Source organism: Rhodovarius crocodyli (assembly GCF_004005855.1).
GTDB classification, from domain to species: domain Bacteria; phylum Pseudomonadota; class Alphaproteobacteria; order Acetobacterales; family Acetobacteraceae; genus Rhodovarius; species Rhodovarius crocodyli.
Map to the genome: position 1 here is coordinate 54,069 of NZ_SACL01000002.1, position 110,630 is coordinate 164,698.

Consider the following 110,630-nt stretch of genomic DNA (forward strand, 5'->3'; position numbering starts at 1 on the left):
CGCCCGCCTGCTGAATACGCCGCCGCGGCGGCAGATTTCCGTCATCCGATTTACGCTTTCTTCGCCCTGTCACGCGCAAAACAACCCCGACCAACGGGGAACCGCGCATGGACGACCTGCTCGCAGACTTCCTGACCGAAACGAATGAGGGGCTGCAGAGCCTCGACGGAGCCTTGCTCTCGCTCGAGCGCAACCCCGATGACCCGGCCGTGCTGGCCGAGGTGTTCAGGACCATCCACACCATCAAGGGCACCTGCGGCTTTCTGGGCCTGCCGAGGCTGGAGAAGGTGGCCCATGCGGCGGAAAACGTGCTGGGCCGCTGGCGTGAGGGCTCCCTGCCTGTCACCGCCGCCGGCATCAGCCTGATCCTGCGCGCGGTGGACCGCATCAAGGCGATCGTGGCCGGCCTCGAAAGCGCCGGCGCCGAACCCGCCGGCGACGATGCGGAGATGATCGCGCTGCTCGACGCCGCCTTCCGTGGCGAGGAAGTGGCCGTGGACGGGCCTGCCGCCCCGCCGCAAGCCGAGGCGCCCGCGCCGGTGGCCGCCGTGGCTGAGCCGGAACCCGCGCCCGCCGCTGCCGCGCCCCAGCCCGCCGCCGCCGCGCAGCCGCCCGCCCAGCCCACCGAGGCCGGGCCGGGCAATGCGCCCCAGACCATCCGCGTGGCCGTGGATGTGCTGGAGGATCTGATGGTGCTGGTCAGCGAACTGGTGCTGACCCGCAACCAGCTGATGCAGCTGGCCCGCACCGAGACCAATTCCGCCTTCTCCGTGCCGCTGCAGCGCCTGTCGCAGATCACGTCCGACCTGCAGGACGGCGTGATGAAGACGCGCATGCAGCCCATCGGCAGCGCCTGGCAGAAGCTGCCCCGCCTGGTGCGCGATCTTTCCCATGACCTGGGCAAGAAGATCATCCTGGAGCAGCACGGCGCCGAGACCGAGCTCGACCGCCAGGTCATGGAGCTCATCAAGGACCCGCTGACGCATATGGTGCGCAACAGCGCGGACCATGGCCTCGAAGGCCCCGAGGAGCGCCGCGCCGCCGGCAAGCCCGAGACCGGCCGCATCACGCTGAACGCCTATCACGAAGGCGGGCACATCGTGATGGAGATCGGTGACGACGGCCGTGGCCTTTCCACCGCGCGCATCTCCGAGAAGGTGATCCGCCAGGGCCTGGCGACCGAGGCCGAGATCGCCTCGATGAGCGAGCAGGAAATCCATCGCTTCATCTTCCGCCCCGGCTTCTCCACCGCCGCCGCCATCACCTCCGTCTCCGGGCGCGGCGTGGGCATGGACGTGGTGAAGACCAACCTCGAACGCATCGGCGGCATCGTCGAGCTGCGTTCGCGCGAGGGCCGCGGCACCACCTTCACCATCAAGATCCCGCTGACGCTGGCGATCGCCGCCGCGCTGATCGTGGAAAGTGCGGGCGAACGCTTCGCCATCCCGCAGAACTCCGTGCTGGAGCTGGTGCGGGTGGGCGACGGCGACGGCCCGAAGATCGAGATGATCAAGTCCACCCCGGTGATGCGCCTGCGCGACCGGCTGCTGCCGCTGGTGAACCTCTCGCGCCTGCTGGCGCTGCAGGACCAGCCGGTCGCCGCCGGCGGCAGCTCCTTCGTGGTGGTCTCCCAGGTCGGCAGCCAGGTGTTCGGCATCATGGTCGACCGCGTGTTCGACACCGAGGAAATCGTGGTGAAGCCGGTGGCGCCCATCCTGCGGGACGTGACCATGTTCTCGGGCAACACCATCCTGGGCGACGGCTCCGTCATCATGATCCTCGACCCGAACGGCATCGCGCGCGGCACGGGGCTGGGCGTCGAGACCAACGGCGAGGCCGCGGCCACCCTGACCGCCGCCACCCGCTCCGCCGAAAGCCGCGACCACACGGCCGTGCTGCTGTTCCGCGCCGGCGAGGGCGCGCCCAAGGCCGTGCCGCTCGGGCTGATCGCGCGGCTGGAGGACCTGCCGGCCGAGCGCATCGAGCAGGCGGGCGACAGCCTGGTCGTGCAGTACCGGGGCAGCCTGATGCCGCTGATCCCGCTCTCCGGCTATGGCGCGGTCATGCCGGCGCCGGGCAGCAAGCAGGCGGTCCTCGTCTTCGGCGACGGCGCCCATTCGATGGGGCTGATGGTCGATGAGATCCTGGACGTGATGGAAACCCAGCTCGTCATCGACGGGGCAGGGGCGCGCCAGGGCTTCCTCGGCAGCTCGGTCATCGCGGACAAGGTGACGGAGGTGCTGGACTGCGCCTACTGGCTGCACCAGGGCGGTGCGGACTGGTTCTCGGCCACCGCCAAGGCCAAGGAAGTGACCCGCAAGCCGCGCGTGCTGCTGGTGGAGGACAGTTCCTTCTTCCGCAACCTGGTGGTGCCGGCCCTGTCGGCCGCGGGCTATGCCATCACCGGCCTGCCCAACCCGCGTGAGGCGCTGCGCCTGCGTGAGGCGGGGGAGATGTTCGACATCATCCTGTCGGACATCAACATGCCGGAGATGGACGGGCTGCAGTTCGTGCGCGCCATCCGCGACGGCGGGCCCTGGCAGGAGCTGCCGGTGATCGCGCTCTCCGCCCAGGCGGAACCCGATGACGTGGAGGCGGGCCGCGAGGCCGGCTTCACCGACTATGTCGCCAAATACGACCGCGACGCCCTGATCGGCGCACTGACCCAGGCGATCGAGCTGCAGGTCTTCGCGCGTTCCATCGACAGCCCGGTGTGAGGAGCACGCCCATGCAGACCGATACCCTGACCCGCCCCTCCGGCGCCGGCAACATGGCCAGCGGCAACCTGGCGCTGGGTGCCGATGCCGACCACATGGTCCTGACCCTGACGGTGGCGGGCCAGCTGTGCGGCGTGCCGGCGCTTGCGGTGCGCGACGTGCTGGGCCAGCAGGCCATCACGCGCATCCCGCTGGCCCCGCCCGAAGTCGCGGGCAGCCTGAACCTGCGCGGCCGCATCGTGACGGCCATCGACCTGCGCCGCCGCCTGCACCTGGCGCCGTGGGAGGCCGGGGCCAAGCCCATGTCCGTCGTCGTCGAGCATCAGGGGGAGCTGTATTCCCTGCTCGCCGACCAGGTGGGCGAAGTGCTGTCCCTGAACCCGGCCGAGCGCGCGGCCAACCCGCCCACGCTGGATGCCTCCTGGAAGGAGGTGTCGCTCGGCGTGCACCGCCTGGGGGAGAGCCTTCTCGTGGTGCTCGACGTCGAACGCCTGATGCGGATCGGCTGAGGAGAACGCCCCCATGACCATTCCTGTCACCATTCCCGCCCTTGTCGTCGACGACAGCACGGTGGTGCGCAAGGTGGCGCGCCGTATCCTGGAAAAGCACGGCTTCTCCATCCGCGAGGCCGCCGATGGCCAGCAGGCGCTGGATGCGGTGGCCGAGGACATGCCCAGGCTGGTCCTGCTCGACCGCAACATGCCGGTGATGGACGGCATCGAGTTCCTGAAGCGGCTGCGCGACACCTATGGCTCCAGCGAGCCGACGGTCGTGATGTGCACCACCGAGGCCGCGCAGGACCGCATCATGGAAGGGCTGGAGGCGGGGGCCGACGAATACGTCATGAAGCCCTTCGACGAGGCCATCCTGATGGACAAGCTGTCCATGGTGGGGCTGGCGCCCGAGGGCTTCGACCCGGACGCGCCCGGATGACGGCCCCCCCGAAGCTGCGCGTGATGCTGTGCGACGACAGTCTTGTCGTGCGCGGCGCGCTGGCGCGCATTCTCGAGGCCGATCCCGCCATCTCCGTGGTGGCGCGGGTGGGCGACGGCCAGGCCGCGCTCAAGGTGATGGAGACGGCACCGCCCCAGGAACGCCCGCAGGTCATCCTGCTGGACCTGGAAATGCCGGTGATGGACGGCATGACCGCCCTGCCGCTGCTGCTGAAGCGTGAGCCGCGCCCGGTGGTGATCGTGGCGAGCGCCCTGACCCAGCGCGGTGCCGCCACGACCATGGCCGCCATGCGCGCGGGGGCCGCCGACTATATCCCGAAGCCCACCTCCTCCGGCGGGATGGGCGGGCTGGCCGACCCGGCCTTCCATGCGGAGCTGCTGGCCAAGGTGAAGGGCTGGGCCCGCATGGCCGGCCGCGCGCCCGTGGCCGCCGCACCGCGCCCGGCAGCGGCCGGGCCCGTGCTGAAGGTGCCGCCGCGGCTGATCGCCATCGGTTCCTCCACCGGCGGTCCGCAGGCGCTGGCCGCCTTCGTCCGCCGCCTGCCGCGCCGCCTGCCGGTGCCGGTGGTGGTGGTGCAGCACATGCCCGCGGGCTTCACCGCCATGCTGGCGCAGCACCTGGACGCCTTGGGCGGGCCGCGCTGCAAGGAAGCCGAGGAAGGCGACGTGCTGCAGCCCGGGCACCTGTATGTGGCCCCGGGCGACCGGCACATGCTGCTGCGCAAGCTCGGCTCCGCCGCGCCGAGCATCACGCTCACCACCGACCCGCCCGAGAATTTCTGCCGGCCGGCCGTGGACCCGATGCTGCGCTCCGCCGCACCCATCTACGGGCGGGAGATGGTGGCCGTGATCCTGACCGGCATGGGCCAGGACGGGCTGAAGGGCTGCCAGTCCGTGGCGCGGGCCGGCGGCGCCGTCCTGGCGCAGGACGAAGCAAGCTCCGTCGTCTGGGGCATGCCGGGGGCGGTCAGCAAGGCCGGGCTGCCCGGCCTGCAGGCCCCGCCCGAAGCCCTCGCCGACCAGATCCTCTCCTCTCTCAAGGTGCCCGCATGAACCCCGCGACCTTCCAGTTCCTCGCCGGCATCGTGAAGGAACGCTCCGGCGGCGTGCTGACGGCCGACCAGGCCTATATGCTCGACACGCGCCTCGCCTCCCTGCTGAAGCGGGAGGGCCTGCCCAACCTCGATGCGCTGGCGATGAAGCTGCGCTCCCCCCTCGCGTCCAACCTGGCGCAGGAGATGACGGAGCTTCTGACCACCAACGAGAGCCACTTCTTCCGCGACGGCAAGCCGTTCGACTATCTGCGCGCCGTGCTGCCGGAACTGCACAAGGCCCGCGCGCCGGGCCTGCCGATCCGCATCTGGTCCGCCGCCTGCTCCACCGGGCAGGAGGCCTATTCCATCGCCATCATCATCAATGAACTGCAGGATGCGGGCGATGCCGGGTGGAAGACCAGGCGCTTCGAGATCTTCGGCACCGACCTGACCAAGGCGGTGGTGGACCGCGCGCGGGAGGGCATCTTCACCCAGTTCGAGGTGCAGCGCGGCCTGCCGGTGCGGCAGCTGATGAAGCATTTCCAGCAGGTGGAAGGGCGCTGGCGCGCGCAAGACCGGCTGCGGAACCTGATGCGGTTCCAGCAGGCGAACCTGCTGCATGACCTGCGGGGCTTCGGCAAGTTCGACCTGATCTTCTGCCGCAACGTGCTGATCTATTTCGACCTGCCCACCAAGGCGCGGGTGCTGAACGCGTTGGCGGGGCAGTTGGCGCCGGATGGCGCGCTGTTCCTGGGCGCTGCCGAAACCGCGATGGGCATCACCGACCGGCTGGAGCCGATCGGGGGGCAGCGGGGGATTTATCACGCGGCGGCGGCGGCCGGGCAGGTGAGGGCGAGGGCGTAGCCCCGGACCCCAGCCAGGGGCTCTGCCCCTGGCGACCCCGCCAAAGGCCGAAAGGCCTTTGGAAACCATGGATTGGTGTTTATTCGACGGGCGCGTGCATGCTCATTTCAACCACATGAGCGCAGTGTCCGAGAAAGAATGTGAAATTGGTCTCGCGGTCGGTCCTGCCACGGTAGGTCAGGTTGAAGCGAGGCTGACGATACGGACCGCCGGGAATGCCGGTCGGAATCGTGTCGGGGCCGGGCTCGCCGAAGACGCGACGGACAGCATCGGCGGTGAGACAGGGGCTGGCGCCGTCAAGCTGAAGACGGAAGCTGAACCTCCTGCGCCAGGGCGGAAGGTAGGCGAGGCCCTGCCGGTACACAGCCATGAAGCCCGTCGGCGAGAGAGTCCCACGCAGCTGGAAGGTTTCGCTGTGTGGATTCGTGTAGGTCTGGTGCCCACCCACCCATAGTCCCAACGTGTTGAGCGTCTGGTCGCGATCCATGATGCCGCGTCGGGCCAGGGCATGCAGCCGGCTAAGCAAGGCATCGGCGCTGACCCGCGTGCGGCTGGACGTCCGGCCAAGATGGAGACTGCTGAGGACATCGCTGCGCCTGATGGACAGACGCCCTCCTGGCTGTCGGGTGACGATGTGCAGTACCGGCTCGTAGTCGAGCGAATCAGGGTCTGAGGCGATGAAGGCACCGGTCTGGCCGTCTGCCGATAATGCCATGGCCTGCACATGCGTGCGCAAGCCGGCGCGCCCCGCACTGGTAGGCACACCGCCATCCGGCCTGTCAACGATCTCCACATCGTCGACCGGCTGCGTCCAGGGCGGTGGACCAGGATGGTTGTCTGGGATCTGTGGCGAATTCGCCACCAGGAAGGTACGCGCGCCTGCCGACACCGCACCACGCCATATCTCACTGAGCGATGCGTCGTTTAGCAGCGAAACGATTGGCGCATGCCCCGGGACCAACACCGTCTCTTCCAGCCCGCCGCCGACGCGCGACCAGCCGAACAGCCGCACCGTGCCATCCGGCTCGATCGGCCGAGTGCGGACCGACTGAAAAAACGGCGTGGTCCAGCGCCCGACCTCGGTGGCCTGCTGGCCATCGACGGCGAGCAGCCGGTACAGGCAGCAATCGGGCAGCGGCGTGTGCCGAACCAGGACCAGGACGCGGCCATCCGCATGAAAGCCGAAAGCGAGATGCTCTTCCCTGGTCTCGGCCCGGACGATGTGGCGGCCCGTCTCCTGGCCCGTTGTCAGGTCGTATTCAACGAGCGAGCTACCCACACCAATCAAGGTAAGTGCGCGACGGCTATCAGGGGAAATCGCGATGGCTTCCAGCCGCTCCGGGATAGGCATTGTCTGGCGCAGGATTTCCCCTGTGGCGCTGTCCACGAGGGCCATTGCTGAGCGTCTGGCGCCCGGTCTGCCATCGGTGTCGGCCCCAAAGCTGATCAGCAGGAGGCTGCCATCTGGCGACACGGCGAGACTGTCCGGCTGACCATTGTATGGAGCTGTACCAGAGGAAGCCGCCAAGGGGGGCGGAAGCGCGACCTCGCAGCCCGCTGTCAAGAGAAAGAGAAATGTTGAGATGACCTTGAACAACGGCCGGACCCGCCCTCTCGACATGGAGTGATAGGGTAAATTGCCCCGGTCCATTTATCCAGCTCGCCACATCCGCAGTAATAGGGTTGTCCCCAAACAGCAGGCAGGTCCAGGAGACACTGTCTCCTGGCGGGGGTGTCGGGGGCGGCGCCCCTGACATACGCCCTCACCAATTGACGTTTCCTCCCTCCGCTGCGAAGCACGTCCTCCGGAGAACGAACATGACCCTGCAAGCCACCATCGAAGCCCTTTGGGAACGCCGCGACACCATCAATTCCGGCACGCAAGGCGAAGCGCGCGAGGCGGTCGAGGCCGCGCTCGAGATGCTCGACCGCGGCCAGGCCCGCGTGGCCGAGCCCGGCGCCGAGGGCTGGGTGGTCAACCAGTGGCTGAAGCAGGCGGTCCTGCTCAGCTTCCGCCTGACCGACAGCGCGCCGATGGAGACCGGCATCGGTTCCTACGACAAGGTACCGCTGAAGTGGGAAGGCTGGGGTGAGAACCGCTGGAAAGAGGCCGGCTTCCGCGCCGTGCCGGGTGCCATCGCCCGCCGTTCCGCCTTCATCGCGCCGAATGTGGTGCTGATGCCCTCCTTCGTGAATCTCGGCGCCTATGTCGGCGCGAACACGATGGTCGATACCTGGGCGACGGTGGGTTCCTGCGCGCAGATCGGCAAGAACGTGCACCTCTCGGGCGGTGTCGGCATCGGCGGCGTGCTGGAGCCGCTGCAGGCCAACCCGGTGGTGATCGAGGATGATTGCTTCATCGGCGCCCGTTCCGAGGTGGTCGAGGGCGTGATCGTCGAAAAGGGCTCCGTGCTGTCGATGGGCGTGTTCCTGTCGGCCACGACCAAGATCATCGACCGCAACACCGGTGAGATCTTCATCGGCCGCGTGCCTTCCTATTCGGTCGTGGTGCCGGGCAGCCTGCCGGGCAAGCCGCTGCCGGACGGCACGCCGGGCCCCAGCCTGTACTGCGCCGTGATCGTGAAGCGCGTGGACGCCCAGACCCGCAGCAAGACCAGCATCAACGACCTGCTGCGTGACTGACCCGGTGGCGGCGGCCAAGGCCGAAGGCGCCGCCGCGGCGCGCGACGCGCTGGCCCTCGCCCAGGCGCTGATCCGCCGCCGCAGCGTCACCCCCGCCGATGACGGCGCGCTTGACGTGGTCCAGGGCGCGCTGGAATCGCTGGGCTTCCAGTGCTGGCGCCTGCCCTTCGCCGAGGTGGACAACCTGTTCGCCCGGCGCGGCACCGCCGGCCCGCATTTCTGCTTCGCCGGCCACACCGATGTGGTGCCGCCGGGCGACGAGGCGCTGTGGCGCCACCCGCCCTTCGGCGCCGAGGTGCATGACGGCGTGCTGTACGGCCGTGGCGCGCAGGACATGAAGGGCGACATCGCCGCCTTCATCGCCGCCATCCCGGACGATCTGCCCGGCAGCCTTTCCCTGCTGATCACGGGCGATGAGGAAGGCCCCTCGGTCAACGGCACCGTGAAGGTGCTGGAATGGATGGCCGCCAACGGCCAGATCCCCGACGCCTGCCTGGTGGGTGAGCCCACCAGCAAGGCCGTGCTGGGGGACACGCTGAAGATCGGCCGTCGCGGCAGCATGAACGCCTATGTCACCGTGCATGGCACCCAGGGCCACAGCGCCTATCCGCAAAAGGCCGACAACCCGGTGCACCGGCTGGTGGCGGCCATCGCGGAGCTGACCTCCAAGCCGATCGACGACGGCAGCGAGTGGTTCGAGGCGACGACGCTGCAGGTGACCGGGTTGCAGGTGGACAACACCGCCACCAACGTCATCCCGGCCGAGGCGCGCTGCTTCCTCAACATCCGCTTCAACGAGCGCCACACCAGCGCGAGCCTGACCGAGCACCTGCGCGAAGTGCTGGCCCGCCACGCCCCCCGCCACGATCTGCGCGTTGTGGTCAGCGGCGAAAGCTTCGTGACCCAGCCCGGCCCCTTCGTGGATGCGCTGGTGAAGGCCACGGCCCGCGCCACCAACATCACGCCCCAGCTCGACACCGGCGGCGGCACCTCCGATGCGCGCTTCATCACGCGCTATTGCCCGGTGGCGGAGCTCGGCCTGGTCGGCAGCACCATGCACAAGACCGATGAATGCGTGCCGGTGGCGGAGCTTGAGGCGCTGTCCCGCCTCTACGCCAACGTGATCCGGGAGTTCTTCTCCTGATCCCCGCATCGCGTCACGTCGTGGCCGGGCTGATGGGCGCGGGCCTGCTCGCGCGCGGGCAGGGGCTGGGCATGGCCGCCTTCGACGGCTCACCGCAGGAGGTGCGCCGCAGCTTCTGGGCGGCGGCGCTGAGCTTTCCGCTGTTCTTCGCGCTGGCGCGGATCGCCGGCGTGGACGAGCCCGTCAGCTTCCCCTGGCTGCGGGAGGCATTGAGCTTCACCATCACCTGGGTCGTCTTCGCGCTGATGTCGGAGCGCATGGCCACCGTCTCCGGCTATGGCCGCAACTGGCCGCGCTTCATGTCGGCCTGGAACTGGTCGAACCTGATCCAGTACGCGGTGCTGCTGGCCGCCACCATTCCCGGCCGCTTCGTGCCCGATGTCGCGGAGCAGATCGTCTCCCTGGTCGCGGTGGGCTATGCGCTGTGGCTGGAATGGTTCGTGACGCGGCAGGCGCTGGGCGTGCCAGGGCCGATGGCGGTGCTGTTCGTGGTGCTGGATGTGGCGCTGGGGCTGTTCATCCATGGGCTGATCGGGGGGTAGGGCTCACCCATTGAGGGGCTCTGCCCCTCAAACTCCCCGCCAGGAGATAATATCTCCGGGACCTGATAATAGTTTGGCGCCTTACCTTCGCAGGTGGGGCGCCATTTTCATTATAAATATCAATGAGAAAAACATTGGCAATGGTGAGTGCCAACTGCCTGGGTCCAGGGCCGCTACGGTCCTGGCGGGGACGCAAGGGGCAGGGCCCCTTGCTGGAAGCCTGAGGGCAAAGCCCTCAGCCCATCTTCATCCCCCAGAACACCAGGATGTGGTCCGCCACCACATCGGTCAGCCGCGTCGAGTGCGCCATCATGATCTGGTACGAGCCGAGCGGAATGATGAACACGTCATCATAGGCGATGCGCTGGATGCGCTCGACGATCTGCATCTGCTTCGCCCGGTCGGTCTCATTCGCGAAGGCGTCGCGCAGGGTCTCGATCTCGGCGTTTTCCGCCCAGCCGACATAGCCGCGCCGGCCGCGCCCATCCACGTTCAGGTTCATGATGGGGCTCAGCAGATCCAGGTCGCTCCAGATGCCCCAGGCGATGGACCAGCCGCCCTCGGCGATCGGCGCGGGGCGCGCGCGGCGGGCCAGCAGGCTGTTCCAGTCCATGCTGTCCACCCGCACCTTCATGCCGATGCTTTTCAGCACCTGCTCGGTCAGCGGCGCCAGCGCGCTGGCATTGGCGAGGTCCGCGGGGTGCAGGATCACCACCTCCTCGCCGTTGTAGTTGCCCTCACGCAGCAGGGCGCGGGCGCGGTCCAGGTTCTGGCCGGTGGGGGCGCCCGCATCGGTGGCATAGGGGCTGTCGCAGGTGAAGATGGCGCGGCACTCGCGCACCAGGCTGTCGTCGCCGACCTGGGCGGCCAGGTAGTCGCGCTGGCTGACGGCGTTCAGCACCGCCTGGCGGATCGGCTTGCGGTCGAAGGGCGCGTTCAGCCAGTTCAGCCGCATCAGCTGGGTATTGCCCGCGCCGCGGCGGGCGATGCGGATGTTCCGGTTGCGCCGCATCAGCTGCAGCATCTCGGGCGAGACGCCCTCGATCAGCTGGATCTCGCCGGTCTGCAGCGCGCTGGCGGCGGTCTGCTGGTCCGTGATCTCGCGCCATTCGATGCGGTCGAAGTGCACCACCTTGCCGCCCGCCAGGCCGCTCGGCGGTTCCGCGCGCGGCACATAGCGGTCGAAGCGCTCATACACCACGCGGTCGCCGGAGCGATGCTCGGCCGCCACGAAGCGGAAGGGGCCGGAGCCCACCACCTCGGTGATGCGCTGGTCCTCGGGGATGTTCACGATGCGGGCGGGCAGGATGAAGGGCACCGGGCCGCCGGGCTTGGCGAGCGTTTCCAGCACCAGCCCGTAGGGGCGCTTCAGCACCAGGCGGAAGCTGCTGGCGTCGATGGCCTCCAGCTTCTCGGACGCATTCATCAGCCGCGTGCCCATCAGGTCACGCTTCCACCAGCGCTGGAGGGAGGCGATGCAGTCCGCCGAGGTGACCGGCGCGCCGTCATGGAAGAACAGCCCGTCGCGCAGGGTGAAGGTATAGGTCAGCTGGTCGGGCGAGACGGTGAATGCCCGCACCATCTGCGGCTGGGGCTGCATGTTCTTGTCCATGGCGAACAGCGTGTCGTAGACGAGGTAGCCATGGTTGCGGGTGATGTAGGCGGTGGTCGCGAAGGGATCGAGCACGCCCAGCACCGCATGCATCACCACCTTCAGGGTGCGCGGGCCGGTCTGGGCCATGGCGGGTGTGGTGGCCGCCATGCCGGCGGCGGCGGCGCCCATGAGGCCGCGCCGGCCCGTGCTGAAACCTGTCATCGTGAACATCCCTGTCTTGTTGTGATCAATTCTGCTTCTGCCGGCGCGGGTCCGGCCAGAATGAGGTTCCCTCACGTGCCAGCCCGCCGCCATAGCCCATCGCGACCCCATCGGCACGCCAGCAGGCGGCACCGGTCATCCTGCTGCCCTCGAACAGGATCGCGCTCATGCCGCCGGCCACATGGTCCGTGGGCACCACGGCATGGCCCTTCGCGGCCAGGGCCGCATGGATCTCGGGCGGGAAGCCGCGCTCGACCTCCGCATCATGGCCGTGGGTGAAGACGCGGGGCGCCTCCACGGCTTCCTGGATGGACATGCCGTGGTCCACCACATTCATCACGAACTGGAACACGGCGGACGGAATGCGGTGCGCCCCCGGCAGGCCCACCGCGAACAGCGGTGCACCGTCACGGAAGCCGATCATGGCCGAGATGCCGCTGGTGATGCGCTTGCCCGGCTGCAGGGATAGCGCGTTCCCCGGATGGGGGTCGAACAGGTACATGTAGTTGTTGGGGATGATGCCCGTGCCCGGGATCATCACCCGCGCGCCGAACAGGCTGTTCAGCGTCTGGGTCGAGGTGACGATGTTGCCCGCGCCATCGGCGATCGTCACATGGGTGGTGTTGGCCGATTCGATGCTGAGGACATGGGAGGTGTAGTCATGCGTGCGCGCCGGGTCGATTTCCGGCCGGCGCTGATGGCCGTATTCCTTGGAGACGAGGCGGGCCACCGGCACGTCGACGAAGGCCGGGTCGGCGGTGGCGGCGCGGCGGTCCGCGGCGGCGATCTTCAGCGCCTCCAGTATCAGATGCAGCGTCTCCGCCGTGCCGAAGCCACTCTGGCGGATGTCGAAGCCCTCCATCAGGTTCAGCATCTGCACGACATGCACGCCGCCGGAACAGGGCGGGGCAGGGCCCAGCAGGTCCACGCCGCGATAGTTGCCGCGCACCGGCTCGCGCTCGACCGTGCGGTAATTCTCCAGATCCGCGAGGCGCATGGTCGAGCCCTGGGCCTCCAGCCATGCCGCGATGCGCTGGCCCAGCTCACCGCCATACATCCAGTCCGGGCCATGTTCCGCGAGGCCGCGCAGGGTGGTGGCGTACTCCGGCATCCGCAGCCAGGAGCCCGCCGGCAGCGGCTTGCCGCCGGGCAGGAACATGGCGGCAAGGCCCGGGTCCAGCTCCAGGTCGATCGCGGTTTCCTCGATGCAGGTCGCGAGATAGGGCGTGACGCGGAAGCCGTTGGCGGCATGGCGGATGGCGGGTTCCAGCACGGCCGGCAGGGGCAGTGTGCCGAAGCGTTCCAGCACCTCGCACCAGCCCTTCAGCGTGCCGGGCACGGCGATGGCGTTGATGCCGCGCCGGTTCTCGCGGTCCACCGTCTCCATATAGTCGGGCCAGGTGTCGGCGATCGGGCGGTACATGTCGGGCCGCGCCAGGGCAGGGGCGGTGGACAGGCTGTCCAGCACCACCTCTCGCCCATCCGCCAGGCGGATGACCGCCACGCCGCCGCCGAAGAAGCCCACCATCATGGGCTCCACCACCGTCAGGGTGAACAGGGCGGCCACCGTGGCGTCGATGGCGTTGCCGCCCATCGCCATCATCTCCATCGCCGCCGCCGAGGCCAGCGGGTGGTTGGTGATGGCCATGCCGCGCTCCGCGGTCACCGGTGTTTTCTCGGTGGCGAAGCGTGTGCCGGGCTGGGCGCGCCAATCATGGGTCATAAGACAACCTGACAGTCTGAAAGCCCAAAGTATCAGCCCCAAGCCGTTGATCGGTCCAATAGGCGGTAAGGCAAAATTTGAGAATTACAGATTATCAAACCTGAAGCCCCGCGCGAACTGCACGAAGTTGCGCACGGCGGGCGACAGCTCCGTCCGCCGATGCGCGATGGCGAGCTCGGACCTGATCTCCGTGCCCTGGATGGCGCGGAAGACGATGCCCGGCAGCGCCACGCAATTCACCGATTGCGGCACCAGCGCGACGCCCAGCCCCAGCGCCACCATGCTGACGATGGTCATGAAATCCTGCCCCTGCGGCCCCATGCGCGGCGTGAAGCCGGCCGCCAGGCAGGCGCGCATCGTGTGCTCATGGAAGCTGACGCCGGGGCCGTGGCGCGGGGTGATGAAGGTCTCTCGCGCCAGGGCGGAGAGCGGGACCTCGGCCGCCTCGCCGGCCGGGTGGCGTGCCGGCAGGGCCAGGGCCACCGGTTCCTGCAACAGCGGAAAGCTCGCGATGCCCAGCGGCAGTTCCACCGGCGGGCGAATGAAGGCGATGTCCAGCTTGTCCTCCGCCATCGCGCGCAGCTGCTGCTGCATCTCCATTTCGGCGATCTGCAGTTCGGCTTCCGGGTGCTGCTCGCGGAAGCCGCCCAGCACCGCGGTCAGCGCGCCGGTATAGGCCGCGGAGCCGACATAGCCGATGGCGATGCGGCCCAGCTCACCCCGCCCGGCGCGGCCGGCGGTGACGAGGGCGGCCTCGGCCTGGGCCAGGATGCGGCGGGCATCGCGCAGCAGGGCCTCGCCGGCCAGGGTCAGCGAGACACCCCGGCGGGAACGGTCCAGCAGGCGGGCGCCCGCGATCTCCTCCAGTGCTGCGATCTGCTGGCTGAGGCCGGGCTGGGCGATGCCCAGGCGCTCGGCGGCACGGCCGTAGTTCAGTTCCTCCGCGACGGCGACGAAGTAGCGCAGGTGGCGGAGCTCCAGGGCGGAGCGGGAGGGGCGGCGGCCGGAGGGCATGGGTGCAGGATGGGGTGGGGCGGTGCGGGCGTCGAGGGGGAAGGGAATCTTCTTTTTCTGTAGAAAAAGAAGCAAAAAGACTTTTATGATTTTGCGTTCGTAAAACTAACAAAAGTTTTTTGGTTCTTTTTTACAAAAAAGAACAATATAACTGATGTTTTTGTTGAATATCTTTTGGGGCTCCGCCTGTCATTCCGGCAACGCCCCGCTCTCCCGCATCCTGCCCCATTTCGGGGCGTCGAACGATAAGCCATCCTTATCCGTCAGCTTGCTTTATCAGGATTGGACATCATAGCTCCCGCGCCCCGATCCTCCCTGCACCGCGCACCGGAGAGGTCCCGCCGATGTCATCGCCTGCCTTCGATCCGTTCGAGTTCGAGCTGTTCCGCAACTCCCTGCTCTCGGTCGCCGATGAGATGGCGCTGACGGTGCATCGCACGACCTATTCCACCGTGCTGCGTGACAACCTCGACTACTCCACGGCCTTCTTCGACGGCCAGGGCCGGATGATCGCCCAGGGCTTTTCCCTCCCCTCGCATCTCGGCTCCATCCCGACCGCGCTGGGCGCCGTGATCGAGCGCTTCAAGGGCGACATCCACGAAGGCGACGTCTACGCGCTGAACGACCCGTTCCATGGCGGCATGCACCTGCCGGACATCTTCATCTTCAAGCCGATCTTCGTGGATGGGGAGTTGGTGGCCTTCGCCGGCACCATTTCCCACCACACCGATGTGGGCGGGCGCGTCGCGGGCTCCAACGCGCCGGACAGCATCGAGATCTATCAGGAAGGCGTGCGGATCAAGCCGATCCGCATCTACGACCGCGGCGTGAAGAACGAGACCTTCTTCGAGATGCTGCTGATGAATGTCCGCGTGCCGGACATGGTGGCGGGCGATATCCGCGCGCAGCTCTCGGCCTGCCATGTGGCGGAAGTGGCCTTTACCGACCTGTGCCGCAGCTATGGCGTCGAGAAGGTGAAGCTGCTGGGCGAGGCGATGCTGGACCACTCCGAGCGCATGACCCGCGCCGAGATCGCCAAGCTGCCGGACGGGGTGTTCGCCTTCGAGGACTACCTGGACGATGACGGCATCGATGTGGGCAAGCCCATCGTGCTGAAGGTGACCGTCACCAAGAAGGGCGAGAGCATCCTGTTCGACTGGACCGGATCCTCCCCGCAGGTGCGCGGCGCGCTGAACTGCACGCTGTCCTTCACCAAATCCGCCGCCTATTGCGGGCTGTTCTCCGTCATGGAGAACCGGGTGCCGAACAATGACGGCGCCTTCCGCGCGATCGACGTGGTGGCGCCGCTCGGCACCATCACCAACTGCGTTCACCCGGCCTCGGTGGCGGCGCGCGGGCTCACGGGCTTCCGCATGGTCGATACCGTGTTCGGCGCGCTGGCGCAGATGGTGCCGGGCAAGGTCACGGCGGCGGGTGATGGCGGCAACACCAACATCTCGATCGGCGGCTACGACAAGGATCGCAAGCCCTACATTTTCTGCGACTTCACCTGCTGCGCCTGGGGCGGGCGGGCCTTTGCCGACGGCATCGACGGCAATTCCCACATGTTCGCCAACATGGCCGGCCAGTCCAGCGAAGTGATCGAGGCCGAGAACCCGCTCTTCGTGGAATGCTATGAGCTGGTGGGCGACCGGGGCGGCGCGGGCAAGTTCCGCGGCGGCGCGCCCTATCGCCGCGCCTATCGCTTCCTGGGCGAGGAGGCGGTGATCTCGATCCGCTCCGACCGGCGCGACATCAAGCCTTACGGCCTGTATGGCGGCTATCCGGGCGGGGTGTCGCAGAACATCATGACCCGCGCGGGCGGCGAACCCGAGCTGTACCCGGCCAAGTTCTACAATCAGATCCGCAAGGGCGACCTGTTCGTGCATGAGACGGCCGCCGGCGGCGGCTGGGGCGACCCGCTGGAGCGCGAGCCCGAGCGCGTGGCGCGCGACGTGCTGAACCAGTTCGTCAGCCCCGAGAACGCCCGCATCCTGTACGGCGTCGTCACCGACGGCCGCACCATCGACCTGCCGGCGACCGAGGCGCTGCGCGCCCGCATCGCCTTGGAACGCGGCTGGGCCGAGGCGCCCTACGCCCTTCGTGACACCCCCAAAGCCGCCGCCGAGTGAACGGAACCACCACCATGAGCGACAGCAAGATCCGCATCGGCGTCGATATCGGCGGCACCTTCACCGACATCAGCATCATGGATGCGGCCGGTGGCATCATCACCAAGAAGGTCTCCTCGACCCCTAACAACTATGCCCGCGCGATCGGCGAAGGCCTGGCCGCCGCCTTTGGCGAGAATGGCCTGGGCGGCGCGGATGTGGCGGAGCTGCTGCACGGCACCACCGTCGCCTCCAACGCCATCCTTGAGTTGAAGGGCGCGCGCACGGGCCTGATCACCACCAAGGGCTTCCGGGACGTGCTGGAGCTGCGGCTGCTGCGCATGCCGCGCCTGTATGACCTGCTGTGGGAAAAGCCGCCGACGCTGGTGGACCGCCACCTGCGGCTGGAGGTCGATGAGCGCATCGACGCCCGCGGCAACATCGTCACGCCGCTGAACGAGGCCGATGTGGTCGCGGTGCTGGACCAGCTGCTGGCGGAGAAGGTGGAGGCGATCTCGGTCTGCCTGCTGCATTCCTATGTCAACGACGCGCATGAGAAGCAGATCCACGACATCATCCGCCGCCGTGCGCCGGAGATGGTGCTGTCCATCAGCTCCGAGGTGCTGCCCGAGATCAAGGAATACGAGCGGACTTCCACCACCGTCATCAACTCCTATGTGAAGCCGGTGGTGGGGCGCTACCTCAACAACCTGACCGCCGACCTGAAGGGTATCGACATCGGCGCGCCGCTGCTGCTGATGCAGTCCAACGGCGGGCTGACCCCGGCCGAGGTCGCGGCCGAGATGCCCGTGCACATCATCGAATCCGGCCCGGCGGCGGGCGTGATCGGCGCGCGGGTGCTGGCGCGGCGCGCGGGCTTCGACAAGGTGATCTCCTTCGACATGGGCGGCACCACCGCCAAGGCCGCGCTGGTCGAAAACGGGGAGGTGACGCGCGCCGAGGAATACTCGGTGGGCGGCGGCATCATGATCGGATCGCGCCTGATGTCCGGCGCCGGCTATGTGCTGAAGGTGCCGGCCATCGACCTGGCCGAGGTAGGCGCCGGCGGTGGTTCCATCATCGCCATCGACGCGGGCGGCGCGCCGCAGGTGGGGCCCGAGAGCGCGGGCTCCTTCCCGGGCCCGGTCTGCTACGACCTGGGCGGCACCGAGCCCACCGTGACCGATGCCAATGTGGTGCTGGGCTATATCAACCCGAAGCACCTGGCCGGCGGTGCGGTGAAGCTGCACGCCGACAAATCCAAGGCCGCGCTGACCGAGAAGGTCGCGAAGCCGCTCGGCCTGTCGCCGGAGCGCGCGGCCTATGGCGCGCATATGGTCGCTGCAGCCAACATGATCCGCGCCATCAAGGCCGTGTCGTCGGAGCGCGGGCGCGACCCGCGGGAATTCGCGCTGGTGGCCTTCGGCGGCAACGGCCCGCTGTTCGCGGCCGGCATGGCCAGGCAGCTGGGCATGAAGCGCGTGATCGTGCCGCCCTCGGCCGGCGTATTCTCCTCCGTCGGGCTGCTGTATTCGGATGTCGAGTACAACCTCTCGCGCACCTATCGCCAGCACACCCGCTCGCTGGACCTGCCGGCGCTGGTCGCGGCCTGGAACGCGCTGGAGACCCAGGCCACCGACAAGCTGGCCGCCGACGGCTTCCGCCCCGACCAGATCCGCCTGCGCCGCTTCGCCAAGCTGCACTACAAGGGCCAGGCCTATGAGCTGTCGGTGCCCGTGCCCGATGGTGCGATCACCGAGCGGATCGCGGCCCAGCTGGAGGATGCCTTCGGCGAGGAGCACGAGCGCACCTATGGCCACCGCGCCGGCCCGAATGAGCCGGTGGAGCTGGTCAGCCTGAACCTGACCGCGAGCGGCGAGCTGGACACGCTGCGCGATGGCGGTGCCGACCTGGCCCCCGCCACCGAGGCCGCCAGCGAGCGCGATGCCTATTTCGGCCCCGAGCATGGCTGGATGGCGACCCCCGTCATCTCCCGCGCGCATCTGGTGGGCCGCGACTGGAAGGGGCCGGTGGTGATCGAGGAATACGACTGCACCTGCGTGGTGCCGCCGGGCATGACGGCCAGCCTGGACACGCTGGGCAATATCGCGATCGACGTGGCCGGCTGACCCGCATGCCGCGTTCCGTCCTGGTGCTGGGCGCCGGCATGGTCGGGGTCTCGGTGGCGCTGCATCTGCGCCGGCGTGGCCTCGACGTGATGCTGGTCGACCGCCAGGACCCGGGCGAGGGCGCCAGCTTCGGCAATGGCGGGCTGATCCAGCGCGAGGCGGTGCACCCGCACCCTTTCCCGCGCACGGTGGGCGAGCTGTGGCGGGTGGCCAAGAACCGCTCGGTCGATGTGCGCTATGACCCGCTGGCGCTGCCGGGCTTCGCCTCTCCCCTGCTGCGCTACTGGTGGCATTCCGAGCCGCGCCGCTTCGCCGGGACGGTGGTCGCCTGGGAGCGCCTGATCGCCACCTGCATTGATGAGCATATGGCGCTGGCGCGCGATGCCGGCGCCACCGAGATGCTGCGGCCGCTGGGCTTCATGCGCCTCTACAGCTCCGCCCAGGCGCTGGAGGCCGCGGCCATCGAGGCCGAGGCCACCGCCCGCGAACACGGGCTGGGCTATCGCCTGCTGGATGAGGCCGGGGTGGCGGCGGCTGAACCGCATCTTCTGGTGCGCCGCGCCGGCGCCATCCACTGGACCGACACGCTGTCCTGCCCCGACCCGCATGCGCTGACGATGGCCTATCTCGGCCTGTTCACGGCGGCGGGCGGGCGTTTCGCGCATGGCGATGCCGGCAGCCTGCAACGCACCGCGACCGGCTGGCGCGTGCGATCCGACGACGGGCCGCTGGAGGCAGAGGCCGCGGTGGTGGCGCTGGGCGTTTCGGCCCCGCGCCTGACGGCCCGTTTCGGCTATGCCCCGCCCACCTTCGGCAAGCGCGGCTATCACCGGCACTACAAGCTGCAGGGCAATGCCGTGCTGAATTCACCCATGGTGGATATGGGCAGCGGCTTCCTGATGGCGCCCATGGCGGCCGGCGTTCGCCTGACCACCGGCGCCGAGTTCGTCCGCGACGATGCCGGGCCCAGCCCCATCCAGCTGACCCGCGCCGAGCCCATCGCGCGCGGCCTGCTGCCGCTGGCCGAGGGCGTGGAAGCCACCCCCTGGATGGGCACGCGCCCATGCTCGGCGGACATGCTGCCGATCATCGGGCGCATTCCGGGGCAGGAAGGGCTGTGGGGCGCCTTCGGGCACGGACACCAGGGCTTCACCCTGGGCCCGACCACCGGGCGGATGCTGGCGGAGATGATGATGGGTGAGGCGCCGTTCGTGGAGGCGGCGCCGTATCGGGCGGAGCGTTTCTAGGCGCCCTTCACCACCATCGCCCGGTTCACCGCCTTGAACACGCTGCCGCCGTAACCCGCGGCTTCCGGGATGCGCAGCCATTTGCCGTTCGCGTCCTCGAACGGTTCCGGCATCACGGTCACCACCGGCGTCGTATCGGCCATGGCTTCGGCCACGCTGCGGAAGCGCGCCAGCTTGGCCAGGTTCATCCGCGTCGGGAACACGATGCTGCGCAGCCCGCTCTCGGCATCGGCCAGCGCCTGGGCGGGGGTGATCCAGATGCTGTCCACCGCCTCCCCGCCATCATGCATGCCCAGCTGGTCCGTGGGTGCCTCGGCAATGAAGAAATGCGTGTCGAAACGCTTGGGCACGTCCTGCGGCGTGATCCAATGCGCGAAGTGGCGCAGGCAATCCACCGCGGGTTCCAGGCCGTGGCCGGCGATCAGGTCGTTGAACTCCGCCTCGCGCGGCAGTTCATGCGCGCCCAGCATGATGCCCTGGCGGCGCGCCAGCAGGATGCCGGTTTCCTCGAAGGCCTCGCGGATCGCGCCGATGCGGAAGGGCTCGCCCAGCGCCGCGTCGGAATCCTCGACGCGCCCGCCTGGGAAGACCAGCGCGCCGCCGGCGAACTCGATCTGCCGGTGGCGCATCACCATGAACAGCTCGGGCCCCACCGGACCGTCGCGCAGCAGGATGATGGTGCTGGCGGGGCGGGCGGCGACGATGCTGCTGTCAGTTGGCACGGATGTTTCCCTCGGTGATGATGGGCGCCCAGGTTTCGTAGTCGCGCCTGATATGGGCCGCGAAATCGGCGGGGGTGCCGCCGACCACGCGCCCGGCCTGGCTTTCGAAGATTCGGCTCTGCACGTCCGGCATGGCGATGATGGAATTGAACACCTGGTTGATGCGCTCCGCCAGACCCGGATCGATGCCGGCCGGCGCCACGATGCCGTGCCACACCGCGCAGTTGAAGCCCGGCAGCACCGTATCCACGGCCGGAATGCCCGGCAGCACCGGCGTGCCGCCTGGCGTGCTGACGCCCACCGCCCGCGCCTTGCCGTCGCGGATCATGCTGAGCGCGGAGGAAACGGTGGGGAAGCCGAACTGCGCGTCGCCACGCACCAGCGCCGTCACCATCTCGGCACCCGAGCGGTAGGGCACATGCACCATGCGGATGCCGGCGCGCTTCAGGAACAGCTCCATGAACAGGTGGCTGCCGTTGCCGTTGCCGGCGGAGGAAAAGACGAAGCCGTCCGGCCGCGCCTTTGCCGCCTCGATGATCTCGGGCATCGTCCGCTCGCGCACATCGGGGTGCGCGATCAAGGCGCCCGGCAGGTTCACCAGATGCACGATGGGCGAGAAGGACTGGATCGGGTCATAGGTCAGCGTCGGGTACAGCAGCTTGCCGATGGAGTTGGCGCCGACATCGGCCATCATCAGCGTCAGCCCGTCCGGCCGCTGGCCGGCGGCGAAGGCGCCCGCGATGGTGCCGCCGGCACCGGGCCGGTTCTCCACCACCAGCGTCTGGCCGCCCGTCACCTCGGGGAACTTGCCGGCCACTGTGCGTGACAGCGTGTCGATCGCGCCGCCGGCGCCGAAGGGCACGATCAGCCGGATGGGGCGGTCAGGCCATTGGGGCTGCGCGTTGATCCGTGCAGGCGCGGCCAACAGCAACGGCGCGGCAAGCACCGCACGGCGATGGAACATCGAACGTCTCCTTTTTCTTATGTCATGCCGTTTTGCGTGATTGCATGCAACGTCGCAAACATGTCCACTCCGGCGCGATGACCTGGTCGATCCTTGCCCATGACCCCGCCACTGGGGCCTTCGCCGTCGCCGTGACTACCTGCAACCTGGCTGTCGGGGCGGCGGTGCCGCATCTGCGCCACGGGGTGGGGGCGGTGGCCACGCAATCCATGACCAACCGGGCGCTGGGCCCCATGATCCTGGATGCCATGGCGCGCGGCGTGCCGCCCGTGCTGGCCATCCAGGGCGTGCTGGCGATGGATGAGGGGCGGGAGATCCGCCAGGTCCACGCCATCGACAGCCATGGCCGCACCGCCGCCTGGACCGGGCTGCGCTGCGTGGAATATTGCGGCCACAAGCTGGGGCAGGGCTGGTCGGTGGCCGGCAACATGCTGGCCAATGAGGCGGTGGTGGCCGATACGGTCGCGGCCTATGTCACGCGCTCCGAGTTGCCGCTGCCGGAACGGATGATCTCGGCCCTCGATGCCGGAGAGGCCGCGGGCGGCGACCGGCGCGGCCGGCAATCCGCCGCCCTGCGCCTGCTGACGAGCGAGGATTTCGACGACATCGACCTGCGCGTGGATGACCACCAGGAGCCGCTGGTGGAGCTTCGCCGCGTGCTGGGCGTGTGGCGCGCGATGCGGGAGCCTCGGCTGGCCGAACAGCCGCGCCGCGCCAACTTCCCCGGCATCACGGACCTGGACGTGATCGAGGGGCGGTTCCGCGCCTCCGGCCTGCCCGTCAGGCCGCGCTGATGGCCGCCGCGAACCGGGGCACGCTGCTGATCCGCGGCGGGCTGCTGGCCGAGACCGGCCTGCGCCGCGCCGCGCCCGCCGACATCCTGGTGCGCGACGGCGTGGTGGCCGAGCTGGGCCAGGGCCTGGCGGCGCCCGAGGGCACCGAGATCGTCGACGCTTCCGGCCTGGTGCTGCATCCCGGCCTGGTCAATGCCCACACCCATGGCCACGGCGGGCTGGCGCGCGGCCAGGGCGACAAATGGACGCTGGAACTGCTGCTGGCGGCCGCCCCGTGGATCAGCGGCGGGCGCTCATTGCAGGACAAGAAGCTCTCCACCCTGCTCTGCGCGGCGGAGATGGTGGCCAAGGGCTGCACCGCCGCCTACGACCTGTATTTCGAATTCCCCCTGCCCAGCCAGGATGGGCTGGACGCGGTGGCCGAGGCCTATGACGAGGTAGGCATGCGTGCCGTCATCGCGCCCATGGTGGCCGACCGCACCATGTATGAGGCGATCCCGGGCCTGATGGACGCCATGCCGGACAGGCTGCGCGATGCGGTTTCCGCCATGCGCGCGAAGCCGCCGGAGGAGACGCTGGCCGCCATGTCCGGCGTGCTGCGGAACTGGCGCTGGGCCGGGCGGGATATCCGGGCGGCGGTCGCCCCCACCATCCCGCATCATTGCTCCACCGCCTTCCTGTGCGGCTGCCGCGACCTGGCGCGGGAACACGGCGTGGCGATGCACAGCCATGTGGGCGAGAGCAAGCTGCAGGCCCTGACCGGCATCCGCACCTATGGCCGCACCCTGCTGGCCGAGATGGACGCCCATGGCCTGGTGGATGAGAACTTCACCGCCGCCCATGGCGTGTGGATGGACGACGAGGACCTGAAGCTGATGGCCGGGCGGGGGGCGTCGATCGCGCACAACCCCGGCTCCAACATGAAGCTCGGCAACGGGATGTTCCGGCTGCGCCGGGCGCTCGATCTCGGCGTGAATGTCGGCATCGGCACCGATGGGGTGAACAGCTCCGACAACGGCAACATGTACGAGGCCATGCGGCTGGCCAGCTTCACCAGCAAGGTGCAGGTGCCCGACCCCGCCCGCTGGGCGAGCGTGGAGGAGGTCTATGCCGCCGCCACCCAGGGCTCCGCCCGCGCCATGGGTTTCAAGGATATCGGCGCCATCGCCCCGGGCATGAAGGCGGACATCGTCTTCCTGGACCTGACGGCCCTGCACTGGATGCCGCATCACTGGACCGTCAACCAGATCGTCCATGCCGAGGACGCGACGGCTGTACGCCACACCATGATCGGCGGCCGCTTCGTCTACCGGGACCGGAAGCACACCACCCTGGACGTGGCGAAGCTAGCCCCCCTGGCCGAGGCCGCGCGCGACCGGCTGGAAGAACTCAACGCCTCCGCCCATGGCCTGTTCGAGAAGTTGGAGCCCGTGATCGCGAGCCTCTGTCCCGCCATGGCCGCGCGCCCCTATCACCTGAACCGCTATCTGTGCGAGGCTCCGGCCTCCCAGATCTGAGGCCCGCTTCCCTTGAACATCATGGCCAGCCCCCCGCAGCCGGTACAGATCGAGGTCGTCTTCGACCTCGTCTGCCCCTGGTGCTACCTGGGTGTCTCGCGCCTGATGCGCATGCTGGAAGCCCGGCGCGAGGTCACGGTCGAGCTGCTGTGGCGCCCCTTCCTGCTGAACCCGGACATCGCGCCCGGCGGCATCCCCCGCCAGGACTACCTGGTGCGGAAGTTCGGCGGCGAGGAACGCGCCCGCCGCCTGCACGGCACCATCGCGGAGATGGGCCGCCAGGAAGGCATCGACTTCCACTTCGAGCTGATCCGCCGCGTGCCGCAGACGCTCGACGCCCATCGCCTGCTGCGCTGGGCCGCCCGCCAGGGCGCCGCCGATGGGTTGGTCATGGCGCTGTTCGCCGCGCATTTCCGCGAAGGCCGGGACATCGCCTTCCATGAGACCCTGGCCTCGCTGGCGGCCCTCCAAGGGTTGGACGCCGAAGGCGCGCGGCAATTCCTGGCCTCGGGCCTCGATACCGAGGCCGTGCATGCCGAAAACCTGCGCGCCCACCGGCTGGGCATCAACGGCGTGCCCTGCTTCGTGCTGGGCGGCGGCAACGCCATCGCCGGCGCGCAGGAACCTGAAGTGCTGGAACGACTGCTGGATGTGGCGCTGACGGAGTAAGCCAGGGGCGAAGCCCCAGCCTACCCCTCCGCCATCGCGCGCCATTCCGCTTCGCTCAGCACCGTCACGCCCAGCTCGGCGGCCTTGGCGGCCTTGCTGCCGGCGTCTTCGCCGACCACCACGAAATCGGTCTTCTTCGACACGCTTTTCGAGACCTTGGCGCCCATGGCCTCGGCGCGGGCCTGGGCTTCATCGCGGGTCATGGTGGTCAGCGTGCCGGTGAAGACGATGGTCTTGCCGGCCAGCGCGCTGCCCTCGGCCACCGTTGCCGGGCGGGGGGAAACCTGGCCCAGCAGGTCTTCCAGGGCGGCGCGGTTGCGTTCCTCGGCGAAGAAGTCGACCAGTTCCTCGGCGATGGAGGGGCCGATGCCCTGGATGCTGCCCAGCTCCTCGCGCGCCTCGCTGCCGATGATGGCGGCGGCCTGCATGCGCTCCATCCAGGGGCGCACCTCGCCGTAGTGGCGGGCCAGCAGCTTGGCGTTCTGCTCGCCGATGCGGCGGATGCCGAGGGCAAAGATGAAGCGTTCCAGTGGCGGGTCGCGGCGCGCGTCGATACCCTTCAGCAGCGCGGTGACGGATTTCGCCCCCCAGCCTTCGAGCTTCTCCAGCTCCGCCCGGTGCTCATGCAGGCGGAACAGGTCGGCGGGGCCCAGCACCCAGCCCTTCTCGTGCAGCAGTTCCATGCGCTCCTCGCCCAGCCCGTCGATGTCGAGTGCGCGGCGGGAGACGAAGTGCTTCAGGCGTTCCACCGTCTGGGCGGGGCAGATCAGCCCGCCGGTGCAGCGGCGGACCACGTCGCCGCCCACGCGCACGGCCTGGCTGCCGCAGGCGGGGCAATGGTCGGGAAACACGAAGGCCGGGCCGCGATCCGGGCGGTCCGCGTCGGTGGCGCCCACGATCTGCGGGATGACGTCGCCGGCGCGCTGCAGGATGACCGTGTCACCCGGCCGCACGTCCTTGCGGGCGATCTCGTCCTCATTGTGCAGGGTGGCGTGGGTCACGGTCACGCCGCCGACGAAGACGGGCTCCATCACGGCGCGTGGCGTCAGCGCGCCGGTGCGGCCGACCTGGATGTCGATCCGCAGCAGCTTCGTGGTCGCGCGCTCGGCGGGAAACTTCCAGGCGATGGCCCAGCGCGGCTCGCGCCCCACGAAGCCCAGGCGGCCCTGCCAGTCCAGCCGGTCCAGCTTGTAGACCACGCCGTCGATCTCATAGGCCAGCGCGGCACGTTCCGAGGCCATGCGGCGCTGGAAATCCGGCGCTTCGTCCGCGGGCAGCAGCGTCGACAGCGGGTTCACCACGAAGCCCCAGGCCCGCAGCTGCTCCAGCCAGCCGGAATGGGTCTCGGCCGGGCGCTCGGAGGCCTCGCCCATCGCATAGGCGAAGAACTTCAGCGGGCGGGAGGCGGTGATCGACGGATCGAGCTGCCGCAGCGAACCGGCCGCCGCGTTGCGCGCATTCACCGGCGGCACGATGGCCGGGCCCAGCTTCTCGCCGCGTGCCTTGCGGCCCTCGCGCTCGGCCACGGCCGCGATCTGCTGCTCACGGAAGGCAAGGAAATCGGCCCGCGTCATGAACACCTCGCCGCGGATCTCGATCCGGGCCGGGGCGGGGGAGAGCAGGTTCTCGACGCGCAGGGTCTGCGGGATATCCGCGATGGTGCGGATATTGGCGGTGATGTCCTCGCCTTCCGCCCCGTCGCCGCGCGTGGCCGCCCGCACCAGCCGGCCGTTCTCATACAGCAGGTTGCAGGATAGGCCGTCGATCTTGGGCTCGGCCACGACGGCGATCGGCTCGTCATCCTTCAGCGCCAGGAAGCGGCGGATGCGGGCCAGGAACTCCGAGAAATCCTCCTCGCCGAAGGCATTGCCCAGGCTGAGCATGGGCACGCCATGGCGGGATTTGGCAAAGCCCTCGGACACGCGGCCGGCCACCTGCTGGGAGGGGCTGTCGGGGGCCAGCAGCTCGGGGTGCGCGGCTTCCAGCGCGCGCAGGCGCTGCATCAGCCCATCATAGTCGCTGTCGGAAATCTCCGGCGCGTCGTTCTCGTAATAGAGCCGGTCGTGGTGGCGGATCTGATCGATCAGCGCGGCGATCTCGGCGGCGGGGTCGCTCATGCGCGGCCTTCCAGCAGGCTGGCGGCGGCGGCGCGGGCGGCCTCGGTCACGGTCTCGCCGGCCAGCATGCGCGCGATCTCCTCGCGGCGCTCGGCGCTGGAGAGCGGCTCGACGCGGGTTTCGGCGCGCCCGCCGGTCACGGCCTTGGCCACGCGCAGATGCTGCGCGCCGCGTGCCGCCACCTGGGGCGAATGGGTCACGACCAGCACCTGTAGGCCCTCGGCCACGCGGGCCAGGCGCTCACCCACGGCAGCGGCCGTCGCACCGCCGATGCCGGCATCCACCTCGTCGAACACCAGCGTGGGTACCGGGCTGCCGGCGGCCAGCACCACCTTCAGCGCCAGCATCAGCCGCGACAGCTCGCCGCCCGAGGCGACCTTGTCCAGCGCGCCGGGCGCCTGGCCGGGGTTGGTGGAAACCAGCATGGCCACGCGGTCCATGCCCTCGGCGCCCCAGCCGGGCTCATCGCGCGAGGCGACTTCCACCACCACCCGCGCGCGGTCGAGCTTCAGCGGCGGCAATTCGCCGGCCAGCGCCTTCTCCAGCCGGCGGGCGGCCGTGCGGCGTGCTTCGGACAAGGCGGTCGCCGCGGTGACATAGTCGGCCCGCGCGGCATCGCGCGCGCGTTCCAGCGCCGCGACCTTGCCGGTGCCGGCATCCAGCGCCGCCAGGCGGTCGCGCAGGGCGGCCAGCAGGCCGGGCAGCTCGGCCACCGTCACGCCATGCTTGCGGGCGGCGGCGCGCAGGCCGAACAGGCGGTCCTCCAACTGCTCAAGCCGGCGCGGATCGGGGCCCTCGGCGCCCGCCAGCCTTTCCAGCAGCGATTCGGCCTCGGAGAGCGCATCCTGGGCCTGGCCCAGCGCGGCCAGGATCGGGGTGGCGGCATCGGTCAGCCCTGGCGTGCGTTCCAACGCGCGAGAGGCCGCGCGCAGCGCGTTGCCCGGCCCCTGGTTGCGGCGGTCGCGCGGCTGCAGCTCGGACAGCGCGGAGGCGATGGCCTCGGCCCGGCGTTCACCCTGTTGCAGGTGCTGGCGTTCCTGGCCGAGCGCGTCTTCCTCGCCTTCCTCGGGGGAAAGCTCGGTCAGCTCGGTCACGGCGTGGCGCAGCCATTCCTCGTCGCGCAGGGCGGCGGCGGTGGCCTCGCGGGCTTCCTCCAGGGCGGATTCGGCGCCGCGCCACGCACGCCATGCCTTGCCGACCTCAAGTCGGCGGTTGCCGAGGCCGCCGAAGGCGTCCAGCAGCCCGGCGTGGCTCGCGGGGTCCGCCAGGCCCACCTGGTCGTTCTGGCCCTGCACCTCGACCAGCAGGGCGCCGATGCGCCGCAGCAGCGCCACGCCCACCGGCTGGTCATTGATGAAGGCGCGGGACTTGCCCTCGGCGGTGACGACGCGGCGCAGCACCACCTCGTCCTCGGCTTCCAGCCCCTGCTCGGTCAGCTCGGCGAAGGCCGGGTGACCGGCGGGGGGTGCGAAAGCCGCGATGACGGCCGCCTGCTTCTGGCCGGCGCGCACATAGCCCGCCTCGGCCCGCGCGCCGAGCGCGAGCCCCAGACTGTCCAGCAGGATGGATTTGCCCGCGCCGGTCTCGCCCGTCAGGACCGAGAGGCCGGGACCGAAGGTAAGGTCCAGCTTCTCGATCAGCACCACGTCGCGGATGGCCAGCGACGCCAGCATGCGGGGTTAGAAGATGCTGCCGAGATTACGGGCGAAGAAGCCCGGCGAATCCGGTCCACGCGGCGCGCCCTCGACCAGCAGGCCGTAGCTGTCTTGGTACCAGGCATTGCCCGGGAAGTTGTGGCCCAGCACGCTGGCGGTCCGGCGGGCTTCTTCCGTCAGGCCGAGCGCCAGATAGATCTCGGTCAGGCGGTGCAGGGCCTCGGGGACGTGGTTCGTGGTCTGATAGTTCTCGATCACGCGGCGATAGCGGCCGATGGCGGCATTATACAGGCGCTGGCGCTGGTAGTAGCGGCCGATGTTCATCTCATGGCCGGCCTGGTGGTCGCGGCCGAGGTCGATCTTCAGCCGGGCATCGCGCGCATAGGCGGTGTCGGGGAAGCGGTTCGCCACATCCTGCAGGGCGGCGATCGCCTGCTCGGTGGTGCGCTGGTCGCGCTGCGAGTCGTTGATCTGCTCATAGAGGCAGAGCGCGCGCAGGTAATAGGCATAGGCGATGTCACGATGCGCGGGGTGCAGCTGGATGAAGCGGTCCAGCGCGCCGATCGCTTCCGTGTAGCGATTGCGCATGTACTCGCCATAGGCGCCCATGATCTTGGCGTTGGTGGCCCAGGTCGAGAAAGGGTGGTCGCGTTCGAGCTGGTCGAACAGCTCCACGGCCTCGCGGTAGCGCTGGGCCTGCAGGGCGTCGATGCCGGCGGCGTAGATGCCTTCTGGCGAGCGATCCATCAGGGCGGCGTTATTGCGGCCGCTACCGAAGAGAGACCTCGAGTTGCCGTCCCACGAGGTGAGACCGCAACCGGGAAGCAGGATGGCCAGGGCCAGAACCGGGAGGATGCGCGACATGGCGCCGTCTATACCAAGGGGCCGCGCGTTGCGCGAGGGCCCCGAACCCGCCTGAAACATTCAGGCCGCGGCCACGGCCGGCAGGCGGGCGGAAACGCCGTCGGCCACGGCATGGCCCGGGCAGAAGCGCCAGGCGCCCCGATCGGCGAACAGGGCGTGCAGCAGCTTGTTGTTCAGCGCGTGGCCGGTGCGGTTGCCCACGAAACGGCCGGCGATCGGCGCGCCGGCCAGGGCCAGGTCACCCACCACGTCCAGCAGCTTGTGACGCACGAATTCGCTGGAATTGCGCAGCCCGCCCGGGTTCAGCACCAGCGGGCCATCCACCACCACGGCGTTGTCCAGCGTGCCGCCAAGGGCCAGGCCCATGCTGCGCAGGCGCGAGATTTCCTCGGCGAGCGTGAAGGTGCGGGAATCGGCCAGTTCCTCACGGAAGGACTGCGGCGTGACGCGCAGGCCGAATTCCTGCCGGCCGATGGCGCCGGCGGAGAAATCGATGGAGAGCTGGGCCTCGAACCAGGGGCCGTCCACGGGCTGGAGCTCTGCCCAGGCGGCATTCGGGCCATCGCCCTGTTCCACGCGCACGGTGCGCAGCACCTCAATGCTGCGGGCCAGGCCGGGGCGGGAAGCGATGCCCGCGCAGTCCAGCAGGAACTGGAAGGGCTCGGCGGAGCCATCCAGGATCGGCATCTCGGGACCGTCGACCTCGACGATGGCGTCATCGACGCCATGGCCGGCCAGCGCGGCCATCACATGTTCGACAGTGGAGACGGTGGCGCCATCCAGCCCGATGACCGTGCACAGCCGCGTATCCACGACATGGTCGTGCCGGGCGGGGATCAGGATGCCCAGATCGGTGCGCAGAAAGGCGATTCCGGCGCCGGACATGGCAGGCACGATCCGGCCCCGCACACGGCGGCCGGAGTGCAGGCCGATGCCCGCGAAGCCGATCGCCTGGCGCAATGTCCGTCGGCGAGCAGCACCGGATGTCACGAATCCGTCCATCAAACCTCTGTCCAGGCGGGCCGAAGCCCGCACCCCTTGATGACAAACCGAACGCGTCAGTATCCCCAACGCATCCGTGCCCTTCCCGATGCTGTTGATGACAGGCGTGTGGCGCTCGGGCCAGTCAAGCCTTGTTACTTCATATTTCGCCTTAAGATATTGAATCTTAAGGAGAAATTTACATTCCGGGACGCCTTGTTTCAGCCACATTTGTGCGATGCGGCATGGGGCGCGTCACTTCCCGAAACGGGACAGGAATTCCGACCATTGCGCCGCGATGATGTCCCGGCCGAATACCTCGATCGCGCGCCGGCGCCCGGCCTCGCCGATCCGCTGGCCGAGAGCGGGGTCTGAGACCAGCCGGAACAGCGCGTCATTCGCCTCGGCAGGGTTGTTCACCACGATGGCATCCACCCCGGGCGTCACCACCTCCGCGATCTCCGAACAGCGGATCGGGCGGGGGATGATCAGGTCGCTCATCGTGACCACCGGGATGCCGGCGATCCAGGCCTCGATGAAGTTCAGCGTGTAGGGCAGCTTCAGGCCGGAACAGTAGAAATAGGCCCGGCAATCCGCCAGCAGCCCCAGTTGTTCCTCATAAGTGACGGGGCCGATGGCCGAGGGCTCGAACTCATTGCCGCGCCCGCCGAGCTTGGTGGGCAGCCCTTCGACCGACTGTTTCCACAGCGCGTATTCGCCCGGGTAACGCAGCTCGAAATCCGAGGCGAAGCTCAGCACGCTCGGGTCCTTGCCGGTGCGCGGCAGGAAGTCGGAGGGCGTCTTGTAGAAGCGGATCACGGCATCCGCCCCGGCGTAGTCGGGCTGGTTGGCCTCCGTCTCGGCATAGCGCAGCAGCTTCACGCCCTGCTGGCGCAACACCTGGAACACGCCCTCCCATTCATCCAGCCCCTGGCCGTTGGTGCGCAGCACCACCGGGTTCTGGAACAGGGATTTGTGATGCACGTTGATGAAGGGCCAGTCGAACATCACGATCGTCAGGTCGAACAGCGCCACGAATTCCGGCGCCAGGTAGGAATCCTCGGGCTTGCCGTGAAACGAGAAATAGCTGCCGGTCTCGACGAAGCGGCGCTGCAGTTCCTCATGCTCCGGCCCCAGGTCGAGCTGGGGTCGCAGCCCGCCCGGATAGGGGCCCGCCGCATGGTAATGGCCCAGTGAAAACACCTGATGGCCGAGCTCCGTCAGTAGCCGGACCTCGTCATATTCGTGAATTTCGTGCCGTGAGACGTAAAGGATGCGCATCGACTTTCCCTATGCGGGGCGCGCAAGGCGAAAAAAGGGCAGATACGAAAAAGGCGCCCCGGAGGGCGCCTTGATCGGGGAACTACCGGCCGGCGCTCAGTAGTTGTTCTGGCGGCGCAGGAAGGCCGGGATCTCGGTGTCGTCCTGCGGGGCACGCGGGGCCTCGGCGCGCAGGGACGGCATTGCCTGCGGCTCCGCGCGCTGCGGCTGGGCGGGGTGTTCCGGCTGCACGGGCACCTGGCGCTTCATCAGGCCGGTCACGTTGTGGAAGATCCGGCGGAAGCCGGCGGCCTGCTGGGGCTCGGGCACCGGCGCCGCGGGCATGGCGGCGGGGCGCATGGCCGGGGCCTCACGCATCGCGGCCGGCGGCATCACGGGCACGGGCTGCGGCATGGGCTCGGGCGCCATTTCAGGCTGCGGCGCATAGGCAGGCTGGGCCTGGGCGGCGCTGGCCTGGATGGCCAGCGAACCCTGGCTGGGGGCCGGCTGCGCCATCTGGCTGGTGGTGGCCGCCGTGCGCAGGGCGCCCGGGGGCGTGGCCAGCACATTGGGGCGGCGCAGGGCCGCGGCCTGCTGCACGGTGCGGGCAACGCCCGGCTGCACCACCGCCAGGCGCGGGCCCGGGGTCGTGGTGGGGGCTGCCTCGGCCGGCTGGGCCGCCTGCATCGGCACGGCGTCGATGCCGGTGGCGACCACCGAGACGCGCACGCGGCCGTTCAGGTTCTCGTCCAGGGAGGAGCCGAAGATGATGTTGGCCTCGTCGTCCACTTCCTTGCGGATGCGGTTCACGGCCTCGTCCACCTCGAACAGGGTCAGGTCGTAGCCGCCGGTCAGGCTGATCAGCACGCCCTTGGCGCCGCGCATCGAGGTGTCCTCGAGCAGCGGGTTGCTGATCGCGGCCTCGGCCGCCTTCACCGCGCGGTCGTCGCCCTCGGCCTCGCCGGTGCCCATCATGGCCTTGCCCATTTCCGCCATCACGGTGCGGATATCGGCGAAGTCCAGGTTCACCATGCCGGGGTTGACCATCAGGTCGGTCACGCCCTTGACGCCCATGTACAGGACGTTGTCGGCCATCTTGAACGCTTCGGCGAAGGTCGTGCGCTCATTCGCGAGGCGGAACAGGTTCTGGTTCGGGATCACGATCAGCGTGTCCACGAACTGCTGCAGTTCCTCGATGCCGACATCGGCCGCGCGCTTGCGCTTGGCACCTTCGAAGTCGAAGGGCTTGGTCACGACGCCGACGGTCAGCATGTTCCGCTCACGCGCCATGCGCGCGATGACGGGGGCAGCGCCCGTGCCGGTGCCGCCGCCCATGCCGGCGGTGACGAACACCATGTGGCAGCCCTCGATGTGCTTCGCGAGCTCATCGGTGGCTTCCTCGGCCGCGGCGCGGCCGATCTCGGGCTTCGCACCGGCGCCCAGGCCCTGGGTCAGGTGGGGGCCGAGCTGCACGCGGCGGTCCGCGCGGCTGTGCAGCAGGGACTGCGCATCGGTATTGGCGACGATGAACTCAACGCCCTCGAGGCCCATGGCGATCATGTTGTTGACCGCATTGGTGCCGCCGCCACCCACGCCGATCACGGCGATGCGTGGGCTGAAATCCGTGTGGTTCGCAACGGGCAGTGTCAGGTTGAGGGTCATTGGCTCTCTCCGTTCGGCGAACCTAAAGAAATTTGACGATTCGTGTCTGCGGTGTTGGCGGGAAAATTCCCGTCTTCCACCTTATCCACAGGAAAGCTTCGCAACTCGTTCACGTTACCCCCCTTGTCTTGTCGTCCTACCACCACCGCTTCAGCCAGTCACCGAGTCGGCGCAGAGTTCCGCCATGCGGAACGCCCGCACCGATGTCCATCACGGGCCGGCCATGGCCGCCCGCCCAGTGCAGCAGGCCGATGGTGGTCGCGAAACCGGGGCTGAGCGCGGTTTCCGGCAGGCCGCGCACCCGATGGGGGCGGGCCAGGCGGATCTGCGTCGCGGGGCGGTCAAGTACGCGTGAGGCGAGCTCCGTGGAGCCGATCAGCTGGCTGGCCCCGCCCGAGAGCACGATGCGGCGCGTCGTGTCGCGCGGCATGCCGGCCGCATCCAGCCGGTCGCGCAACAGTTCGAAGGTCTCCTCCAGCCGCGGGCGGATGATGTTCACGATCATCCGGCGCGGCACGCGGGCCAGATGGTCTCCGGCATCGCCCACCTGGGGCACCGGCAGCATCTCGCCCTTGTCGTCGCCCTCCAGCGCGCTGCCGTGCATGGTCTTGATGCGCTCGGCATGGGCGATGGGGGTCGAGAGGCCGCGCGCCAGGTCGTTGGTCACGTGCCAGCCGCCGATCGGCAGCTGGGCCGTGTACCACAGCGCGCCCTCGTTGAAGACGGCGATGGAGGTCGTGCCGGCCCCCATCTCCACCATCACCGTGCCCAGCTCCATCTCGTCATCGTCCAGGCACGCAAGGCCAGAGGCGAAGGGGGCGCTGACCACTTCCTCCACATCCAGGTCGCAGCGGGCCAGGCACAGGCGCAGGTTGGACAGCGCGTTCTCCGCCGCGTCCACCATATGCAGCCGGGCCGAGAGATTGTCGCAGACCATGCCGCGCGGGTCGGGCACGCCCGGGGTCTCATCCACCGTGAAGCCCAGCGGCATGGCATGGACGGAGGCACGGCCCTCGGCCTCCGCGCGGCGGCGGCCCTCATGCAGCATGGTCGAGATGTCGATGTCGGTCACGGCGCGGCCGCCGACCGGCCACTGCACGTTCAGGCTGCGCGATTCCGGCTGCCCGCAGGACAGGTTCACGATGACCCCGCGCAGCTGCACGTCGGCCATTTCCTCGGCCTGGGCGACGGCCGCGCGGATCGCGGTCTCGGCGGCGGCCGGGTCGATGACGGAACCGTTCTTGATGCCGGCCGCCCCCCGCCAGCCGAAGCCCAGCGCGCGCGGCGTGCCGTCGCTCTCGATGCGGGCCACGATGCAGACGATCTTGGAGGAGCCGATGTCCAGCACGCCGAAATTGCCGCCGCGCGCCTGGGCGCGCTTGCGGGTGCGGGCGGGTGCCTCCGCCTCTGGCGGGGTGTAGCGAACGACCTGGTTCATCCGCGCGTGCTCCGGGCAGGGGTGGCAGGGCTGGGGTTCACGGGGGCAGAGACCGGCTGCGGGCGCAGCACCAGCCGGTCCGGCAGGCGCATGTCGAGCGAGGCGAGGGGGCGGTCCAGCAGCTTGTCGCGCGCATGCAACTCCGCCAGGCGCGCGATGGCCGCGGCCTCCTGGCCCTCGGGCAGCAGCACATCGGCGCCCGAGGCGAGCCGCAGGTTCCAGCGCCTGCCGGAGACGCGGATCGCGGCCTCCACCCGGGCCGCGAGGTCGGGCACGCCGCGCAGCAGGTCGATCAGCCCGGCGGCGGCGGTATCCGCGCCGTTGCCCACCACCAGCGGCAGCGGGCCGAAGGCGCCGATATTGTCGGCCTGCAGCAGGTGCCCCTCGCGGTCGATCACCTGGAAGCGGCCGTCCTTCTGCCAGATGGCGAAGGCACGGCGTTCGGTGATGCGCACCAGGATGGTGCCGGGCAGGTGGCGCTCCACATGCGCCGAGATGATCCAGGGCGAGGCTTCGAGCCGGGCGCGGGCGGCGGCCGGGTTGAAGGAGAGGGTGCTGTCGCCCTCGGTCACGGCCAGCGCCTGCTCGAACACCTCACGCGGGGTGTATTCGCGGCCCTCGACCTTGATGTCCTGCACGGTGAAGCCGGTGCCGCCGAAGCTGAAGGCGGAAGCCAGCTGGTTCAGCCGCGCGGCGGGGTCGGCCGCCATGATGCCCATCGCCAGCATGCCGATGCCGCCGACACCCATGGCGAAGACCAGCACGGGCCGCGCCATCTGGCGCTGCCGGCGCCACCACATGCGCCAGGGGTTGGGCCGCTGCGGGGCGGCTGCCTGGGTGGCGCGCTGCGCGGGGACGTTGCGGGGCGCGCGCGGCGTTGCCGGCTTCTCACGCGGCATTCATCGCCTCCTCCACCATCCAGCGGCAGAGTTCGGGGAAGGAGATGCCCGCATGGGCGGCCTGTTCCGGCAGCAGCGAGGTGGGGGTCATGCCGGGCTGGGTGTTCACCTCCAGCAGCACCAGGCGCCCCGGCTCACCGGCCGTGTCGTCATAGCGGAAGTCGCTGCGGGACGCGCCGCGGCAGCCCAGCGCCTTGTGGGCGGCCAGCGCCACTTCCTTGGCCTGGGCCAGGATGTCCGGATGCACCTGGGCGGGCAGGACGTGCTCGCTGCCGCCGCTCGCGTATTTCGCCTCATAATCATAGAAGGCGAGGTGGGTGCTGATCTCGGTCACGTTCAGGGCGCGATCGCCCATGACGGCGACCGTCAGCTCGCGGCCGGGGATGAACTCCTCGACCATCATGCGGCCGTGCTTCCAGCTGCGCGCCACGTCGCCGCGCCGGTTGTCCCCGGTGCGGATGATGGAGACGCCGACACTGGAGCCCTCCTGGATGGGCTTCACGACATAGGGGCGAGGCAGGGGGTCGGCCGCCTCCAGCTCCTCGGGGGTGATTTCCATATGGCGGGCCAGGGGCAGGCCGTGCGCCTTGAAGATGGCCTTGGCGGCGGTCTTGTCCATGGCGATGGCGGAGGCACGGACGCCGGAATGGGTATAGGGCAGCTTGAGCCAGTCCAGCACGCCCTGCACGCAGCCGTCCTCACCGAAGCGGCCATGCAGCGCGTTGAACACGGCATCGGGGCGCGGATGCGTGAGGGCGGAGACGAGCGCGCCCAGATCTTCGGTCACGTCGATGGGGCGCACGGCGAAACCCGCCTGCTCAAGCGCCGCGATCACCTGCTCGCCGGTCGCGAGACTGACGTCGCGCTCCGCGGAAATGCCGCCGTAAAGGACTGCTACCTGCTTCATATCCTATGCACCGTGACGATACCGCCCCGGTGCCCCCCTATCGTCTGCCAGGACCCGTCGCGAAACCCCTCTCGCGTCAGGCAGGCACCCCCAGGCGGATAATCTCCCAAATCAGGGGTGTGCCGCAATGCTCGATCACGCGAGCACGCACTTCCTCACCGAGTCCCTCGATGTCCGCCGCGGTGGCGCCGCCGGTGTTCAGCAGGAAATTGCAGTGCTTTTCACTGACTTGCGCGCCGCCCCGGGTCAGGCCCCGGCAGCCGGCGGCATCGATCAGCGCCCAGGCTTTTTCGCCGGGCGGGTTGCGGAATGTGCTGCCGCCGGTCCGCGCGCGCACCGGCTGGCTGGCCTCGCGGCTCGCGCGGATCTCCGCCATGCGGGCGGAAATGGCGGCCGGGTCACCCGGATGGGCATTAAAGCGCGCCCGCACCACCACGCCGCGCGCGGGGATGTCGCTGTGGCGGTAGCGGCAATTCAGTTCGGAGAGGGAATAACGGCGCAGCCCCTCGGGCGTCGCGATCTCCGCCCAATCCAGCACATCCTTGACCTCGGCGCCGTAGGCCCCGGCATTCATCGCGACCGCGCCGCCGATGCTGCCCGGAATGCCGCACAGGAACTCCAGCCCCGACAGGCCGGCGGCGGCGGCGGTCTCGGCCAGCGTCACGTCCAGCGCGGCGGCACCCGCGATGAAGCCGCAGCCGTCGCGCTCGATGACGCCGAAGGCCCCGCCCAGCCGCACGACTACGCCCGGCACGCCGCCATCGCGCACGATCAGGTTGCTGGCCGCGCCGATCGCGGTCAGGGGCACGGTGTCCGGCAGGGCGGCCAGCAGCGCGACCAGGTCATCGGCATCGGCGGGGCGGAACAGCACCTCGGCCGGGCCGCCGACGCGGAACCAGGTTACGGGCGCCAGCGGCGCATCCCGCTGCACGCGCCCGCGCAGGGCAGGCAGTTCGATCATCTCAGCGGCGGCCGGCGGCGGGCCCCTGCAGGGCGGCCAGCTTCTCGGGCAGGGCGTGCGCCCATTGGGTGATGCTGCCCGCACCCAGGAACACCACGTAGTCGCCGGGCTTGGCGATGGCGTGGATCATGTCGGGCAGGTTCTCGGGGCCGGGCAGGGGCACCACGCTGCGATGGCCGCGCGCGCGCAGCCCCTCGACCAGCGCATCCTTGTCCATGCCCTCGATCGGCTGTTCGCCGGCGGCGTAGACATCCGCCACGATCACGGTGCCCGCATCGTTCATGCAGGTGCAGAAATCATTGAACAGCGCGGCGAGGCGCGAATAGCGGTGCGGCTGCATCACGCAGATCACGTCCCGCGCGCCGGCCTGGCGGGCGGCCTTCAGCACGGCCGCGATCTCCACCGGGTGGTGGCCGTAATCGTCGATGATGCTGATGCCGCCGACCTCACCCACGCGGGTAAAGCGGCGCTTCACGCCCTTGAAGCCCGCGAGCGCGGAGCGGATGGTGTCGTCCGGCACTTCCATCTCGATGCCGACCGCGATGGCGGCGAGGGCGTTCTGGACGTTGTGCTGACCCAACATGGGCAGGCGGAACGGCTTCAGCCGGCGCGAGCGGCCCGAGAGCCGGTCCTGCACTGTCACCTCGAAGGTCGCACCCAGCCGGTCGGTCAGCAGCTTTTCGGCGCGCACATCGGCCTGGGGCGAGAAGCCGTAGGTCACGATGCGGCGGTCGAGCTTCGGGATCATCGCCTGCACGCCGGGGTGGTCGATGCACAGCACCGCGAAGCCGTAGAAGGGGATGTTCGAGACGAACTGGCGATAGCCCTCGGCCATCGCCTCGCCGGTGCCCCAATGGTCCAGGTGCTCCGGGTCCATGTTGGTCACGATGGCCACCGTGGCCGGCAGGCGCAGGAAGCTGCCGTCGCTCTCGTCGGCCTCGACCACCATCCACTCGCCCTCACCCTGGCGGGTGTTGGTGCCATAGGCGTTGATGATGCCGCCGTTGATGACGGTGGGGTCGAGCTTCGCGGCCTCCAGCACGGCCGCGACCAGGGAGGTCGTGGTGGTCTTGCCATGGGTGCCGCCGATGGCGACGGACCATTTCAGCCGCATCAGCTCGGCCAGCATTTCGGCGCGGCGCACCACGGGCAGCAGGCGCTTGCGGGCGGCCATGACTTCCGGGTTGTCTCGCTTTACGGCGGTGGAGACCACCACCACCTGCGCCTGGCCCAGGTTTTCCGCCGCATGGCCGACCATGACGGGAATGCCCTGCTCACGCAGGCGCTGGACATTGGCACCTTCCGCGATGTCGCTGCCCTGCACGGAGTAGCCCAGATTGTGCAGCACCTCCGCGATGCCGGACATGCCGATGCCGCCGATGCCGACGAAGTGGATGGTACCGATGGACAGGGGCAGCGCGCGCATCAGGAATTCTCGATCAGGTTCAGGACCAGATCCGCCAGCTCCTTCACCGCGCCGGGGCGGGCGAGGGAGGCGGCGGCCCGGTGCGCGGCTTCAAGGCGCGCGGGGAAGTTCAGGTATCCGGTGATCTCGGCCGCCAGGCGGTCGGGCGTCAACCCCGCCTGGGGCAGGATATGCGCGGCCCCGGCATCGGCCAGCACCTTCGCGTTCGCCACCTGGTGGTCGTCGATCGCGCCCGGCAGGGGCACCAGCAGCGACGGCCGCCCGGCGCAGGCCAGCTCCGCGACGGAGGACGCGCCGGCGCGCGAGATGACCAGATGCGTGCCGGCCAGCCGCCGCGCCACATCGGGGAAGAAGGAGGACAGCTCCGCCGGGATGCCCATGGACTGGTAGGCGGCGCGCACCTTGTCCAGATCCTCGGCCCGCACCTGCTGGGTGATCATCAGCCGGGCGCGCAGCTCGGGCGGCAGGGCCGCGATGGCCGCCGGCACCAGTTCCGAGAAAACCCGCGCGCCGAGCGAGCCGCCGAGGACCAGGATGCGCAGCCCGACATCGGGGGCGGGATAGGGCTGGCTGGCCAGTTCCACGATGGCCTGGCGCACCGGGTTGCCCACGACATGCACCTTGGCACCCTGCGGCACCCGGCTGGTATGCGCGAAGGAAAGGGCCAGCGCATCGGCGCGCGGGGCCAGCAGCCGATTGGCGCGGCCCAGCACGCCGTTCTGCTCATGCAATATGACGCGCGGACGGCGCCCGGCCAGGCTGAAGGCCGCCAGCGCCGGGGGAATGGCGGGATAGCCGCCGAAACCCACCACCGCCGCGGCGTCGATGCGCTTCAGGATGCGGCGTGCCTGCCAGGTGCCGGCCATCAGCTGGGTGGCGCCGCGCATCGCCTTGCGCACGCCGCGCCCGGCCATGCCCTCTCCGCGCAGCACGAAGCGCTCGGCCTCGGCGAAGGCCGTGGACAGGAAGGCGGTGCTGCGCGCATCGGTGAACAGCACGATGCGGTGGCCGCGTGCCAGAAGCTCCGTCGCCAGCGCCTCGGCCGGGAACAGATGCCCGCCGGTGCCCCCGGCCGCGATCGCGATGGGCCGGTCCATCAGCCCTCGTTCCAGCGGAAGTGGCGGCGGCGGGTCAGCGCCAGCAGCATGCCCATGCCGAAGGCGATGCCGATCATCGAAGAACCGCCATAGGACACCAGCGGCAGCGTCATGCCCTTGGTCGGGATCAGGCGCAGGGTGGAGCCCATGTTGATGAAGGCCTGCAGGCCGAACTGCACCAGCAGTCCGGCGGCGGAAAGGGCCACGAAGGGGTCGCGCTCCTTCGTCAGCCGGGTCAGCCCGCGCAGCACCACGAAGCCGAACACGCCGATCAGCGCCAGGCAGAAGATGAAGCCGTATTCCTCGCCCAGCACAGCGAAGACGAAGTCGGCGTCGGCGTCGGGCAGGTGGGTCTTCACCGTGCCCTCACCCGGGCCGCGCCCCCAGAGACCCCCGTTGCCGAAGGCCATCAGGGAGCGTTCCTCCTGCGTGATGCTGCCGGGGTTGGGGGCGGGCGGGTTCAGATAGGCATCGATGCGCAGGCGCACATGGCCGTGGAACATATAGGCCAGCACGCCCAGCGCGGCGGCGCCGAGCGCGCCCACACCCACCCACAGCAGCGGCAGGCCGGCCATGAAGCACTGGCCCATGAACACGCCCAGGATGACCGCCAGCATGCCCATGTCCGGCTGCTGCTTCAGCAGCACGGCGGCCATCAGCACCGGCACCACGGCCACCAGCATGGCGACGAACTTGCCGTATTTCTGACCCCAGACCATCAGCCAGGCGCAGCAGACGGCCAGGAACGGCTTCAGGAACTCAGATGGCTGGACCGACTGGCCCAGCAGATGGATCCAGCGCCGGCCGCCCTTGATCTCCGTGCCGATCACGAGGGTGAGCGAGGTGAGGAACAGCGCCCCCGCCAGGCCCAGGAAGGCGAAGCGCACCACGGCCTTCACCGGCATCAGGCTGACGCAGACGATGATGGCGATGGCCAGCGTCGGGAAGAACAGCTGGCGGAAGGTGGCGGCCGCGGCCGAAAGGTCGCGCATGCGGCTGCTGCCGGTGGCCAGCGCCATCAGGCAACCCATGATGATGAGCAGGAACAGCGCGCCCATCGTCCAGCGGTCCACACCCCACCACCAGCGGCCGAGGGTCGAGGTATCGGTGCGCGAGACGTCCATCAGGCGGCCCCCATCTGCCGGACCAGGTCGCGGAAGCGGTCCCCGCGCTGGTCGAAACCGGTGAACTGGTCCCAGCTGGCCGCGGCCGGGGAAAGCAGGACGATGTCGGCGGCGCCGGCCCAGGCGGCCTCGGCGGCGGCGGGCAGGGCCTGTTCCAGCGTGTCGAGCAAGGTGTGCGGCACGCCCTCACGCGCCAGGGTGGCCGCGAATTCGGGCCCGTCCCGGCCGATCAGATAGGCATGGGCGATGCGGTCGAACCACGGGGTCAGCGGCTCGATCCCGCCTTCCTTGCCGGTGCCGCCCGCGATCCAGACCACCTTCGCGTGGCTGGCAAGCGCGCGCGCGGTGCTGTCGGCGTTGGTGGCCTTGCTGTCGTTCACGAAGCGCACGCCGCGGATCACGCCCACCTGCTCATGCCGGTGCGGCAGGCCGGGATAGGAGCGGATGGCCGGGGCGAGCCCCGCGCGCGGCACGCCCAGATGCAGCGCCATGGCGGCGGCGGCGGCCACGTTCTGCGCATTATGGGCGCCGGGCAGGGTGGGGGCCTCGGCAAGGTCCATGATGATGCCGGCGTCGTCCCGCAGCAGGCTGCCCTCGGCCCAGATGCCGCCAGGGCAGGCGTGGTCGCCCGAGACATGGATGGTGCGCGCCGCAAGCCCCGCGACCTCGGCGGTCATCTCGTCGTCGTCGCCCAGGATCGCCAGGTCCTCCGGCAGCTGGGAGGCGAAGATGCGCAGCTTGGCGGCGCGATAGCCCGCCATGTCCCCGTGCCGGTCGATGTGGTCCAGGCTGAGATTCAGCATCACCGCCGTGTTGAATCGCACCTGGGCGATTCGTTCCAGCATGTAGGAGGACATCTCGAGCACATACACGCCGTTGTCAGGCAGAATGGGCATGGAAAGCGCGGCCGTGCCCAGGTTTCCGCCCACCGCGACGGGCACGCCCGCCTGTTCCAGCACATGGCCCAGCAGCGCGGTGGTGGTGGATTTGCCGTTGGTGCCCGTGATGCCCGCGAAGCGCGCGCGGCTGCCGGAGGCGCGCACGGCCTCGAACAGCAGTTCCACATCCACAACGATGGGCGCGCCGATCGCCCGCGCCCTGTCGGCCGCCGGATGCACGCGGGGGCGGATGTGCGGGATGCCCGGAGAGAGCAGCAGCGTGTCGAAGTCGCGCGGCTCCGCCACCGTCAGGCCCGCGGCCTCGGCTTCGGCGCGTGCCTCGGGCTTGTCGTCCCAGGCGGTGACCACGGCCCCCCATTCCCTCAACCGCAGCGCCGCTGGCAGCCCGGCCTTGCCGAGCCCGACCACCGCGATGCGCCTGCCGGCGAAGGGAGTGAAGGCCATGATCGCCTCCTCAGCGGATCTTCAGGGTGGAGAGCCCGACCAGCGCCAGCACCATCGCGATGATCCAGAAGCGGATCACGATGGTGGGCTCGGCCCAGCCCTTCTTCTCGAAATGGTGGTGCAGGGGCGCCATCAGGAACACGCGCTTGCCGGTGCGCTTGAACCAGAACACCTGGATCACGACCGACAGGGTTTCCACCACGAACAGCCCGCCCACGATGGCCAGCACGATCTCATGCTTGGTGGCCACCGCGATGGCGCCGAGCGCCCCGCCCAGGGCCAGGCTGCCGGTATCGCCCATGAACACCGCGGCCGGCGGCGCGTTGTACCACAGGAAGCCGAGCGAGGCGCCGATCAGCGCAGAGCAGAACACCGCGAGCTCACCCACGCCGGGCACGGCGTTCAGCTGCAGGTAATCCGCGAAGATGCGGTTGCCGACCAGATAAGCGATCAGCGCGAAGACCGCCGCCGCGATCATGACCGGCACGATGGCCAGCCCGTCGAGGCCATCCGTCAGGTTCACCGCGTTGGAGGAACCCATCATCACGAACATGGCAAATAGCGGGAACACGAAGCCCAGCGGGATCAGCACATCCTTGAAGAAGGGGATAGTCACGCCATCCGCGATGGCCGGCGGCAGGATGAAATGCATCCAGATCGCGGCCACCAGGCCGAAACTCGCCTGGGCCACCAGCTTGGCCTTGCCCGAGACACCCTTGGTGTTGCGCTTGGTCACCTTCAGCCAGTCATCCATGAAGCCGATGGCGCCATAGCCGAAGGTCACGATCAGCACCGCCCACAGGAACTGGTTGCGCAGGTCCCCCCACAGCAGCACCGAGACGCCCATCGCGAACAGGATCATGACACCGCCCATGGTGGGGGTGCCCTTCTTCTCGATCAGGTGGCGGGCGGGGCCGTCCTCGCGGATGGGCTGGCCGCCGCGCTGGAAGCTGCGCAGCCAGGCGATGATGCGCCCGCCGAAGACCAGCGCGATGAACAGCGCCGTCATGCAGGCGGCCCCGGCCCGGAATGTCGTGTAGCGGAACAGGTTGAAGAGGATGAAATCCTCGGCGAAGCGGGCGAGGAGCAACGGAATCATGGGGCGGTATCCAGGGCCTGGATGATGGTGGCCATGCGCATGCCGAGGCTGCCCTTGACCAGCACGGTATCGCCGGGCCGGAGGGCCGCGCGCAGCAGCGGCGCGAGGGAAGCGGAATCGGGCGCGGCTGCGCCCTGCCTGTCGGCGGGCAGCCGTTCCAGCATGCCCCCCATCAGCGGGCCGCACACATAGACGAGGTCGGCCGCGCGCGCCACCGCATCGGCCAGCCCTTGATGAATGCCGGGGCCTGCATCGCCGAGTTCCAGCATGTCGCCCAGCACCGCGATCCGGCGGCCGGGCTGGCTGGCCAGCACCGAGAGCGAGGCCTGCACGGAGGCGGAGGAGGCGTTGTAGCTCTCATCCATCAGCAGCGCGGTGCCGCCGGGGACAGGGATGGGGCGGCGCAGACCGCGCCCCGCGCCGGCGCCGAAGCCGGCCAGCGCCCGGGCGGCCACCGCGGGGTCCAGCCCCAGCGCGATCACGGCGCCCAGCACCGCGCAGGCATTCACGGCAAGATGGCGTCCAGGGGCGGAGAGGGAGAGCGCGATCTCGCCGGAGGGCGTGGCGATGCGCGCCCGCCCGGCATCGGGTGCCGCCACATAGTCCAGCAGGCGGATGTCGGCGCCCTCGGCCTCGCCGAAGGTCATGGCGCGGGGGGCGCGGGCCAGCAGATCGGGCAGGAAGCGGGTGTCGGCGGGCAGGATGGCGGTGCCGCCGGGCTCCAGCCCCAGGACGATGTCGCCCTTCTCGGCGGCGATCTCCTCCTCGCTGCCCAACCGGCCCAGATGCGCGGTGCCGATGGTCGAGATGACGGCCACATGCGGGCGGGCGAGGCTGGCGAGGGGCGCGATCTCGCCCCGGTTGTTCATGCCGATCTCGTTGACGGCATAGGCGATGTCGCGCGGCATGTTGGCCAGCGTGGTGGGCACGCCGATGTGGTTGTTGAAGCTGGCACTGGCCGCATGGGTGGGACCGAAGGCCGCGAGTGCCACCCGCAGCATTTCCTTGGTGGTCGTCTTGCCCACGCTGCCGGTGACGGCGACGAAGCGCGCCGGGCTGCGGGCGCGGGCGGCGGCGCCGATGGCCGTCAGCGCGGCCAGCGTGTCGGATACCTTGAGGCAGCGCGGATCGTCGCCATGCTCGACCAGCGCGCAGGCGGCGCCGGCGGCGAAGGCGGCGGGCACGAATTCATGGCCGTCGCGGGCGGCCTTCAGCGCCACGAACAGGTCGCCCGGTGCCACCTGGCGGCTGTCGAAGCCCACGCGCGTGACGGCCACATCGGCTTCCAGCGCACCGCCGGTGGCGGCGCGCAGCTCCGCGCTGGTCCAGAGGGGGGTCAAGAAAGGATCTCCCGGATCACCTGGGCGTCGTCGAAGGGGGTGGTGACGCCGCGCACGGTCTGCCCGCTTTCGTGGCCCTTGCCAGCCACCACCAGCACATCGCCGGGTTGCAGCAACAGCAGCCCATGGGCGATGGCGGCGTGACGATCGCCGATCTCGATGGCGTCCGGCACCTCGGCCATGATGGCCTGGCGGATCAGGGCCGGGTCCTCGCTGCGGGGGTTGTCGTCGGTCACGATGGCGATGTCGGCCCGTGCGGCGACGATGCCGCCCATCAGGGGGCGCTTGCCCGGGTCCCGGTCGCCGCCGGCGCCGAAGGCGCAGATCAGCCGGCCCGAGCAATGCGGGCGCAGCGCCACCAGCAGCCGTTCCAGCGCATCGGGCGTATGGGCGAAATCGACATAGGCCGCCCCGCCATTGACGCTGGCCACCAGCTCCATCCGGCCGCGCACCCCCAGCAGATAGGGCAGGGCGGCCAGCGCGTCGCGGGCGGGGGTGCCGGTCTGCACGGCCAGGGCCGCCGCCAGCAGGGCGTTGTCGGCCTGGAAACGGCCGGGCAGGGGCAGGTGCAGCACCTCTCGCGCGCCGAACCAGTCCAGCGTCAGCGCCAGGCCGTCGGGCAGCGGGTCGGCGGCCAGCAGGGCGATGTCGCCCGCCTCGGCACCCACCGAGAGCAGCTTGAGCCCGCGCCGCGCGGCGATGGCCAGCAGCGCCTCGCGCGTCTCACCGTCCATCTCGGTGCTGTAGGCGCCGGGGCCGCCCTCGGGCAGCAGCGTGTCGAACAGGCGCAGCTTGGCGGCGCGATAGGCCGCCATGGTGCCGTGATAGTCCAGGTGATCTCGCGTCAGGTTGGTGAAGCCCGCGGCCGAGACCGCCACCCCGTCCAGCCGGCGCTGATCGAGCCCGTGGGAGGAAGCCTCCATCGCGACCCGCCCGATGCCGGCACGCGCCAGCGCGGCCAGCGTGTCCTGCAGCATCACGGGGTCAGGCGTGGTCAGGCCGGGGCCGGTTTCGAAGCCCGGGGCCAGGATGCCCAGCGTGCCGATGCTGGCCGACAGCCCCGCGCCCCAGATCTGGCGCAGGAAATCGGCGGTGCTGGTCTTGCCGTTGGTGCCGGTGATGGCCACGGCGATCTCGGGCTGCGGCCCGGCCAGCCGGGCGGCCATGCGGGCGAGCGCGGCGCGGGGGTCGGCGGCGGTGAGCAGGGGCGCGCCTTCGGGCCGGGCCGTGCCTTCCGGCGCCAGGATGGCGGCGGCGCCGGCGGCGATGGCCGCGCCGATGAACTGCCGCCCGTCGAACTTCGCCCCCGGCAGCGCCGCGAACAGCGTGCCGGGCCCGGCCTTGCGGCTATCCGCCGTGATGGCGGTGATCTCCACGCCCGACAGGGCGCCCGAAGCTATGCCGGCGGTCAGCTCATCGAGGCGCAAGCTGGCGGTCCCCCGACGGGATCGGATGGGATGCGAGCGTGACGCGTGGACCCGGCACGGTGGCATCGGTCCGGCGGATGGGGGCGGCGGGCGCCTGGTCAAAGCCCGCGGGCGGGCGACGGGGCACCGGGGGCGCGAGCGGCGTGCTGGTCGCGGCGCCGCCCAGCGAACTCGCGGCGGGAGAGCTGGCGGCAGGTGAGCTGGCCGCGGGCGAACCGGCGGCGGGCGGCGCGGCGCGGCGCGGCATGGCGGCGGGCGCGGCGGGGGTGGCCGTGACGGCCGGCGGCGAGACGCCGGGCGAGACCGCCGGGCGCGGGCCCGGCACCCGCCCGTTCAGCGGCATGGCGAGCGACGCCTGGATGGCGGCCGCGCGCGGTTCCGTCTCGGGCGTCATGCCCAGCATGGGCGCCACGCGCTCCACCACCCGACGTGCCACGGGCGTCATGATCCAGCCGGCGGTGGCATAGCCCGCGGTTTCCGCGCGGGCGCGGGGCTCGTCCAGCATGACGTACAGCACATAGCGCGGCTCGTTGATCGGGAAGGCCGCGACGAAGGAGGTGACGGAACGCCCGCGCATGTAATGGCCGTTGGCGTCGCGCTTGTTGGCCGTGCCGGTCTTGCCGCCCACGAAGAAGCCCGGCGCATCCGCCTGACGGCCGGAGCCGTTGGTGACCACGAGGCGCATCATCCGGCGCACCTGCTCGCTCGTGCGCTCGCTGATGATGCGCGTGCCCTCGCGCTCCTCGCCCTCGGGCACCGCCACCAGGGTGGGGGTGCGCATGATGCCGCCATTGACCAGCGCCGTGACGCCGTTGACCACCTGGAGCGGGGAGACGGCGATGCCGTGGCCGAAGCCGATGGTCATGGCCGAGATGTCGGTCCAGGCGCGGCCGCGCGGGTAAAGCGGGCGCGCGATGCCCGGAAGCTCAACCTGCACGCGGGCAAGCATGCCCGCGCGCTCCAGGAACTCCCGCTGGCGCTGCCTGCCGAGCGCCACGGCCATATGGGCGGCCCCGATATTGGAGGAGTGCATGATGATCTCGGGCACGCTCAGCCAACGGCCCTCGCCGCGGAAGTCCGAGATGCGCTGGTTGCGCGGCAGCAGGATGGGGCGCGAGGCATCGAAGCCCGAGCTGGTGGTGACGGTGCCGGTTTCCAGCGCCGCGGCCACCGTCATCAGCTTGAAGGTCGAGCCCGGCTCGTACACGCCCGTGATGGCGCGGTTGAACAGCTGGTCCGCCGTGGCGGAGGTGAGGTCGGAGGCCGAGAAATCCGGGTTGGAGATCATGCCGATGATCTCGTTCGTGCGCACATCCATCATGATGGCGGCACCGCCCAGCGCGCTGAAATAGGCGCGCTGGTGCTCGATCGTCTCGCGCAGCTCACGCTGCACGCGGATGTCGATGGACAGGCGCAGCGGCTCACGCGAGGTGCGCAGGCGCTCGTCGAACCATTCCTCCACGCCGCCGCGCGCCAGGCCATCGGCGCCCACGCTGCCCAGCACATGGGCGGCGTCGCGGCCGCGCGGATACTGCCGGCGCTCCGCCACCTCGAAGCCCAGGCCGATCTCGCCCAGGGCGTTGATGCGGTCGCGCGCCTCATCGGTGATGAAGCGGTCCAGATAGACCCAGGTGTTGTTGCTGGCGAAGCGCTCCAGGATATGCGCCTCGGTCAGGTGCGGCAGGATGCGGCTGAGTTCCCGCGCGACGCGGCGCTGGTTGTCGATCTCCTGCGGGCGGGCATAGAGCGCGATGCCGCGCACCGTCACCGCCAGCACCTCGCCGTTGCGGTCCGTGATCTCGGCGCGGGACACCGTGCTTTCCGGCACGCTGACGCGCTGGGCCGTGGTGGCCACGCGCGGCAGTGAAGGATCAAGCACGGTCGCGTCCAGCAGCTTCAGGCTGACCGCGCCGAACAGCGCCGTGAAGCCCAGCGCGGCAAAGACGATGCGCCCGCGTGAGATCGCGGGGCCCGGGTCGGTCACGACCCCCTGGCGCGGCGCGCGCGTCAGCTCGGTGCCGATGGGCCGCCCCTGGGCGCGGCCGGCGGGGCTTGCATCGGCTTCGGGCGCGCGGGGGAAGTTGTCGCTCATCGGCCGAACGGCACCGGCGGGGCCAGCGTGCTGCCCTGGCCGCCCAGCAGCGAGGTCGAGCCGTCATAGCGCTGGACATGCATGGCGGCGCGGATCGGCGCGGGGTTGGCCGCGACGGGCGGCAGGGCGGCGCCGTCGCGCGGGGGTGTGCGGCGCGGCGCGGGCGCCGGGGCGGCCGCGGCGACGGCGGCCGGGGCGGGCGCGGGTTCCGGCGCGGTCACGCTCGAAGGCGCGCGGGGTGCTGCGACCGAAGGCAGGCTGCGGGCGGCCGCCGCGGCGGGCGGCGGCGCGGCCGGGGCCGCCCCGGAGGGCAGGGCCTGACGTTCCCGCACCACCGGCGCGGGGGGGCGCGGCGCGCGGGGTTCGGCGCGGGCGACCACCACGGGGGCAGGTGCCGCGGGTGCTGCGGCAACCGGGGGCGGTGCCGCCGGCTGCGGTGCCGCAGGCGGGGTCGCGGCCGGCTGAGTGCTGCGGGCGGCGCGCGGGGCCGAGGCACTGGGCGCGGCGGCGGCGGGTTCAGGCTGCGCTGCGGCCGTGGGTGCGGGGGCAGGCGCGGGTGTGGGGCGTGCCGCCGCACGGCCCGCATCGGCCAGCTGGGTGGGGCGCGGCGCGGCGGGTTCCGGCGCGGGCGCCGCATCGGCCAACGCCACGCTTTCCTGCCGGGGCGCGAAGGCGCCCACGGGGCCGGCGAATGCCACGGCGACCGGCAGGCGGCGCACCGCATCCTCCATGCGCGCGAACTGCGCGGGCTGCATGGGCACCAGGTTGGGCAGCTGGCGCTCGGACAGGTTGCGCAGGCGCTCCTGGTCGTTCAGCCGGGCCCATTCCGCCTGCAGGTTCTGGGTACGCTCCTGCGCTTCCTCCGTCTGGCGGCGGATGTCGCGCAGCTCGCTTTCCAGCGCCTTCACGGACTGTTTGACCTGATAGGTATAGGAGGCCGTGACGGCCAGCCCCAGGGCACCGATCAGGGTGGGGAGACGAATGATCATGCGGCCTTATCCTCCCCGGGATGCAGGCGGGTGATGGCGCGCAGCCGCGCGGAACGGGCACGCGGGTTGGCCCGCGTCTCCGTCTCGCCCGGCTTTTCGGCGCGCGTGGTCAGAAGCTTGAAGGGGCTGGGCGCGGCCCGGCCCATCAGCGCGGAGGGGGCATGGCGCGACAGGCCGGGCGTGCGGCCCGCCGCCTGCTGCATCACGCGCTTCACGATCCGGTCCTCCAGCGAGTGGAAGGAGACGACGACCAGCCGCCCGCCAGGGGCCAGCAGCTTCAGCGCGGCGTCGAGGCCGCGCTCGATCTCGCCCAGCTCGTCATTCACCTTGATGCGCAGCGCCTGGAAGCTGCGGGTGGCGCCGTCAATGCCCGAGGGGTCGCGCGGCACGGATTTCCGGATCACCTCGGCCAGGGCGGCGGTGGTGTGGAAGGGGCGGCCGGCCACGATGTTGCGCGCGATCCTGCGGGAGAAGCGCTCCTCGCCATATTCCCAGATCAGGTCGGCCAGCTCGGCCTCGGGCAGGGTGTTCACCAGATCGGCCGCCGAGGGGCCTTCGCGGCCCATGCGCATGTCGAGCGGACCGTCGGCGCGGAAGGAGAAGCCGCGCTCCGCATCGTCCAGCTGAAAGGAAGACACCCCCAGATCCAGCACCACACCGTCGAGCGCGCTCACACCATGGTCGCGCATCGCCTCCCACATGTCGCCGAAGCATGCATGCAACAGGGTGAGTCGCCCAGGAAATTGCGCCAGAAGTGCGGCGCCGCGCTGGATGGCCTGCGGGTCCCGGTCCAGCGCCCAGAGGGTGGCGCCGGTGTCCAGGATGGCGCGGGCATAGCCACCGCCGCCGAAGGTTCCGTCCAGATGGGTTTCGCCGGTGGTGGGGGCCAGGTGGTGCAGCACCTCGGCCAGCATCACGGGGATATGGCCGCCGGTCACGCCGCACCCCCGTTGGCAATGGCCGCCCGGCGCGCGGCGGCGCGTTCCTGCATGCGGATGCGCGCGGCCTCGATCATGTCGTCGGCGGCCTGCGGTTCCCACAGCTCGAAGATCTGGTTCTTGCCGAGGAAGGCGATGCTGTCCTTGATGCCGGCGAAGCGCAGCAGCCCCTCATCCATCACCAGGCGCCCCTCGCCATCCGGCACGGCGTCAACGGTATCGGCGTAGTTCACGTAGTAGCTGTCGTCCGCTTCGTCGTCGTTGAAGTCGTTGGGGGTGATGGCGGGCACGTCGTGCGCGAACAGGTTCGCGGGCCAAGCCTCGATGCAGTTGTGCTTGCTGGAACGGCGGAGCACCAGCCCCTGGCCGGCCAGAACGGTGCGGAAGGAGGCGGGGACGGAGACCCGCTTCTTGGCGTCCAGGCGGTTCCGGTAAGTGCCGCGGAACTGCCCCCCGATTGGATTGCCCTCCGCCGCCATGACCTGTGCCAACCCCCTGGAAACGACCGATCGGGGGAGAAAAAGGAAACTGCGGTGTGGGGCGGTGCCTTCCTGGAGAGGGAAAGCGACCGGTCAGGCCCCCCGACCTGACCGGCTCGCCCTACCAGCCCGATTACTGGATCGCTCGCCCCCCCGAGCGCGCTGCATCCGTATCTGGGCTGCCATGGTTCTACGTGGGAAAATTTGGGCGGACAAGGGAAAAAGCGACTCATTGCCGGAATCTCTTTGGCCGAGACTCAAGGGAATATCAATAACTTATCAATCCAGGCTGAGAGGTTGGTCAAAACTCCTGCCGCAAGCCGTTGCATGAGTGTGACCTTGAAACGACAGGCAAGAAAAAAGGCGCCGGACACAGGGTCCGACGCCTCGATTTTCACTTGTGCGGAGTCGCGTTTTCCGCCTGCGGCGGCCGGCGGATCAGTCCAGCGTCAGCCCGCGCGCCTTGATAAAATCTCCCCAGACGCGGCTTTCGTTTTCGAGCCGCCTGCGAAACGCCGCCGGCTGGTCGAACAGCGCCTCAAGGTCCGCGGCGATCAGCCGCTGCTGGAAGGCGGGCTCCCGCAGGGCGGTCTGCACAGCGGCGTTGATACGTGTGACTGCGGCATCGGGCAGCCCGGCCGGGCCCATCAGCGCGAACCAGCCGGGAATGACCGGCGCGTCCACCCCGGCCTCTGCCATGGTGGGCACGTCGGGCAGCACGGGCGCGCGCCCGCCCTCCCGCGCCACCGCGATCGCCGTCACCTGGCCGTCGCGGATGCCCGGCAGCGCGATGCCCAGCACCGAGAAGCCCAGATCCACCTCGCCCGAGATGATCGCCGTCGCCGCCTGGGGGGAGCCGGCATAGGGAACATGCGTCAGCTCGATCCCGGCGCGGGAGGCCAGCATCTCCATGCCCAGATGGGTGGTGTTGGCGATGCCGGCGGAACCGAAGGTCAGTTTGCCGGGCTCGGCCTTCGCGCGCTCCACCAGCTGGCGCAGGCTGGTGATGCCGCTCTTTCTGCTGGCCACCACCACGAAGTTCGTGTTGGTGGTGGGCGCGATATAGGCGAAGTCCTTCAGCGGGTCATAGGGCAGGCTGCGGTACAGGTGCTGGTTGAAGGCCACCATGGACACGCCCGCCAGCATCAGCACCTGCCCGTCGGGGCGCTGCTGCTTCACAAAGCCCGCGGCGACCGAGCCGTTGGCGCCGGGGCGGTTCTCCACCACGATCGGCGCGCCCAGTTCACGCTGCATCGTCTCGGCCATCTGCCGCAGCTGGATGTCGCCGGAGGAGCCGGCGGCCTGCGGCAGCACGACGCGGATCGGCCCGTTCGGAGCCCAGCCTTGCGCCAGGGCGATGGAAGGGCAGGCCAGCGCCCCGAGCAGAGGCAGTGAGCGGCGGGAAAGCGTCATGAACGGGATCCTTGCGGCGATGAAATGGGGCGGTCGCAATAGGCCAGCGCCGATGCCCCGCGTCAAACCTCATGACGGCGGGATGACATGTCAGTCCGCTCAGTTGCTTTTGGGGCGCGGTTGCTTGCCGGCCGGCAGCAGGACGTAGCTCTCGGGCGGCGGTGGGCGTGCGGCTTCCAACACGGAGTCCAGAAGGTCCAGCGCCTCGAACGGCTTGGGCAGCACGCTGCCGAAGCCGGCCGCCAATGCCTCGTTCTGCACCGCCTGGGTGATGTCGGCGGTCAGCGCGATCAGCGGCAGTTCACCCTGCGGGGCGGGCAGGCCGCGGATGGCGCGCGCGGCGGCGAAGCCGTCCATCACCGGCATGCGGATATCGAGCAGCCCCACATCATAATCATGCAGGGCGGCCAGTTCCGCCGCCTCCTGGCCATTGGAGGCGATGTCGACCGCATGCCCGCCGCCCTCCAGCACCGCCCGCAGCAATGCCTGGTTGGGCAGGACATCCTCGGCGACCAGCACGCGCAGGCTGCGGCTCTCGGTCACGGGCTTGGCTGCGGCCAGCACCCGCGCCGGGGCCGGGGGCTGCGGCGCCCTGGCACGCGGCGGGGTGGAGAGGGGGATGCGGAAGGTGAAGCGGCTGCCCTGGCCGGGCGCGCTGTCCGCGCGGATGGTGCCGCCCATCGCCAGCACCAGCCGCTGGCAGATCGCGAGGCCCAGTCCCGAGCCGCCATGTTCGCGCTGCGTGGAGGCATCGGCCTGGCGGAACCGCTCGAACACCTGGCTCAGCTTCTCGGGCGCGATGCCCACGCCGGTGTCGGCCACGGTCACGACCACCGCCGCCCGCCCGTCGCGCATCGGCTCGGCCGCCGCTTCCAGCCGAACCTCGCCCACCTGGGTGAAGCGGATGGCGTTGGACAGCAGGTTGTTGATGATCTGGCGCAGGCGCAGCGGGTCACCCAGCACGGTCTGCGGCAGGGCGGGCTGCAGCACGGCATGCAGGCCGAGCCCCTTCTTCTGTGCCACCGGCCGCATCAGGTTCAGGCAGTCATGCAGGGTGGCGGGCAGGTCGAAGGGGATGTGCTCCAGCTCGACCGCGCCTTCCTCGATGCGCGACAGGTCCAGCACCTCTCCCACCAGCGTCAGCAGGGCGTTGCCGGCGCGGCGCTGCTGCTCCACCCACTGCCGCTGCTGCGGGCTGAGCGGGGAGGAGGCCAGCAGGTCGGTAAAGCCCAGGATCCCCGTCAGCGGCGTGCGCAGCTCGTGACTCATGGTCGTCAGGAAGTCGGATTTGCGACGATCGTTCTCGGCCGCGCGGGCGGCCTCGGCCGCCAGGCGGCCTGCCTCGGCCTCGGCCAGGCGGCGGTCGCGGCGCAGCATCCAGGCCGCCAGCAGCAGCGCGGTGGCCAGTGCCCAGACGCCGCCCAGCGCCAGCACCAGCCGCAGCGGCCACAGGGGTGCCTGCGCGACGCTCGCCGGCACCCACACCGCCACCGACCATTGCAGTTCGGGGATGGACACCATGCCGACCCAGGCATCGCCCCCGCCCGGCATGGGCAGCCTTTCGAGGCGCGGCACGCGCTGGCGGGCCAGCCGCTCATATTCCGGCCCGGCGGCGGTGCCCAGGCGATGCGGGGCGGCGGGGGATCGCGCGACGATGCTGAACTGGTCGTCCGTCACGGTCATCAGCCAGCCGGCCGGCAGGCGGTTGTGCAGGGCCAGCGGCGCCAGGCTCGTCAGCGGCAGGGTGGCGGCCAGCGTGCCGCGCACCCGCCCGTCGCGTACCACCGGGACGCGCAGGGTGATGCTTTCACCGCGCAGCGGCGCGATGGCGCGCTGGCCGGTGGCGATCACGCGCTCGAAGGTCGCGACGTCCGGAATGGGCGGGGCCGCGACCAGGATGCCGGCCCGCAGGTCCAGCACGTCGCGCTCGCGGTCGGACAGGGTGATGGTCTGCCAGCCCGGGCGCGTGCGGGACAGCCGGCCCGCCTCCTGCCGGAAGGCCGGCAGGTCCAGCTGGTCGATGGCGGTGGAGGCGGCGAGCAGGTCCAGCAGGTCGAGCCCGCCCGAGAGTTCCGCGCGCACGTTCGAGGCGGCGGCCTCGGCCATGTCCAGCACCTCGCTGCTCAGATCCTCCGACTGGAGGGACCGGATGAACAGCAGCAGCACCACCGCATAGATGGCGAGTGGCAGCAGCACCAGCACCGGCCACAGCGCGGGCATGCGCCGCCGGGGAGGGGCGGGGGGGCGCGCGCCGTTGCCCAGGCCGGCGGACGCCTCCTGCCGGAGGCGTGCTTCTTCCTGGAGATGCGGCAGCGCGGATCGGATCTCGCGCAGGTTGTCCACGGTCGGGGGGTGTCGGACCACACTTACTTGTGAGCCCGAAACTAGAGGTCTCCGGTCGGCCATTCAACCCGATTGTCGGCCGGGTACATGCCTTGTCACCATGTGACGGCGGGCGGCATGCTCATCAGGATCGCTTCGACATTCCCGCCGGTGCGCAGGCCGAACAGCGTGCCGCGGTCATGCAGCAGGTTGAACTCGACATAACGCCCGCGCCGCATCAGCTGGTGCTCGCGCTCGGCCGGCGTCCAGGCCTCATGCATGCGGCGGCGGATGATGGCGGGAAAGGAATCGAGGAAGGCGAGGCCCACATCCTTGGTGAAGGCGAAATCGGCCTCCGCGCCGTGCCCCGGCGTGCGGTCGCCCAGCCAGTCATAGAAGATGCCGCCCAGGCCGCGTGCCTCCTTGCGGTGGGGCAGGTAGAAATACTCGTCGCACCAGGCCTTGAAGCGCGGGTAATAGGCCGGGTCGTGCCGGTCGCAGGCCGCCTGGAACGCGGCGTGGAAGGTGGCCGCGTCCTCCAGGCTGTTGGGGGCGGAATGATCCATCGGCGTGATGTCCCCGCCGCCGCCGAACCAGGCGCGGCTGGTGACGATGAAGCGGGTGTTGAAATGGGCCGCCGGCACGCGCGGGCTGTGCATGTGCGCCACCAGGGAGACACCGGTGGCCATGAAGCGCGGATCCTGCTCGGCGCCCGGGATCTGCTTGCGGAAATCGGGGGTGAATTCGCCGAAGACGGTCGAGACGTTGACGCCCACCTTCTCGAACACGCGCCCGCGCATCACGGACATCACGCCGCCGCCACCCTCGGGCCGGGTCCAGGGGGTGCGGGTGAAGCGGCCGGGGGGCAGGGCGGCGTGCGGACCTTGGGACAATTCGTCCTCTAGCGACTCGAAGGCCGCGCAGAGGCGGTCTCGGAGGGTCTCGAACCAGTCCCGGGCGGGGCCTGCCAGCGGATGATGCGGTGTTCCGGTCATATTGTGCCTTGTGGGTCCGGCGCGGGCGGTTGTCACCCTGGTCTGACAGGCTTTATACGCAATGCAGTGTATGGGGTGAGGGTTAGGCTGCGTCGCGCATGTTGCGTCCGTCTGCGCCCGATTCCTGTCGCATGTAGTCAAAGGTGCCTTTCAAGGGCACCTGTTAGCGGAGCGGGATGTGGCGATGGCCGAAACGGCAACCCATGCGGCAGGCAGCCAGCCGGAAGGCGGCAAGCGTGACTTCCTCAAACTGACTGCCGGGGCCTTCGGCGCGGTTGGCGTGGGCGCGATCGCCTGGCCCTTCATTTCCTCGATGAATCCGGCGCAGGACACCCTCGCGCTGGCGAGCACCGAGGTGGACATCGGCGCCGTGCAGACCGGCATGGCCGTGACGGTGATGTGGCGCGGCAAGCCCGTCTTCGTGCGCAACCGCACGGCGGACGAGATCAAGCAGGCGCGCGACGTGCCCCTGAATGAGCTGAAGGACCCCGCCACCGACCAGTCCCGCGTGCAGCGCGACAACTGGCTGATCGTGGTGGGCGTGTGCACCCATCTGGGCTGCGTGCCGCTGGGCCAGAAGCCCACCGACATGCGCGGCGACTATCACGGCTGGTTCTGCCCCTGCCACGGCAGCCACTACGACACCGCGGGCCGCATCCGTAAGGGGCCGGCCCCCGCGAACCTCGCGGTCCCGACCTACACCTTCCTCACCGATACGAAGATCCGCGTCGGGTGATGCAGGCCGTCATGACCTTCCCGCCCCTCCCGATCCGCTAGCCACAGGGACCGCACGATGTCGATCGGCCTGCATAAAAGCGAAATGAAGAACCCCGTGATCCGCTGGGTGGATGAGCGCATGCCCATCTTCACCATGATGGAGAAGGAATACGGGAGCTTCCCCACGCCTCGGAATTTCAACTACTTCTGGAATTTCGGCGCCCTGGCGATGATCAACCTGCTGATCATGATCGCCACCGGCATCTTCCTGGCGATGAACTACGCCGCCCACACGTCCCTGGCCTTCGACAGTGTCGAGCGCATCATGCGCGACGTGAACTACGGCTGGCTGATCCGCTACGTTCACATGAACGGCGCGTCGATGTTCTTCATCGTCGTCTACATCCATATCTTCCGCGGCCTCTACTACGGTTCCTACAAGGCCCCGCGTGAGCTGCTGTGGATCCTGGGCGTCGTGATCTTCCTGCTGATGATGGCCACCGCCTTCATGGGCTACGTGCTGCCCTGGGGCCAGATGTCCTTCTGGGGCGCCACCGTCATCACCAACCTGTTCTCAGCCTTCCCGGTGGTGGGCCAGCATATCGTGACGCTGCTCTGGGGCGGCTTCTCCGTGGACAACCCCACGCTGAACCGCTTCTTCAGCCTGCACTACCTGCTGCCCTTCGTGATCTTCGGCGTGGTGTTCCTGCACGTCGCGGCGCTGCACATCACGGGTTCCAACAACCCGCTGGGCATCGAGCCCAAGGGCCCGCAGGACACGATCCCGTTCCACCCCTACTACACCTCGAAGGACACGGTCGGCATCATCGTCTACCTGATGGTCTTCGCGGTGCTGGTGTTCTTCGCGCCGAACTACCTCGGCCACCCGGACAACTACATCCCGGCGAACCCGCTCTCCACCCCGGCGCACATCGTGCCCGAGTGGTACTTCCTGCCCTTCTACGCGATCCTGCGTGCGGTGCCGGACAAGCTGGGCGGCGTGCTGCTGATGTTCGCGTCCATCCTGGTGTGGCTGGTCCTGCCCTGGCTCGATACCTCCAAGGTGCGGTCCATGAAGTTCCGCCCGGTGGCGCGCATCGCCTTCCTGCTCTGGGTCGTGGCCTTCTTCGTGCTGATGTACTGCGGCGGTAAGCCGGCGGAGGAGCCCTTCGTCACCGTCAGCCGCATCGCGACCGCCTACTACTTCGCCTACTTCCTGGTGATCCTGCCGATCCTGGGTCGCAAGGAGAAGCCGATGAAGCTGCCCGAGAGCATCGCCGCCGCGGTGCTGGGCCCCAAGGGTGCCGGCCCGGTTCCGGGCGGCGCCGCCGCGAAGCCGATGGAGAAGGCCTGAGCCATGAAGCGTTTCCTCAAGGCCCTCGCCGTCACCGCGGCCCTGCTGGTGCCCGCCGTCGCCCCGCAGGCGGCCGGTGACGCCGAGCACCCGCGCAGCGGCCACTTCTCCTTCGACAGTGCCTTCGGCGCCTTCGACCGTGCGGCCCTGCAGCGTGGCTACGCCGTCTATGCGGGCGTCTGCGCCAACTGCCACTCCCTGCGGCTGCTCAGCTACCGCAACCTGCTCGACATCGGCCTGACCGAGGAGCAGGTGCGCGCGGTCGCGGGTTCCGTGGAAGTGACCGACGGCCCGAATGACGAAGGCCAGATGTTCCAGCGCCCGGGCCGCCTGTCCGACCGCTTCCATCGCCCCTTCGCCAACGACAACGCCGCGCGCGCCGCCAACAACGGCGCCCTGCCGCCGGACCTGTCGGTGATCACGAAGGCCCGTCACGGCGGCGCCAACTACATCTACTCCCTGCTGACCGGCTATCATGAGCCGCCGGCGGGCGTGACGCTCGGCCAGGGCATGAACTACAACCCGTACTTCCCGGGTGGTCAGATCGCCATGGCCGCGCCGCTGAACGACGGTGCGGTGGAATACGCCGACGGCACCGCCACCAGCGTCGACCAGATGGCCCGCGACGTCGCGACCTTCCTGGCCTGGGCGTCGGAGCCGGAGACGGAAACCCGCAAGCGCATGGGCATCAAGATCCTGATCTTCCTCGCCGTCGCGGGCTTCATCGCCTATGGCGTGAAGCGCAAGATCTGGGCCGACCTGCACTGATCCCGGCGATGGGCCGCATGCGCGGCCTTGAGACCGGAAACCGGCACGATAAGCTGAAGGCCCGGGGGAAACCCCGGGCCTTTTTCTATGGGGGAAACGAACATGGCCGGTGACCCCGTGCCCGCCGTCACCGAGGCCGAAGCCCGGGGCGAGACCGCCGACATCTTCGCCGATCTGCGCGGCGTGATGGGCGTGAAGGTGGTGAACCTGATCTGGCGCCACATCGCGACCATCCCGGGCGCGCTTCCCGCCGCCTGGGGCATGCTGCGCCCGCTCTATGCCTCGGGCGCGGTGGAGGAGCAGTCGCGCGCATTGCGCGCCGCGCTGGAACTGCCGCATCTGGCGCCGATTCCCACACCACCCGCCATTCGTGACATCCTCACCGCCTACGACACCGGCAACGGCCTGAACCTGCTGGGGCTGAACGCGCTGCTGCTGCGGCTGGACGGCGCGGCGGTGATCCCGGCCGGGCTTCCCCCACGGCCCGCCCCGGCGCCGGGCCCCGCCCTGCCGCCGCTGCTCAACCTGGATGCTATGGATGCCGCGACGGCGGCGCGCGTCCTGCGCCTCAACCTGATGGGGGCCAGCGACGGCGGGGCCATCCTGGCCAGCCTGTACCGCCACCTGGCGCATTGGCCGGATTACCTTTCGGCGGCCGAGAATCGCCTGGCGCCGCTCGCCGCCGACGGGCGGCTCGAAAATATCATCGAAACGACACGCGGCCTCGCGCGCCGCCAGGCGCAGGCGCTGCTGCGCGGCATGGGCCCGGATCTGCCGCCGCCCGCGGCGCTGGCACCGCTCAGGGCCGGGGTCAGCGCCTTCACCAGCCATGCCATCGCGCGGATGGTGCCCATCGGCGCCATGCTGTATCGGGCTGCCACACCCTGACCTGTGGAGTGCGCGCATGAGCGATACCTTCGAGCCCGTGATCGGCCTGATCGGCGGTTCCGGCCTGTATGACATCGACGGCCTCGAGGACCGCGAATGGCGCAAGGTGAGCACCCCCTGGGGTGACCCGTCCGACGAGCTGCTGTTCGGCCGGCTGCATGGGGTGAAGTGCGTGTTCCTGCCGCGCCACGGCCGCGGCCACCCCACGCCCCCCTCCGCGCTGAACTTCCGCGCCAACATCGACGCGCTGAAGCGCTCGGGCGTGACCGAGATCATCTCGCTCTCGGCCGTGGGCTCCCTGAAGGAGGAACTGCCCCCCGGTCACTTCGTGATCGTGGACCAGTTCATCGACCGCACCTTCGCGCGTGAGAAGTCCTTCTTCGGCACCGGCTGCGTGGCCCATGTCTCCGTCGCGCACCCGACCTGCCCGCGCCTGTCCGACGCGATTGAGGTCGCGGGCCGCGACCTGGGTTTGCCGATGACGCGCGGCGGCACCTATCTGGTGATGGAAGGCCCGCAGTTCTCGACCCAGGCCGAGAGCAACCTGTACCGCCAGTGGGGCTGCTCGGTGATCGGCATGACCAACATGCCCGAGGCCAAGCTCGCCCGTGAGGCGGAGCTCTGCTACGCCTCCGTCGCCATGGTCACCGACTATGACTGCTGGCACGAGGAACATGACGCCGTCACGGTCGACCAGGTGGTGAAGGTGCTGCTGGGCAATGCCGACAAGGCGCGCGCCCTGGTGAAGGCCGTGGTGCCCGCGCTGGGCAAGCCGCGCGGCCTGTGCCCGGCCGGCTGCAACAACGCGCTGGACCACGCGATCATCACCGCGCCCGAGAAGCGCGACCCCGCGCTGCTGGCCAAGCTGGACGCGGTGGCGGGCCGCCTGCTGGGCTGACCGCTACAGCGGTAGCCGCGCCAGCAGCTCCTGGCGGCGGATGGGCTTGGTCAGGTACTCGTCCATCCCCGCATCCAGGCACTGCTTCTCGTATTCCGGCCCGGCGGCGGCCGTCAGGCCGATGATGCGGGCCCGGGCGCTGGGGCCGTCGCCCGCGCGGATCATCCGCGTGGCCTCCAGCCCGTCCATGCGCGGCATCTGCACATCCATCAGGATGATGCCATAGGCGGTGTGCCCGGCGGCCTCCAGCGCCGCCACGCCGTCATCGGCCACATCCACCTCGCAGCCCACCGTGCCCAATATGCTGCGGATCACCAGCTGGTTGGTCGGGTTGTCCTCCACCAGCAGGATGCGCGGGGCAGGGCGGGGCGGCTGCGCCGGGCTGTCCGCCGTTTCCTGCCGTGGGGGAGACAGCGCCGCCTGCACCGCGGCCCGCAGCCGGGAGGGCAGCACGGGCTTCACCACGGCGAATCCGTGCTCGGGCACCTCGGTCACGGCGGCCACGGTGATGACGGTGCAGCCGGCCTGGTCGGGCGGTGCCTCGCCGGTCGGCACGAAGGCCAGCCGAGCGCCGGAGCGCGCCACGGCCTGGGCCGCCATGGCGGGCGCCGCCAGCAGGATCTCCAGCCCCAGATGCCTGAGCTCGGCGGCCAGCAGCTCGGTCACGCGCGGCTGGCCCTCCACCACCAGCGCCACCGTGCCGGCCAGCTCCGCCGGCGGGTCCGGGCGCCGGCCCACCAGCCGTCCCGTCAGCACCGAGAACTCGAACACGCTGCCCCCGCCGCGCGGCAGGGAGGGATCGCGCTGCCGGGCCGTGATCTCGCCGCCCATCTGCTCGGCCAGCCGCGCGCAGATCGCGAGCCCCAGCCCGGTGCCGCCGTAGCGCCGCCGGATGGAGGCATCGGCCTGGGTGAAGCGCTCGAACAGGAACGGGATCTGCTCCTTCTCCAGCCCGATGCCGGTGTCGGTCACGGTGCAGATCAGGCGCATGTTCACGCCCTCGGGTCGGGCCGTGATGGCGATCTCGATGCTGCCAGCCTCGGTGAACTTCAGCGAGTTGCCCACCAGGTTGAACAGCAGCTGGCGGAAACGCCCCGGGTCACCCAGCACGCGGGGCGGCAGCTCGGGCGACAGCGCGGCCAGCAGCTCCAGCCCCTGGTCGGCGGCGCGCGGCGCGAACAGGTCCAGGATGGTGGCCAGCTCGGCCTCCGGGTCGAAGGGCAGGCGCTCCGCCGTCAGCTCCCCGGCCTCCAGCTTCGACAGGTCCAGGATGTCGTTCAGCAGCACCAGCAGGTGCTCGGCGCTGTGCTGGATGGTCTCGGCCTGGTGGCGTTGCTGGACGGAAAGCTGGGTATCCAGCAGCAGGCTGGTCATGCCGATCACGCCGTTCATCGGCGTGCGGATCTCGTGGCTCATGGAGGCGAGGAACTCCTCCTTCGCGCGCACCCCGGCCAGGGCCGAGGCCTCGCTCTGCCGCAGCGCGCGCCCCTGGGCCTGCAGCAGGCGGGACTGGCGCAGCAGCAGCCACAGCGCGCCCATCACCAGCACGCCGGTGCCCAGCATGGAAATGGCCAGCAGCGCGCCCAGCTGTTCCGTGGGCGCCAGCGCCGCCTCGCGCGGGCGGTTCACCTCCACCACCATCAGGCCGAGCGCCGTGGTGGCGAAGGCCGCGAGCACGGGCTGGCCCTCCTGGTCGGGCCCCTCATAGCTGCCCTGGGCCAGGCGCGGCAGGAAATCGCGGAAGGGCCAGCTGCCGGGGTGCAGCATGCCGATCCCCTCCAGCCGGCCGTCGCTGCGGGCCAGCAGCGCGCCGCTGGCCGCGCTGATCCGCACCGAGACGCCGAAGCTTTCGGCCACCCGCTGGGCGATGCCGCTCAGATGGTCCGGGTTCAGCAGGGCGACGGTCGCGCCCTCGAACTCGCCGGCCCCGTTGCGCCGGGCCAATGCCAGCGGGATGGTCCAGAGCCCCACCTCCTGCACGCTGCGCGCGCCCACGGCCAGGTAGCGCCCGGCCTCGGGCGCGCCCAGGCGCATCGGCTGCGGCGTCAGGCGCAGGGTGCGGAACCACTCCCGGTCATCCAGCTGGAAGCCCACGATGCTGGGCTCCGTGGAGGTGCGCACCCGCCCCGCGGCGTCGGTGGCGAACACGCCCCGCAGCTGCGGCAGGTCCTGCAGGGTGCGCGCGAAGGCGCCGCCGCGGATCGCCGTCTCGGCATCCGGCAGCAGGATCTGCACGGTCTGCAGGGAACGATCGACCTGCTCCGCCAGTGAGGTCGCGAGATTTCGCGTGGTCTGCGCGGCCGCCAGCAACGCATCGTGCTGGGCGCGCTGCATCACGATGGTGTAAAGCCCGATCAGCGCCGCGATCACGATCGTGGCGGCCAGGGCGAACAGCCGCCAGGGCCGCAGCGGCGATACGGCAGGCACATCCAGACCGAAGGCCCGGCGAATCCTGATGCGGACGTTATTGCTGAACACCATCGCCGCCATTGTTGCAGGGGTTGCGGCGTTTGGCACCGGTGGCGTTGCGGCCCAGCCGCAGGAAGATCGACTGGCCGCGATGCGCGCGCGCGGCGAATTGCGCGTCTGCGCCTGGACCGGCTTCTACGGGATGTCCTGGCGCAACCCCCGCAGCGGTGAACTCGAAGGCGTGGATGCCGACATGGCCCGCGCACTGGCCCAGCGCCTGGGGCTGCGGCAGGTGCTGGTGCCGACCGCCCAGGTCGGCATGCTGGCGCAGCTGGAGGCGGGCGCCTGCGACATCGCCATGTCGGGCGCCGTCATCACGCCTGAGCGCGCGCAGCAGGTGGCCTTCACCAAGCCCTATTTCTCCACCCCCGTGCTGGGCGTCGCCAACCGCGCCAGCGCCCGCGTGCGGGACTGGCAGTCCATCGACCGCCCCGGCGTGCTGGTGGCCGTGGCGGAGGGAAGCCAGGCCGAGGCCGCGATGCGCAACAGCCTGCGCCGCGCGGAGCTGACCGTGCTGCGCGCCGCCCGCCCGCGTGAGGTGGAGGTGCTGTCGGGCCGGGTGGATGTGCTGGTCGCCAGCCTGCCCTATGCGCGCGGCCTGGCGGAGCAGGAGGGCTGGGTGCGCCTGCTGGAGGCGCCGCCGCGCTTCGGGGAGGCACTGATGGCCTATGCCGTGCCGCGCGGCGATGCCGCCTGGCTGGCCGAGGTCAATAATTTCCTCGCCGCCGCCAAGTCGGATGGCAGCCTTGCGCGTGCCGCCGAGCGCCAGGGCCTGCAAGGGCTGGTCGTCTATTGATCGGGGCGCCATAAGCCCGGCCATGCCATCAGCAACCCGCCAGGCCGCCCATGCCCTGATCACCGCCGTCCTGCAGGCGCGCCGCCCGCTGGAGGAGGCGCTGGACGCGCTTCCGCCCATGGAGCCGCGCGACCGTGCCGCCGGCCACCGGATCGCGGCCACCGTGCTGCGGCGGCTGGGCTCGCTGGACGCCGTTCTGGAACCCTATCTGCAGCGCGAGCCGCCGGCCACGGTGCGCCAGGCGCTGCGCATCGGCGCGGCGGAGCTGACGCTGCTCGGCACGCCGCCGCATGCCGCCGTCAGCGACTGTGTGTCGCTGGTGCCGCGCGCCTTCTCGGGGCTGGTGAATGCGGTGCTGCGCCGTGTCGCGTCGGCCGGGGCCGCCGCGCTGGAGGGGCTGGACGCCCCGCGCCTGGATACGCCGTCCTGGCTCTGGACCGCCTGGCAGAAGGCCCATGGCAATGCCGTGCGCCGCATCGCGGAGGCCCACCAGCATGAGGCGCCGCTCGATCTTTCCCTGAAGCCCGGCGTGGCGCTGCCCGAGGGAGCGACCCTGCTGCCCGGCGGCACCGCGCGCATGGCCCATGGCACCCGCATCACGGAACTGCCGGGCTTCACCGAGGGCGATCTTTGGGCGCAGGATGCCGCGGCCGCCCTGCCGGCGCGCCTGCTGGCCGTGCGCCCCGGTGAGCGCGCGCTGGACCTCTGCGCCGCCCCGGGCGGCAAGACCGCCCAGCTGGCCGCCGCCGGCGCCGAGGTGGTGGCGGTGGAGCGCGACCCCAAGCGCGCGACGCGCCTGCGTGAGAATCTGGCCCGGCTGAAGCTGCCGGCCGAGGTGGTGGTTGCCGATGCCGCCGCCTGGAAGCCCGACGCGCTGTTCGACGCCATCCTGCTGGATGCCCCCTGCACCGCGACCGGCACCATCCGCCGCCACCCTGATGTGGCGCATCTGAAGCGGGCAGGGGATGTGACCAAGCTGGCCGAGACCCAGTCCCGCCTGCTGGCCGCCGCCTGCGCGCTGCTGGCGCCGGGCGGGCGGCTGGTCTTCGCCACCTGCTCCCTGCAGGCAGAGGAGGGCGAGGCCCATCTGGAGCGCGTGCCGGAGGGCTTCGCGCTTGACCGCGTCCGCCCCGGCGAACTGCCGGGGATGGAGGCCATGACCGTGACCGGCGCGCTGCGGACCCGCCCGGACATGCTGGGCGACAGCGGCGGCATGGACGGCTTCTTCGCGATGCGCCTGCGGCGCCACTAAAACATCATCATTCCGCCGCGCGCCGCCATCGCGCGGGCGTGATCCCGCCACTTGCCGGGGCAATAGTTTCCGTCAGGCAGGGTTCCCCCGAACCCCGCACGAGGAAACAAGACGATGCGTAAGCTGTTCGCCGCCGCCACCCTGTCCGCCGCCGTGCTGCTGGCGGGCTGCCAGAACCCCGACGGCTCCGTGAACATGGGCAACACCCTGCTGCTGGGTGCGGGCGTCGCGGCGGTGGCCGGCGCTGCCGTGCTGGCCAGCAACAACGGCCACCACGGCTATCGCGGCGGGTACGGCGGTGGCTACGGCTATCGCCCCAGCTATGGCTACGGCTACGGCCGTCGCGGCTGGTAACGGCCCTCAGGGAAAGCCGGGCGGGAATTCGTGCAGCCCGTCCGGCCCCAACGGCAGGTCCAGCACGCGCGTGACGGCCGAGAGCGGCAGCGGCGCGTAGAGGTGGGGAAACAGCCCCGGCCGGCCGCTCAGCGGCGCCTCGAAGCGCAGGGAATCGCCCAGCCTCGCGCTCTCGGCTTCCACGATCACCAGATCCGTCTCGCCCTTGCGGTGCTTCGCGGCCGTGGCGCGCAGCTGCGCGGCCGTCGAGAAGTGCAGGAACCCGTCGCGCCGGTCATCGGCGCTGCCGGTATAGGCGCCGGCCGCCGCGGCCTCGGCCCAGTCCGCCCGGCGGACCAGCGTGTAGATGAATGCTTCCATCGCCCAGCCATAGCCTGAAACGACGAAGGGCCGGGAGGGTCTCCCCTCCCGGCCCGTTGCGGTTCCCGCGTCTCGGTTACGCCGCCTGCGCCTCGACCAGCTTCGGCTGGGCGGGGCCAGCACTCGCGATCTCGATGCGGCGGGGCTTCAGCGCCTCGGGCACCACACGCTCCAGCGCCACATGCAGCAGGCCGTTGCGCAGCTCGGCACCCTTCACCACCAGGTGGTCGGCCAGCACGAAGCGGCGCTCGAAGGCGCGGCCCGCGATGCCGCGGTGCAGGAAGCTGCGCTCCGTGGCCTGGTTGGCCGGGCGGCCGGCGACGAGGAGCGTGTCGCCCTTCACCTCAAGCTCCAGCTCCTGCTCGGAGAAGCCGGCGACGGCCAGCGTCAGGACGTAGTTGTCCTCGCCGGTGCGCTCGATGTTGTAGGGCGGGTAGGACTGCGCCTCGGTGCCGCGCGCGCCTTCGACAAGGCGGGCCAGGCGGTCGAAGCCGATGGCGGTGCGGAAAAGGGGAGAGAAGTCGACAGCGTTCATCAAAACCTCCTGCATCAGCAAGGTTCATGCGTTGGCAGCGATCCCTGCTTGCCAGAGGCCTGAGGCACCCCCATCCGGGCGATGCCGGCCCCGGTTTGCCGGGCCGCCGTGGCGGGACCCCATCCGGGCATCCCGCACCCACCAGAAATGGAAAAGGCCGCCCCCTGTTTCAAGGGACGGCCTTCCAAGATCTCGGTCGGGGTGAAGAAGATTACTTCTTCAGGCCGATGCCGGCGAACTTCTTGTTGAACTTCGCGACCTGGCCGCCCGTATCCATGATGCGCTGCACGCCGGTCCAGGCCGGGTGGCTCTTCGGGTCGATGTCCAGGCGGATGGTGTCGCCGGCATTGCCGTAGCAGCTGCGCGTCTGGAAGGTGGTGCCGTCGGTCATGACCACCGTGATGGCGTGGTACTCGGGATGGGTATCGGGCTTCATGGCGCTACTCTCGGCTATCTCGAAGGCTGAGGACGGAAGACGTGGTAGCGCCCGGTCCGGTCCCGCAGGAATGGGGGCGTATAAGCCGCCATTCCCCGGGACGCAAGCCGCCGAATGCGGCGGCTCGCCGGAATCAGCGGTTGCCGCGCGCCCATTCGCCGATGGACTGCCGGCCACCGCCGCCACGGGGCGGCGGGCCGCCGCCGCCACCGCCACCACGGCCATAGCCGCCACCGCCGCTGTATTCGTGCGGGCGGCCGCCGCCACCCCAGCCGCCGCCGCCACCGCCCCAGCTGGGACGCGGCGGGGGAGGCGCATAGTAGGCGCGCGGCGGAGGCGCGTAGTAGCTGCGCGCCGGCGGGGCGTAATAGCCGCGGGAGGCATAATAGCCGCCACCGCCGCCATAGACCGGCCCGCCATAGGACGGGCCGTAGCCGTAGCCAGGATCAACGCAGCCGGAAAGCGCGACGCCTGCCGCAACTGCCAGAACCGGAAGAAATAGGCGCCGCATGGCTGCCCTCCTGATCGGTGCCGCCCTGTGGGGGGAGGGGGGCGGCTTCCATTGTCTCAGCATCAACGCGGATCAAGGCGAATCGTTGGCGGCCGCACGTTCTTCTTGTGGTGCCGTGGACGATTTCCTCTGCCGGGACAGTGGGTTCAGCCGACGGTCAGGACAAGGTCTTTCGCGAGAGAAATGATTCCGTGTCGCGCAGCCCCTCGGGCTTGCCGATTTCATAGAAGCGCTGCCTGACCTCATGCCCCGCGAGCCTGCCGGCGGTGGCCAGGCTGCCGGTCAGCGCCGACAGGTCCCAGGGGTCGGGCCGCGGCCAGTCCGCGATGACGGGCGCGGTGAAGACCGACAGGCCGAAATCGATCCACTCCACCCCGGGCTGCCCGCGCGCGGCCTTGTCGTGGCGCAGCGCCATTCCGTCGCGAAACTCGATGTTGGAGGGGTCCCAGCGGTCCTGGTTGTGCAGCACGGTCAGCATGGCGGGGCATCCGGCTGCCCTGAAGGCGGCCCAGACCGGCGCGGCCTCGATCGGCAGATAGCTGTCGCCGTAGAGGACGAAGAACTCAGGGCCGAGCAGCGGCAGGGCATGGCGCAGCGCACCGCCGGTGCCGCGGCGCTTGGCGCCTTCATGGCTGATGGCGATGTCGAGCGGGAACTCGCCGCCGCGCGCGGCCAGGAATTCCTCCACCTGTTCCGACAGATGCCCCAGGCACAGCACAACGCGGCGGAAGCCCTGATGCGCCGCCAGCCGCAGCTGATGCGCCAGGAACGGCTCACCCGCCACCGGCACCAGCACCTTGGGGATGGTTTCCGTGATCGGGCGCAGGCGGGTCGCCAGCCCGCCGGCCAGGATGGCGAGGGGGGGCAGCATCATCGCGCGATCAGGGTGGTGCCCTCGGGGTCGAGCACGACCGGCACCTCCGCGAGGCCCGCGCCGCGCATGGCCGCGCGCAGCCGCGCAACGTCATGCGCATAGAACAGCAGGAAGCCGCCGCCGCCCGCGCCCACCAGCTTGCCGCCTACGGCCCCGCTGGCCATGGCCAGATCGTACCAGGCGTCGATCTGCGGGTTGCTCATGGCGCCGGAGCGGCGCTTCTTGGCTTCCCAATGCTCGCGCATGATCTCGCCCCAGCGGGCCAGGTCGCCCTTCAGGAAGGCATCGCGCGTCTCGTATCCCAGCGCCTTCACCCGATCGAGATTGGCCAGCATCCCCGCATCCATGGCGCGGGAGGCGCGGTCCTGCTCGGCCAGGATGGTGCCGGCGCTGCGGGTGCGGCCGGTGAAGAACATCAACGTGTTGGCCTGCAGGTCCGCCAGGGTGGCGGCGGAAACGGGCAGGGCCTCGGCCGCCACCGTGCCGTCGCGGCGGAAGGTGAAGCCCGTCAGCCCGCCCATCGCCGCGATATACTGGTCCTGCTTGCCGATCGGTTCGCCCAGCCGGTCGATCTCGATCCGACAGGCCTGTTCCGCGAGTTCATGCGGCGGGATGCCCCGCCCATCCAGCGCGTGCAGCGCCTTCAGCAACGCGGTGGTGAAGCTGCCGGAAGAACCGAGCCCGGTGCCGGCCGGAATATCGGCAACCGAGGTGATCTCCAGCGCCGCTTCGCCGCCCAGCCCCAGCTCCAGCAGCGATTCCCGGATGATCGGGTGCTGGATCTCCACCACCCGCGCCGGGCGCTCGATCTGGGAGTATTTCAGCAGCAGCCCCGGCTCCAGCGTGCGCTGGAGCGAGACATACACATGCTTGCGGATCGCCATGGCCAGCAGGAAGCCTTCGCGTTCCTGGTAATAGCTCGGCAGATCCGTCCCGCCCCCGCCGATCGAGATGCGCAGCGGCGAGCGGGCGATGATCATGGCTTATGGTCCGGCGAGACGGCGTAGAACACCAGGTCGATGCCGTCATGGTCATGGGCGCGCAGGTGGAAGGAATGGCCCGGCAGGCGCTCCATCGCCCATTCGGGCAGGGTGAAGATGTCGGACGGCGCGTGATAGACCGACAGGCCGAGCGAAGGGCGATGGGCCGCGATACCGGCCTCGGCACCGGCCAGAACCTCGGCCTCCGCGCCCTCGGCGTCGATCTTGATGTAGTCCACCCGTCCGCCTGCCAGCTCGGCATCCAGCGTCACGCAGGGCACTTCCAGCATGCCGGTCCCGGCGGAGGCTTCGGTCACGGTGCCGGGGGTGCCGGTGGGCGTCAGGAACAGGTTGCCGGGGGCCGCGCCGATGGCGGCCGCGCGGGGGCTGATGCGCGCCGCGATGTCCGGCCGCAGCTTCTCCCGCAGCTGCAGCAGCCGCGCGAAGCTCAGCGGGTCCGGCTCGAAGGCGTGATAGGCGCCGAAGCGCGCGCCCTGCCACGTCAGGAAGGTGGAGAGCGTATCCCCCGCATAGGCGCCGACATCGGCGATCACCGCGTCATCGGGCAGGCGCAGCAGGTCGGGGTCGAAATAGATGCGCTCGGGCCTGGGTTCCGGGATCAGCGTGGGGTCCAGCAGCACGCGCCAGGCGATGGCGCCGGCGTATTGGCGCTTGCTCTCGCCGTCGGCCAGCGCGTCATGCACGGCCAGGATGCGGGGCGCGGCCTCGGCATACAGGGCGGGGGTGCCGAACTGGTAGTGCGGGCCGATCTTGTCGCCCCAGGCCCAGAAGGCGGCCTGCACCGGATAGACGCGGGTGATGCCCTTGGCGGCCAGCCATTCGGCGGTGCGGGCGTGGATATGGTCGGGCGACCAGATGCCCACCAGCGCGATGGGGTCCTCGCCCGCGCGTTCCAGCGCCTCCTCGGGCGGCAGCACCGGCAGGCCGTGGACGTCCTGGCCCCAGAAGCGGGCATCGAATTCCATCAGCGCCGCCACCTGGCCGCCGGCGGCGCGCACGGCGGTCGCGATCTTGCGGGGCAGGGCAGCCGAACCCACGATCAGCAGCCGGCCATTGGCGGCGGCCTCGTTCAGCTCGGCCACCACATCCGCGCTGAACTGCGCGATGCGCGCGGCGTCCAGCGCCTCTACCAGCAATTCCCGACTGGTCGTCATGCACGGGCCTCCAGCACCCAGGTGTTGGCCATGATCCAGCGCAGCGTGGCGCGCACACTGTCCTCGATGCGATGCCGCGGCGCCCAGCCCAGGGCGCGCATCCGCGCGGCGTCGAGGAAGATGAAGGGATTGTCGCCGATCCAGCCGCGATCCCCGCCGGTGTAGTCCAGGCGGGGCGTCAGGCCCAGTTCGTCGGTGATCCAGCCCACGCTGTCATTGACCTCGCAATAATGATCCTGGCCGAGGTTGAACACGGCGAAGGGACCGGGCGCGCCTTCCAGCGCGACCAGCAGCGCCGCCACGCAATCCTCAACGTGCAGATAGGATTTGCGTTGCCGGCCATTGCCCAGCACCTCCAGCCGCGTGGGGTCGGCCAGCAGCTTGCGCGCGAAGTCGAACACGTGCCCGTGGGTGTAGCGCGGCCCCAGGATCGAGACGAAGCGGAACACGGTCGCGTGGAAGCCGAAGCCGGCGGCATAGGCGCTGAGCAGGCCCTCTCCCGCGACCTTGGAGGCGCCGTAGAGCGAGGTCTGCACCGGAAAGGGCGCGTCCTCCGGCGTCGGGATCACGGGTGTCTCGCCATAGACGCTGCCGGTGGAGGAAAACAGGATGCGTTTCACCCCGGCGGCGCGCATCGCCTCCAGCACGGTGAAGGTCGCGATGGTGTTCTGTTCCAGGTCGCGCCGCGGATGCTCGGTGCCGAAGCGCACATCGGCATTGGCGGCGAGGTGGAACACGGCGTCCACGCCGGCGAGTGCCGCGGTCAGCGCGGGCTGGTCCAGCACATCGCCCCGCGCCAGGCTGAAGGCCGGATGCGCGCGCGCGCCCTCCAGGAACCGTTCCTGCCCGGTGGAGAAATTATCGTAGCCCACCACGCTGTCGCCGCGCGCCAGCAGGGCATCGACCAGGTTGCTGCCGATGAAGCCCGCGGCCCCCGTCACCAGCACCTTCACAGGCTGTAGCCCGCCGCCACCGCGTCATTGCGGAACATCTGCACCGTCTCCAGGCTGAAGCGGTCGAGATTCTTGCCCAGGCTGCCCAGCTTGGCCAGCAGGTCGCTGGTCATGGTGATGATGTGGCAGCCGACGGCATCGGCCTGGATCAGGTTCAGCACCTCTCGCGGAGAGGCCCAGATCAGTTCCTGATGCGGATGCGGGGCCATGATCTCCAGCGCCCGGCGCATCACCGGCACGGGGTCGATCCCGGTATCGGCGATGCGGCCCGCGAAGATGGACAGGCAGCAGGGCGGCGCCCCGGCCAGCGCGGCGGAGGCCGCCTGCAACTGATCGAGCGTCATGATCGCGGTCACGTTGCACTTCACGCCCGCCGCTCCCAGGCGCGGCAGCAGGGGGATGATGCTCTGCCCGCGCGTGTTGGTGATGGGCAGCTTTACATAGACATCGCGGCCCCAGCCCGCGATGCGGCGTGCCTGCTCCTCCATCTCCTCCAGCTCGTCCGAGAACACCTCGAAGCTGATCGGCCGGTCGGGGATGGCGGCGATCGCGGCGCGCGCGAAGGCTTCGTAGTCGGTGACGCCGGCCTTGCGCATCAGGGTGGGGTTGGTGGTGAAGCCCCGGATGGCCGGGTTGCGCGCGGCCTCGATCATGCCGGGCAGGTCGGCGCCGTCGGCGAACAGCTTGATGCGCAGGGAGGGGAGGGTCATGGGCTATGAATTCACGATATGCGGCACGGCCTCGGCCAGGCTCGCGACGGTGATGTCCGGGGCGTCGGGCTGGCGCTCGGCGTAATGGGCCTGGACGAAGGCGGTGCGGCAGCCGGCGGCGCGGCCGGCCTCGATGTCGCGCCAGCGATCGCCCACCATCCAGCTGGCGGAAAGCTCGATGCCATGGGTGGCGGCGGCGGCGGTCAGCAGGCCGGGCAGGGGCTTGCGGCAGGCGCAGCCGTCCGCGTCGTCATGCGGGCACAGGGCCATCTCGTCGAGGCCCACGGCCTCGGCCACCAGCCGGTTCATCCGGGCGACCTCATCGGCGGAGGCGGTGCCGCGCGCGATGTCGGGCTGGTTGGTGGCGCCGATCAGCAGGAAGCCCGCCGCGCGCAGCGCGGCGCAGGCCTCGGGCACGCCGGGCAGGATGACGAGGTCTGCCGCATCGGCCGGGGGCAGGGGGCGTCCCTTCGCGTCGCGCCGGGCGGCGTTCAGCACGCCGTCGCGGTCCAGGAACACCGCGCGCCTCATGGATGGGCGCTTTCCCATTTGGTGGCGGCGCGCTTCAGCGCCGGGTGGCTGACCAGGCAATGCCAGATCACGGCGCAGAGCCCTTCGGTGTGCGGCGTGACGTGCTCGGCATATAGCGGCGGCACCACCACCACCGCGTCGCCCACCAGGGCCGTATGCCCGCCCTGGCGGCCGACGATGCCCGTCACCTTCGCGCCGCGTTCACGCGCCAGGTCAATGGCAGCCACGATATTGCCCGAGATGCCGCGTTCCTTGTCGCCGCCGCCCACCGAGAACACCAGCAGCCCGTCCCTGGCGTTGATGCGGCTGCCGGCCAGCCAGGCGGCGAAGGTGGTGTCCCAGCCTTCGTCATTCGTGCGCGCGGTCAGCTCGCTGACATTGTCGGTGGGGGCATAGGCCTCGAAGCCGCAGAGCTTGCGGAAGTCGTTCACCGCATGCCCGGCATGGCCGGCGGAACCGCCCACGCCCAGGATGAACAGCCGCCCGCCGCCGTCGCGGATGCCGGCCAGCGTCTCGGCCAGGGCCTCGATGCGGGCGGGGTCCATCGCCTGCAGGATGGCCTGGGTCTCGGCGAGGAAAGTTGCTGCGAATCCCACGCTGTCCCCCATGTGGCTTCTCTGTTAGAGCGCTAGCCTGTGCGGGTGCCCGCCACAAGCCGGACGCCATGATAAAGCATTGTTTATCAAATGCTAATAGTTGATGAAACTGCGATGAAGCCATTCAGGCGGGAAGGGGGCGGCAGGCAGATCCGATGAGCAGCGACACCCCGCCCAGCCTGGTGCTGATCACCCCTGACCTGCCCGGCCTGCACCCCGGCGCGGCCGCGGGCCATGCCATGCTGTGCCTGGCGCGAAGGCTGGCGGCGGAGGGTGCGGCGATCGACCTGCTGGTGCCTCGTTCACCCGCCGGGGGCGGCAACGCGACGCGGCTGTGGGCGGCGCTGCGCGCATGCGGCATCCGGCTGCATGTGCTGCCCGGCCCGGACGGCGCGGACGCCATGCTGGGATGGCGGGCCGTGCAGTGGCTGAAGGGGCGGCCGGCCCCCGATCTGCTGGTGGTCTCTGATGCGCGGGGCATCGCGGCCCCGATGCTGACCCTGCGTGAGGTCGGCATGGGCCTGGACGGTATTCCGATCGCGTTGCTGGTCACGGGGCCGCATGGCTGGGCCGGGGAAGCGGGCGGCATGGCCTCGCCCGCCGCGCTGCTGCGCCGCCATGGAGAGGACGCGGCGCTGGCCGGGGCGGATGCGCTGCTGTTCGCCCATCCCGCGCTTTCCGACTGGTGGAACCGCACCCATCCCGATGACGCGCGGCCGAACCGGTCGCTGCCCGGGCTGGGCAGCGGCGTGGGCGCGCCCGGCCCGGCCCGGCTGCGCCTGGCGCGGGGCCCGGCGACCGAGGCGGAGGCGCTGGCCCTGGCCCGCCATCTGCTGCAACTGCCGCCGGGCCCGCCCGCGCTGCGGCTGCCGCTGCCGCCGGCGGACCGCCCGCCGGGGCCGGACCCGCTGGCCGCGCTGCTGACTGCGCTGCGCGGCGCGGGGCCCGCGCTGGAGCTGATGACTGAGGATGAGGGCTGGGCCCTCGATCCGCGAGGCTTTGCCGAGGGAGACACGGTGCTGCTGCCGGGCGGGGATGCCGTGACGGCGCCGCTGTCGCTGGATGCCCTGGCGGCGGGCGTGCCGGTATTGCCGGTCGGCCCAGGGGCAGACCAAGGGGTAGACCAAGGGGCGGCGGTCGACCCGCCCGGCCCCTGGCGGGCCCAGATTGCGTCGCTGCTGGCGTTGCGCGCCCCGCCCCCGCCCGTGTTCGAGATGCCCGACCCGCCGCCGCTGGTCAGTGTCTGCATGTCGCATTTCGACCGGCCGGCGCTGCTGGCCCAGGCCATCCAGTCCATCCGCGACCAGAGCTGGCCGGCGGTCGAACTGGTGCTGGTGGATGATGCCAGCCCCTCCGCCGCGACGCGGGAGTTCCTGGACGGGCAGGAGGCGGATTTCGCCGCGCGCGGCTGGCGGATCATCCGCAACAGCCGCGAGGAATGGCAGGCCGCCGGGCGCAACCGTGCCGCGCGTGCCTCACGCGGGGCCTTCATCCTGATCATGGACGACGACAACCTGGCCATGCCGCATGAGATCGAGGCGATGGTGCGGGCCCTGCTGATCACCGGGGCCGAGGCGGTCGGCGCCTATCAGCAGCTGTTCCGCGGCGAGCACGATGCGCGCGCCGGGGATGAGCCGGCGCGCGTCGAGTTCTTCCCCACCGGCGGGCCCGCCGGGCTCGGCACCGTCTGGAACGTCTATGGCGATGTGAACGTCATGTTCCGCCGCGAGGTGTTCGAGGGGCTCGGCGGCTATACCGAGGAAGCGGGCATCGGCTGCGAGGATTACGAGATCGGCGCCGCGATGGCGCGTGCGGGCATGCGCCTGCTGATCCTGCCCGAGACGCTCTACCACTACCGCTTTTCCAGCGTGAACATGGCGCGCGGCATGTCCAATGAGCGGCTGTACCTGAGCCACATGCGGCCGCTGCGGCCCGCGCTGGAAGGCCAGGGGGCGGCCGCCGCCCGGCTGCTGCGCTTCGCGCACGGCATGGAGCACGCGCGCCAGCAGCAGTTCGGCTGGAGCTACTGGGCAGGCCGGCCCGAGGCGCGGCCCTTGCCGGATTACGACATCCATCACCCGGGCGCGCCCGGCGAGGGCTTCCACCGCGAGGTGGCGGCAGCCCTGCTGGCGGCAGGCGATGCGCAGGGCGCGTTGCGTCTGGCCATGCCCCTGTCGCGCGCCGCGCCGCATGACTGGGCGCTGGCCCGGCTGGTGGCCGATTGCGCGGCGGAACTGCCGGGCGATGCGGCGCTGCGCGCCCATGTGCTGGAAACCGCCGACCGGCTGGGAACGGACCTGGCGGGCCGTGTGCGGGCGCGGCTGTTCCGGGCGGGGCGCGAGGCGGATCTGGCGCTCTGGCCCCAGGCGGACGCGCCATGAACCCGCATCTGCCGCGCGCGGGTTTCGGGGTGCGGGCGCTGCCGCCAGGGCTGCATGCCGTCGTCGTCTCCTGGCATCTGGCGCCGGAACCGGCATGGCAGGCGGGCGCCGAGCCCCTGCTGGGCTTCTGGGCCGAGCCCCTGCTGGATGCGCTGGCCGAGGCGGGCGCCCGGGTGACGCTGCTGCTGCCGCTGGCGGGCGAGGTTCCGGCGGGGAATACGACGCTCGGCCGCCTTCTGGCGGCGCGCGGCATCGGACTGGCCTTCGCGCCGGGCTTCACGCCCGCCGCCGTCGATGCGGCGCTGGAGGCGCTGTCCCCCGACATCGTCCATGCGCCGGAGCGCGAGGGGCTGCTGGTGGCGGCCCTCTCCCGCCGGGCGGCGGGCCTGGCCCACGGCCGCACCGCCGTGCTGCTGCATGCGCGCGGCCCGCAGGGCTTCCGCCACCGGGAGGAAGCGCGCTTCACCCCCTCCGCCGAGGCGCTGGTGACGGCGGCCTGGGAGCGGCAGGCGATGTGCCTGGCCGATCTCATCGTCTGTGCGAGCCCGGAGGTGGCTGATTGGTGGGCGGCGGAGGGCCGGCCGGTACGGCGTGTGGCGCCGCTGGCCTGGCGGCCGCACCCGGTGCCGAAGGCCCCGCCGAGCGAGCTGGTGCTGCCCCTGCCCATGGCCAGCGAGGCCGGGCTGGAATTCGCCCTGTTCACGGCGGCACGGGCCGGCGCGCGGCTGGCATTGCCCCTGATCCTGGCCGGGGTGCCCGGGCCGATGGTGCTGGGCAGCGCGGCCCAGGCGGTGGCGGCGCTGTCGGGCCGGGGCGTGGATTGGCGGATGGAGAACGCCGCGACGCCCCAGGCCGCCTGCGCCCGGCTGCTGAGGCCGGGCGTCGTCGCCCTGCTGCCCGCGCTGCACGGCACCCCGCCCGAACTCTATGCCTTCTGCGCCATGGCGGGCGTGCCGGTGCTGACCACCCCGCATGGCGTGGCCCGCGAGGCCGCCGCGCGCTGGCCCGGCCGCATTCACGCCTGGGAGCGGCAGGAACGTCCCTTCGCGGCGATGCTGGCGCGGCTGCCTGAGCTGCCGCCCGCGCTGGAGGCGCCGCCGCAACCCGCCTGGCCGGAAGTGCCGATGCACCTGCCGCCGCCGGCCCCTGCCGAGGTCGCTGCCGGCAGATGGTTGGCTCACGGTGGGCGGTTGGAAGCACCGGAACAGGCGGCGCTGCTGCGCCTGGCCGCGGCCTCCGGCGCCGCGGCCTGCAGCTGGGGCGGCACGGGCGGCGGCGAGGATCTGGCGGCGGTGATGCCGGAACGGATGACGGGATCCACGGTGATGCTGGATGCGGCGCGCCTGCCTGAGAGCGCGGCCGTGATCGGCACGCCGGGCTTCCTCGCCACCCTGGCGCGCGAGGCCGGGGAGGTCTTCGCCCTGCATGTCCCGGTCCGGGCGGCCGTGGTTTCGGCCACGCCGGCGGACCCCGCCATGCTCGGCCCTTATGACGGTATCGGCGCCCTGGCCCGGCATTTCGCGATGCTGGAGCAGGAGCCCCGGGAGTGGCGCGACGGCGAGATCCGGCGCGCGATGGCCGGCACACGCTCCGACAGCCCGGAATACCTCAAGCTGCTGGCCATGCTGGCGGAGGTCCAGGGGCAGCCGCAGCTGGCGCGCCAGGCCTGGCAGGCGGCGATCCTGCGCCTGCCTGAGGACCAGGAGGCCCAGGAGCAGGTCGTGCTGTATCGGCTGCGCGGCGAGGGCCGGCTGGGCGATACCGCCGCGCTGAGGCAGCTGTTGCAGGAAAACGGAGAGGCGGAAGGCCGCCACCTGCCGCGCGAGGCCCTGCGCCATGCCATGGCGCTGCGCCTTTCCGGTCGCGGGGCCGAGGCCGAGGCGCTGCTGGCCGAGATCGCGGCCGCCTTCCCGGCCCCGGCGGAGGAAGCGCCATGATCTCGCCCGTGCATGAGCTGTTCGCCGCGCAGGAGCCGGGATGGAGCCTGCTGCAGCTCGGCGGGCTGGGGCATTCGCTGATCGAGTTCTGCGGCCCGGCGCTGCGGGCGGGCGCGGCGCTGGCCGTTCACGCCGAGCCCCATGCCGTGACCGACACGGAATGGGCGGGGCTGCGGGGGCGCGCGGGCGTGGCGGCGGATGATCCCGCCCTGCGGACCGGCGCGGTGGACATCACGGACAGCCGTGCCCTGGCCTGGGAATGGCCGCGCGCGGATGTGGTGGTGGCCGCGCAGCTGTTCGCGCAGCATGACCCGCTGCCGGTGCTGCAGACGCTGTCCGGTTTCGCCCGCCGCCATCTGGTGATCGCGACCAACCTGCTGCCGCCCGAGGACGGCATCGAGGACGGCGCGATGCTGCCGGGCTTCCTGCCCGATGCGCGGCTGAGGGCGGTGGAAGCCATCCTGCTGCGGCGCGGGGTCGGGCTCGTCCAGTTCAACACCCCGCCCGCGCGGCTGGACCCCGGCGGCCGCGCCTATTGGCCCGGCATGTGGGAGTGGTTCATGACCCGGGGCGCGCTGGACGCGATGCTGGCCGATCTGGGGTGGCGCGTGGTGGCGCAGCAATCCGTCTGGCTGGAGCTGGGCCAGGTGCTGATCGCGGAGCGCCTGTGATCAGGCCATAAAAAAACGCCGGAACCCTTGCGGGCCCGGCGCGTTATGACAGGGAAGGCGGGGTTCAGCGGCTGCGGCGCTGGGCCACGTTCTGCACCCGGCCGGCCTGGCGGCTCGCCTGGGGCTGGCGGTGGGACTGCGCGGCGCTGCGGGCCGTGCCATGACGCTGCGTGGAGGCCCGGCCATGGCTGACGGGGCGCGTGTAGCTCACGCGGCGGAAACCGTCTTCCAGGCTCGCATAGGCGGGGCCTTCGCCGCCGTCGGGACGGTTGTGAATGAAGCCGTAGGTCGGATAGGCGCGGCCGTGCTGAGAGGGGTCATAGCCCACCTGCACGCGAACCTGGGTCCAGCTATTGTCGTCGGAGACGTCGATCACCGAGACGTTCTGCATGACCGAGCCGCGGCGGATGCCGGGGCCGCCCCAATTGGCGTGGTCGATCAGGATGTGGCGGTTGTTCAGCACGCGGCTGACCATCGCGACGTGGCCCGCGCTCATGCCGCCCGAGGACGGGAAGGCGAGGACGGAGCCCACTTCCGGGCGGCGGCTGCGGGCGTAGCGGCCGGCGGCGTTGTGCCACCAGTCGCGGCCGTTCCCGCGCACATCCATGCCGGTGACCATGCGGACATAAGGAACGCAGGAGATACCGCCCCAGTTGGTGGCGGCGGCGCGGCGGGTGGCCTGACGGCCACGCGGCTGCGCCTGACGGGTCTGCGCCCGTGGCGCCGCGGCCTGCGGCCGGGCGGCAGCGTGACCACGCGTGGTCTGCTGGGTGGTTGCCTGCCCTGCGCGAGAGGCCTCAGCCGCGTTGAATGGCGCGGAGATGGCCAAGCCAAGGCACAGGCTCAAAGCCAGCATCGAAACCCGCATGCAGCCCCCTTCTGAAGCCCTCGGACCAAAGTGGCCCGCTTCCCGGAAACGTGTTTGAGACAGGCGGCATGTGGGGGCAACCAGGCACGATGATACAAGCCGTAATCCGTCGTGAATTGTCGGATCGTCCTGTGGATAACTTTGCGGGATGGGAATATCAGCCTTAGTGCGTCCAGACTAAACCGCAAGGCCACAGTGTGGTTGCCGAAATGCCACAGGGGTTCGGCGAATCATGTACCGCGTCGCAACAATAACGTCTCACCCACGTCCGGGTTGCGGAAATCGGCAGATTTCTTGCTTTTTTGTAAACGAAGCACTGGTTCGTCGATGGCTTCCTGCGTCAGTTTGAACACGCCGTGATGCATCGCGATGGCCGTCCGGGCACGCAGGGCCTGCTGTGCCTCCACGGCCTGTTCGGGGGTGATATGCACCGCCTGCATGAACCAGTGCGGCTCATAGGCGCCGATAGGAATCAACGCAGCGTCGAACGGGCCCAGTGTCTCGCCGATCACTGACAGATGCGACCCCCAGGCTGTATCTCCGACAAAACACAACCTGAATCCGCCCGGCAGTTCGAGCGCGAAACCGCCCCAGAGGCTGCGGCTGTGGTCGAAGGGCGTGCGGGCGGCGAAGTGCCGGGCGGGCGTGAAGGTGGCGACGGCACCACCGGGCAGGGTTGTGCTCTGCCCCCAGTCCAGTTCCGTCGCGCCCGGTATGCCCCAGCGCGCCAGGCGCGCCCGGTTGCCGAGCCCCGTGGCGATGAAGGGCGCGTCCCGCCGATGCAGCCGCCGCAGGGTCGGGCGGTCCATGTGGTCGTAATGCGCGTGGGACAGCAGCACGGCGTCGATCTTCGGCAGCGCGTCCCAGGCCAGGCCCGGGTCGCGAACGCGCCTGGGGCCGGCCCAGCCCACGGGCGAGCAGCGGGCCGACCAGATGGGGTCGGTCAGCAGCGTCACCTCCGGCGTGCGGATCAGGAAGGTGGCGTGGCCGATATTGGTGATGGCCACCTCGCCGGGGCCGGGCTCCGGGCGAGGGTAGGGGGTGTTCTCGATCCGCGCGGGCCAGGGCGTGCCGCCGCCCTCGCGGATCATGCGCACCAAGTTGCGGAAGCTCTGCCCGCCCCGGCTGCCGTCGGGGTTCAGGAACCGCCCGTCGCGGCGCGGGGCGGGGCCAAGGGTCACTGCTTCACCCTTTCACGCCCAGCCGGCCGGCCAGGTCCTGGATGAACTGCCAGGCCACGCGCCCGGAGCGCCCGCCGCGCGTGACGGACCACTCCACGGCGGCCTTGCGCAACTCCTCCTGCCCGATCGGCAGCTTCATGACCTCGGCATAGCCCTCGATCATGGCGAAGAACGTGTCCTGGTCGGTGTTGTGGAAGCCCACCCACAGGCCGAAGCGGTCGGAGAGCGAGACCTTCTCCTCCACCGCCTCACCAGGGTTGATGGCGGTGCTGCGCTCATTCTCCATCATGTCGCGCGGCATCAGGTGGCGTCGGTTGGAGGTGGCGTAGAACAGGACATTGGCCGGCCGGCCCTCGATCCCGCCATCCAGCACCGACTTCAGCGCCTTGTAGTCGGCGTCCTCACGCTCGAAGGACAGGTCGTCGCAGAAGACCAGGGCGCGGCGGGACTGCCCGCGCAGGATGTTCAGCAGCTCGGGCAGGGTCGAGATGTCCTCGCGCTGGATTTCTATGAGCGCCAGGCTGCCGGGGTATGCCTCGTTGGCGGCGGCGTGGGCCGCCTTGACCAGAGAGGACTTGCCGGTGCCGCGGGCACCCCACAGCATGGCGTTGTTGGCCGTGAAGCCCTGCGCGAAGCGCATCGTGTTGGTCAGCAGAATATCCTTCTGCCGCTCGATGCCCTTCAGCAGGACGAGGTCCACGCGGGATACCTTGGGAACCGGCGACAGGCGCGCCGGCGGGCCGGGGTGCCACACGAAGGCATCGGCGCCCGTCAGGGTGGGGGTTTCCTCCTGGCGTGGCGCCATGCGCTCCAGGGCCTCGGCGATGCGGAGGAGAAGGGCGTCGTTCAGGCTGCTCATGCCTTCCGCTTTGGCGGCAATCCGGCCGGCCGTCCAGCGGGCGAACTTGACGGGGCCGGGCGGGCCGCTAGGTTCCGCCCCACATTATTTGCCGGAGCCCCGACACATGTTCATCTCCCCCGCCTTCGCCCAGGACGCCGCCGCCCCGGGCGCCGCCGGCATGGTGATGCAGCTTGCGCCGCTGATCCTGATCTTCGTGGTGTTCTATTTCCTGCTGATCCGCCCGCAGCAGAAGAAGGCCAAGGAGCATCGCGCGATGCTCGAGACCCTGAAGCGCGGCGACCGCGTGATCACCGCCGGCGGCATCGTCGCCGTGGTGAAGAAGGTGACCGAGGGCTCCGACGAGATCGAGGCCGACATCGCGCCGAACGTCACGGTAAAGCTGGTGCGCGGCATGATCCAGAGCGTGATCCGCCCCGAGGCCGCGAACGACACCAAGGCCTGATCCGAAGGGCCTTTCCGCGAAAAGCCGGCGCCTGTCGCCGGCTTTTTTTGTGCGTGCGTCAGGGCTTCCTGAACAGCGCGTCCGCCGCCGCCATCGAGGATTTCCGCCCGGCCATGGCGGCCTCGGCGCGGGCGATCTCGGCCTTCAGCGCCCGCAGATGCGCCTCGAAATCGCCCACCGACCAGCCGTCGTAGTTCTTCGGTGCCAGGGCCGCGTCGGTTTTGCGGGGCGCTTCCTCTTCCATCATGCCTGTCTCCTGCATGCCCGGCTTTGACCGCGGGCGCTTCCGTGAGTATAGCGTTGCCCAGCGGTGGCGACATCCTCGCCTCCCCCCGTGTTACCGCGTGCCGGCACGGGCCGCAGATCCCCTGCGCGGCGTCAGGCGCGCACAGGATGGATCGGTTCCCATGGTGCAAGTTCTGATGCCGAAGGCCACAGCGGTGTGGCTGATCGAGAAGACCTCGCTGACCTTCGAGCAGGTGGCGGATTTCGTCGGCATGCACCCGTTGGAAGTCCAGGCCATCGCGGATGGCGAGGTGGCGCAGGGCATCGTGGGTTTCGACCCCGTGGCGTCCGGCCAGCTGACGCGTGAGGAAATCGAGCGCTGCGAGAAGGACTCCAACCGCCGCCTCGCGATGTCCCGCCCCTCGATCGAGCTGCCGAAGCCCAAGGGCAAGGGCGCGCGCTATACCCCGGTCTCCAAGCGCAATGACCGCCCGGACGGCATCGCCTGGCTGCTGCGCCACTATCCGCAGCTGTCCGATGCGCAGCTGGGCAAGCTGCTGGGCACCACCAAGGACACCATCCAGAAGGTGCGCGACAAGAGCCACTGGAACAGCGCGAACATCAAGGCGCGTGATCCCGTGATCCTGGGCCTGTGCACCCAGACGCAGCTGAACAACGCCCTGATGGAGGCCGGCGAGAAGCCCGGCGCCATCCCCCCGCCGGCCCCCGTGCCGGATGGCGAGGACGAGGCCTGAGCCTTCCGGATCCGGCGCCTGGAGAGGGCGCCGGATTTTTCTTGACCTGCATGTAAATGTAAATCACATATACATACATGCAGCCCCTCCTCTCCGCCTCGCCCCTCGTCCAGATCCACGCCTTCGCCGCGCTGGCGGCTCTCGGCCTCGGCGCCTGGCAGCTCAGCCGGCCGAAATACGGCCTCTCGCACCGGGTGCGGGGCTGGCTGTGGGTGGGGCTGATGGCGGTGGTCGCGCTGAGTGCCTTCGGCATCCGCACCCATGGCGGGTTTTCCTGGATCCACCTGCTGGCCATCTTCGTGCTGGTGCAATTGCCGGTGGCGGTGCTGCACATGCGGCGCGGCCGGGTTCGGGCACATCGCAACGCCATGGTCGGTCTGTTCGTCGGCGCGCTGGTGATCGCGGGCGCCTTCACCCTGCTGCCCGGGCGGATCATGCATCAGCTGGTATTCGGCGGGTAATGCTTGCCTGTTTTTCGTCCATAGGTTGTGATGACGCTTCGGTGATCGCCAGGAGTGTTCATGCCCCGCCCCGCCAGAATGGCCCGCGGTTTCGAGGATGCCTCAGGGCAGATGCTGCTGGAGGCGCCCTTCGCCTCGACCACCGTTCCCGCCCATGCACCCACCCTGGCGCCGGCGCCCCCGCCGGGGCATGACGGCCACCGCGCCCGCATGCGCCAGCGCCTGCTGACGGCAGGCCCCACCGCCCTGCTGGACCATGAGATGCTGGAGATGGTGCTGTTCCTGGCCCTGCCGCGCCGGGACACCAAGCCCATCGCCCGCGCCCTGCTGGCGCGTTTCGGTGACTACCCGGCCGTGATCGCCGCCCCGCCCGAGAGCCTGCGCGAGGTGGAGGGCATGGGCGACGCCGCCATCGCCGCGCTGAAGCTGGTGCAGGGTGCCGCGCTGCGGCTCTCCACCGCCGAGGTGAAGCAGATGCAGGTGCTGAACAACTGGCAGCGCCTGATGGACCACCTGACCGCCGTGCTGGCGCGCGAACCCATCGAGCAGTTCCGCGTGCTGTTCCTGGACAGCAAGAACCGCCTGATCGCCGATGAGGCGCAGGCGCGCGGCACGGTGAACCACACGCCCGTCTACCCGCGCGAGGTGGTGAAGCGCGCGCTGGAGCTGAACGCCACCGCGCTGATCCTGGTGCACAACCATCCCTCGGGCGACCCGACGCCCAGCCGCGCGGACATCGAGATGACCGAGGAAGTGCGCCACGCCGCCGAGGCGCTGGGCATCGTGCTGCATGACCATGTGATCGTGGGGAAGGGCGTCACCCTCTCTTTCCGGCGGGAAGGGCTGCTGTAACGTGGCCGCATGAACGCAGCCAACCCGAACTCCCCCGCCCCCCTTGGCGAGGACGCCCGTCGCGTCCAGCGCCCCTCCACCGATCCCTTCCTGTTCCGCCCCATCACGCTGCGCGGCGTGACCGCGCGCAACCGCATCATGCTGGCGCCGCTGTGCGAGTATTCGGCGACGGACGGCGTGGCCAATGACTGGCACATGGTGCATCTGGGCGCGCGCGCCATCGGCGGCGCCGGCATCATCTGCACCGAGGCCACCCATGTCTCCGCCGAGGGGCGCATCACCCCCCATTGCCTGGGCCTGTGGAACGAGACCCAGCGCGACGCGCTGGCCAGGATCGTGGATTTCGTGGTGGCGCAGGGCGCCACGCCCGCGATCCAGATCGGCCATGCCGGGCGCAAGGCCTCCGTCGGCCGCCCCTGGGAGGGTGGCGGGCCGCTGACCCCCGACCAGGGCGGCTGGCAGACCATCGCCCCCTCCGCCCAGCCTTTCACCCAGGCCTATCCCACGCCGCGCGCCATGACGAAGGCCGATATCGCGCGCGTGACGGGCGAATTCGTGCACAGCGCCAAGCTGGCCCGCCAGGCCGGCTTCCAGATCGCGGAGCTGCACGGCGCCCACGGCTATCTGCTGCACCAGTTCCTGTCGCCGCTGGTGAATGACCGCCAGGACGAATACGGCGGCAGCCTGGAGAACCGTGCCCGCTTCCTGCTGGAGGTGGTGCGCGCCGTCCGCACCGAATGGCCGAAGGAACTGCCGCTGTTCGTGCGGCTGTCCTGCACGGATTGGGTGGATGGCGGGCTGACGGGCGATGAGTCGGTCGAGCTGTGCCGCATGCTGGCCGCGACCGGCGAGGTGGACCTGATCGACGCCAGCACCGGCGGCGCCGACCCCCGCCAGAGCATCCGGGCCTTTCCCGGCTACCAGGTCTCCTATGCCGAGCGCATCCGGCGCGAGGCGGGCATCGCCACCGGCGCCGTCGGCATGATCAACACGCCCGACCTGGCCGAGGAGATCCTGGCCAATGGCCGGGCGGACCTGATCATCATGGGGCGCAAGCTGATGGCGGACCCGCACTGGCCGCTGAAGGCCGCGGTTGCCCTGCGCGCCCAGGCCCCCTGGGTGCCGCAGTATGAACGCGCGGCGCCGATGGCCTGAGGAGCGATAGACCCGATAGGCAATTGCCTATCGGGTCGATCAGAACCGTCGATTGGTTCTATTAACCGGGCTGCCTTACAGGCAGCGGCATGGATCACCTCATTTCCAAGCCATCCGGCTGTCTCTTCATTGTGCTGGCCTGCCTGGTTCTCGTCCTGGCCTATGCGTTTCTCTGAAGGCCGAGGCCGGGTGAGGGGCGGCGGTCCAGCGCGGCGCTGACCAGCGTCAGCACCAGCGCGCCCGCCACCATCAGCCCGCCGATCCAGGGCGTCGCGATCAGCCCCAGCGGGCTGTCCACCACCATCCCGCCGATCCAGGCGCCCAGCGCGATGCCCAGGTTGAAGGCCGCGATGTTGAGCGCGGAGGCCACATCCACCGCCCCCGGCCGGAAGCGCTGCGCCAGTTGCACCACATAAAGCTGCAGCCCCGGCACATTGGCGAAGGACAGGAAGCCCAGCGCCGCCAGCGTGGCCAGCGCCCAGAGCGGTGAGACGGCGGTGACCGAGAACAGCACCAGCACCGCCGCCTGGGCCGCGAACAGCCAGCCCAGCGCCCGCACCGGGTCACGGTCCGCCAGCCTGCCGCCCGCCAGGTTCCCGGCCGCGATGGCCAGCCCGTAGAGCACCAGGATCAGGCTGACCGCACCGGACGAGAACCCCGTCACGCGCTCCAGCATCGCGGCCAGGAAGGTGAAGGTGACGAAGGTGCCGCCATAGCCCAGCGCCGTCATGCCGAAGGCCAGCAGCAGGCGGCCGCTGCCCAGCACGCGCAGCTGGTCCGGCAGCCCGGCCGGGGCCGCGCGCGACAGCCGGCGGGGCAGCAGGGCGGCGATGCCCAGCAGCGCCACCACGCCCAGCCCCGCCACGGCCCAGAAGGTAGCCCGCCAGCCCAGCGACTGGCCGATGAAGGTGCCGAGCGGCACGCCGGTCACGATGGCCACCGTCAGCCCCATGAACATCAGCGCGATGGCCGAGGCACGCCGGTCCTCCGGCACCAGATCCGCCGCGATGGTCGCCCCCACCGAGAAGAACACGCCATGCGCGAAGGCCGAGACGACGCGCGCCACCAGCAGGGTGGCGTAGTCGGGGCTAAGGGCGGCGGCCGTATTGCCCGCGACGAACAGCAGCATCAGCCCCAGCAGCAGCGCCTTGCGCGGCAGCCGCCCGGTCAGCGCGGTGATGACCGGCGCGCCGAACGTCACACCCAGCGCATAGACGCTGACGATGAGGCCGGCGAGCGGCAGGGTGATGCCGAGATCCTGCGCCACGGTGGGCAGCAGGCCGACGATGACGAATTCCGTGGTGCCGATCGCATAGGCCGCGATGGTCAGCGCAAACAGGGCAAGGGGCATGGTTCGATGTCCGCAAGGGGATGTGTTGCGGTGCAAGATGCGTCCGCCTCGCTTGCGTCGGTATGCGCGATAATGGACGAATGGCTGTGAACTGAATTCACAGGGGCGCCATGGACAACCGGGCAGGGGAAATGCAGGTCTTCGCCACGGCGGCGGAGCTCGCCAGCTTCTCGGCGGCCGGCAGGCGGCTGCGCATGTCGCCCTCGGCCGTCAGCAAGCTGGTGACGCGCCTGGAGGACCGGCTGGGGGTGCGGCTGCTGACGCGCTCCACTCGCGCGCTGCAGCTGACGGTGGAGGGGGAGGCCTTTCTGACCCGCGCCCGCCGCATCCTGGCCGAGATCGAGGAGGCGGAGCGGCTGGTCACGGGCGATGCCCAGCCGCGCGGGCGGCTCAGGGTCAATGCCTCGGTGGGGTTCGGGGTGCGCTGCGTGCTGCCGGTGGTGCCTGAGTTCCTGCGCCTGTATCCGCATGTCGAGCTGGATCTGTCCCTGACCGACACGGTGATCGACCTGCTGGAGGAGCGCACGGACATCGCGCTGCGCGCCGGGCCGCTGCGCGATTCAACGCTGATGGCGCGCAAGCTGATGGAAAGCCCGCGCGTGATCGTGGCCTCGCCCGCCTATCTGGCGCGCCACGGCACGCCGCAGCGCCCGGAGGATCTGGACCACCACAACTGCCTGCGCTTCAACTTCCGCCGCCTGGTGGATGACTGGCCCTTCCGCATCGACGGCCGCCAGGTGACGCGGGCCGTGCCCGGCAACCTGTACGGCAATACCGGCGACATGCTGCTGCGCCTGTGCCTGGACGGGGTGGGGCTGGCGCGCGTGGGCCGGTTCCACGCCCAGCCCTGGATCGAGGAGGGGCGGCTGGTGCCGGTGCTGGAGGACTACAACGCCGGCGACATCGAGATCATCCATGCCCTGTTCGTGGGGCATGAGCACATGGCCGCGCGGGTGCGCGCCTTCATCGACTTCCTGGCGGAACGGGTGGGTCAGCCCCGCATCACGGCCGCATAGGCATCCAGCACGGCCGCGGCGTCATAGGCGGGGCGGGCCGCGAAATCCGCCCGCAGCCCCAGCGCCGCCGAGGCGCGCAGCCGCGCCACCGTGGCATCCGTCATCAGCGGCGGCACGCCCATTTCCCGCAGGCCATCGGCCACGCCTTCCATCTCCACCGCGCGGCGTTCGGCGTGCAGCACGTCGGTGCGCACGCACATGTCCAGGAAGCTGCTGAAGCTGGTGGCGTCCATCGGGCCGCAGATGCCGCGCAGCGCCTCGGGTCGCACGCCGGCCAGGGTGGCGGCGGTCATGGCTTCCATCACCAGCGCCTCGATGCCCTTGGTCACGACGCTGCGCAGCATCTTCACGGCGGCTGCCGTGCCGGGCTCGGGGCCCGCATCCTCGATGCTGAAGCCCAGCGGGGCGAACAGCTGCCGGAACCGCGCCGTGCCGCCGCCCGAGCAATAGAGCGGCACCTTCGCGCCATAGAGGCCGACCGCGCCCATCAGGTTGGCATCGACGAAGGCGGCGTCGCGGCAGGCCTCGGCCGCCTGCTTCTTCGCGTGCGGCGTGCTGGCATTCACATCCACCACCAGCATGCCGGGCCGGGCGAGCGCCCCGATCGCCCGGCCCACCGGGGCTGCTGTGGCGACCACCACGGCCGAGAACACGACCTCCGCGCGCTCCATCAGCGCGGCCAGGCTGTCCACGGGCTCGGCACCCAGGGAAGCAGCCTTGGCGCGGAAGCCTGCGGAGTAGGGGGGATGGTTGGTGGGGCCGTCGCAGAACACCGGCATCGGCGGGGCGCCCTGGGCCGCCAGATGCGCGGCGAAGCACTGGGCGGCTTCCCCGAAACCCACGAAGCCGATCACCGGGATGGTCATGGCGGCGTTTCCTCGCTGCGGTGCAGGGAATGATGAAACGGTTCATCGTTCCGTGCAAAGGGAATTTCAGGCCGGGCGCAGCGGCAGCAGCCGGCCCAGCGCCATCACCAGCAAGGGGGCGGTCCAGGCGACCGCGATGCTCAGCAGCGCCAGCCACTCCATGCCCCACAACGCGCCGCCCGCCTGTTCCTGCAGCACCAGGGCAGAGAAGCCGGCGCCGGCGGATTGCGCCAGGCTGGTGACCGCGGCGACCAGGCACTGGAAGGTGATGCGCTCGGCGGGGCTGGCCACCCGGGTGGCGCTGGCCTGGGCCACCGTGCTGCGCGCCAGCTGGACGGACAGCACCATGCCCAGCACCGGCACCGCCAGCACGGCCGGCAGCGGGGCCAGGAAGGCGCTGCCGACCACGATGCTCAACGCCAGTGCCATCGCAACCGAGGCGGGCAGGGGGCCGATGCGGTCCATCGCCCAGCCCGTCAGCCGGGTCGTGACCAGCGCCAGCGTGCCGCCGATCAGGAACACCAGCCGCAGCCCCGTCTCGCCGACGCCCGCATTGTGCAACGCATAGGCGCTGAGGTTGGGCGAGATCAGCAAGGTGGCGAAGGAGGCGCCGGAGATGAGGGCGAGGCCCGTCAGGCTTTCCCGCCGCGCCAGCAGGCGCAGCAGCCCGGCCGCCGTCACGCGCGGCAGGGCCGCGGCCTGTGCCCCCGGCGCCGGCGCCAGCATGCGCCAGGCCGGCGGCGCCAGCGCCAGGCAGCCCAGCCCCAGCGCCAGGAAGGGCGCGCGCCAGCCGCCCAGATTGGCGCTGAGCAGCAGCGCCAGCGGCATGCCCAGCACCAGCGCCAGCCCATAGCTGCCGGTCACGGCGCTGACGGCGCGGTTGCGCCGCTCCTCGGGCACCGCATCCACGATGATGGTCAGCACGGCCGCCATCAGCGGCCCGGCGCACAGCCCCGACAACACGCGCGCCGCCAGCAGCAGGGAGAAGTTCGGCGCCAGCCCGCACAGGATGGTGAACAGCCCGAGCCCGATGAGCGAACCCACCAGCGATACCCGCCGGCTGACCCGCGCCAGGAACAGCGCCCCGATCAGCCCGCCCACCCCCGCCGAGGCGCTGAACACGCTGCTGGTCAGCGCCGCCCATTCCAGCGGAACCCCGAGGCCGCGCGCGGCGAAGGCCCCGATGGAGAACACGATCGTGGCCCCCATGGCGCTGACGAAGGCGATGGCCCCGAGCAGCGCGACGCGCCGCGCGGAACCACCGGAGGGAATTGTAACAGCGTCGCTTTCAGGGCTGGGCATGGCGTGATATGAAACGGTTCACGATACCAAGGTCAACGGGGGAAGTCCTGCCTAACAAGGCCAAGATCAGGGATGTGGCGCGCGCGGCGGCGGTTTCCGTCGGCACCGTCTCCCGCGTGCTCAACGAGCACCCGACCGTCACCGCCCCGGTGAGGGAGCGCGTGCGCGCGGCCATCGACGCGCTGGGATATGAGCGCGACAGCATCGCCCAGAGCATGCGCGGCGGCACCACCCATCTGGTGGCCTGCGCCATCCGCGATTTCGACATCCCGCGCTTCGCCACCTTCATCAAGGAAGCCGAGCGCGTGCTGCGGGAGGCCGGCTACACGCTGATCCTGGCCAGCACCTCCAACAGCGCGGAGGTGGAGGTGGGGCTGCTGCGCGCCTTCGCGGCCCGGCGCGTGGATGGCGTGATGACCACCATCAGCGACGAGTCGAACCCCGCGGTCGCCACCGCCCTGCGTGACGCCCCCATGCCCGTGCTGCTGATCGACCGCGACCTGCCCGGCCGTGCCGACCGCGTCTTCGCCGACCACGGCGCGGGGGTGCAGGCGGCGGCCCGCCACCTGCTGGACATGGGGCACCGGCGCATCGCGATGCTGGTGGGCGATACGCGGGCCTTTCCGTCCCGCAGCAGGGTCGCGGGGTTCGAGGGCAGCGTGGCGCCCGAGGCACGGCTGTTGCGCGAACGCGTGCTGACGGCCGAGGACGCCTTCCGCGAGACGACCTCGCTGATGAGCCTGCCGGAACCGCCCACCGCCCTCATCATCGGTGCGATGGACATGCTGGGCGGCTGCCTGCGCGCGCTGAAGGCGGTGGGGGCACGGCTGGGGCAGGATGTCTCGGTGATCGCGGGCAGCGATTCGGAGCTGGCGGAGCTGATGGAGCCCGGCGTGACCGCCATCGCCTGGGACCTGGCGGAGATGGGCCGCCATGCCGCCGCCATGCTGCTGGAGCGCATGCGCGGCACCGCCCCCGACAGCGGCCGCAGCCTGAAGCTGCCGACCCGGCTGGTGGTGAGGCAGTCCTGCCGCCCGCCGGTCAGCCTTTCGTAAGGCCGGGCACCGTCTCCAGCAGCACGGCCTCCGCCTGCTCGGCGGTCAGCGCGCCCGCGCGCTCCAGGCTGGCGAGGCCGTGGGAGAGCCCCCACACCGCGACCGCCAGGCTGCGTTGCCGGCCCTCGGGCATATGGGCCATCAGCCGGGCATAGCCGCCCTGGCCCTCGGGCGCCGCATCCTTCAGGCTGCCGGGCTGGAACATGGCGGCATACCAGCCGGGTTCGGCACGGGCGAAGGCCAGATAGGCCCGGCCCATCGCCATGAAGTCCCGTGCCGCGGTGAGCGTCTCACCCAGGGCGCGATAGCCCTCGGCGGCCAGCGCCGTCATCAGCGCGGCCTTGCTCTCGAAATGCTTGTAGGGGGCGGAGGCGGAGACCCCGCAGGCGCGGGCCGCATCCAGCAGGCTGAAGGCGCCCGGGCCCTGTTCGGCGGTCAGCCGCTTGGCGGCATCCAGCAGGGCCCGGCGCAGGTCGCCGTGATGATAGGCGTCGCGGGCGATGGTTCAGCGCCAGGTATAGGGCGGCTTGTGGTGCCCGCCGGGCGAGAGGGTGAAGATCTCGCAGCCCTTCTCCGTCACGCCGATCATGTGCTCGAACTGGGCCGACAGGCTGCGGTCGCGCGTGACCGCGGTCCAGCCATCGTCCAGCACCTTCACGTCTGGCTTGCCGGCATTGATCATGGGCTCGATCGTGAAGAACATGCCGGGCTTCAGCACCACGCCCTCACCCGGGCGGCCGAAATGCAGCACGTTGGGGGCGGCGTGGAAGGTGCGGCCGATGCCGTGGCCGCAGAAGTCCCGCACCACCGAGAAACGGTGGCCCTCGGCGTAGCTCTGGATCGCGTGGCCCACATCGCCCAGCGTGGCACCCGGCTTCACGGCGGCGATGCCGCGCATCAGGCATTCATAGGTCACGTCCATCAGCCGCTGCGCCTTGGTGCTGACGGTGCCGGCCGTGTACATGCGGCTGGTGTCGCCGAACCAGCCGTCCAGGATGACGGTGACGTCGATGTTCAGGATGTCGCCGTCCAGCACCACGCGGTCGCCCGGGATGCCGTGGCAGACGACGTGGTTGATGCTGATGCAGCTGGCCTTGGTATAGCCGCGATAGCCGATGGTGGCCGAGGTCGCGCCCTTGGCCAGGATGAAATCCAGGATGATGTCATCCAGCTTGCCGGTGGTGACGCCGGGGCGCACATGCGGCCCAATCATGTCGAGGCATTCCGCGGCGATCTGCCCGGCGCGGCGCATGCCCTCGAAATCCTCGGGCGCGTGAAGGGGGATGCGGCGTGCTTCGCCGGCGCTTCTGTCCATGCGCACAAAAATGCGTCGGGCAAGGCGCGGGTGCAAGCGGGACGATGTGCATGGCGGGGGTGTTGCCGGGGCTGTGCCCCGTGCCCGACCAGGGGCGCTGCCCCTGGACCCCGCCAGGACCGTGGCGGCCCTGGACCCCGGGGAGTTCGGCGCTACCGCCTGGAGGCGTGCTTCCGATTGATTTTTATCATTATTCTGGCGTCCTGCCTGCCAAGCAGCGGCGCCAAACTCATATCAGGTCCAGGAGATATTATCTCCTGGCGGGGTTGTCAGGGGCAGGGCCCCTGACTGGGGGCTCCGGGGGCAACGCCCCCGCTAAGCCCGCAGCACCCGTTCCACCGCCCCCAGCATTTCTGGTGCTTCCGGTTCCACCCGCGTCGCGAAGCCGCGCACCTGCGCGCCGTCGCGCCCGATCAGGTATTTGTGGAAGTTCCAGCGCGGCTCACCGCCGCCGCGCTGCGCCAGCCAGCGGAACAGCGGGGTGGCCTGGTTGCCCTTCACATGGCTGATGGCGGCCATGGGGAAGGTGATGCCGAACATGCCGTCGCAGAATTCCCGCACCTGGGCGTTGGAGCCGGTTTCCTGGTTGAAGTCGTTGGAGGGCACGCCCAGCACCGTCAGGCCCTGACCCTCGAACCGGTCATGCAGGCGCTGCAGCGCCGCGTATTGCGGGGTGTAGCCGCAGAAGCTGGCGGTGTTCACCACCAGCAGCGCACGGCCGCGCCAGGCCGAGAGCGGCAGGTCGCCGCCTTCCAGCGCGGGCATCGTGAAGTCCCAGGCGGTGGCGGGCGCCTGGGCATGGGCCTGGCCCGCCGCAACGGCGGCGCAGGCGATCAGCAGGGCACGGCGGTCAACCATAGCGTTCCTCCAGCCAGGGGTCGGCGTTGTTGTGATAGCCCCGCACCTCCCAGAAGCCCGGCTGGTCGTCGGCGCGCAGTTCGATGCGGGTGACCCACTTCGCGCTTTTCCACAGATACAGATGCGGGATGACGATCCGCGCCGGCCCGCCATGGACACGCGTCAGCGGTTCATGGTTCCAATGCGTGGCCACGAAGCATTCCGGCCGCGCAAAGGCTTCGAGCGGGACATTGGTCGTGTAGCCGTCATAGCTGTGGAAGACGATGAACTTCGCTTCCGGCAGGGGCTCGGCCATATCGAGCAGCGTGAGCGCGCCGACGCCCTGCCAGCTATTGTCGTACCGGCTCCAGGCCGTGACACAGTGGATGTCGTTCACCCATTCGTGAACGGGTAAAGCGTTGAATTCCTTCCAGTCCAACGCCAGACGGTTGCTAACCAGTCCTTCGACTCGCAAACGCCAGCGATCCGGGCGGATATCCGGTTGAACGCCCAGGTCCAGGACGGGAAAGTCACTCACCAGCCGCTGCCCGGGCGGCAGACGCACTTCGGGGGGGGCAGTGGTGCCGGTGATCAGCCGACCTTCACGCGCCCATTCCTGCTTGCGGGCCACCAGTTTCTCGCGGCCGGGCGCTACGGGATTGAGGGGTTCGTCCATGTCACTTTCGCTCATGAGGTAGCAGATGCCATTCGGGGCACAGGATGCAAGGGTTACGGCGGCTGCTACCGCACAGCCGCAGGCTGTATGAGGAAGTGAGCCGCCTCTCCGTCGCGCGCCGTGCCCTGCTCGCGGCGGCCCCTTTGCTCGCGAGGCCCGCGCTGGGCCAGGGCTGGCAGCCCCGCCGGCCGCTGCGCGTCACCGTGCCGTTCCCGGGCGGCGGCAGCATCGACCTGGTGGCCCGCGTCATGGCGCCCGCCATGCAGGAGATGCTCGGCCAGCCCGTGGTCGTCGAGAACAGGCCCGGTGCGGGCGGAACCGTCGGAACCCGCTTCGCCGCCCGGCGCATGCCGGACGGGCATTCCATCCTCTGCGCGGGGCTCGGCTCGCTCACCTCGCCCTTGCTGGTCCGCCGCCCGCCCTATGATCCGGAGCGCGATTTCCGCGCGGTGATCACCCTGGTCACGCTGCCTGCGATGCTGGTGGCACGGCCGGATTTTCCGGCCGATGACGTGGCCGGTTGGCACCAGCTGATGCTCCAGGCGCCGTCGGGCCGCTATACCTATTCTTCGGCCGGGCTCGGCAGCATTCACCATCTGGCGATGGAGCTGTACCGATCGATGACGGGGGTCGAGATGACCCATGTCTCCTTCCTGGGCGGGGCGCCGGCGCTGGTGGAGGTCCAGGCCGGCCGGATCGACTTCTGTTTCGCCGATATCGGTGCCGCGGCGGGCGCCATCGAAAGCGGGCAGGTCAAGGCACTGGCCGTCAGCACGCCGCGCCGCGCGCCGCGCTTCCCCGATATTCCCACCATCCAGGAAACCATCCTGCCCGGCTTCGAGGCCGCGAGCTGGAGCGCCCTGTGGCTGCCCGCCGCGGCGCCCGACAGTGCCGCGCGGCGCCTGAACGCCGTGGCGAACGCCGCCCTGCGCGACGACTTCGCCGCCGAGCGCCTGTTCAGTGCCGGCTTCGACAGGGCCGGCGGGACCGAGGAGGACGCCCAGGAACATCTGCGCTTCGAGGCCGCCAGATGGCGGGGCCTGATGCGTGAGCGAGGGATCAGCGCAGCGCGGTGACAGGCGGCGCCAGGCTGCGCAGGAACAGCTCGACCCGCGGCCCCCAGGTCTCGCTGCCCTTGTCGTGGAAGAACATGAAATGCCCGTCGGGCGCGGTCTGCGGCAGCACCGTCATCTCCGCGACGCCGCCCGCGGCGGTGAAGGCCTCGAACATCGAACCGGCCAGCGAGGGGCCGAAATAGCTGTCGTTGATGGCATAGAGCCACAGCATGGGCACGCGGGCGGTGCGGCCGAACAGGCCCATCGTCTCGATCAGCCGGGGGGCTGCGCAGTTCTGCCGGGCGCGGCCGCCGGCCCAGCCGCCCCGGCCGCCCGCCACGTTGATGATGGCGGCGACGCCGCTCGGGCGCTCGGCCGCCAGCGCGATGCTGCCCCAGCCGCCCGCGCTCTCACCCAGGATCACGGCATGGTCGGGCTCGATGCCGGGGTGGTGCAGCAGTTCCTCCAGCACCGCGCGGATGTCGCGGGCTGTCTCGCGGCCCACGCGCAGGAAGTCCGGGTCCTCGCAGGGGCCGAAGCTTTCCATCCATTCGCCGGTGCTGGCGCCATGGCCGCGCCGCAGCGGCACCGCGACCGCGTAGCCACGGTCGGTGAACCAGTCGACCGGCTCCGAATCGCAGGGGGCAGGGACCAGCACGCTGCGGATCTCCGCACGGAACTGGGCGCCGTGGTTCATGATCAGCAGGCGGTGGGGGCCTGGCGTGTCCGGGCGGCACAGGCGGGTCTGCAACCGCGTGCCGTCGGGCCCGGGCAGCATCAGCATCTCCTCGGCCGCCAGCGCCGGAGAGGCCAGCAGGAGCAGCAGGGCGAGCAGCCGGATCATGGGAAGGCCTCGTTCACCAAGGGGCCCCAGATGGCGCTGCCGCCCGAGCCGAAGAACAGGTTGTGGCCATCCGTGCCGAAGGGGGCGGCCGCGACGAAGCGCGCCTGGCCGCCGGCGGCGGTGAAGGCCTGGTGCATGCGCCGGGCCAGTTCCGGCGCGAAGAAGCTGTCATTGGCCGTATAGACCCAGAGCATGGGCGCGCGGGACGTGGCGCCGAAGCGGCCGGCCGCCTGCACCAGCCGGTCCGCCGCGCAGTTCAGGTTGGCGATGTTGTTCAGGTGCCCGCCGCGCCCGCCCGCCATGTTGACGTAGCCCGCGATGCCCGGCGGGTTCTGCGAGGCGAGCGCCATGCTGGCCCAGCCGCCCGCCGACTGCCCGACCACCAGCACCAGCCCGGCCGGCACATCGGGGCGGGCCGTCAGCGCCGTCATGGCGGCGCGGATGTCGCGCGCGCCTTCAAGCCCCGCGCGGACATAGTCGGCATTGTCGCAGCGGCCATAGGTCTCGGCCCAGTTGCCGCCGCTCGCGCCATAGCCGCGCCGCAGCGGAATCCCCACCGCATGGCCGCGCGCCAGGAAAAAGCGCACCGCCTCCGCCCCGCAGGAGGTCGCGGTCATGGCGGGGCGCCGCGCCGCATTGGCGGGGGAGCCGTGGTTGATGAGCACCAGAGGGCGGCGGGCGCCGCCCTGGGGCAGGCAGAGCCGGGCCTGGATGGTGGCCGTGCTGCCGTCTGCCTGGGTAACGGGCACGGGCACCATCTCGCCATCCGCGATGGCCCCCGCGCCGGGCGCGCAGCCCGCCAGCAGCAGCGCGAGCAACAGGCGTTTCATGGCGGAAAACCCTCCAGCATCGGGCCCCAGATGGCGGAAGCGCCCTCCGCGAACAGGAAGCCGTGCCCGTCCTCGCCGGAGGCCGGCGCGAGTGTCAGCCGCGCATGGCCCCCCGCGGCCTCGATGGCTGCCTGCAGGCGGCGGGCGAAGCCTGGCCCGAAGAAACGGTCATTGGCGGCGTGAATAAGCAGGATGGGCGCGCGCGCCGTGGCACCGAAGCGCGCGGCGGCAGCCAGCAGGCGCTCTGGCGCGCAGCGGGGGCCGGGCATGCCGTCCATGACCCCGCCAGGCCCGCCGCGCCCCGGCGAGAACAGCACAAAGCCACCGACACCCGGTGGATCGGAGGCCGCCAGCGCCAAGGTGCCCCAGCCGCCGGCGGAATGGCCGATGACCAGGGCGGGCAGCCCGGGCACATCCGGCCGCCGCAGCAGACCGGCCAGGGCCGCGCCGATATCCCGCGCCGCCTCCTGCCCGGCATGCGCATAGTCCGGATCGGCACAGGGGCCGCTGCTTTCGGTGAACTCGCCGCCTGTCACGCCATGGCCGCGGCGCAGGGGCAGCCCGACGGGATGCCCGCGATCGAGGAAGTAGCGGACGGCTTCCTCGGCACAGCCGGCGGGTTCCAGCGCTGCGCGGAAGGCCGGCCCCGCGGTGCCGTGGTTGATGAGGACCAGCCCCGTGGTCGCCCCGCCATCGGGCATGCACAGCCGGGTGACGATATCGGGCCCCGCCACACCGGGGACGGGAAAGCGCAGGGCGCTCTCGGTTGCCGCGTGCGCCGCCCCGCCCCGCGCCATTGCCGCGACCAGAAGGCCGAGCAGCGCGAGGCGGCGGATCACTCGCCGCCCTTGTTGCGCATCAGCCGCGCCTTGTCGCGCTGCCAGTCCCGCTCCGCGATCGCCTGGCGCTTGTCGTGCTGCTTCTTGCCCTCGGCCATGCCGAGCAGCACCTTGGCCAGGCCACGGTCGTTGAAGTGGATGTCGAGCGGCACCACCGTCGCACCTTCACGCGTCGTGGCGCCGGCCAGGCTCTCCACCTGCTTCTTGTGCAGCAGCAGCTTGCGCGGGCGCCTGGGCTCGAACTTCGCCATGAAGCTGCCGGCCTGCCATTCGGGGATGTAGCAGTTGAACAGCCACATCTCCCCGTCGCGCTCGCCGGCCCAGGCATCGGCCAGGGCGGCGCGCCCGGAGCGCAGGGATTTCACCTCCGGCCCCACGAGCTGGATGCCGGCCTCGAACTCCTCGCCGATCTTGTAGTCGAAGCGCGCCTTGCGGTTCTGGGCGGCGACGCCGTGGCTGATGAGGCCGGATACTTTCTTCTTTCTCGCCAAGGCGTCCTCAGTTCAGCAGGCCGGCGCCCACCATGGCCGCGCGCACTTGTTCCTTGACGGCGGCGCTGACAGGGGAGAGCGGCAGGCGGCAATGATCGGTGCCGCGGCCCAGCAGGCTCGCGGCGTATTTCACGGGGCCGGGCGAGGTCTCGGCGAACATCGCGTCATGCACCGGGATCAGGCGTTCCTGGATGCGCATCGCCTCGGCCAGCTGGCCGCCGCGCCACGCGCGATGCATCTCCGCGCACAGGCGCGGCGCGATGTTGGCGGTGACGGAAATGCAGCCATGCCCGCCGGCGGCCAGGTGCGAGATGATGGTGTGGTCCTCACCCGAGATCTGGATGAAGTCCTCGCCGCAGGCCCGGCGCTGGTGGTAGGGGCGCGTCAGGTTCGCCGTCGCGTCCTTCACACCCACCACGTTCCGGTGCTTCGCCAGCCGGCCCATCGTTTCCGGCATGATGTCCACGACCGACCGGCCGGGGACATTGTACAGGAACATCGGCAGGTCCACCGCATCGGCGATGGCCAGGAAGTGCAGGTACAGGCCTTCCTGGGTCGGCTTGTTGTAATAGGGGGCCACGACCAGCAGGGCGTCAGCGCCCACCGACTTCGCATGCAGGCCGAAATCGATGGCTTCGGCGGTGCTGTTGCTGCCGGCGCCAGCCATCACGGGCACGCGGCCGCGCGCGGTCTGCACCGCCAGCTCCACCATGCGCTTGTGCTCGTCATGGGAAAGCGTCGGGCTTTCGCCCGTCGTGCCCACGGGCACCAGGCATTCGGTGCCCTCGGCGATCTGCCACTCGACGAAATCCACGAAGGCTTTCTCGTCCAGCGCGCCATCGGCCGTCATGGGCGTGATGAGGGCCGTCATGGACCCCTGGAAGCGGCTGAGCGACATCGTCGTGACTTTCTCCCGAGAAGAACGAGTGAGATAGACCCGGGCAAGCCCTCCAACAAGCGTGCATGAGAGGCTAGATAGGTGCCATGCGCGCATTGCTGTTGAGCCTTCCCCTGTTGACGGCCCTCTCGGCCGCCCTTCCGCCGATGGGGGAGGCCTATGCCCAGACCCCGCGAGAGGCCGGCCGGCTGGCCCTGGTCGCGGCCAGCCAGAACCGATGGGCGGAAGCCCAGGCGAATGCCGACCGCGCCGATCCGTTGATCCAGAAGGTGCTGCTGTGGATGCGGCTGACCGCGCGCAACGCGCCGGCCACCGCGCCCGAGATCCTGGCCTTCGCCGAGAGCGCGCCCGACTGGCCCCTGCAGGACGCGCTGGCGCGCAACATGGAATCCCTGCTGGACACCAGCCCCGATGACGGCGTGGCCCTGCGCTGGTTCGCCACCCGCCCGCCCCGTGGCCTGTCGGCCGCCATGCGCTATGCCGACGCCCTGGCGCGCGCCGGCCGCGGCCGCGAGGCTCAGGACGCCGCGCGCCGGGGCTGGGCGGAGACCCCGGGCGATGCCGTCAACGAACCGACCTTCCTGCAGAACTATGCGTCCGCGCTGAACACGGACCTGCACTGGGCGCGGTTCCAGCGCCTGGCCTTCGCGCGGGACTTCACCTCGGCCGGCCGCGTCGTGACCTATCTGGACCCGGCCCGGCAGCAGCTGGCCCAGCTCTGGATTTCCTATGCGCAGGGCGGGGACCCCAACAACGGCGCGGCGCTGGCGGCCAGCAGCGCCGGTGCCACGCTGGAACGCGCCCGCGCCCTGCGCACGCGCGGCCAGGACAGCCAGGCGGCCCAGGCCTTCGCCGCCGGTGCCGCCAGCCAGCAGAACCTGACGCCAGAGGCGGCGCGCGCCGTGTGGAACGAGCGCCAGTTGCAGGCCCGCCGCGCGCTGCGCCTGAACGACGACCGCACGGCCTATGAGCTGGTGTCCCAGCACGGCCAGCCCGGCCCCAGCGAGGCCCGGCAGGAGGCCGAGTTCCTGGCCGGCTACATCCTGATGATGCGGATGAACGCCCCCCGCGAGGCGGCCGAGCACTTCGCCCATGTCTCCGACGGCAGCCAGAGCGCCATCACCCAGGCGCGCAGCCAGTATTGGCGCGGCCTGGCGCTGCTGCGCGCCGGCCAGCAGGCCGAGGCGCGCGCCGCCTTGAACCAGGCCGCCGGCTTCCCCGTGGCCTTCTATGGGCAACTTGCCTCCGTCGCGCTGGGTGAGCAGCCGCAGCGGTTGAACGACCGTATCCGCGCCGTCCATCCGCCCGCGCCCACCGCCGCGCAGACCAACAGCTTCAATTCCCGTGAGCTGTCCCGCGTGGTGCTGCAACTGGCGGAAATGGGCGAAGGCCGCAGGGCGCGCGCCTTCCTGCTGAGCCTGGTGGAAAGCGCGACCCAGCCCTGGGAGCGCACGGCGACCATCCAGCTCGCGGCGCGCACAGGCCGCCCGGAAAACCCGGTCTGGGTGGCGCGCCGCGCCGGTGCCTCGGGCGCCATGCTGCTGCCTGAGGGCTGGCCCAGCCCCTTCCCGGTGCAGAACCTTTCGGTGGACCCGGCCCTGGTGCAGGGCATTACCCGCCAGGAAAGCAACTTCGACCCCGAGGCCGTCAGCGGCGCCAACGCCCGCGGCCTGATGCAGCTGCTGCCCACCACCGCCGCCCAGGTGGCCCGCCGCATCAACACGCCGCACCAGCTGGCCTGGCTGCAGGCGCGCCCCGAGCACAACATGCGCCTGGGTTCCGCCTATATCGGGCAGATGATCGACCGCTTCGGCGGCCACTGGCCCCTGGCCATCGCCGCCTACAACGCCGGCCCCGCCCGCGTCGACGAATGGCTGCAGACCTTCGGCGACCCGCGCGGCAACGGTATCTCCATGCTGGAATGGCTGGAACTGATCCCCTTCGGGGAAACCCGCAACTACGTGCAGCGCGTCCTGGAAAACGTCGTCGTCTACCGCGCCCTGGCCGGCCAGGCGATGCCGCACCCGATGACGCAGTACCTGCGCTGATGGGGACGCTCCGCTGCATGGGGGCAAGGCCCCCGGTGTGCACCCCATGAAGTGGATCGCCTCCATGGGCGGGGTCGGCTTCATCCGGCCGGCGCCGGGGACTTGGGGCAGTGCGCTGGTGTTGCCGGCGGTGCTGTTGGGGCCGGCGTTCTGTGCGCTGTTGGCGCTGGTGTTGCTGATGGCGGGGCTGTCGGCGTTGCGGCGGCTGCCGGAGGCAAAGCAGGATCCGGGCTGGGTGGTGATCGACGAGGGGGCGGGGCAGGCCTTGGCGCTGGCGGCGTTGCCGGAGTTTTCCTGGCTCGGGGTGCTGCTGGCCTTTGCCCTGTTCCGGCTGTTCGACATCACGAAGCCCGGGCCGGTGGGCTGGGCGGACCGGGTGCATGGGCCGGTGGGGGTGATGGCTGACGACATCGTGGCCGGCATCTTCGCGGGGGTGATCCTGCTGGGTGTGCAATGGGCCGGGGTTTCGCTGTAGCCTCTGGGCATGCTGAACCCGAACACCCTGACCGAGACCGCCGCCCTGCTGGCCCAGATGCAGGAACGCGACCTGACGCTTGCGACCGCCGAGAGCTGCACGGGCGGGCTGATCGGCGGCGCGCTGACCGCGATCGCCGGCAGTTCCGCCACGGTGCTGGGCGGCTTCATCACCTATTCCAACGGCATGAAGCAGAAGGTGCTGGGCGTGCCGGCCGCGATGCTGAAGGAGTTCGGCGCGGTGTCGGAGCCCGTGGCGCGCGCCATGGCCGAGGGCGCCCTGCGGGAGAGCGGGGCCGATATCGCGGTGGCCTGCACGGGCATCGCGGGGCCGGGCGGCGGCGGCCCGGGCAAGCCCGTGGGGCTGGTGCACATGGCCGCGGCGCGGAAGGGCAGGGCGACCATCCATCTGCGCCAGGTGTTCCCTGGGGACCGGGAGGCCGTGCGCGCCGCCACGGTCGATGCGGCGCTGGGGCTGGTCAGGCAGCAGATGGAGGGCTGAAGCCCCCTCCCCAAACGCCGGCGTAACCGGTTACGCTGGCGTCATGCAGCTCGACAATCCCGCCATCCAGGCCGAGGTCCGCGCCGTCTTCGATCGCTACGAGGACGCGCTCATGAACAACAAGACCGAGGTGCTGGACAGCATCTTCTGGGCCGATCCGCGCACCGTGCGCTTCGGCATCACGGAGATCCTGTACGGGCATGAGGCGATCAAGGCGTTCCGCGCCTCGATCGCGCGCTATGCCAAGCGCATCCAGAAGAACGTCCATATCGTGACCTTCGGCGATGATTTCGCCGCGACCCACCTGGTCTATGAGCGCGTGGAGACCGGCCTGATCGGCCGCGAGACCAAGATCATGGCGCGCATGCCGGAGGGCTGGCGCGTGGTCTCGGCCCATGTGTCCATCCTGGCCGAGGCCGATGTGGCGACGCAGCGCAAATGAGCCACGTCGTCATCATCGGCGCCGGCATCGTCGGTGCGGCCACCGCCATCGAGGCGCTGAAGCGCGGCTTCCAGGTCACGATCCTCGACCCCGGCACCCCGGGGGGCGAGCAGGCGGCCAGCTATGGCAACGGCTGCTGGCTGAACCCGCTCTCGGTCATTCCGCCCGCCCTGCCGGGGCTGTGGAAGAAGGTGCCGAAATTCCTGATGGACCCGTTGGGGCCGCTGGCCATCCGCTGGTCGTATTTCCCCAAGGTCATGCCCTGGCTCGCGCGCTATCTGTGGGCCGGCTGGACCGAGGACAAGGTGCGCGGCACCGCCCGCGCCCTGCGCGGCCTGCTGCAGGACGGCCCGGCCCGACACCTGGCCCTGGCGCGCGAGGCCGGGGTGGAGCACCTGATCGAGCGCAAGGGGCTGATGTATGTCTACGCCGACCGCGCCCAGTTCCAGAGCGAGGGCCTGGCCTGGAAGCTGCGCGGCGAGGTGGGCTGCACCTGGCGGGAGCTGGGCGAGGATGAGCTGCGCCAGCGGGAGCCGGAGCTCGCCCGCCGCTACACCTTCGGCATCCTGACCGAGGAAGGGGCCAGCTGCTCCGACCCCGGCGCCTATGTCGCGGCGGTGGTGGCGCATGCCCAGGCACTGGGCGCGCGCTTCGTGCAGGCGGGGGCCACGGGCTTCCGCATCGAGGGCGGGCGGCTGAAGGCCGTGCTGACCACCCAGGGCGAGATCGCGGCCGACAAGGCCATCATCGCGGCCGGCGCCCGCAGCAAGGCCCTGGCGACGGCCGCCGGAGAGACCCTGCGCATCGAGAGCGAGCGCGGGTACCATGCGGAAATCTCAACCCCCGAGGTGGAGCCCCGCACGCCCATGATGCCCTTCGACGGCAAGATGAGCGTGATCCGCACGAAGAACGGGCTGCGCTGCGCGGGCCAGGTCGAGATCGCGGGCGTGGACGCGGAACCCAACTGGAAGCGCGCGGAAATCCTGCGCGACCATCTGCTGCGCATGCTGCCGGGCCTGCCGGCCGACATGCCCGCGGAACGTGTGAAGGTCTGGCTCGGCCACCGCCCCTCCATGCCCGACGGTCTGCCCTGCATCGGGCCGGCCAAGGGCTGCGCGGACGTCATCCTGAATGCCGGCCACGGGCATGTCGGGCTGGCCGGCGGACCGGCCAGCGCGGCACTCGCGGCTGCCTTTCTTTTGGGCGAAAACCCGCCGGGGGCCGCGGCTTTCAGTCCTCGCCGGTTCGATTGAGAAAATTACTCGCAATCGGACAAAGCCGGTGCCATACTTCGCGTTGCGTGTGGCATCGTGCCCCTCGCGCATGACTGATTTCAGGTAGATCATCAACGTGTCTGACAATATGCCCCAGGGCGAGGCGCTCGAAGCCAAGGTGAAGTGGTACAACGGGCGCAAAGGCTTCGGCTTCGTGCTCGGTCCCGATGGACAGGACGTCTTCTTCCATGCCTCGGCCCTGGCCGATGCAGGCATCGACCCCCCGCCCGTGACGGATGACACGCTGGTGTGCGAGATCGGCTCCGACCGCATGGGTCGCCGCCTCGTCACCCGCATCGTCGAGGTGAAGCGCGGCCCCGGCCTGCCGGAAGGCCGCGGCGGTTTCGGTGACCGTCCCCCTCGCCGTGATTTCGGTGACCGTCCCCCCCGCCGCGACTTCGGTGGCGGTGGCTTCGGCGACCGTCCGCCCCGCCGTGATTTCGGCGCCCCGGGCGGCTTCGGTGATCGTCCCCCCCGTCGTGACTTCGGCGCCCCGGGCGGCTACGGCGGCGGTGGTGGTGGCTTCGGCGATCGTCCGCCGCGCCGCGACTTCGGCGGTGACCGTCCGCCGCGTCGTGACATGGACAGCGGCCCGACCTACTCGGTCAGCGGCACCGTGAAGTGGTTCGACCACGTCCGCGGTTTCGGCTTCGTGACCCCGGAAGACGGTGGCCAGGACGTGTTCCTGCATTCCTCCGTGCTGCAGCGCGCCGGCCGCGCCGACGTGCAGCAGGGCGAGAAGCTGGAGCTGGACGTGCGTGACGGCAACCGCGGCCGTCAGGCCGTGACGATGCGCTGAGCCGCATTCCAGGCTGAAAAGCAGGGGCTCTGGCCGCAAGGCCAGGGCCCTTTTTCATGCGCGGTTAACCGCGCGGCCGCAGGCTTGGGCCATGTGGCTGTTCTTGCTTCTACTTGCTGCGGTGCCGGCACAGGCCCAGCCCGCCTGCGGCCCGGCGCGGGAAGGACAGCTTGCCTGCATGGCCGGCCGGCTGTGCCAATGCCGGTATGAGACGGGCGGCACCCTGACGGGCCGCCCCTCTGCGCATCGCTGGGATTGCGGGCCGCTTCGGCCCGATTGCCGGCCGGACCCGCTGCCGGTGGCGCCGGGCCCGCCCATCACCTATGCGCCGTTTCCCGCCGCGCGACCCACTGGCAAGTAATCGCGCAGGCATTACTCTCCCGGTCAACGAAATACGGGAGATGTCCATGCAACGCCGCATCCTGCTGTCCACCCTGCTGGCCACACCCGCGCTGGCGCAGCCCGCCTGGCCTGAACGGCCCGTGCGCATCGTGGTGCCGGACGGTGCGGGCGGCGGCAATGACACCACCGCGCGTGTCTTCGCCATGCAGCTTGAACGTGTGTTCAACCTGGGTTTCCCGGTGGACAACCGGGCCGGCGGCGGCGGGCGGATCGGGGTCGAGCACGTCTATCGCTCCGCGCCGGACGGCGCGACGCTGCTGCTGGGGAATGCGGGGTCCAACGGCATCAACGGCGCGCTGTACCGTGACCTGCCCTATGACCTGACGGCCGATTTCACGCCCATCTCCCTGCTGGTCACGGGGCCCAATGCGCTGGCGGTGAACCCGAAGGAATTGCCGGCGCGCGACGTGCCGGAACTGCTGCGGCTGCTGCGTGCGCGCCCGGCAGGCAGCGTGAACTACGCCTCGGCCGGGCCCGGCTCCTCGGCGCATTTCTCGATGGAGCTGTTCAAGGCCATGACGGGGCTCGACCTGACCCATGTGCCCTATCGCGGCGCGGCCGCCATGGCCCAGGCGGCCCAGGCCGGTGACACGCCCATCCTCATCGCCAACCTGGTCAACATCCAGCCGCTGATCGCGCGTGGAGACCTGCGCCTGCTGGCCGTCACCTCCCGCGAGCGCTGGCCCGGCACGCCCGATGTGCCGACGCTGCATGAAAGCGGGCTGGAGGGCTATGAGACCCTGGCCTGGAACGGGCTGTTCGGCCCGCCCGGCCTGTCGCCCGCCATCGGCCAGCGCCTGTTGCCGGAGCTTCGCCGCATCGCGACCCTGCCCGAGGTGCGCAGCCGCATCGCCGCCATCGGCGGCACGCTGGTGGTCAGTGACCCCGCGACGCTGACCGAGCGCGTCCGGGCCGATGTGGCCAAATGGCGCCGGCTGGCCGATCAGGCCGGGATCCGCCCTGAATGAGCCCGACCATCACCGCGCTGGAGTTCCATGGCGTCGCGGTCACGCCCAAGACCAACTGGTGCTTCGTGCTGCTGCGCACGGATGCGGGGCTGACGGGCCTCGGCGAATGCACGCTGGCCAATCAGGAGGGGCTGCTGGAGGCCGAGGCCCGGCGCATCGCGCCCGCGCTGGTCGGCCGGCCCGCGCTGGCGCGCAACAGGCTCGCGCGGCTGCTGCCGCATGCGCCGGGCGGTCTGGTGGCGCAGACCCTGCTCTCCGCCATCGAGCAGGCATTGTGGGACATCGCGGGCCAGGCGCTGGGCCAGCCCATCCATGCGCTGCTGGGCGGGGCTCTGAGAGAGGCGATCCCGCTCTATGCCAACATCAACCGCGGCACCAACCCGCGCACGCCCGAGGGCTTCGCCGCCGCCGCGCGCCGGGCGCTCGATGCCGGGTTCCGCGCCGTGAAGCTCGCGCCCTTCGACCCGATCGTGTGGGAGGACGCGGCCGACCCCGCCTGGCGCGCCGGCTATGCCCAAGGGCTGGCCCGCATCGCCGCCGTGCGTCAGGAGGTCGGTCCCGATATCGACGTGATGGTGGATGCGCATTGGCGCTTCTCGCCCGGCGGCGCGGCAGGGTTGATCCGTGACGTGGCGCCGCTCGGCCTGTTCTGGCTGGAATGCCCGGTGGCCGAGGCCAACCACGCCGAGATCCGCCGCCTGCGCGGCATGGCCAATGAGCGCGGCATGCGGCTGGCCGGCGCCGAGACGCTCTCGGGACTGGCCGCCTATCGGCCCCTGATCGAGACCGGCTGCTATGACGTGCTGATGCCCGACATGAAGCATTGCGGCGGGCATGAGGAAATGCGCCGCATCGCCGCCCTGGCCCTGACGGCCGGGGTGGAGATCGCGCCCCACAATCCCACGGGCCCGGTCTGCCACGCGCATTCCCTGCACGCCTGCGCCACCCTGCCCAACCTGCTGCCGCTGGAAGTGCAGTTCGGTGAGACGGAGCGCTTCTTCACCCTGTGCCGGGGGGCGTCCCTGCGCTTCGGGCAGGGTGAGGCGGCGGTGCCGGATGCGCCCGGATTAGGGCTGGTGCTGGAGGAAGGCGGCGAGCCGTGGCAGGTGCATGCGGCGCCATGGCTGGATCCGCGCCTCGGGTGAGGATGCAAGCCAGGGGGCGCTGCCCCCTGGACCCCCGGCAGGAGATAATATCTCCTGCACCTGATATGAGTTTGGTGCCTCTCCTGGAAAGGGGAGTGAAAATTTTATCATAAAAATCAATCATATAGAGATTGTGTGCCAGTATCCCCGGGGCCCAGGGCCGCTACGGTCCTGGCGGGGATGCAAGGGGCGGCGCCCCTTGCCGGGGTCTGGGGCAGCGCCCCAGGCTTCTCACCCCTCCAACCGCACATTCGCCAACCGGGCGACCTCGCCCCACTTCGCGATCTCGTTGCGGATGAAGTCCGCGAAGCCTTCCGCCGTCGTCGGGTCCGGCACGGCGCCCATGGCGTTGATGCGCCCCGCCACGGCCGGGTCGCGCAGGATGGCCACAACGTCGCGGTTCACCTTCTGGATGATCGCGGGCGGCGTGCCGGCCGGAACCACGATGCCGGACCAGCCCGCGCCGTCGAAGCCGGGCAGGATGGTCTCGGCCAGGGTGCGGACATCGGGCATCGCCTCGATGCGGCGCGCCGTCGTCACGGCCAGGACCCGGGCGCGGCCGTCGCGCACATGGGGCAGGGCGCTGGCGGTGCTGTCGAACATCAGCTGGACGTTGCCCGCGATCAGGTCCGCGATCGCCGGCCCCGATCCGCGATAGGGCACATGCGCCATCTTCACCCCGGCGCGGTGGGCGAACATCTCGGCCGTCATGTGCTGGCTGGTGGCCGGCCCCGCGGAGGCGAAGGGGAAGTTCTCGTTCGCCTTCAGGAACGGCACCAGCCCCTCGATGTCGCGCACCTGGAAGCCGGGGTGCACGATGATGCACAGCGGCGTCATGAAGATGTTGGTCACCGCCGCGAAGTCGCGCTGCGCGTCATAGGGCAGGCGCGGCACGACGGAAGGGTTGATGCCGATGGTGCCGGAGGTGCCGATGCCCAGCGTGTAGCCGTCGGCGGGCGCCCGGGCCACGGCCTCCATGCCCACCGCGCCGGCCCCGCCCGCGCGATTCTCCACCACCACGCGCTGCGGCCAGCGCGCCGAAAGTTGATCAGCCACCACGCGCGCGAACACATCCGCCGCCTGGCCGGGCGGGAAGGGCACCAGCATCCGCACGGGGCGGTTCGGGAAATCCTCCTGTGCCAGCGCTGGCGCTGCGATCAGGGCAGGCGCGCACAGCGCCGCCCGGCGGGTGATGAGCATGGCTTCCTCCAGTGTTCGTTGCGCCCAGATTGCCCCACCAAACTTGCCAGCACCACCCGTCATGGGCAGGCTCCCCAGCCGGAAACGCAAATGGGGGATCACATGAACCGGCTCGACATCGCGGTGCTGCCCGGGGATGGCATCGGCGTGGAAGTGACGGACGCGACGCTCGCCGTTCTGCGCCACGTGACGGAGCGCCACGGCATCGGCATGCGCTTCACGACGCTGAAGGCAGGCGCCTTCGCCTATCAGGAAACCGGCGAGGCCATGAGCGAGGAGGTGTTTGAGCGCGCCGCCCAGGCCGATGCCATCCTGCTCGGCGCCATGGGCTGGCCCGGCATCCGCATGGCGGACGGCACGGAGATCGCGCCGCAGCTCGACCTGCGGTTCCGGCTGGGGCTGTATGCGGGGGTGCGGCCGATCCGCGCCATTCCGGGGCTGGCCACCGTGCTGGCCAACCCGCGCGCGGCGGAGATCGACCTGGTCATCATCCGCGAAAGCACGGAGGGGCTGTTCTATTCCCGCGACAAGGGGGTGGTGACGGGCGGCTTCGCCGAGGAGATCCTGCGCATCACGCGGCCCACGACGGAACGGCTGGCGCGCTTCTCCTTCGAACTCGCCCGGCAGCGCAAGAAGCCCGGCGGCGGCGTCACGCTGGTGGACAAGGCCAATGTGTTCCGCGCCTTCGCCTATATGCGCTCGATCTTCGAGGAAGTGGCGATCGAGAACCGCGACATCGCCTTCGGCAGCCACTACGTCGATGCGATGGCGCTGGATTTCGTGCGACGCCCCTGGGATTTCGACGTGCTGCCGACCGAGAACATGTTCGGCGACATCCTGTCCGATCTGGGCGCGGGGCTGATCGGCGGCATGGGCTTCGCGCCCAGCGCCGATATCGGTGACGCCCATGCGGTGTTCCAGCCGAGCCACGGCACGGCGCCCGACATCGCGGGCAAGGGCATCGCCAACCCCACCGCCATGATCCTCTCGGGGGCCATGATGCTGGACTGGCTGGCCGTGACGCGGGACGGCGGCCAGGCCTGCCGGGATGCGGCGGCCGAGATCCGCGCGGCGGTCGACAAGGCCTTCGGCGCCGGGCTGCGCACCCCGGACATCGGCGGCCCCGCCGGCACCAAGGCGGTGACGGATGCCGTGATCGAACATCTGAAGTGAACCGCAGGGCGCTGCTGCAGGGCGTCGCGGCCGCGGCGGGCACCGGTGCGGCGCTGGCGGTGCTCGGCGCGCTGTCGCCGGCCGCCGCCATGCCGCCGCGCCCGGCGCTGCCCCGGCTGGACGGCAAGCGTGCCCTGGTGCTGGGCGCGGGCATCGCGGGGCTTGTCAGCGCGCTGGAACTGCACCGCGCGGGTGCCGAGGTGCTGGTGCTGGAGGCCTCGCCGCGCCTGGGCGGGCGCTCGCTGACGCTGCGCGCGGGCGACGTGGTGCGCGAGGATGGCGGCCCCGCCCAGACCGTGGCCTTCACCCGCGACAGCGGCCTGTATTTCAACGCGGGGCCCGCGCGCATCCCGCATCATCACCAGGGTATCCTGGGCTATTGCCGGGAACTGGGCGTGCGGCTGGAGGTGCTGGTCAATGAGAACCGCGCCGCCCGCATCCAGGACCATGCGCTGGGCCAGGTGAAGGCCGACCTGCGCGGGGTGGTGGCGGAGCTGGCGACCAAGGCGCTCGGCGCGGGCCTGCTGGACGCCCCCGTGACGGACGCCGAGCGCGAGCGCCTGCGCGCCATGCTGCGCAATTTCGGCGCGCTGGACCGGCAGGGGCGGTATCGCGGCACTTCCCGCGCCGGCTGGGCCGAGACACCTGGCATGACCGAGGGCCGCCGGCGTGAACCCTTGTCGCTGGCCGCGCTGTCGGACCCGTCGCTATGGGCCAGCGCCGACTTCGCGGAGGGCGTGAACTACGCCGCCACCATGCTGGCGCCCGTGGGCGGAATGGACCGCATCGCGGCCGCCCTGGCCGCCGCCCTGCCGCCCTTCGCGGTGCGGCTGACCACACCCGTCACCGGCATCGACCCGGCCCAGGGCATCGTGCGCCTGGCCGATGGCCGAACCGAACAGGGTGATATCGTCATCGCCACCCTGCCGGCGCCCATCCTGGCGGCGCTGCCGGGGCTGTCACCCGAGCGGCGGGATGCGCTGGCGGCCGTTCCGCAGGCGCCATCGGCCAAGCTGGCCATCGAGGCCCCGCGCTTCTGGGAATGGCAGGGGCTGTATGGCGGGATTTCCTGGCTGCCGGGCAAGACCGTGACCCAGGCCTGGTATCCCTCCCACGGCTTCCATGCCGTGCGCGGCGTCATGGTCGGCGCCTATATCTGGGAGGAGGAGAAGGTGCTGCGCTTCGCGGCCCTGCCGCCCGAGCAGCGTGCCGACCTGGCCCTGGGCGAGCTGGCCACGATCCACCCCGAACTGCCTGATCTGGCGCGCGCCCCGGTCTCCGTCGCCTGGAACCGCATGCCCTGGGCACGCGCCGCCTGGGCCGAATGGCCACCCGGCGCGCGTGAGGCCGCGCTGCCGCGGCTGACCGCGCCCGAAGGCCGGCTGATCCTGGCGGGAGATTGGCTCAGCGCCCTGCCCGGGTGGCAGGAAGGCGCGGTGGCGAGCGCCTGGGCGGGGTTGGGGAAGGTGGGGGAGCAGGGGCTCCGCCCCTGAGCCCCGCCAAGGGCTCTGCCCCCCTTTGTCCCTTCCCCAAACTTTCAGATATTGATGGGGGTCCAGGGGCCCCAGGCTCCTGGCGGGGGTGCCGGGGGCAGCGCCCCTGGCTGGGGGTTCGGGGGCGAAGCCCCCAGTGCGCCCTACTGCCCCATCCCGACCCCAAGCCCGCGCAGCGCGGCCTTGGGGCTGACATGCTCGGCCGCGGCCAGGCGGGCCACCGTCTCGGCCGAGGCATCCTGGCCATGGGCGTTGGCGAACAGTCCGGTCATGGCCCACAGGCCGTCGATACCCGCGGCCTCGGCGCCCATCAGGTCCGTGTGGGGGGTGTCGCCCACGGCCACGATGCGATGCTTCGGAATGCCGTCCAGCAGCGCCAGGGTGGGGCCGTAGACGCTGACGTCGGGCTTGCCGATCTCCAGCACCTCGCCGCCGAATTCGCGGTACACATCCGCCAGCGAGCCCGCGCAGATCAGCTTCTCGCCCTGGACCATCACATGGCGGTCAGGGTTCACGCAGACCATGGGCAGGCGCGCGTCGAAGCAGCGCTTCAGCACCGGGCGGTAGGGCTCGGCCGATTTGCTGCCGTGGTCGGGGTCGGGGCCGGTGTTGAGCAGGAAGTCGGCCACCTCGGGGCTCGGCACCAGCTCGGCGGCGCCGTCCTCCACCACCGAGAGGTCACGCTCGGGGCCGATATGGAAGGCGCGGCCGACGAAGCGCGGGTCCTGCCGGGCCTTCAGCGTCAGCCAGGTGGCCTCGCCGCTGGACATGGTGCCGACATAGACGTCGCGCGGGATGCCCATGCCGGCCAGCATGTTGTCGATGAACCAGGAACGGCGGGGGGCGTTGGTCAGGAACACCACGCGCTTGCCGGCGGCCTTCATGGCGGCCAGGGCCTCCAGCACGCCGGGGTACGGCTTGCGGCCGTCATGCACCACGCCCCACAGGTCCAGCACA

105 protein-coding genes and 1 pseudogene (2 of these 106 cut by a window edge) are annotated in these 110,630 nt (G+C 70.4%); 45 read left to right on the forward strand and 61 right to left on the reverse strand.

The genetic code is table 11. From position 1 onward, the window contains the following. The 6 genes from EOD42_RS06250 to EOD42_RS06275 form a co-directional block, all read left to right on the forward strand. On the forward strand, window positions 1-14 hold the 3' portion of the coding sequence (locus EOD42_RS06250) for a histidine phosphotransferase family protein (RefSeq protein ID WP_164867811.1). Its footprint begins 604 nt before the window's first position; only the last 14 of its 618 coding nucleotides appear in the window; its start codon lies off the left edge, out of view; it ends in the stop codon at window positions 12-14. 93 nt (window positions 15-107) lie between these two features. Next, on the forward strand, window positions 108-2,717 hold the full coding sequence (locus EOD42_RS06255) for a hybrid sensor histidine kinase/response regulator (RefSeq protein ID WP_127786660.1): 2,610 nt from the start codon (window positions 108-110) through the stop codon (window positions 2,715-2,717). Window positions 2,718-2,728: 11 nt separating this feature from the next. After that, window positions 2,729-3,226, forward strand: coding sequence for a chemotaxis protein CheW (locus EOD42_RS06260; protein WP_127786661.1), 498 nt, complete (start codon window positions 2,729-2,731; stop codon window positions 3,224-3,226). 13 nt (window positions 3,227-3,239) lie between these two features. Next, the gene (locus EOD42_RS06265) at window positions 3,240-3,650 is read left to right on the forward strand and encodes a response regulator (protein ID WP_127786662.1); all 411 of its coding nucleotides are present in this window, start codon (window positions 3,240-3,242) and stop codon (window positions 3,648-3,650) included. Next, a complete protein-coding gene (gene cheB, locus EOD42_RS06270; RefSeq protein ID WP_240654991.1) occupies window positions 3,647-4,723 on the forward strand; it encodes a chemotaxis-specific protein-glutamate methyltransferase CheB in 1,077 nt (358 codons plus the stop codon). Before EOD42_RS06265 ends, cheB begins: the two co-directional genes overlap by 4 nt. Further along, window positions 4,720-5,568 carry a CheR family methyltransferase gene (locus EOD42_RS06275; protein ID WP_127786663.1) on the forward strand — a complete coding sequence of 283 codons (849 nt, stop codon included), beginning with the start codon at window positions 4,720-4,722 and terminating at the stop codon, window positions 5,566-5,568. The genes cheB and EOD42_RS06275 overlap by 4 nt, the downstream gene beginning before the upstream one ends. A 79-nt stretch (window positions 5,569-5,647) precedes the next feature. Here EOD42_RS06275 and EOD42_RS06280 read toward each other — a convergent pair whose 3' ends face one another. Next, complete coding sequence (locus EOD42_RS06280) at window positions 5,648-6,964, reverse strand: hypothetical protein (RefSeq protein ID WP_127786664.1); 1,317 nt, start codon at window positions 6,962-6,964, stop codon at window positions 5,648-5,650. Window positions 6,965-7,386: 422 nt separating this feature from the next. On the opposite strand from EOD42_RS06280, the gene dapD reads away from it, so the two are divergent. From dapD to EOD42_RS06295, 3 genes are read left to right on the forward strand one after another with little or no spacing between them, the layout of a single operon-like run. Continuing rightward, window positions 7,387-8,211, forward strand: coding sequence for a 2,3,4,5-tetrahydropyridine-2,6-dicarboxylate N-succinyltransferase (gene dapD, locus EOD42_RS06285; protein WP_127786665.1), 825 nt, complete (start codon window positions 7,387-7,389; stop codon window positions 8,209-8,211). Further along, window positions 8,204-9,355 (forward strand): succinyl-diaminopimelate desuccinylase, encoded by a 1,152-nt coding sequence (gene dapE, locus EOD42_RS06290; RefSeq protein WP_240654993.1) that lies wholly within the window; start codon window positions 8,204-8,206, stop codon window positions 9,353-9,355. The genes dapD and dapE overlap by 8 nt, the downstream gene beginning before the upstream one ends. Window positions 9,356-9,375: 20 nt before the next feature. Next, window positions 9,376-9,897, forward strand: coding sequence for a hypothetical protein (locus EOD42_RS06295; protein WP_127786666.1), 522 nt, complete (start codon window positions 9,376-9,378; stop codon window positions 9,895-9,897). Between the two features lie 235 nt (window positions 9,898-10,132). Here the strand turns inward: EOD42_RS06295 and EOD42_RS06300 are convergent, their stop codons facing one another. The 3 genes from EOD42_RS06300 to EOD42_RS06310 all read right to left on the reverse strand — a co-directional run bounded on the left by EOD42_RS06300 (window position 10,133) and on the right by EOD42_RS06310 (window position 14,450). After that, on the reverse strand, window positions 10,133-11,713 hold the full coding sequence (locus EOD42_RS06300) for an ABC transporter substrate-binding protein (RefSeq protein ID WP_240654996.1): 1,581 nt from the start codon (window positions 11,711-11,713) through the stop codon (window positions 10,133-10,135). A 25-nt stretch (window positions 11,714-11,738) separates the two neighbouring features. After that, window positions 11,739-13,436, reverse strand: coding sequence for a gamma-glutamyltransferase (gene ggt, locus EOD42_RS06305; protein WP_127786667.1), 1,698 nt, complete (start codon window positions 13,434-13,436; stop codon window positions 11,739-11,741). Between the two features lie 84 nt (window positions 13,437-13,520). Then, window positions 13,521-14,450 carry a LysR substrate-binding domain-containing protein gene (locus EOD42_RS06310; RefSeq protein WP_127786668.1) on the reverse strand — a complete coding sequence of 310 codons (930 nt, stop codon included), beginning with the start codon at window positions 14,448-14,450 and terminating at the stop codon, window positions 13,521-13,523. A 344-nt stretch (window positions 14,451-14,794) separates the two neighbouring features. On the opposite strand from EOD42_RS06310, the gene EOD42_RS06315 reads away from it, so the two are divergent. The 3 genes from EOD42_RS06315 to EOD42_RS06325 are packed head-to-tail and all read left to right on the forward strand — an operon-like array spanning window position 14,795 to window position 19,937. Further along, a complete protein-coding gene (locus EOD42_RS06315; RefSeq protein ID WP_127786669.1) occupies window positions 14,795-16,582 on the forward strand; it encodes a hydantoinase B/oxoprolinase family protein in 1,788 nt (595 codons plus the stop codon). A 14-nt stretch (window positions 16,583-16,596) separates the two neighbouring features. Continuing rightward, window positions 16,597-18,690 (forward strand): hydantoinase/oxoprolinase family protein, encoded by a 2,094-nt coding sequence (locus EOD42_RS06320; protein ID WP_127786670.1) that lies wholly within the window; start codon window positions 16,597-16,599, stop codon window positions 18,688-18,690. A 5-nt stretch (window positions 18,691-18,695) separates the two neighbouring features. Then, a complete protein-coding gene (locus EOD42_RS06325; protein WP_127786671.1) occupies window positions 18,696-19,937 on the forward strand; it encodes an NAD(P)/FAD-dependent oxidoreductase in 1,242 nt (413 codons plus the stop codon). Here EOD42_RS06325 and EOD42_RS06330 read toward each other — a convergent pair. Further along, window positions 19,934-20,659 (reverse strand): NUDIX hydrolase, encoded by a 726-nt coding sequence (locus tag EOD42_RS06330; protein ID WP_127786672.1) that lies wholly within the window; start codon window positions 20,657-20,659, stop codon window positions 19,934-19,936. The genes EOD42_RS06325 and EOD42_RS06330 overlap by 4 nt on opposite strands. Further along, entirely contained in the window at window positions 20,649-21,623 is a 975-nt protein-coding gene (locus EOD42_RS06335) for a Bug family tripartite tricarboxylate transporter substrate binding protein (RefSeq protein WP_240654999.1), read from the reverse strand. The genes EOD42_RS06330 and EOD42_RS06335 overlap by 11 nt, the downstream gene beginning before the upstream one ends. A gap of 44 nt (window positions 21,624-21,667) precedes the next feature. Here EOD42_RS06335 and EOD42_RS06340 point away from each other — a divergent pair, with 44 nt between their 5' ends. Genes EOD42_RS06340 through EOD42_RS06350 form a run of 3 tightly spaced genes read left to right on the forward strand, consistent with a single transcriptional unit; the run spans window position 21,668 to window position 24,603 of the window. Continuing rightward, complete coding sequence (locus tag EOD42_RS06340) at window positions 21,668-22,417, forward strand: DUF1028 domain-containing protein (RefSeq protein WP_240655002.1); 750 nt, start codon at window positions 21,668-21,670, stop codon at window positions 22,415-22,417. After that, window positions 22,417-23,934: an amidohydrolase family protein gene (locus EOD42_RS06345; RefSeq protein WP_127786673.1), complete on the forward strand. Its 1,518-nt coding sequence runs from the start codon at window positions 22,417-22,419 to the stop codon at window positions 23,932-23,934. The genes EOD42_RS06340 and EOD42_RS06345 overlap by 1 nt, the downstream gene beginning before the upstream one ends. Window positions 23,935-23,955: 21 nt before the next feature. Beyond that, window positions 23,956-24,603 carry a DsbA family oxidoreductase gene (locus EOD42_RS06350; protein ID WP_127786674.1) on the forward strand — a complete coding sequence of 216 codons (648 nt, stop codon included), beginning with the start codon at window positions 23,956-23,958 and terminating at the stop codon, window positions 24,601-24,603. A gap of 20 nt (window positions 24,604-24,623) precedes the next feature. Here the strand turns inward: EOD42_RS06350 and ligA are convergent, their stop codons facing one another. From ligA to hemF, 24 genes are all read right to left on the reverse strand, one after another. Beyond that, window positions 24,624-26,720: an NAD-dependent DNA ligase LigA gene (ligA, locus tag EOD42_RS06355; protein WP_127786675.1), complete on the reverse strand. Its 2,097-nt coding sequence runs from the start codon at window positions 26,718-26,720 to the stop codon at window positions 24,624-24,626. After that, the gene (gene recN, locus EOD42_RS06360; protein ID WP_127786676.1) at window positions 26,717-28,393 is read right to left on the reverse strand and encodes a DNA repair protein RecN; all 1,677 of its coding nucleotides are present in this window, start codon (window positions 28,391-28,393) and stop codon (window positions 26,717-26,719) included. Before recN ends, ligA begins: the two co-directional genes overlap by 4 nt. Window positions 28,394-28,399: 6 nt before the next feature. Then, on the reverse strand, window positions 28,400-29,299 hold the full coding sequence (locus EOD42_RS06365; protein ID WP_456308001.1) for an outer membrane protein assembly factor BamD: 900 nt from the start codon (window positions 29,297-29,299) through the stop codon (window positions 28,400-28,402). Continuing rightward, entirely contained in the window at window positions 29,300-30,241 is a 942-nt protein-coding gene (gene lpxC / locus EOD42_RS06370) for a UDP-3-O-acyl-N-acetylglucosamine deacetylase (RefSeq protein ID WP_127786678.1), read from the reverse strand. It abuts the gene before it with no gap. Window positions 30,242-30,475: 234 nt separating this feature from the next. Continuing rightward, complete coding sequence (locus EOD42_RS06375; protein ID WP_127786679.1) at window positions 30,476-31,501, reverse strand: glycosyltransferase; 1,026 nt, start codon at window positions 31,499-31,501, stop codon at window positions 30,476-30,478. 96 nt (window positions 31,502-31,597) lie between these two features. After that, a complete protein-coding gene (ftsZ, locus tag EOD42_RS06380; RefSeq protein ID WP_127786680.1) occupies window positions 31,598-33,142 on the reverse strand; it encodes a cell division protein FtsZ in 1,545 nt (514 codons plus the stop codon). A 136-nt stretch (window positions 33,143-33,278) separates the two neighbouring features. Then, window positions 33,279-34,580 carry a cell division protein FtsA gene (ftsA, locus tag EOD42_RS06385; RefSeq protein WP_127786681.1) on the reverse strand — a complete coding sequence of 434 codons (1,302 nt, stop codon included), beginning with the start codon at window positions 34,578-34,580 and terminating at the stop codon, window positions 33,279-33,281. Further along, complete coding sequence (locus EOD42_RS06390; RefSeq protein WP_127786682.1) at window positions 34,577-35,479, reverse strand: cell division protein FtsQ/DivIB; 903 nt, start codon at window positions 35,477-35,479, stop codon at window positions 34,577-34,579. The genes ftsA and EOD42_RS06390 overlap by 4 nt, the downstream gene beginning before the upstream one ends. Beyond that, a complete protein-coding gene (locus EOD42_RS06395; RefSeq protein WP_127786683.1) occupies window positions 35,469-36,386 on the reverse strand; it encodes a D-alanine--D-alanine ligase in 918 nt (305 codons plus the stop codon). The genes EOD42_RS06390 and EOD42_RS06395 overlap by 11 nt, the downstream gene beginning before the upstream one ends. A 76-nt stretch (window positions 36,387-36,462) precedes the next feature. Then, window positions 36,463-37,347 (reverse strand): UDP-N-acetylmuramate dehydrogenase, encoded by an 885-nt coding sequence (murB, locus tag EOD42_RS06400; RefSeq protein WP_127786684.1) that lies wholly within the window; start codon window positions 37,345-37,347, stop codon window positions 36,463-36,465. 1 nt (window position 37,348) lies between these two features. Beyond that, window positions 37,349-38,773, reverse strand: coding sequence for a UDP-N-acetylmuramate--L-alanine ligase (gene murC / locus EOD42_RS06405; RefSeq protein ID WP_127786685.1), 1,425 nt, complete (start codon window positions 38,771-38,773; stop codon window positions 37,349-37,351). Further along, complete coding sequence (gene murG / locus EOD42_RS06410) at window positions 38,773-39,870, reverse strand: undecaprenyldiphospho-muramoylpentapeptide beta-N-acetylglucosaminyltransferase (RefSeq protein ID WP_127786686.1); 1,098 nt, start codon at window positions 39,868-39,870, stop codon at window positions 38,773-38,775. Before murG ends, murC begins: the two co-directional genes overlap by 1 nt. Further along, complete coding sequence (locus EOD42_RS06415; RefSeq protein WP_127786687.1) at window positions 39,870-40,994, reverse strand: FtsW/RodA/SpoVE family cell cycle protein; 1,125 nt, start codon at window positions 40,992-40,994, stop codon at window positions 39,870-39,872. Before EOD42_RS06415 ends, murG begins: the two co-directional genes overlap by 1 nt. Beyond that, window positions 40,994-42,337, reverse strand: a complete 1,344-nt coding sequence (gene murD, locus EOD42_RS06420) for a UDP-N-acetylmuramoyl-L-alanine--D-glutamate ligase (RefSeq protein ID WP_127786688.1) — start codon at window positions 42,335-42,337, stop codon at window positions 40,994-40,996. Before murD ends, EOD42_RS06415 begins: the two co-directional genes overlap by 1 nt. A 10-nt stretch (window positions 42,338-42,347) precedes the next feature. Continuing rightward, a complete protein-coding gene (gene mraY, locus EOD42_RS06425; protein ID WP_127786689.1) occupies window positions 42,348-43,436 on the reverse strand; it encodes a phospho-N-acetylmuramoyl-pentapeptide-transferase in 1,089 nt (362 codons plus the stop codon). Then, window positions 43,433-44,776, reverse strand: a complete 1,344-nt coding sequence (locus EOD42_RS06430; RefSeq protein ID WP_127786690.1) for a UDP-N-acetylmuramoyl-tripeptide--D-alanyl-D-alanine ligase — start codon at window positions 44,774-44,776, stop codon at window positions 43,433-43,435. The genes mraY and EOD42_RS06430 overlap by 4 nt, the downstream gene beginning before the upstream one ends. Continuing rightward, window positions 44,773-46,203 (reverse strand): UDP-N-acetylmuramoyl-L-alanyl-D-glutamate--2,6-diaminopimelate ligase, encoded by a 1,431-nt coding sequence (locus EOD42_RS06435; protein ID WP_240655005.1) that lies wholly within the window; start codon window positions 46,201-46,203, stop codon window positions 44,773-44,775. The genes EOD42_RS06430 and EOD42_RS06435 overlap by 4 nt, the downstream gene beginning before the upstream one ends. Next, complete coding sequence (locus EOD42_RS06440; RefSeq protein ID WP_127786692.1) at window positions 46,190-48,295, reverse strand: peptidoglycan D,D-transpeptidase FtsI family protein; 2,106 nt, start codon at window positions 48,293-48,295, stop codon at window positions 46,190-46,192. The genes EOD42_RS06435 and EOD42_RS06440 overlap by 14 nt, the downstream gene beginning before the upstream one ends. Beyond that, entirely contained in the window at window positions 48,292-49,284 is a 993-nt protein-coding gene (gene ftsL, locus EOD42_RS06445) for a cell division protein FtsL (RefSeq protein WP_127786693.1), read from the reverse strand. The genes EOD42_RS06440 and ftsL overlap by 4 nt, the downstream gene beginning before the upstream one ends. Further along, a complete protein-coding gene (rsmH, locus tag EOD42_RS06450; RefSeq protein WP_127787185.1) occupies window positions 49,281-50,198 on the reverse strand; it encodes a 16S rRNA (cytosine(1402)-N(4))-methyltransferase RsmH in 918 nt (305 codons plus the stop codon). The genes ftsL and rsmH overlap by 4 nt, the downstream gene beginning before the upstream one ends. Window positions 50,199-50,218: 20 nt before the next feature. After that, entirely contained in the window at window positions 50,219-50,701 is a 483-nt protein-coding gene (locus EOD42_RS06455) for a division/cell wall cluster transcriptional repressor MraZ (protein ID WP_127786694.1), read from the reverse strand. Between the two features lie 438 nt (window positions 50,702-51,139). After that, window positions 51,140-52,114, reverse strand: a complete 975-nt coding sequence (locus tag EOD42_RS06460) for a Bug family tripartite tricarboxylate transporter substrate binding protein (RefSeq protein ID WP_127786695.1) — start codon at window positions 52,112-52,114, stop codon at window positions 51,140-51,142. A 99-nt stretch (window positions 52,115-52,213) separates the two neighbouring features. Continuing rightward, complete coding sequence (locus EOD42_RS06465; RefSeq protein ID WP_127786696.1) at window positions 52,214-54,457, reverse strand: hybrid sensor histidine kinase/response regulator; 2,244 nt, start codon at window positions 54,455-54,457, stop codon at window positions 52,214-52,216. Between the two features lie 95 nt (window positions 54,458-54,552). After that, the gene (hemF, locus tag EOD42_RS06470) at window positions 54,553-55,431 is read right to left on the reverse strand and encodes an oxygen-dependent coproporphyrinogen oxidase (protein WP_127786697.1); all 879 of its coding nucleotides are present in this window, start codon (window positions 55,429-55,431) and stop codon (window positions 54,553-54,555) included. Between the two features lie 184 nt (window positions 55,432-55,615). Between hemF and petA the strand changes: the two genes are divergently transcribed. The 5 genes from petA to EOD42_RS06495 all read left to right on the forward strand — a co-directional run bounded on the left by petA (window position 55,616) and on the right by EOD42_RS06495 (window position 60,056). Beyond that, entirely contained in the window at window positions 55,616-56,167 is a 552-nt protein-coding gene (gene petA / locus EOD42_RS06475; RefSeq protein ID WP_127786698.1) for a ubiquinol-cytochrome c reductase iron-sulfur subunit, read from the forward strand. A 57-nt stretch (window positions 56,168-56,224) separates the two neighbouring features. Beyond that, a complete protein-coding gene (locus EOD42_RS06480) occupies window positions 56,225-57,502 on the forward strand; it encodes a cytochrome b (RefSeq protein WP_127786699.1) in 1,278 nt (425 codons plus the stop codon). A gap of 3 nt (window positions 57,503-57,505) precedes the next feature. Beyond that, window positions 57,506-58,270 (forward strand): cytochrome c1, encoded by a 765-nt coding sequence (locus EOD42_RS06485; protein WP_127786700.1) that lies wholly within the window; start codon window positions 57,506-57,508, stop codon window positions 58,268-58,270. A gap of 102 nt (window positions 58,271-58,372) precedes the next feature. Then, a complete protein-coding gene (locus EOD42_RS06490) occupies window positions 58,373-59,158 on the forward strand; it encodes a hypothetical protein (RefSeq protein ID WP_127786701.1) in 786 nt (261 codons plus the stop codon). A 16-nt stretch (window positions 59,159-59,174) separates the two neighbouring features. Beyond that, a complete protein-coding gene (locus EOD42_RS06495; RefSeq protein ID WP_127786702.1) occupies window positions 59,175-60,056 on the forward strand; it encodes an S-methyl-5'-thioadenosine phosphorylase in 882 nt (293 codons plus the stop codon). Between the two features lie 3 nt (window positions 60,057-60,059). Here EOD42_RS06495 and EOD42_RS26490 read toward each other — a convergent pair whose 3' ends face one another. Continuing rightward, window positions 60,060-62,537, reverse strand: a complete 2,478-nt coding sequence (locus EOD42_RS26490; RefSeq protein WP_127786703.1) for a hybrid sensor histidine kinase/response regulator — start codon at window positions 62,535-62,537, stop codon at window positions 60,060-60,062. On the opposite strand from EOD42_RS26490, the gene EOD42_RS06505 reads away from it, so the two are divergent. From EOD42_RS06505 to EOD42_RS06515, 3 genes are all read left to right on the forward strand, one after another. After that, window positions 62,512-63,321, forward strand: coding sequence for a substrate-binding periplasmic protein (locus tag EOD42_RS06505; RefSeq protein ID WP_127786704.1), 810 nt, complete (start codon window positions 62,512-62,514; stop codon window positions 63,319-63,321). The two genes, EOD42_RS26490 and EOD42_RS06505, sit on opposite strands and share 26 nt — an antisense overlap. A gap of 22 nt (window positions 63,322-63,343) precedes the next feature. After that, entirely contained in the window at window positions 63,344-64,573 is a 1,230-nt protein-coding gene (locus EOD42_RS06510) for a transcription antitermination factor NusB (protein ID WP_127786705.1), read from the forward strand. Between the two features lie 114 nt (window positions 64,574-64,687). After that, window positions 64,688-64,927 carry a hypothetical protein gene (locus EOD42_RS06515; RefSeq protein WP_127786706.1) on the forward strand — a complete coding sequence of 80 codons (240 nt, stop codon included), beginning with the start codon at window positions 64,688-64,690 and terminating at the stop codon, window positions 64,925-64,927. A gap of 6 nt (window positions 64,928-64,933) precedes the next feature. Here the strand turns inward: EOD42_RS06515 and EOD42_RS06520 are convergent, their stop codons facing one another. From EOD42_RS06520 to EOD42_RS06570, 11 genes are all read right to left on the reverse strand, one after another. Next, entirely contained in the window at window positions 64,934-65,287 is a 354-nt protein-coding gene (locus EOD42_RS06520; RefSeq protein ID WP_127786707.1) for a DUF952 domain-containing protein, read from the reverse strand. A gap of 76 nt (window positions 65,288-65,363) precedes the next feature. Next, window positions 65,364-65,822: an Hsp20 family protein gene (locus EOD42_RS06525; protein WP_127786708.1), complete on the reverse strand. Its 459-nt coding sequence runs from the start codon at window positions 65,820-65,822 to the stop codon at window positions 65,364-65,366. A gap of 211 nt (window positions 65,823-66,033) precedes the next feature. Further along, complete coding sequence (gene rpmE / locus EOD42_RS06530) at window positions 66,034-66,258, reverse strand: 50S ribosomal protein L31 (RefSeq protein WP_127786709.1); 225 nt, start codon at window positions 66,256-66,258, stop codon at window positions 66,034-66,036. 133 nt (window positions 66,259-66,391) lie between these two features. Beyond that, the gene (locus EOD42_RS25830) at window positions 66,392-66,769 is read right to left on the reverse strand and encodes a hypothetical protein (RefSeq protein ID WP_164867812.1); all 378 of its coding nucleotides are present in this window, start codon (window positions 66,767-66,769) and stop codon (window positions 66,392-66,394) included. Window positions 66,770-66,926: 157 nt separating this feature from the next. Then, entirely contained in the window at window positions 66,927-67,643 is a 717-nt protein-coding gene (locus EOD42_RS06540; RefSeq protein WP_206020273.1) for a sugar phosphate nucleotidyltransferase, read from the reverse strand. Continuing rightward, the gene (locus EOD42_RS06545; RefSeq protein WP_127786710.1) at window positions 67,640-68,623 is read right to left on the reverse strand and encodes a GHMP family kinase ATP-binding protein; all 984 of its coding nucleotides are present in this window, start codon (window positions 68,621-68,623) and stop codon (window positions 67,640-67,642) included. Before EOD42_RS06545 ends, EOD42_RS06540 begins: the two co-directional genes overlap by 4 nt. Then, window positions 68,620-69,798: an FkbM family methyltransferase gene (locus EOD42_RS06550; protein ID WP_127786711.1), complete on the reverse strand. Its 1,179-nt coding sequence runs from the start codon at window positions 69,796-69,798 to the stop codon at window positions 68,620-68,622. Before EOD42_RS06550 ends, EOD42_RS06545 begins: the two co-directional genes overlap by 4 nt. Then, window positions 69,795-70,751 carry an NAD-dependent epimerase/dehydratase family protein gene (locus tag EOD42_RS06555; protein WP_127786712.1) on the reverse strand — a complete coding sequence of 319 codons (957 nt, stop codon included), beginning with the start codon at window positions 70,749-70,751 and terminating at the stop codon, window positions 69,795-69,797. The genes EOD42_RS06550 and EOD42_RS06555 overlap by 4 nt, the downstream gene beginning before the upstream one ends. Then, window positions 70,748-71,461 carry a transaldolase gene (locus tag EOD42_RS06560; protein ID WP_127786713.1) on the reverse strand — a complete coding sequence of 238 codons (714 nt, stop codon included), beginning with the start codon at window positions 71,459-71,461 and terminating at the stop codon, window positions 70,748-70,750. Before EOD42_RS06560 ends, EOD42_RS06555 begins: the two co-directional genes overlap by 4 nt. A 3-nt stretch (window positions 71,462-71,464) precedes the next feature. Beyond that, a complete protein-coding gene (locus EOD42_RS06565; RefSeq protein WP_127786714.1) occupies window positions 71,465-71,992 on the reverse strand; it encodes a D-glycero-alpha-D-manno-heptose-1,7-bisphosphate 7-phosphatase in 528 nt (175 codons plus the stop codon). Next, window positions 71,989-72,588 (reverse strand): SIS domain-containing protein, encoded by a 600-nt coding sequence (locus tag EOD42_RS06570; protein ID WP_206020274.1) that lies wholly within the window; start codon window positions 72,586-72,588, stop codon window positions 71,989-71,991. Before EOD42_RS06570 ends, EOD42_RS06565 begins: the two co-directional genes overlap by 4 nt. A 155-nt stretch (window positions 72,589-72,743) precedes the next feature. Between EOD42_RS06570 and EOD42_RS06575 the strand changes: the two genes are divergently transcribed. Genes EOD42_RS06575 through EOD42_RS06585 form a run of 3 tightly spaced genes read left to right on the forward strand, consistent with a single transcriptional unit; the run spans window position 72,744 to window position 77,577 of the window. After that, window positions 72,744-74,969, forward strand: a complete 2,226-nt coding sequence (locus EOD42_RS06575; protein WP_127786716.1) for a glycosyltransferase family A protein — start codon at window positions 72,744-72,746, stop codon at window positions 74,967-74,969. Next, a complete protein-coding gene (locus EOD42_RS06580) occupies window positions 74,966-76,906 on the forward strand; it encodes a glycosyltransferase (RefSeq protein ID WP_127786717.1) in 1,941 nt (646 codons plus the stop codon). Before EOD42_RS06575 ends, EOD42_RS06580 begins: the two co-directional genes overlap by 4 nt. After that, on the forward strand, window positions 76,903-77,577 hold the full coding sequence (locus tag EOD42_RS06585) for a hypothetical protein (protein ID WP_127786718.1): 675 nt from the start codon (window positions 76,903-76,905) through the stop codon (window positions 77,575-77,577). The genes EOD42_RS06580 and EOD42_RS06585 overlap by 4 nt, the downstream gene beginning before the upstream one ends. Window positions 77,578-77,641: 64 nt before the next feature. On the opposite strand, the gene EOD42_RS06590 is transcribed toward EOD42_RS06585, so the two are convergent. The 3 genes from EOD42_RS06590 to EOD42_RS06600 form a co-directional block, all read right to left on the reverse strand. Beyond that, a complete protein-coding gene (locus EOD42_RS06590; RefSeq protein ID WP_240655008.1) occupies window positions 77,642-78,433 on the reverse strand; it encodes a CHAP domain-containing protein in 792 nt (263 codons plus the stop codon). A gap of 242 nt (window positions 78,434-78,675) precedes the next feature. Continuing rightward, entirely contained in the window at window positions 78,676-79,626 is a 951-nt protein-coding gene (locus EOD42_RS06595) for an MBL fold metallo-hydrolase (protein WP_240655011.1), read from the reverse strand. A 4-nt stretch (window positions 79,627-79,630) separates the two neighbouring features. Then, the gene (locus tag EOD42_RS06600) at window positions 79,631-80,485 is read right to left on the reverse strand and encodes an ATP-binding protein (protein WP_127786719.1); all 855 of its coding nucleotides are present in this window, start codon (window positions 80,483-80,485) and stop codon (window positions 79,631-79,633) included. A 106-nt stretch (window positions 80,486-80,591) separates the two neighbouring features. On the opposite strand from EOD42_RS06600, the gene yajC reads away from it, so the two are divergent. Beyond that, window positions 80,592-80,930: a preprotein translocase subunit YajC gene (gene yajC / locus EOD42_RS06605; RefSeq protein ID WP_127786720.1), complete on the forward strand. Its 339-nt coding sequence runs from the start codon at window positions 80,592-80,594 to the stop codon at window positions 80,928-80,930. A gap of 58 nt (window positions 80,931-80,988) precedes the next feature. Here yajC and EOD42_RS06610 read toward each other — a convergent pair whose 3' ends face one another. Next, window positions 80,989-81,177, reverse strand: a complete 189-nt coding sequence (locus EOD42_RS06610; protein ID WP_164867813.1) for a DUF1192 domain-containing protein — start codon at window positions 81,175-81,177, stop codon at window positions 80,989-80,991. A 160-nt stretch (window positions 81,178-81,337) separates the two neighbouring features. On the opposite strand from EOD42_RS06610, the gene EOD42_RS06615 reads away from it, so the two are divergent. The 4 genes from EOD42_RS06615 to EOD42_RS06630 all read left to right on the forward strand — a co-directional run bounded on the left by EOD42_RS06615 (window position 81,338) and on the right by EOD42_RS06630 (window position 84,378). Next, the gene (locus EOD42_RS06615) at window positions 81,338-81,910 is read left to right on the forward strand and encodes a DUF1013 domain-containing protein (RefSeq protein WP_127786722.1); all 573 of its coding nucleotides are present in this window, start codon (window positions 81,338-81,340) and stop codon (window positions 81,908-81,910) included. Window positions 81,911-81,987: 77 nt separating this feature from the next. Continuing rightward, on the forward strand, window positions 81,988-82,371 hold the full coding sequence (locus EOD42_RS06620) for a DUF2306 domain-containing protein (RefSeq protein WP_127786723.1): 384 nt from the start codon (window positions 81,988-81,990) through the stop codon (window positions 82,369-82,371). Between the two features lie 78 nt (window positions 82,372-82,449). Further along, window positions 82,450-83,223: a RadC family protein gene (gene radC / locus EOD42_RS06625; RefSeq protein ID WP_127786724.1), complete on the forward strand. Its 774-nt coding sequence runs from the start codon at window positions 82,450-82,452 to the stop codon at window positions 83,221-83,223. Between the two features lie 9 nt (window positions 83,224-83,232). Further along, window positions 83,233-84,378, forward strand: coding sequence for an NADH:flavin oxidoreductase/NADH oxidase (locus EOD42_RS06630; RefSeq protein ID WP_127786725.1), 1,146 nt, complete (start codon window positions 83,233-83,235; stop codon window positions 84,376-84,378). A gap of 160 nt (window positions 84,379-84,538) precedes the next feature. Here EOD42_RS06630 and EOD42_RS06635 read toward each other — a convergent pair whose 3' ends face one another. Beyond that, window positions 84,539-85,729 carry an MFS transporter gene (locus EOD42_RS06635; protein ID WP_127786726.1) on the reverse strand — a complete coding sequence of 397 codons (1,191 nt, stop codon included), beginning with the start codon at window positions 85,727-85,729 and terminating at the stop codon, window positions 84,539-84,541. A gap of 131 nt (window positions 85,730-85,860) precedes the next feature. On the opposite strand from EOD42_RS06635, the gene EOD42_RS06640 reads away from it, so the two are divergent. Next, window positions 85,861-86,745 (forward strand): LysR family transcriptional regulator, encoded by an 885-nt coding sequence (locus EOD42_RS06640; protein ID WP_338069629.1) that lies wholly within the window; start codon window positions 85,861-85,863, stop codon window positions 86,743-86,745. Here the strand turns inward: EOD42_RS06640 and EOD42_RS06645 are convergent. Together EOD42_RS06645 and EOD42_RS06650 are read right to left on the reverse strand one after the other, a co-directional pair. After that, entirely contained in the window at window positions 86,721-87,611 is an 891-nt protein-coding gene (locus EOD42_RS06645; protein ID WP_127786728.1) for an NAD(P)-dependent oxidoreductase, read from the reverse strand. The genes EOD42_RS06640 and EOD42_RS06645 overlap by 25 nt on opposite strands. A 66-nt stretch (window positions 87,612-87,677) precedes the next feature. Then, window positions 87,678-88,913 carry an MFS transporter gene (locus EOD42_RS06650; RefSeq protein WP_127786729.1) on the reverse strand — a complete coding sequence of 412 codons (1,236 nt, stop codon included), beginning with the start codon at window positions 88,911-88,913 and terminating at the stop codon, window positions 87,678-87,680. A gap of 74 nt (window positions 88,914-88,987) precedes the next feature. Between EOD42_RS06650 and EOD42_RS06655 the strand changes: the two genes are divergently transcribed. After that, window positions 88,988-89,968, forward strand: a complete 981-nt coding sequence (locus EOD42_RS06655) for a substrate-binding domain-containing protein (RefSeq protein ID WP_206020276.1) — start codon at window positions 88,988-88,990, stop codon at window positions 89,966-89,968. Here EOD42_RS06655 and EOD42_RS06660 read toward each other — a convergent pair. The 5 genes and pseudogenes from EOD42_RS06660 to EOD42_RS06675 form a co-directional block, all read right to left on the reverse strand. Further along, entirely contained in the window at window positions 89,955-90,299 is a 345-nt protein-coding gene (locus EOD42_RS06660; protein ID WP_127786731.1) for a TetR-like C-terminal domain-containing protein, read from the reverse strand. The two genes, EOD42_RS06655 and EOD42_RS06660, sit on opposite strands and share 14 nt — an antisense overlap. Continuing rightward, window positions 90,300-90,470 (reverse strand): annotated as a pseudogene (locus tag EOD42_RS26625) (helix-turn-helix domain-containing protein); the annotation flags it as partial. Between the two features lie 3 nt (window positions 90,471-90,473). Further along, window positions 90,474-91,283 (reverse strand): type I methionyl aminopeptidase, encoded by an 810-nt coding sequence (gene map / locus EOD42_RS06665; RefSeq protein WP_127786732.1) that lies wholly within the window; start codon window positions 91,281-91,283, stop codon window positions 90,474-90,476. A gap of 315 nt (window positions 91,284-91,598) precedes the next feature. Then, complete coding sequence (locus EOD42_RS06670) at window positions 91,599-92,141, reverse strand: glutathione peroxidase (protein ID WP_127786733.1); 543 nt, start codon at window positions 92,139-92,141, stop codon at window positions 91,599-91,601. Further along, window positions 92,134-92,796: a sulfite oxidase-like oxidoreductase gene (locus EOD42_RS06675; RefSeq protein WP_240655014.1), complete on the reverse strand. Its 663-nt coding sequence runs from the start codon at window positions 92,794-92,796 to the stop codon at window positions 92,134-92,136. The genes EOD42_RS06670 and EOD42_RS06675 overlap by 8 nt, the downstream gene beginning before the upstream one ends. A gap of 95 nt (window positions 92,797-92,891) precedes the next feature. Here EOD42_RS06675 and EOD42_RS06680 point away from each other — a divergent pair, with 95 nt between their 5' ends. After that, window positions 92,892-93,872, forward strand: a complete 981-nt coding sequence (locus EOD42_RS06680; RefSeq protein WP_164867814.1) for a tripartite tricarboxylate transporter substrate-binding protein — start codon at window positions 92,892-92,894, stop codon at window positions 93,870-93,872. Here the strand turns inward: EOD42_RS06680 and EOD42_RS06685 are convergent. The 5 genes from EOD42_RS06685 to dapA are packed head-to-tail and all read right to left on the reverse strand — an operon-like array spanning window position 93,856 to window position 97,753. Beyond that, entirely contained in the window at window positions 93,856-94,695 is an 840-nt protein-coding gene (locus tag EOD42_RS06685; protein WP_127786736.1) for an alpha/beta hydrolase family protein, read from the reverse strand. The two genes, EOD42_RS06680 and EOD42_RS06685, sit on opposite strands and share 17 nt — an antisense overlap. Further along, the gene (locus tag EOD42_RS06690) at window positions 94,692-95,525 is read right to left on the reverse strand and encodes an alpha/beta hydrolase family protein (protein ID WP_206020277.1); all 834 of its coding nucleotides are present in this window, start codon (window positions 95,523-95,525) and stop codon (window positions 94,692-94,694) included. The genes EOD42_RS06685 and EOD42_RS06690 overlap by 4 nt, the downstream gene beginning before the upstream one ends. Continuing rightward, complete coding sequence (locus EOD42_RS06695; protein WP_127786737.1) at window positions 95,522-96,364, reverse strand: alpha/beta hydrolase family protein; 843 nt, start codon at window positions 96,362-96,364, stop codon at window positions 95,522-95,524. Before EOD42_RS06695 ends, EOD42_RS06690 begins: the two co-directional genes overlap by 4 nt. After that, window positions 96,361-96,855, reverse strand: a complete 495-nt coding sequence (gene smpB, locus EOD42_RS06700) for an SsrA-binding protein SmpB (protein ID WP_127786738.1) — start codon at window positions 96,853-96,855, stop codon at window positions 96,361-96,363. The genes EOD42_RS06695 and smpB overlap by 4 nt, the downstream gene beginning before the upstream one ends. Window positions 96,856-96,862: 7 nt before the next feature. Beyond that, window positions 96,863-97,753 carry a 4-hydroxy-tetrahydrodipicolinate synthase gene (gene dapA, locus EOD42_RS06705; protein ID WP_127786739.1) on the reverse strand — a complete coding sequence of 297 codons (891 nt, stop codon included), beginning with the start codon at window positions 97,751-97,753 and terminating at the stop codon, window positions 96,863-96,865. An 86-nt stretch (window positions 97,754-97,839) separates the two neighbouring features. On the opposite strand from dapA, the gene EOD42_RS06710 reads away from it, so the two are divergent. From EOD42_RS06710 to EOD42_RS06750, 9 genes are all read left to right on the forward strand, one after another. Further along, window positions 97,840-99,801: a lytic transglycosylase domain-containing protein gene (locus tag EOD42_RS06710; protein ID WP_127786740.1), complete on the forward strand. Its 1,962-nt coding sequence runs from the start codon at window positions 97,840-97,842 to the stop codon at window positions 99,799-99,801. 46 nt (window positions 99,802-99,847) lie between these two features. After that, window positions 99,848-100,276 (forward strand): phosphatidylglycerophosphatase A family protein, encoded by a 429-nt coding sequence (locus EOD42_RS06715; RefSeq protein ID WP_127786741.1) that lies wholly within the window; start codon window positions 99,848-99,850, stop codon window positions 100,274-100,276. Between the two features lie 9 nt (window positions 100,277-100,285). Continuing rightward, complete coding sequence (locus tag EOD42_RS06720; RefSeq protein WP_127786742.1) at window positions 100,286-100,777, forward strand: CinA family protein; 492 nt, start codon at window positions 100,286-100,288, stop codon at window positions 100,775-100,777. Window positions 100,778-100,820: 43 nt separating this feature from the next. After that, window positions 100,821-101,219 carry an oxalurate catabolism protein HpxZ gene (hpxZ, locus tag EOD42_RS06725; RefSeq protein WP_206020278.1) on the forward strand — a complete coding sequence of 133 codons (399 nt, stop codon included), beginning with the start codon at window positions 100,821-100,823 and terminating at the stop codon, window positions 101,217-101,219. Beyond that, window positions 101,216-102,472 (forward strand): NAD(P)/FAD-dependent oxidoreductase, encoded by a 1,257-nt coding sequence (locus EOD42_RS06730; protein WP_127786744.1) that lies wholly within the window; start codon window positions 101,216-101,218, stop codon window positions 102,470-102,472. Before hpxZ ends, EOD42_RS06730 begins: the two co-directional genes overlap by 4 nt. 97 nt (window positions 102,473-102,569) lie before the next feature. Further along, on the forward strand, window positions 102,570-103,292 hold the full coding sequence (locus EOD42_RS06735) for a cold-shock protein (protein WP_127786745.1): 723 nt from the start codon (window positions 102,570-102,572) through the stop codon (window positions 103,290-103,292). 91 nt (window positions 103,293-103,383) lie between these two features. Further along, window positions 103,384-103,653 (forward strand): hypothetical protein, encoded by a 270-nt coding sequence (locus tag EOD42_RS06740; protein WP_127786746.1) that lies wholly within the window; start codon window positions 103,384-103,386, stop codon window positions 103,651-103,653. A gap of 46 nt (window positions 103,654-103,699) precedes the next feature. After that, a complete protein-coding gene (locus EOD42_RS06745) occupies window positions 103,700-104,662 on the forward strand; it encodes a Bug family tripartite tricarboxylate transporter substrate binding protein (protein ID WP_240655017.1) in 963 nt (320 codons plus the stop codon). Next, the gene (locus tag EOD42_RS06750) at window positions 104,659-105,807 is read left to right on the forward strand and encodes a mandelate racemase/muconate lactonizing enzyme family protein (protein ID WP_127786748.1); all 1,149 of its coding nucleotides are present in this window, start codon (window positions 104,659-104,661) and stop codon (window positions 105,805-105,807) included. The genes EOD42_RS06745 and EOD42_RS06750 overlap by 4 nt, the downstream gene beginning before the upstream one ends. Before the next feature lie 231 nt (window positions 105,808-106,038). Here the strand turns inward: EOD42_RS06750 and EOD42_RS06755 are convergent, their stop codons facing one another. Continuing rightward, window positions 106,039-107,007 carry a Bug family tripartite tricarboxylate transporter substrate binding protein gene (locus EOD42_RS06755; protein WP_127786749.1) on the reverse strand — a complete coding sequence of 323 codons (969 nt, stop codon included), beginning with the start codon at window positions 107,005-107,007 and terminating at the stop codon, window positions 106,039-106,041. 102 nt (window positions 107,008-107,109) lie between these two features. On the opposite strand from EOD42_RS06755, the gene EOD42_RS06760 reads away from it, so the two are divergent. Beyond that, window positions 107,110-108,180, forward strand: coding sequence for an isocitrate/isopropylmalate dehydrogenase family protein (locus EOD42_RS06760; protein WP_127786750.1), 1,071 nt, complete (start codon window positions 107,110-107,112; stop codon window positions 108,178-108,180). After that, window positions 108,177-109,673 (forward strand): flavin monoamine oxidase family protein, encoded by a 1,497-nt coding sequence (locus EOD42_RS06765; RefSeq protein ID WP_127786751.1) that lies wholly within the window; start codon window positions 108,177-108,179, stop codon window positions 109,671-109,673. Before EOD42_RS06760 ends, EOD42_RS06765 begins: the two co-directional genes overlap by 4 nt. Before the next feature lie 143 nt (window positions 109,674-109,816). Here EOD42_RS06765 and EOD42_RS06770 read toward each other — a convergent pair whose 3' ends face one another. Next, window positions 109,817-110,630: the 3' portion of a TIGR01459 family HAD-type hydrolase gene (locus EOD42_RS06770; protein ID WP_127786752.1), read on the reverse strand. The gene runs 50 nt beyond the window's last position; 814 of the gene's 864 nt are visible here — the last part of the coding sequence; its start codon lies beyond the right edge, outside the window; the stop codon is at window positions 109,817-109,819.

Excerpts from the sequence above, each read along its gene's own strand:
- EOD42_RS06490 (WP_127786701.1), top strand. The coding sequence starts at position 58,373 with ATGGCCGGTGACCCCGTGCCCGCCGTCACCGAGGCCGAAGCCCGGGGC.
- ftsA (WP_127786681.1), bottom strand. The coding sequence starts at position 34,580 with ATGAACCAGGTCGTTCGCTACACCCCGCCAGAGGCGGAGGCACCCGCC.
- EOD42_RS06510 (WP_127786705.1), top strand. The coding sequence starts at position 63,344 with ATGCCATCAGCAACCCGCCAGGCCGCCCATGCCCTGATCACCGCCGTC.
- EOD42_RS06630 (WP_127786725.1), top strand. The coding sequence starts at position 83,233 with ATGAACGCAGCCAACCCGAACTCCCCCGCCCCCCTTGGCGAGGACGCC.
- EOD42_RS06600 (WP_127786719.1), bottom strand. The coding sequence starts at position 80,485 with ATGAGCAGCCTGAACGACGCCCTTCTCCTCCGCATCGCCGAGGCCCTG.
- lpxC (WP_127786678.1), bottom strand. The coding sequence starts at position 30,241 with ATGGACGGATTCGTGACATCCGGTGCTGCTCGCCGACGGACATTGCGC.
- EOD42_RS06585 (WP_127786718.1), top strand. The coding sequence starts at position 76,903 with ATGATCTCGCCCGTGCATGAGCTGTTCGCCGCGCAGGAGCCGGGATGG.
- EOD42_RS06455 (WP_127786694.1), bottom strand. The coding sequence starts at position 50,701 with ATGGCGGCGGAGGGCAATCCAATCGGGGGGCAGTTCCGCGGCACTTAC.
- EOD42_RS06545 (WP_127786710.1), bottom strand. The coding sequence starts at position 68,623 with ATGATCATCGCCCGCTCGCCGCTGCGCATCTCGATCGGCGGGGGCGGG.
- EOD42_RS06610 (WP_164867813.1), bottom strand. The coding sequence starts at position 81,177 with ATGATGGAAGAGGAAGCGCCCCGCAAAACCGACGCGGCCCTGGCACCG.
- petA (WP_127786698.1), top strand. The coding sequence starts at position 55,616 with ATGGCCGAAACGGCAACCCATGCGGCAGGCAGCCAGCCGGAAGGCGGC.
- murB (WP_127786684.1), bottom strand. The coding sequence starts at position 37,347 with ATGATCGAACTGCCTGCCCTGCGCGGGCGCGTGCAGCGGGATGCGCCG.
- EOD42_RS06515 (WP_127786706.1), top strand. The coding sequence starts at position 64,688 with ATGCGTAAGCTGTTCGCCGCCGCCACCCTGTCCGCCGCCGTGCTGCTG.
- EOD42_RS06635 (WP_127786726.1), bottom strand. The coding sequence starts at position 85,729 with ATGCCCCTTGCCCTGTTTGCGCTGACCATCGCGGCCTATGCGATCGGC.
- ligA (WP_127786675.1), bottom strand. The coding sequence starts at position 26,720 with ATGAGCGACCCCGCCGCCGAGATCGCCGCGCTGATCGATCAGATCCGC.
- EOD42_RS06275 (WP_127786663.1), top strand. The coding sequence starts at position 4,720 with ATGAACCCCGCGACCTTCCAGTTCCTCGCCGGCATCGTGAAGGAACGC.
- EOD42_RS06660 (WP_127786731.1), bottom strand. The coding sequence starts at position 90,299 with ATGACGGCGCTGGCCGCCGAGGGCTATCGCGCCCTGGGTGAGACGCTC.
- EOD42_RS06675 (WP_240655014.1), bottom strand. The coding sequence starts at position 92,796 with ATGGACGAACCCCTCAATCCCGTAGCGCCCGGCCGCGAGAAACTGGTG.
- EOD42_RS25830 (WP_164867812.1), bottom strand. The coding sequence starts at position 66,769 with ATGCGGCGCCTATTTCTTCCGGTTCTGGCAGTTGCGGCAGGCGTCGCG.
- EOD42_RS06615 (WP_127786722.1), top strand. The coding sequence starts at position 81,338 with ATGGTGCAAGTTCTGATGCCGAAGGCCACAGCGGTGTGGCTGATCGAG.
- map (WP_127786732.1), bottom strand. The coding sequence starts at position 91,283 with ATGGACAGAAGCGCCGGCGAAGCACGCCGCATCCCCCTTCACGCGCCC.
- EOD42_RS06750 (WP_127786748.1), top strand. The coding sequence starts at position 104,659 with ATGAGCCCGACCATCACCGCGCTGGAGTTCCATGGCGTCGCGGTCACG.
- EOD42_RS06485 (WP_127786700.1), top strand. The coding sequence starts at position 57,506 with ATGAAGCGTTTCCTCAAGGCCCTCGCCGTCACCGCGGCCCTGCTGGTG.
- EOD42_RS06255 (WP_127786660.1), top strand. The coding sequence starts at position 108 with ATGGACGACCTGCTCGCAGACTTCCTGACCGAAACGAATGAGGGGCTG.
- ftsZ (WP_127786680.1), bottom strand. The coding sequence starts at position 33,142 with ATGACCCTCAACCTGACACTGCCCGTTGCGAACCACACGGATTTCAGC.
- EOD42_RS06525 (WP_127786708.1), bottom strand. The coding sequence starts at position 65,822 with ATGAACGCTGTCGACTTCTCTCCCCTTTTCCGCACCGCCATCGGCTTC.
- EOD42_RS06480 (WP_127786699.1), top strand. The coding sequence starts at position 56,225 with ATGTCGATCGGCCTGCATAAAAGCGAAATGAAGAACCCCGTGATCCGC.
- EOD42_RS06345 (WP_127786673.1), top strand. The coding sequence starts at position 22,417 with ATGGCCGCCGCGAACCGGGGCACGCTGCTGATCCGCGGCGGGCTGCTG.
- EOD42_RS06540 (WP_206020273.1), bottom strand. The coding sequence starts at position 67,643 with ATGATGCTGCCCCCCCTCGCCATCCTGGCCGGCGGGCTGGCGACCCGC.
- EOD42_RS06335 (WP_240654999.1), bottom strand. The coding sequence starts at position 21,623 with ATGTTCCATCGCCGTGCGGTGCTTGCCGCGCCGTTGCTGTTGGCCGCG.
- EOD42_RS06340 (WP_240655002.1), top strand. The coding sequence starts at position 21,668 with ATGCAACGTCGCAAACATGTCCACTCCGGCGCGATGACCTGGTCGATC.
- EOD42_RS06505 (WP_127786704.1), top strand. The coding sequence starts at position 62,512 with ATGCGGACGTTATTGCTGAACACCATCGCCGCCATTGTTGCAGGGGTT.
- EOD42_RS06715 (WP_127786741.1), top strand. The coding sequence starts at position 99,848 with ATGAAGTGGATCGCCTCCATGGGCGGGGTCGGCTTCATCCGGCCGGCG.
- EOD42_RS26490 (WP_127786703.1), bottom strand. The coding sequence starts at position 62,537 with ATGGTGTTCAGCAATAACGTCCGCATCAGGATTCGCCGGGCCTTCGGT.
- cheB (WP_240654991.1), top strand. The coding sequence starts at position 3,647 with ATGACGGCCCCCCCGAAGCTGCGCGTGATGCTGTGCGACGACAGTCTT.
- dapA (WP_127786739.1), bottom strand. The coding sequence starts at position 97,753 with ATGTCGCTCAGCCGCTTCCAGGGGTCCATGACGGCCCTCATCACGCCC.
- EOD42_RS06745 (WP_240655017.1), top strand. The coding sequence starts at position 103,700 with ATGCAACGCCGCATCCTGCTGTCCACCCTGCTGGCCACACCCGCGCTG.
- yajC (WP_127786720.1), top strand. The coding sequence starts at position 80,592 with ATGTTCATCTCCCCCGCCTTCGCCCAGGACGCCGCCGCCCCGGGCGCC.
- EOD42_RS06740 (WP_127786746.1), top strand. The coding sequence starts at position 103,384 with ATGTGGCTGTTCTTGCTTCTACTTGCTGCGGTGCCGGCACAGGCCCAG.
- EOD42_RS06730 (WP_127786744.1), top strand. The coding sequence starts at position 101,216 with ATGAGCCACGTCGTCATCATCGGCGCCGGCATCGTCGGTGCGGCCACC.
- EOD42_RS06565 (WP_127786714.1), bottom strand. The coding sequence starts at position 71,992 with ATGAGGCGCGCGGTGTTCCTGGACCGCGACGGCGTGCTGAACGCCGCC.
- EOD42_RS06365 (WP_456308001.1), bottom strand. The coding sequence starts at position 29,299 with ATGTTTCAGGCGGGTTCGGGGCCCTCGCGCAACGCGCGGCCCCTTGGT.
- murC (WP_127786685.1), bottom strand. The coding sequence starts at position 38,773 with ATGCGCGCGCTGCCCCTGTCCATCGGTACCATCCACTTCGTCGGCATC.
- EOD42_RS06315 (WP_127786669.1), top strand. The coding sequence starts at position 14,795 with ATGTCATCGCCTGCCTTCGATCCGTTCGAGTTCGAGCTGTTCCGCAAC.
- murD (WP_127786688.1), bottom strand. The coding sequence starts at position 42,337 with ATGGCCTTCACTCCCTTCGCCGGCAGGCGCATCGCGGTGGTCGGGCTC.
- ggt (WP_127786667.1), bottom strand. The coding sequence starts at position 13,436 with ATGACCCATGATTGGCGCGCCCAGCCCGGCACACGCTTCGCCACCGAG.
- EOD42_RS06310 (WP_127786668.1), bottom strand. The coding sequence starts at position 14,450 with ATGCCCTCCGGCCGCCGCCCCTCCCGCTCCGCCCTGGAGCTCCGCCAC.
- dapD (WP_127786665.1), top strand. The coding sequence starts at position 7,387 with ATGACCCTGCAAGCCACCATCGAAGCCCTTTGGGAACGCCGCGACACC.
- EOD42_RS06325 (WP_127786671.1), top strand. The coding sequence starts at position 18,696 with ATGCCGCGTTCCGTCCTGGTGCTGGGCGCCGGCATGGTCGGGGTCTCG.
- murG (WP_127786686.1), bottom strand. The coding sequence starts at position 39,870 with ATGGACCGGCCCATCGCGATCGCGGCCGGGGGCACCGGCGGGCATCTG.
- EOD42_RS06690 (WP_206020277.1), bottom strand. The coding sequence starts at position 95,525 with ATGAAACGCCTGTTGCTCGCGCTGCTGCTGGCGGGCTGCGCGCCCGGC.
- EOD42_RS06520 (WP_127786707.1), bottom strand. The coding sequence starts at position 65,287 with ATGGAAGCATTCATCTACACGCTGGTCCGCCGGGCGGACTGGGCCGAG.
- hemF (WP_127786697.1), bottom strand. The coding sequence starts at position 55,431 with ATGACCGGAACACCGCATCATCCGCTGGCAGGCCCCGCCCGGGACTGG.
- EOD42_RS06415 (WP_127786687.1), bottom strand. The coding sequence starts at position 40,994 with ATGGACGTCTCGCGCACCGATACCTCGACCCTCGGCCGCTGGTGGTGG.
- EOD42_RS06650 (WP_127786729.1), bottom strand. The coding sequence starts at position 88,913 with ATGCCCAGCCCTGAAAGCGACGCTGTTACAATTCCCTCCGGTGGTTCC.
- hpxZ (WP_206020278.1), top strand. The coding sequence starts at position 100,821 with ATGCAGCTCGACAATCCCGCCATCCAGGCCGAGGTCCGCGCCGTCTTC.
- EOD42_RS06265 (WP_127786662.1), top strand. The coding sequence starts at position 3,240 with ATGACCATTCCTGTCACCATTCCCGCCCTTGTCGTCGACGACAGCACG.
- EOD42_RS06395 (WP_127786683.1), bottom strand. The coding sequence starts at position 36,386 with ATGAAGCAGGTAGCAGTCCTTTACGGCGGCATTTCCGCGGAGCGCGAC.
- EOD42_RS06390 (WP_127786682.1), bottom strand. The coding sequence starts at position 35,479 with ATGCCGCGTGAGAAGCCGGCAACGCCGCGCGCGCCCCGCAACGTCCCC.
- EOD42_RS06590 (WP_240655008.1), bottom strand. The coding sequence starts at position 78,433 with ATGCTGGCTTTGAGCCTGTGCCTTGGCTTGGCCATCTCCGCGCCATTC.
- EOD42_RS06620 (WP_127786723.1), top strand. The coding sequence starts at position 81,988 with ATGCAGCCCCTCCTCTCCGCCTCGCCCCTCGTCCAGATCCACGCCTTC.
- EOD42_RS06320 (WP_127786670.1), top strand. The coding sequence starts at position 16,597 with ATGAGCGACAGCAAGATCCGCATCGGCGTCGATATCGGCGGCACCTTC.
- radC (WP_127786724.1), top strand. The coding sequence starts at position 82,450 with ATGGCCCGCGGTTTCGAGGATGCCTCAGGGCAGATGCTGCTGGAGGCG.
- ftsL (WP_127786693.1), bottom strand. The coding sequence starts at position 49,284 with ATGATCATTCGTCTCCCCACCCTGATCGGTGCCCTGGGGCTGGCCGTC.
- EOD42_RS06760 (WP_127786750.1), top strand. The coding sequence starts at position 107,110 with ATGAACCGGCTCGACATCGCGGTGCTGCCCGGGGATGGCATCGGCGTG.
- EOD42_RS06550 (WP_127786711.1), bottom strand. The coding sequence starts at position 69,798 with ATGACGACCAGTCGGGAATTGCTGGTAGAGGCGCTGGACGCCGCGCGC.
- EOD42_RS06560 (WP_127786713.1), bottom strand. The coding sequence starts at position 71,461 with ATGACCCTCCCCTCCCTGCGCATCAAGCTGTTCGCCGACGGCGCCGAC.
- EOD42_RS06375 (WP_127786679.1), bottom strand. The coding sequence starts at position 31,501 with ATGCGCATCCTTTACGTCTCACGGCACGAAATTCACGAATATGACGAG.
- rpmE (WP_127786709.1), bottom strand. The coding sequence starts at position 66,258 with ATGAAGCCCGATACCCATCCCGAGTACCACGCCATCACGGTGGTCATG.
- EOD42_RS06580 (WP_127786717.1), top strand. The coding sequence starts at position 74,966 with ATGAACCCGCATCTGCCGCGCGCGGGTTTCGGGGTGCGGGCGCTGCCG.
- EOD42_RS06495 (WP_127786702.1), top strand. The coding sequence starts at position 59,175 with ATGAGCGATACCTTCGAGCCCGTGATCGGCCTGATCGGCGGTTCCGGC.
- EOD42_RS06350 (WP_127786674.1), top strand. The coding sequence starts at position 23,956 with ATGGCCAGCCCCCCGCAGCCGGTACAGATCGAGGTCGTCTTCGACCTC.
- EOD42_RS06460 (WP_127786695.1), bottom strand. The coding sequence starts at position 52,114 with ATGACGCTTTCCCGCCGCTCACTGCCTCTGCTCGGGGCGCTGGCCTGC.
- EOD42_RS06720 (WP_127786742.1), top strand. The coding sequence starts at position 100,286 with ATGCTGAACCCGAACACCCTGACCGAGACCGCCGCCCTGCTGGCCCAG.
- EOD42_RS06300 (WP_240654996.1), bottom strand. The coding sequence starts at position 11,713 with ATGACAGGTTTCAGCACGGGCCGGCGCGGCCTCATGGGCGCCGCCGCC.
- EOD42_RS06685 (WP_127786736.1), bottom strand. The coding sequence starts at position 94,695 with ATGATCCGGCTGCTCGCCCTGCTGCTCCTGCTGGCCTCTCCGGCGCTG.
- EOD42_RS06645 (WP_127786728.1), bottom strand. The coding sequence starts at position 87,611 with ATGACCATCCCGGTGATCGGCTTCGTGGGTTTCGGGGAAGCCGCCCAG.
- EOD42_RS06670 (WP_127786733.1), bottom strand. The coding sequence starts at position 92,141 with ATGGTTGACCGCCGTGCCCTGCTGATCGCCTGCGCCGCCGTTGCGGCG.
- EOD42_RS06280 (WP_127786664.1), bottom strand. The coding sequence starts at position 6,964 with ATGGCCCTCGTGGACAGCGCCACAGGGGAAATCCTGCGCCAGACAATG.
- EOD42_RS06575 (WP_127786716.1), top strand. The coding sequence starts at position 72,744 with ATGAGCAGCGACACCCCGCCCAGCCTGGTGCTGATCACCCCTGACCTG.
- mraY (WP_127786689.1), bottom strand. The coding sequence starts at position 43,436 with ATGATTCCGTTGCTCCTCGCCCGCTTCGCCGAGGATTTCATCCTCTTC.
- EOD42_RS06440 (WP_127786692.1), bottom strand. The coding sequence starts at position 48,295 with ATGAGCGACAACTTCCCCCGCGCGCCCGAAGCCGATGCAAGCCCCGCC.
- recN (WP_127786676.1), bottom strand. The coding sequence starts at position 28,393 with ATGCTGGCGTCGCTGGCCATCCGCGACGTGGTGCTGATCGAGAAGCTG.
- EOD42_RS06755 (WP_127786749.1), bottom strand. The coding sequence starts at position 107,007 with ATGCTCATCACCCGCCGGGCGGCGCTGTGCGCGCCTGCCCTGATCGCA.
- EOD42_RS06260 (WP_127786661.1), top strand. The coding sequence starts at position 2,729 with ATGCAGACCGATACCCTGACCCGCCCCTCCGGCGCCGGCAACATGGCC.
- EOD42_RS06710 (WP_127786740.1), top strand. The coding sequence starts at position 97,840 with ATGCGCGCATTGCTGTTGAGCCTTCCCCTGTTGACGGCCCTCTCGGCC.
- EOD42_RS06640 (WP_338069629.1), top strand. The coding sequence starts at position 85,861 with ATGCAGGTCTTCGCCACGGCGGCGGAGCTCGCCAGCTTCTCGGCGGCC.
- rsmH (WP_127787185.1), bottom strand. The coding sequence starts at position 50,198 with ATGCTGGCCGAGGTGCTGCACCACCTGGCCCCCACCACCGGCGAAACC.